This window comes from Agromyces excoecariae, from assembly GCF_051715505.1.
Classification (GTDB): Bacteria; Actinomycetota; Actinomycetes; order Actinomycetales; family Microbacteriaceae; genus Agromyces.
This window is the reverse complement of sequence record NZ_JBPSLA010000013.1, coordinates 1-112479: the sequence shown is the minus strand read 5'-3', so window position 1 is coordinate 112479 and position 112479 is coordinate 1. Positions and strand designations below refer to the sequence as shown.

Below are 112479 nucleotides of genomic sequence, written 5' to 3'. Positions count from 1 at the left end.
GATGGTGAGGTGGATGACTCGACCGACGCCCTGCCCGCCGATCCGTCCCATCATCGGGGACACGAGCAGCAGGCCATCGACCGGATGTGGGACTTCGCCGACCCCGCCGCGAGCGAGGAGCGCTTCCGGGCGGCTGCCGCCGACGAGACCCTGAGCAATCACGGCCGGGCCGTGATGGCCACGCAGTTGGCCCGCGCGATGGGCATCCAGCACCGCGAGGACGAGGCGCTCGCCGTGCTCGCCGAACTCGAGGCGGCCGACCCGGGCGACTCCGACGAGGAGGACGCGGAGCTTCGCGCGCGCATCTTCCTCGAGCGCGGTCGCATGGCCGCCGCCGGGGAGCGCGTCGACGACGCGGTGCCCGAGTTCACCCGCGCCGTCCGCGAAGCCGCGCTCGGCGGTTCCACGTTCGTGGTCCTCGACGCACTGCACATGCTCGCGCTGAACGACGCAGGCCACGAGGAGGAGTGGGCGGCCGAGGGCTTCGACCTCCTCGAGGGCGTCCGCGACCCGCGCCTCAAGCGCTGGGGTGTCGCCCTCCACAACAACCTCGGCTGGACCAAGCACGACGGCGGTGACGCGCAGGCGGCGCTCCACCACTTCCAGCAGGCCGTCGACGCCGCCGACCGCTACGGCACCTCCGGACAGCAGCACGTCGCGCGCTGGTCGGTCGGACGCGCCCTGCGCACGCTCGGTCGCACCGACGAGGCGCTCGAGATCCAGCGCGAGCTGGCGCTCGCCCGACCCGACGACCCTTACGTGCGCGCCGAGATCGAGGCGCTCGCGCCCGCGCCGACGGAGGCGGAGCCTACGATCGAGCCATGACGGCCGATCGCGTGGCGGAGGGGGTGCTGACCCTCGACAGCCGCCTGACGGGCGCGCTCGGCGGTCGCACCGCGCAGGCGCTGCAGCGCGCGTTCGGCTACACGACGGTCGGCGACCTGCTCGCGCACTACCCGCGCCGCTACGCCGCGCGCGGCGAGTTGACGGCGCTCGCCGAGCTCCCGCTCGACGAGAACGTCACGATCGTCGCCGAGGTGCTGGAGGTGCGCGAGCGCACCATGCGATCGCGCCGCGGCTCGATCCTCGAGGCGAAGATCTCCGACGGCACTGGCATCCTCACGCTGACGTTCTTCAACCAGAAGTGGCGCGCGAACGAGCTGAAGCCCGGCGTGCGCGGCATGTTCGCGGGCAAGGTGTCCGATTACCGCGGCGCCCGCCAGCTCGCCCACCCCGATTACCAGCTCTTCGACGACGCGGTGGCGACGACCGGGGCGGATGCCGCGGCCGTGCGCTGGGCGACCGCGCCGATCCCCATCTACCCGGCCACCGGCACGCTCTCGAGCTGGCAGCTGCAGACCGCCGTGGGCGTGCTGCTCGACGGGCTCGGCCCGGTCCCGGATCCGATCCCGGAGGTGCTGCGCCGCTCGCGCGGCATCCGCTCGCACCGCGACGCCCTCGAGGGCGTGCACCGGCCCGAGCGCGACGACGACTGGAAGGCCGCGCGCCGCACGCTGCGCTTCACCGAGGCGTTCGTGCTGCAGACCGCGCTGCTCGAGCGCCGCGCCGCAGCCCGCGCGCACGAGGCCGTGCCCCGCGAACCGCGGCCGGGCGGGCTCCTCGAGCGGTTCGAGGCGTCGCTGCCGTTCTCGCTCACCGACGACCAGGTCGAGGTCGGCGGAGAGATCCTCGCCGACCTGTCCGCGCCGGTGCCCATGAACCGCCTCGTGCAGGGCGAGGTCGGCTCGGGCAAGACCGTCGTGGCGCTGCGCGCCATGCTCGCCGTCGCCGAATCCGGCGGCCAGTCGGCGCTCCTCGCCCCGACGGAGGTGCTCGCCGCGCAGCACCTCCGCTCGATCGCGAAGATGCTCGGCCCGGAGCTCTCCGCCGAGCTCATGCCCACGCTCGTCACCGGCCAGCTGCCCGCCGCCGAGCGACGCAAGGCCGCGCTGCGCGTCGCGGCCGGGCAGTCGCGGATCGTCGTGGGCACCCACGCCCTCCTCGGCGACACCACCACGTTCGCCGACCTCGGCCTCGTCGTCGTCGACGAGCAGCACCGCTTCGGCGTCGAGCAGCGCGAGGCGCTGCGCCTCAAGGGCCGTCACCCCCACGTGCTCGTGCTCACGGCGACGCCGATCCCGCGCACGGTCGCGATGACGGTGTTCGGCGACCTCGACGTGAGCACGATCCGACAGCTGCCCGCGGGACGCGCCGGCATCGAGACGCACCTCGTGCCGCTCGCGGAACGTCCGGCGTGGCGCGCCCGGGTGTGGGAGCGGCTCGCCGAGGAGCTCGCCGAGGGGCGGCAGGGGTTCGTCGTGTGCCCGGCCATCGAGCCCAAGGTGGCGGAGGAGGACGGCGACCCGGCCGAGGGCGAGCCCGCCACTGGCGCCGGCCCGGTGGCATCCGTCGCGTCGGTACTGGCCGAGCTGCGAGCGCTGCCGGCACTGGCAGGTGCGCGCATCGCGCCGCTGCACGGCCGGATGTCGGCCGACGAGAAGGACGCCACCATGCGCGCCTTCGCCGCGAACGAGGTCGACGTGCTCGTCGCGACGACCGTGATCGAGGTCGGCGTCGACGTGCCGAACGCGAGCACGATGGTCGTCGTCGACGCCGATCGATTCGGCGTCTCGCAGCTGCACCAGCTGCGCGGCCGCGTGGGCCGGGGGAGCGTGCCCGGCCTGTGCCTGCTCGTCTCGCACACCGAGGCCGGGAGCCTCGCGCGGGATCGCCTCGAGGCCGTCGCCGCCACGCTCGACGGGTTCGAGCTCGCCCGTGTCGACCTCGAACTCCGGCAGGAGGGCGACGTGCTCGGCGCGGTGCAGTCGGGCGGGCGCTCCTCGCTCAAGCTGCTCCGCGTCGCACGCGACGGCGACCTCATCGCCGACGCGCGCGAGGCCGCCGCCGAGCTCCTCTCAGAGGACCCCGAGCTCGCCGGTCACGCCGCGCTCGCGGCCGCCGTCCGGCGTCGCCTCGACGACGAGGCGAGCGAGTACCTGAGCAGGGGCTGAGACTCTCCACGACCCCGCCCGCGGCGTCGTACGCGCACTACGCTGGCACGTATGCAGCGGATCGCCGTCGTCCCCGGATCATTCGACCCAGTCACGCGCGGACACCTCGACGTCATCGAACGGGCCGCCGGCCTGTACGACCAGCTGCACGTCGTCGTCGTGCACAATCCCGACAAGTCGGCGCTCCTGCCCATCGCCCAGCGCGTGGCGCTCATCGAGCAGTCGATCGTCGACGCGCACATCGCCGGTGACATCGTCGTCGCGTCGTGGAGCATGGGCCTCCTCGTCGACTACTGCACCGACGTCGGTGCCTCGGTGCTCGTCAAGGGCATCCGCTCGCAGGTCGACGTCGGCTACGAGACGCCGATGGCGATCGTGAACCGCCACCTCGCCGGCGTCGAGACGGTCTTCCTCCTCCCCGACCCGGCCAACGCGCACGTGTCGAGTTCGCTCGTGCGGCAGGTCTCGGCACTCGGCGGCGACGTGGCGCCGTACGTCCCTCGATCCGTGGCCGAGTACCTCCAGGGGGCGATGCGACCGTGACCGACACCGAGGGCGCCGTCGACGTCGCCCCCGCGATGGGCATCGACGAGGTCGGCGAACGAGCCGCGGCGATCGTCCGCAACGTCGAGACGGTCATCAGCGGCAAGCGCGAGGCCGTGACGGCGGCGCTCACGGTGCTCCTCGCCGAAGGGCACCTCCTCATCGAGGACGTGCCGGGCGTCGGCAAGACGATGCTCGCCAAGGCGCTCGCCCGCTCCGTCGACTGCACGGTGAGCCGCATCCAGTTCACGCCCGACCTCCTGCCGAGCGACGTGACCGGCGTCTCGGTCTTCGACCAGGTGTCGCGCGGGTTCGAGTTCAAGCCCGGCCCGGTGTTCGCGAACATCGTGATCGGCGACGAGATCAACCGGGCGAGCCCGAAGACGCAGTCGGCCCTCCTGGAGTGCATGGAGGAGCGCCAGGTCACCGCCGACGGCACGACCTACCGACTCGAGCAGCCGTTCACGGTCGTCGCCACGCAGAACCCGGTCGAGATGGAGGGCACGTACCCGCTGCCCGAGGCGCAGCGCGACCGGTTCATGGCGCGCATCTCGATGGGGTACCCGGCCACCGCCGACGAGCTCGCGATGCTCGTCCAGCGCGAGACGGCGAGCCCGCTCGACTCGCTCGAGCCCGTGGTCTCGCTCGCCGAGCTCCGCGCGATGATCGAGACGGTGCAGCGCGTCTTCACGTCCGAGCCCGTCAAGGAGTACGCCGTCGAACTCGCCCGTGCCACGCGCGAGGACCGCCAGCTGCGCCTCGGGGCGAGCCCGCGCGCGACGCTGCAGCTCATCCGGGCCGCGAAGGCCCACGCCGCCATGCACGGCCGAGACTTCGTGCTGCCCGACGACGTCGACGCGCTCGCCGTGCCCGTGCTGGCGCATCGCCTCGTGCCGACGAGCCGCGCGGTCGGCGGGCACGACCACGACGGCGGGCCGCTCATCGACCAGATCGTGCGACGCATCGTCGGCGAGACGCCCGTCCCGGTCGGCAGCGCGCGGAGGGAGTGATCGCGATGTCGCGGGTCGGCCGGGCACGGCACCAGGCGCGTCCTCGCCTGACCGCTCGCGGGATCGCGCTCATGGTCGTCGGCGGCATCCTCTTCGCGGTGGCGCTGTGGTTCGACCTCCGCGACATCCTCCTCCTCGCCGCCGTCGGCATCGCGATGCCGCTCGCGGCACTGGGCTTCCTGGCGGTGCGGCCCCCGCGGCTCGCCGTCCACCGCACCTTCGAGCCGCCGGTCGTCGCGGCGGGGCACTCGACGACCGTCCGGCTGCGCGTGCACAACCGCAGCCGTCGGGCCTTCGACGGCGCGCACTGGCGCGACCTCGCCTCGCCCGCGCTCCGACCGCCGCCCGAGGCGATCCTGCCGGCACTCGGACGCACGGAGGGCGTGCTGCCGTCGGGCGACGACACGGTCGGCCTGGAGTACCGGATGCGGACGCCGCGCCGTGGCGTGTTCGACGTGGGACCACTGCGGGTGTCCGTGACCGACCCCTTCGGGCTCGCGAGGATCGATCGCGTCGCCGGCGGCGCGAGGGACCTGGTGGTGACGCCGAGGGTCACGCCGCTCGAGCCCGCGGTCGGGCTGCTCGCGAGCGTCGACGGCACCGTGCACGCACTGCAGCGCCGCACTCGGCCGAACAGCGACGAGCTCATCGCGCGCGAGTACCGCTACGGCGATCCGCTCCGGCGGGTGCACTGGGCCGCGACGGCACGTCGGGGCGAACTCATGGTGCGCGACGAGGAGCAGCGCGGCGACCCCGAGCTGCGCATCCTGCTCGACACGGTGCTCGGAGGCCGGGCCTCGCACCCCGCGTCGGGTGCACGCGACGGCGCGGGCACGCTCGACCCCGCGTTCGAGCTCGGCGTCGAACTGGCCGCATCGCTCGGCGTGCACCTGCTCGCCCGCGGCTTCCGCGTCCGCCTGGACCCGGTCGAGGACCCCGCGGCGCACCTCGCGCCGATCGCGCCGGAGGCCGGCGGATATCGGTCGCCCGGCGGCGACCTGGCCCTCCTCGAGGACCTCGCCCGGCTCGACCCGCCGCGCCGGGACGCGCCCCGCGGCGACCCGCGCGAGCAACGGCGGCGTCAGACGGCCCCGACGACTCCGGTGCGCCGCGACATGCGGATGCCGGCGATCGCCGTGCTCGTCGACCCGTCGGGCGATGCGGCCGAGGCGCTCGTCGCACTGCGCACCTCCGTCGAGCCCGCGATCGCATTCGCCGCCGAGAGCGTCTCCCCCCGGATCGTCGACCGGCTCGAGGAGGCCGATTGGCGCGTCGTCCGGGTCCGACGGGCGGCCGACCTGCCGGCCGCGTGGCAGGAGGCCTGGCGGTCGGCACGCGAAGCGGTGCGCTCGGGAGGCCGCCGTGGGCTCTGAACGCTATCCGTTGACGCGCGTGCAGTCGATCGCGCTGTCGGGGGCGAGCCTGCTGCTGATCCTCGTCGCGACCACCGCGCTCGGGCCGTTGATCGCGGGCAGCGGATGGTGGTGGGCCGGCGCCGTCGTCGCGGTCGCCGTGATCGCCGGCGGGGCGGGGCTCCGTGCGCTGCGGACCCCGCCGTCGCTGGTGCCCCCGCTCGAGCTCGTCGTCATGCTGCTCGCGCTCACGCTGCTCTTCGGCGGCGCGACGAGCATCGCGCTGGTGATCCCCACGCCAGACACGTTCGCGGTCTTCGGCGAGCTCGCCGAGGGCGCGCGCCGCACCATCGAGCAGCAGTCGGTGCCGGCGATCCCCGTGCCCGCGCTGGTCTTCGCGATCGCGGTCGGCGTGGGCCTCATCGCCGTGTTCCTCGACCTGCTCGTGCAGACCGTGCGCGTGCCGGCCCTCGCCGCCATCCCCATGCTCGTCCCAGTGCTCGTGCCGGGCCTGTTCGTCGCGGAGGGTGCCGAGGTCCCGGCCCTCGTGCTCACCGCCGCGACCTACCTCCTTCTCCTGCGCGTCGACGTCCGGGTGCGGCGGGCGGCCGAGCTGGTCCAGGAGGACGATCGCGACGACGCGCCCGTCGTCAGCGCACCCAGGCGCGCGCCCATCGTCTCGACCATGGGCGCCTCGCTCGGGCTCGCCGCGGTCGGCCTCGTCGCGGCATCCGTCATCGCCGCCGCCACCCCGAGCGTCAGCACCAGCTTCCTCGTCGGCACGGGCGGCCCGGCGACGCTCTTCGCCCGCGGCGTGAGCCCGTACGTCGACCTCGGCCGCGACCTCCGCAGGCCGGAGCCGGTGCCGGCCTTCTCGTACATCTCGCCCGAGGGCGAGCGACCGTACTTCACGCTGCTCACCGTCGAGCGGCTCGAGGGGCAGGTGTGGTCCGCGACCGATCGCGCGGTCGACGGGGAGCACACCCTCGGGACCCTCCCCGGCCCCGACGGACTCGACGACGACGTGCCGGTCGAGCCGCGCCCGATCGCCGTGCAGGTCGACCAGGTGCGCACCGCGTGGCTGCCCGTGCCCTACCCGACGACGGAGGTCAGCGGAGTCAGCGGATCGTGGTTCTGGGACCAGGGCACGCTCAACGTCCGGAGCGTCGACTCGACCACGCTGGGGCAGCAGTACCGGCTGACGCACCTCGACGTGCAACCCGACGTCGCGCAGCTGCGCTCCGCGCCCGCCGCGCCGTCCGACGCGGTCGCCGAGTCGACGCGACAACTGCCCGACGACCTGCCGCCGATCATCGCCGAGACCGCCCGGTCGGTGACGGCGTCGGCCGCGACCCGCTACGACGCGGCCGTCGCGATCCAGGCGTTCCTGCGCGGCTCCGACTTCGAGTACTCGGAGAGCGCACCGGTCGCCGACGGCTACGACGGCGCCGGATTCGACGCGATCGCCGCGTTCCTCGAGCAGCGCGCCGGCTACTGCGTGCACTTCGCCTCGACGATGGCGGTGCTCGCGCGCGAGGTCGGCATCCCCTCGCGGATCTCCATCGGGTACACGTCCGGCACGCCCGGTGACGGGCGCGTCGACGGCGAGGTCGTCATCGAGGTCGACTCGCACGACCTCCACGCATGGCCCGAGCTCTACTTCGAGGGCGTCGGGTGGGTGCCCTTCGAACCCACTCCGGGGCGGGGGAGCGTACCCGACTACTCCCGGCCGAACGCCGGGCAGGACGCGCCGGGGATCGTCCCCACCGGCCCCGCGGCGACGCCGGGAGCGACCGGCCGGCCCGAGGGCGATCCGGACCGGGCGCTCGGCGGGCCCGGCGGTGCGCAGTCGGCCGGCGCCCAGGCCGCGCAGCTGGCGATGATCGGGCTCGCCCTGGCGTTCGTCCTGCTGCTCCCGGCGATGATCCGCGCCGGCATCCGCGTGGCACGTCGTCGTCGGATCCGGTCGGGAGAGCGACCCGCGGAAGCCGCGTGGCGCGAACTCCTCGCCACCGCGGTGGACCTGGGGCTGCCGGTCGATCCGAGGCGCACGGTGCGCGGAATCGCGGCCGAGCTCGCCGAGCGAGCGGCGTTCCGTCCGGAATCGGGAGCGCCCCCCGGCGAGCGTGTCGAGGCGCGCGCCGCGCTCGAGCGCGTCCGCGACGCGGTCGAGCGCGAGCGGTACGGTCGCGTGCGTGGAGACGCGGGATCCGCGGCGGACGCCGCCGACGGTCAAGGGGCGGTCACGGGTGACGGGTTGCCGGCCGTACGGCTCCCCGGGGCCGGCGAACGCGACGCGCGCGAGCGCGAGCACGCCCACCGCGCCGCGCTGGTCGCCGATCTCGCATCGGCGTCCGACGCGCTCCGCGCCGATGCGCCGGGTGCCCGCCGCATCGCCGCGATCCTCCTGCCGGGGTCGCTCCGACCGTCGGCGCGCATCGCGCTCGGACGCCCGGTGCCGCCCGGCGAGTAGGATCGTCCTTCGTGGCCGTTCAGCATTCCCCTTTCAGCATCAACGTGCGCGACCTCGTCAACCGACCGGGTGAGATGCGCGAGCAGCAGTTCGACGTGCCCGCGCCCGAGCAGCTGGGCGAGGGGCTCGTCTCGGTCCGGCAGGGTTCCGAGCTTGCCGTCGACGTGCGTCTCGAGTCCGTCCACGAGGGCATCCTCGCGACCGCGGAGGTCGACGCGACGGCCGACGGCGAGTGCGGCCGATGCCTCATCGACATCGCGCTGCCCGTCCGAGTCGAGTTCCAAGAGCTTTTCGCGTATCATTCTGGGGAAGCTTTCGAGTATGAGGTTCAAGACGACCACGTGGATCTTGAACCGCTCATCCGAGATGCGGTAGTGCTGGCACTGCCCTTCCAGCCGGTGTGCCGGCCTGACTGCCCGGGTCTCGACCCCGAGACCGGACAGCGTCTGGCCGATCATCCGGAACTCGTCACCCCTGAAGAGAACGACCCGCGTTGGGCTGCGCTCGCAGGGTTCACGGCTTCCGAAGACGAGGGCGCGGATGCTGCATCCGACGCCGACCAGCAGAGAGATTGAGAGAGAGTCATGGCTGTTCCCAAGCGGAAGAAGTCACGCGCCAACACCCACGCGCGCCGTTCGCAGTGGAAGGCCGAGGCCCCCACGCTCGTCAAGACCGTCGAGAACGGCAAGGTCACCTACAGCCTTCCCCACCGTGCACGCGTGGTCGAGGACTCGGCGGGCACCCCGCTCTTCCTCGAGTACAAGGGCCGCAAGGTCGCCGACGTCTAGTCGGCCCGTGAACGACGAACGACCGGTCGTGAGGCGCGCGGAGCGCACGGACACCGGGGCCGACGAGCTCGTCGAGCTGCAGCGCACGCTGCGGGTCGAGCTCGACCCCGAACTCCTGCTCCTGGCGCTCACGCACCGGTCGTTCGCGTACGAGAACGGCGGCATCCCGACCAACGAACGCCTGGAGTTCCTCGGCGATTCCATCCTCGGGCAGGCCGTCACGGTGAAGCTGTTCACCGATCACCCCGAACTCGACGAGGGCGAACTGGCCAAGCGTCGGGCGAGCCTCGTCTCGAGCGTCGCGCTCGCCGAGGTCGCCCGCACCATCGGGCTCGGCCCGTACATCCGCCTCGGCCGCGGCGAGACGATGACGGGCGGCGCCGACAAGCCGTCCATCCTCGCCGATACGGTCGAGGCCATCATCGGCGCGGTCTACCTCTCGCGCGGCGGCGAGGTCGCGACCGATCTCGTGCTGCGCCTCGTCACGCCGCTCATGCGCGACCCCGACCGGTTCGGCGCCGCCATGGACCCGAAGACGAGCCTGCAGGAGATCGCCGCTCGTCGGGGTTCGACGGCGCCGTCGTACACGGTCAGCGAGAGCGGGCCCGATCACAACAAGCACTTCGTCGCGACCGTCACCGTCGGCGACCTGGTGTCGGCGTCGGGCGAGGGCTCCAGCAAGAAGCAGGCCGAGATGGCGGCGGCGCTCGAGGCCTGGACCACCCTGAACGCCGGCTGACGTGCCCGAGCTGCCCGAGGTCGAGGTCGTCCGGGCCGGGCTCGCGCCCGCCGTCACCGGCGCGCGCGTCGCCGGGGTCGAGGTGCTCGACACCCGTTCGCTGAAGCGCCACGAAGCGGCGTCCGGCGACTTCGAGACGCTGCTCACGGGTGAGCGCATCGAGGCCGCCGTCCGGCGCGGCAAGTTCCTCTGGATGCCGCTCGCCGGCGGCGGCGCACTCGTCGGCCACCTCGGCATGAGCGGGCAGCTCCTGCTGCGCACTCCCGATCACCCCGGCGACGACCGGCACGCCCGGATCCGGCTCCACCTCGAGCACCCGGAGCACGGCGAGCTGCGAGTCGACTTCGTCGACCAGCGCATCTTCGGCTCGATGGCGATCGACCGCATGGTGCCGACCGTGGACGGTCGGGTCGCGGGCTTCTCGGCGGATGTCACGGGACCGTGGGCGGGCTCGATCCCGTCGCAGGTCGCACACATCGCCCGCGACCCCCTCGACCCGGCCTTCGACGATGCGGCGTTCGTCGCCGCGCTCGCCCGGCGCGCCACCGGCGTCAAGCGCGTGCTGCTCGACCAGGGCGTCGTCTCGGGCATCGGCAACATCTACGCCGACGAGGCGCTCTGGGCGGTGCGCATGCACGGCGAGCAGCCCGCGTCGAGCCTCAGCCGGCGTCGGGTCCGCGAGTTGCTCGCGGCGGTGCGCGCCGTGCTGCAGAAGGCGCTCGCCGAGGGCGGCACGAGCTTCGATGCGCAGTACGTCAACGTCAACGGGGCATCGGGGTACTTCGCGCACTCGCTGAACGCCTACGGCCGCACGGGTCGGCCGTGCCCGCGGTGCGGAACGCCGATCGTGCGCGAGGCGTTCATGAACCGGTCGTCGCACCGCTGCCCGCGCTGCCAGCGGCTTCGGGCCGGCTCGCATGTCGGCACCGCGGGGTCGGCGGCGGCGGCGACCCGGGGCCGGCCGGCCGTGGTGCGGGTCATCCCCGCTGCCACGTCGCCTGGATCGAGTGCGGGCGGAACCCGAGCTCGCGGTTGATCGCGAGCATGGGCCCGTTCTCGTCGGCGTTCCAGGTGTAGACGACCGATCGGTCGGGCGCGGCCTCCGTCAGCGCGACGAGGTTCGCGAGCTTCATCCGCATGCCGAGGCCGTGGCCGCGGTGCGGGCCGAGCACCAGCGTGTCGTCCTGGTAGGCGCCGCGCTTGCCGGGTGCGAGCGCGAGGATCGTGAAGCCGGCGACCTCGCCGTCTGCGGCGATCGCGGCGACGGTGAGGTGCGTGCGCCCGGCGTCGACGGCCCGCGCCTCCTCGTCGAGGATGCGTGCCGCGTCCCAGTGCTCGTCGGGGAAGTCGACGGCGCCGCTCGGCGCCTCCGCGACCATCTGCGAGCGAGCCGCCGCGAATGCGTCGAGGTGCTCCTCGGGCGTGTGGTCGCGCCAGTGCTCGAGGCGGTAGCCGTCGGATCGAGCGGCCTGCTCCGCCGACCGGCGGAACTCCGCGCCGCGGCCGTCGACCTCGAGGGCGCTCGCGACCAGGAGCTGGCCGAGCTCGTAGCCGCGCGATCGCGCGAAACGGACCGACGGGGCGCCGGCGGGGAGGGACGCGCCACCCTGCGGTGCGTGGAGGCGTTCGCCGGTGCCGTCGTCGGTCCGGTGCTCCGAGATCAGGATGGTCGACTCGCGCCCCGCATCACGGGCGGATGCCTCGATCGCATCGAGCACGCGGCCGCCGAGTCCGCGCCGCCGGTGGGCCGGGTCGACGCCGACCATGGTGATCATGGGCGCGCCGCCCACGTCGGCGCGTTCCCACCACGCCGCGGCCGCGGCGACGAGCCGGTCGGCGTCGAAGATCCCGAACCGGCGTCGCTCGAGGTACGGATTGCCGCCGAGCACGGCGAGCTCGGCGGCCGAGTAGCTGAACTCATCGGTCCCGACGGTCTCGAGCTGGATGCGGCGCGCGAAGTCGGCGTACGCCTCCAGGTCGGCGGACTCCGGAATGCCGACACGATCGGGAGCGGGGATCGGGCGGAGGACGCCCGGGCCGCCGGTCGGCGCAGCGCCGTCCTCCCGGGCGTCGCTCACGGGCGCTGCCAGACCGACTCGAAGGCGAACGGCCGGAATCCGAGGTCGGTGTTGATGGCGAGCATGTGCTCGTTCTCGTCGGCGTTCCAGGTGACGATGCGATTCCGGGACGGCTCGGCCTCGGCGAGGGCGACCAGGTTGGCGAGCTTCATCCGCATGCCGAGCCGGTGCCCGCGATGCGGGCCGAGCACGATGGTGTCCCACTGCTCCACGGCCTGCGAGTCGGGCAGCAGCGACAGCTCCGTGAAGCCGGCGACCTCGCCGTCCGGGGCCACGGCCGCCACCGTGAGGCGGACGCGGCCGACGTCGATCGAACGGCGCTCGCCGTCGCGGATGCGCTCGGCGTTCCAGTGCTCGAGACCCCAGGCGATCGCGCCGGCCGGAGGGTCGGTCGACATTCGCTCGTGCGCGATCGCGAGCGAGTCGACGAGCTCGTCGGGTGCGCGGTCCTGCCAGGCGACCAGGCGGTAGTCGTCGGTGGACCGCTCGAACTCGGCGGCGAGGCGGCGTCGGAACTCGTCTCCGCGGCCGCCCGCGTCCATGGCGCTCACCCGGTAGACCTGGCCGAGCGCGAACCCTCGCGCCAGCGCGAAGCGCGCGGACGGAGCATCCGCCGGGATCTCGCCGTCGCCCTGGGGCGCACGGAGCCGACCACCGGCCGCGTCGGCGGCGTCGATCCGGTGCTCGGCGGAGAGCACCACGGTGGGCCGCCCGGCCGCCCGTGCCGACTCCTCTGCGGCGGCCAGCAGGAGCGAGCCGATGCCCTCGCGACGTCGCTCGGGGGCGACGCCGAGCATCTCGACGTACGCGGTCGTCTCCGCGTCATCGAGTTCCCACTGCGCCTCGACGAGGCCGACGAGCCGCCCGCCGTCGAACGCACCGGTCGCGGTGCGCTCGGTGAAGCGGTCAGGGCGCAGGTCCCGCAGGACCTCGCGCGGCCGACGGGTCAGGTCGGTCGTGCCGAGCGCCTCGTGGTCCAGGCGACGCAGGAGGTCCGCGTACTGGACGAGCTCGTCGGCGTCGGGTCCATCCGCATCGTCGGGCAGCCGGATCGGGCGGATCTCGAGCGCCATCGCATCCTCCCTCGCGTGGGCAGCGTGTCAGCCTAGCCGCCGCCGATGGCGGCGGCAACGGCGGGGGAGCGGGGCCCGCGGCATCCGCTCGGGTACGCTCATCCGAGGCATTCCGCACCATCACGCCGCGACACCGGGGGGACATGTACCTCAAGAGCCTCACCCTGAAGGGCTTCAAGTCCTTCGCGCAGCCGACCACCTTCGCGTTCGAGCCGGGTGTCACGTGCATCGTCGGCCCCAACGGCTCCGGCAAGTCGAACGTCGTCGACGCGCTCGCCTGGGTGATGGGGGAGCAGGGCGCCAAGACCCTCCGCGGCGGCAAGATGGAGGACGTCATCTTCGCGGGCACCTCCACGCGGGGCCCGCTCGGCCGCGCCGAGGTCAGCCTGACCATCGACAACACGGATGGCGCGCTGCCGATCGAGTACACCGAGGTCACGATCTCGCGGACGCTGTTCCGCAACGGCGGCAGCGAGTACGCCATCAACGGCGAGCAGTGCCGACTGCTCGACGTGCAGGAGCTGCTCAGCGACTCCGGCCTCGGCCGCGAGATGCACGTCATCGTCGGGCAGGGCCAGCTCGACCAGGTGCTGCACGCGAGCCCGGAGGACCGGCGCGGGTTCATCGAGGAGGCCGCGGGCATCCTCAAGCACCGCCGGCGCAAGGAGAAGACGCTCCGCAAGCTCGACGCCATGCAGGCGAACCTCACGCGCCTGACCGACCTCGCCGCCGAGCTCCGCCGGCAGCTGAAGCCGCTCGGCCGCCAGGCCGAGGTCGCCCGCGAGGCCGCGGGCATCGCCGCCGTGGTGCGCGACGCGAAGGCGCGGCTCGTGGCCGACGAGGTCGTCGAGCTGCGGCGCGCGCTCGAGGCGGCCGGGCGGACCGAGCACGAGCGGCACGCCGAGCGACTCGTGCTGCAGCAGGAGCTCGAGCGCCACCAGGCCCACATCGACCGGCTCGAGCAGGCGCAGGGCGGCGACGACGTCGATCGGGCCCGTGCCGTGAGCTTCGCGCTCGAGCAGTCCGAGGCCAGGCTCCGCTCCCTCGATTCGCTCGCCCGGCAGCGCATCGCGCTGCTCTCCGCGGCCGACGAGGGAACGGATGCGGCGCCCACGGTCACCCGTGCCGACATCGATGCGGCGCGCGCCGAGCTCGACGGGATCCGCAGCGGCGTGGGCGACGCGGCATCCGCGCTCGAGCAGGCCGCCGCGGCGACCCGGGAGTCGCGGACCGCGCTCGACGCGGTCGACGAGGAGATCGCCGCGCAGGCGGCGCGCGTGAGCGCGTACGACCTGCGCGCGTCGCAGCTCTCCGGGCGGGCGGATGCCGCGGCCTCGAAGCTCGCGGCGGTGCGCGGCGAGGTGCTGCGGCACCGGAACGCGCTCGACGCGGCGCTGGCGCGGCGGGAGACGGCCGCCGCCGACCTCGCGCGTGTCGAGGCGGAATCCGACGCCGACCCCGTGTCGGCGACCGATCTCGACGAGGCGTACGAGCTTGCGCAGGCCGCGGTCTTCGAGGCCGAGGCCGAGATCGAGAGGCTCCGCGAGGCGCTGCACGACCGCGAACGCGAACGCGATGCGCTCGGGGCTCGAGTGGGCGCGCTCTCGCTCGCGCTCGACCAGAAGGACGGGTCGGCCGCGCTCGCCGCATCCGGCACCGCGGGCGTGCGCGGCCTCCTCGCCGAGCACCTGCGCGTCGAGCCCGGCTACGAGGCCGCGATCGCCGCGGCGCTCGGCCCGCTGGCCGAGTCGGTGCTCGTCGACGACCGGGAGGCGGCGCTCGAGGCCGTCGCCCTCGCGACCGACGAGGACCTCGGACGCGTCGCGCTCGCCATCGCCGAGCCCGGCCCCGATCGCCGTGCCGCCGAACGAGCCCTCGCCGTCGACGGGCTCACCGCCGCGGCCGATGTCGTCGTCGCGCCCGCCGGCATCCTCGCACTCCTCTCCGAGGTGCTCGTCGCCGACGACCTCGACGCGGTGCGCGCCGCCGAGTCGGCGCTCGCCGCCCTCGATCGGCCCGCGACCGTGATCACGCGCGACGGCACCGTCGTCGGTCGTTACGTCGTGCACGGCGGCTCGGGCCGCACGCAGAGCCGCATCGAGCTGTTCGCCGAGCGCGATCGAGCCCAGGCCCGGCTCGACGAGGTCCGATCCGACATCGAGCGCGCCCGCGTCGACCTCGACGAGCAGCGCGGCAACGCCGAGCACGCCAAGGAGCAGTCGAAGCTCGCGCTCGCGGCGCTCCGCGAGTTCGACGCGCAGCTCGCCCAGCGCACCGAGGCGCTGAACCGCGCCCGCGTGCAGGCCGAGGCCGCCGCCGCCGAGACCGACCGCCTCGCCGATGCGCTCCGGACCGCCGAGGAGCGCATCGCCGAGGCCGAGCAGGCCGCCACCGCGGCGAAGGACGACGTCGAGGCCGCACGCGCCGAACCGCGTCCCGTGCTCGAGGCCGACCGCCGCGACGGCGCGCTCGCCTCGCTGGAGCGCGCGCGGGAGGGCGAGGTCGAGGCGCGACTGCGGCTCGAGACCGCACGCGAGCGGGTGCGCGCCGAGGAGGCGCGCATCGTCGCGATGGAGCGCCAGCACGACGCGGAGCGACGCGCGGCCGACGAGGCCGCGCGGCGCGCGGTCATCCGCCGTGCCCAGCTCGAGGCGGCGTCACGTGTCGCCGACGCCCTTCCGCCGGTCCTCGCCGCGGTCGGTCGCTCGGTCGCCGAGGCGCGCGTCGCGCTCGCGTCAGCGGAGGCCGAGCGGGCGAGCCGCAACGAGGAGGTCCAAGCCGCACGACGCGCCGAGGCATCCGCTCGCGAACGCCTGCAGTCGGTCACGGAGGACGTGCACGGCCTCGAGCTGCGCATCTACGAGAAGAAGCTCCACGTCGGTTCGCTCGTCGAACGCGCTGAGAGCGAGCTCGGACTCGGCGAGGGCGTGCTCGTCGCCGAATACGGTCCCGACCAACCGGTTCCCGACGACGCCGATGCCGACGCCGAGCCGCGGCCGTTCGTGCGCGCCGAACAGCAGAAGCGGCTGCAGGCCGCCGAGCGCAAGCTCGCCCAGCTCGGCCGGGTCAACCCGCTCGCGCTCGAGGAGTTCGCGGCGCTCGAGCAGCGCCACCAGTTCCTGACCGAGCAGCTCACCGACCTGGCCAACACCCGCAAGGACCTCCTCACGATCATCGAGGAGATCGACGGGCGCATGGAGTCGATCTTCCGCTCGGCCTTCGAGGACACGCGCGAGGCCTTCGCCGAGGTGTTCCCCGTCCTGTTCCCGGGCGGCGAGGGGCGCATCTCGCTCACGAACCCCGACGACCTGCTCACGACCGGGATCGAGGTGAGCGTGAAGCCCGCCGGCAAGAAGATCGAACGACTCTCGCTGCTCTCGGGAGGCGAGCGCTCGCTCGCGGCGGTGGCGCTGCTCATGGCGATCTTCAAGGCGCGCCCGAGCCCGTTCTACATCATGGACGAGGTCGAGGCCGCGCTCGACGACGCCAACCTCGGGCGCCTGCTCACGACCTTCGAGAGCCTCCGCGAGGAGAGCCAGCTGATCGTCATCACGCACCAGAAGCGCACGATGGAGATCGCCGACGCGCTCTACGGCGTCTCGATGCGACAGGACGGCGTGTCGGCGGTGGTCGGCCAGCGCGTGCGCGAGGAGTTCGGCGCGAAGGCCAGCTGAGACGACGGATGCCGCGGCCCGCGGCGTTCGACCACTCCGCGGCATCCGCTCACGTCAACCGACGGTCGCCCGGCGCGAGCACGCGGAACCAGCGGTAGCCGTACGCGTCGAGCTCGACGTCGACCCGGCCGCGCTCGTCGATCGGGTCCGCGTCGACGGCGAACAGGTCGGAGAGCAGCGATTCGTCGGGGAGCTCGCCGAGCTCGAGCGTCACGCGAACGGGCCGCGGCGCGAAGTTGTGCAGCGCGACGAATCGAAGGTCGTCCTCGGTGATGCGGTGGGCGAGCACCGCGGGATCGCCGACGTCGAGCAGCTCGAACGCGCCCCACCCGATCTCGGGCGAGCTGCGGTACCTCGTCACGAAGCCGCGGATCGTCGAGAGCAGCGAATCGGGATCGTGCATCTGCGCCTCGACGCTGACGTGCTCGGGCGCGTACCCGTCTGCGGGCGGGGATGCAGCGAGCCGACCCGGCGCGGCCCGAGAGAAGCCGCCGTTGCGACCGCCCGTCCACTGCATCGGCGTGCGCACGGCCTGGCGCTTGTCCTGCTCGCCGTTCTCGCCCATGCCGATCTCCTCGCCGTAGAACAGCACGGGCGTGCCGGGCAGCGCGAACAGCAGGCTGTAGGCCATGCGGATGCGGCGCGGATCGCCCTCGAGCATCGGCGGCAGCCGTCGGACGATGCCGCGGCCGTACACGCGCATCCAGTCCTCGGGGGCGAACGCGTCGAAGACCTCCTGGCGCTCGGCGTCGGAGAGCTTGTCGAGCGTGAGCTCGTCGTGGTTGCGCACGAAGTTCGCCCACTGCTTCTCGGGCTCGAGCTGCGGACGTCGCGCGAGCGTCTCGCGGAGCGCCGTGGCATCGTGCCGGGCGAGCGAGAGGTACAGCCGCTGCATGGCCTCGAAGTCGAACTGCAGCGTGAGCTCGGGCGGATCGCCCTCGGCGCCGAAGTACTCGAGCTGCTCGTCGTACGGCAGGTTGACCTCGCCGAGCAGGATCGCCTCGCTCGCCCGCCGCTGCAGGTAGCGGCGCAGGTCGCGCATGAGCTCGTGCGGGTCGCCGATGTCCTCGCCCTCGGGCGGCTCGATGAGGAAGGGCACGGCGTCGACGCGGAATCCGGAGAATCCGAGCTCCAGCCAGAACCCGACGGTCTTCGCGATCTCGTCGCGCACCTCCGGGTTGGCGATGTTCAGGTCCGGCTGGTGCCGGTAGAACGAGTGCAGGTAGTACTGGCCGGTGCCCTCGTGCCACTCCCACACGCCGTCCTCCTCGCCCGGGAAGACGCTCTCGGGCGGGTTCGGCGGGATCTCGTCGCGCCAGACGTAGAAGTCGCGGTAGGGGGAGTTGCGCCCGCGCTTGGCCGACGTGAACCACGGATGCCGGTCGGACGTGTGGTTCATGACGAGGTCCATGATCACGCGGATGCCGCGGTCCCTCGCGGCACGTGTGAACGCGACGACGTCGCCGAGCGACCCGAGGCGCGGGTCGACGCCGAGGAAGTCGACGATGTCGTACCCGTCGTCCTGGTCGGGCGAGGGCTGGAACGGCATCAGCCAGATGCAGGTGACGCCGAGCTCCGCGAGGTGGTCGAGTCGGTTCGCGAGCCCCTCGAAGTCGCCGGTGCCATCGTCGTTCCAGTCCATGTACGTCTCGACGTCGAGGCAGTAGACGACGGCGGTCTTCCACCACAGGTCGCCGCGGTCGGTCGCTCGCATCGGCTCAGCCCTCGATCCCGGCCGACGGCCCCGCGGAGCGCAGGGCGGGCAGCACGTCGGCGCCGAAGGCGTCGATGAACCCGCGCTGCTCCTGCCCGACGTGGTGGAGGTAGATGCGGTCGACGCCGAGGTCGGCGAGCTCGAGCAGGGCGTCGAGATGGCGCTGCGTGTCCGAGGAGGCGAGCAGCGTGTCGGCGACCTCCGACGGTGCCGCGTCGGCCGTCCGCGCGTCGAACTCCTCGGGGGTCGCGAGCTCCCACGCCAGGTTCGGCGGGACGAGGCTCTGCCGCCACTGGTCATGGGCGATGGCGACGGCCTCGTCGTCGGTCGGCGCCCAGCTGAGGTGCACCTGGACGCAGATCGGCCCGCGACCGCCGGCGCCACGGTACGCGTCGATGAAGTCGCCGAGCGCTTCGCGCTCCTGGTCGACCGTGATCACCCCGTCGGCCCACTCGGCGGTCTCGGCCGCGGTCTCGGTGCTCACCGCTGCGGCGATGAGGGGCGGGGTCTCGTCGGGTCGCGTCCAGAGCCGCGCCTCGTGCACGCTGAACGTGCCCTCGTGGGTGACGGTCTCACCGGCGAGGAGGCGGCGCATGACGTCGATCGCCTCGGTCAGCCGCCGGTCGCGGTGGTCCTTCTCCGGCCAGGGTTCGCCCGTGATGTGCTCGTTGACGGCCTCGCCACTGCCGATGGCCGCCCAGAACCGGCCGGGGAACATCTCTCCGAGCGTCGCGATCTTCTGCGCCGCGACGGCCGGGTGGTACCGCTGGCCGGGAGCGGTCACGACGCCGAGCGAGAGCGAGGTCGCCTGCAGCGCCGCGCCGAGCCACGACCAGGCGTAGCCCGAATGGCCCTGACGCACGCTCCAGGGCGCCCAGTGGTCACTGCACATGGCTGCGTCGAAGCCGGCCTGCTCCGCGTGCACGACGGCGTCGAGGAGCGCGCTCGGTGGGAGCTGCTCGTGCGACGCGTGGAATCCGACGAGGGGCATGGTGGTCTCCTTCCGCCCGGCCCGATGCTTCCGCGCGAGGCGTGGACGGGCAAGGCCTTGCCGTCACGGCGCGCGGCCGGTAGCGCGGGCGCGGGCGAGCGGCATCGGGCCCTCGGGTGCGGCGGGCCGGAGGCATCCGCCCCCGTAGGCTTGGGGGCATGGCAGAACGCGCATCCTGGTCGCTCGGGTCGGCCCTCCGCAACGTGTTCGGCGCGAGGACGATCGACGAGGACACCTGGGACGACCTCGAGTCCGCGCTCATCCGCGCCGACTTCGGGCCGGCGGTGACCGAGGAGATCGTCGAGTCGATCAAGGCGCAGGTCGAGCGGTACAAGACCACCGACCCTCGTGACGTGCAGCGGATGCTCCGCGAGACCCTCGAGGAGCGGCTCGCCAAGTACGACCCGACGCTCAAGCTCACCGAGCGCCCCGCGGTCGTGCTCGTCGTCGGCGTGAACGGCGTCGGCAAGACGACCACGATCGGCAAGTTCGCCAAGTTCCTCGGCAACTACGGCCGGAGCGTCGTCGTCGGCGCGGCCGACACCTTCCGTGCGGCCGCGGTCGACCAGCTCGCGACGTGGGCGGAGCGCGCGGGCGCTCAGGTGGTCCGGCCCGAGCGCGAGGGCCAGGACCCGGCCTCCGTCGCCTTCCAGACGGTCGACTACGCCAAGCGCACCGGCACCGAGATGGTCATCATCGACACCGCGGGCCGCCTGCACACCAAGGGCGGGCTCATGGACGAGCTCGGCAAGATCCGGCGCGTCGTCGAGAAGCAGGCGCCGATCAGCGAGGTCCTCCTCGTGCTCGACGCGACCACCGGGCAGAACGGGCTCGCGCAGGCCGAGGCGTTCATCCAGCACGGCGGCGTCACGGGCCTCGTGCTGACCAAGCTCGACGGCTCCGCCAAGGGCGGGTTCGTCATCGCGGTGCAGGAGAAGACCGGGCTGCCGATCAAGCTCATCGGGCAGGGCGAGGGCATCGGCGACCTCACGGGCTTCACGCCGCACGTGTTCGCGCAACAGCTCGTCGGCTGAGGAGGGAGAGCGCGCATGTCCATGGAGCACGACTACTTCGGACTCGTCGGCGACTACTGGTCGGAGGAGGTCGAGTACGGCGACCAGCGCGTCGAGGTCGTCCTCGACGCCGATGCCGACACCGTGGCGCTCGCGGCGCTGGATGTCGCGGCGACCCTCGTCGGCGAGCTCGAGCTCGTCGACGACGAACTCCGGTCGGCGTTCGTGACGCAGCTCGACTCGGGCTCGTCGCCCGTGGCGCGATTCCTGGCGGCGGTGCTCGACCCCGACCTGGAGCAGGCCGAGGAGGTCGAGGCCGCGATCGGCCGCGACTCGGGCGACCGCCAGATCGACGCGTTGCGGTCGATGTCCCTCATCCGGGTCGACCTCCGCCCCGACGCCGATGAGCCCGGCGATGCGTTCGCCGAGTTCGAGTTCGGCCTCGCGCCCGAGGACACCGACGAGCGGCTCGTCGCGTCGATCGACCTCGAGCGCGAGATCGTCGACGTCCGCTTCGAAGGCTGAGCCGGTCCCGGCGCCCGACCGGGGCTGAGCGGATGCCGCGGCGCCGCCCTCTACACTTGAGGGCATCATGGCTACGTTCGGCACCCTCTCCGACCGTCTCACCGAGACGTTCAAGAACCTCCGCACCAAGGGCAAGCTCTCCGCCTCAGACGTCGACGGCACCGTCCGCGAGATCCGGCGCGCGCTGCTCGACGCCGACGTCTCGCTCGACGTCGTGAAGACGTTCACCGCGACGGTGCGCGAGCGCGCGCTCGGCGACGAGGTCAACCGGGCGCTGAACCCCGCGCAGCAGGTCGTGCAGATCGTCAACGAGGAGCTCGTCGGCATCCTCGGCGGGCAGCAGCGCCGGCTGCAGTTCGCGAAGACCCCGCCGACCGTCATCATGCTCGCGGGCCTCCAGGGCGCGGGCAAGACGACGCTCGCGGGAAAGCTCGCGAAGTGGTTGAAGAAGGACGGCCACACGCCCATGCTCGTGGCCGCCGACCTCCAGCGACCGAACGCCGTGAACCAGCTCCAGGTCGTCGGCGAGCAGGCGGGCGTCACCGTCTTCGCGCCCGAGCCCGGCAACGGCGTGGGCGACCCCGTCCGCGTCGCGAAGGACGCGATCGCGCAGGCGCAGCGTGCCCAGCACGACGTGGTCGTCATCGACACCGCGGGCCGTCTCGGCGTCGACGCCGAGATGATGAAGCAGGCCGCCGACATCCGGAAGGCCACGAACCCCGACGAGGTCCTCTTCGTCATCGACGCCATGATCGGCCAGGACGCCGTCACGACCGCGAAGGCCTTCCAGGACGGGGTCGACTTCACGGGCGTCGTGCTCTCCAAGCTCGACGGCGACGCGCGCGGCGGTGCCGCGCTCTCCGTGGCATCCGTCACCGGCCGCCCGATCATCTTCGCGTCGACCGGTGAGACGCTCGACGACTTCGAGCCCTTCCACCCCGACCGCATGGCGAGCCGCATCCTCGACCTCGGCGACATCCTCACCCTCATCGAGCAGGCCCAGCAGGCCTTCGACGAGGAGGAGGCGCTCAAGGTCGCCGAGAAGATCGCGACCGAGCAGTTCACGCTCGACGACTTCCTGGCGCAGATGCAGCAGCTGCGCGGTGCGGGCTCGATCAAGAAGATGCTCGGCATGCTCCCCGGCGCGGGTGGCATGAAGCAGCAGCTCGAGAACTTCGACGAGCGCGAGATCGTGCGCACCGAGGCGATCATCCAGTCGATGACGCCCGCCGAGCGCAAGAACACCAAGCTCCTGAACGGCTCGCGCCGCCTCCGCATCGCGAAGGGCTCCGGCATGACCGTCACCGACGTCAACCAGCTCGTGCAGCGCTTCGAGCAGGCCGCGAAGATGATGAAGACCGTCGCGCGCGGGGGCACGCCGCAGATCCCCGGCATGGGCCCGATCCCCGGCGCCGGCGGGTACGGCGGCGGCAAGCGCCAGGCTGCGAAGAACAAGAAGAAGTCCGGCGGCGGGTCACGCTCGGGCAACCCCGCGAAGCGCGCCGCGGAGAACGCGGCGATCGCGTCGGGCCAGGCGCCCGGTGGGCCCTCGAACGCCCCCGCCGGCTCGGGCTTCGGCGTCGGCGGCGCCGCGGGCGCCAAGGGCGCCCCGTCCGAGGAGGAGATGGCCGCGCTGCAGAAGCTGCTCGGCCGCTGACCTCTCGTCATCGGCATGCCGAGGGGGAGCGCCCCGGCGTAGTGTTGGACCCGCGGCTCGCGCCGCGGACGAGGACGGAGCGACGATGACGACCGGCGACCCCGACTACCGCGACTCGGGCCTCGAGTTCGCACCCGACTTCCTGCTCGGTTCGGCGACTGCGTCGTACCAGATCGAGGGCGCCGCGACGGAGGACGGCCGGGGTCCCTCCATCTGGGACACGTTCAGTCACACGCCCGGCAAGGTCTGGAACGGCGACACCGGCGATGTCGCGTGCGACCACTACCACCGTTGGGAGTCCGACCTCGACCTCATGGCCGAGCTCGGCCTCGAGGCGTACCGGTTCTCGATCGCGTGGCCGCGCATCCAGCCGACCGGGCGCGGCCCGGCGAACGAGGCCGGGCTGGCGTTCTACGAGCGACTCGTCGACGGACTGATCGCACGCGGCATCCGCCCCATCGCGACGCTCTACCACTGGGACCTGCCGCAGGCGCTCGAGGACGAGGGCGGCTGGACCAACCGCGCGACCGCCGAGGCGTTCGCCGACTACGCGCGGATCATGGGGGAGCGGCTCGGCGACCGCGTCGCCGTGTGGACGACCCTCAACGAACCGTGGTGCTCCGCGTACCTCGGCTACGGCTCCGGTGCGCATGCGCCCGGGCTCATGGAGGGCGCGAAGGCGCTCGCCGCAGTGCACCACCTGAACCTCGCGCACGGCCTCGCGGTCGCCGCGCTCCGCGAGGTCGTGACGAACGACCCGGGTTTCTCGATCACGCTCAACCTGCACGTCATCCGCCCCTCCGGTGAGACGGGGCACGAGGCGGCGCGCCGCATCGACGGGCTGGCGAACCGCGTCTTCCTGGGCCCGCTGTTCGGCGACGGCTATCCGTCCGACGTGATCGAGGACACCGCCGAGGTCACGGACTGGTCGTTCGTGAAGCCCGGCGACACCGAGCTCATCGCGCAGCCGATCGACCTGCTCGGGGTGAACTACTACTCGACGGTGACCGTGCGGATGTGGGACGGCGTCTCGCCGCGCGTGAACGCCGACGGCCACAAGGACATGGGCGGCACCCCGTGGCCCGGCTCGCAGCACGTCGAGTTCCTCGAGCAGCCGGGGCCGTACACCGCGATGGGCTGGAACATCGACCCGTCCGGGCTCGAGGACCTGCTGATCGCCCTCCACGGCGCGTACCCCGAGGTGCCGCTCATGATCACCGAGAACGGCGCCGCCTTCGACGACGTCGTGACCGAGGGGGTCGACGGCCCCGAGGTCCGCGACCTCGACCGAATCGACTACCTGCGCCGGCACTTCACGGCCGCGCACCGCGCGATGGCCCGCGGCGTCGATCTCCGCGGGTTCCAGGTGTGGTCGCTCATGGACAACTTCGAGTGGGGCTACGGCTACTCCAAGCGGTTCGGCATCGTGCGGGTCGACTACGACACGCTCGAGCGGCTGCCGAAGGCGAGCGCCCGCTGGTTCGCCGAGCTCATCCGCACGCGGCGGATCCCCGAGTAGCCGGCCTCAGCCGTCCGAGGCGGCGCCGTCGCCCGTGCGCGGTAGCGTGCCCTCGCGGAGTTCGCGTGCGAGGTGCGCGACGACCGCGGTCAGGTCGCCGTCGTGCTGCTCGGCGACCTTCAACTGGCGCTGGTACCCGGCGCCCTCGTCGAGGGTGCGGCGGATGCGCTGCAGCTCGACCGCGCAGCCGAGGCGTTCGGCCACGGGGGCGAGCGTCACGAGCAGGTCGCGGAGCGCGTCGGTGACCGGACGCTGGTTGCCCGCGGCATCCGTGATGATCTCGGCGTGCATGCCGTAGCGGGCCGCGCGCCACTTGTTCTCGCGCACGTACCAGGGCTGCATGACCGGGAGGGTCTCGCCGTCGTCGAGCCGCGTCGACATCCACTCGACCAGGCACTGGATGAGCGCGGCGATCGCGCCGATCTCGTCGGCCGACGACACGCCGTCGCAGACGCGCACCTCGACCGTGCCCCACCGGGGCGAGGGGCGGATGTCCCAGCGCACCTCGGTGTGGTCCTCGATGACGCCCGTTCGGACGAGGTCGTCGACGTAGCGCTCGTACGCGCCCCAGTCGGGCAGCTGGTACGGGAGCCCGGCGGTGGGCAGCTGCTGGAACATCAGCGCCCGGTTCGAGGCGTAGCCCGTCTCGACGCCCGCCCAGAACGGGCTGGAGGCGGACAGGGCCTGCAGGTGCGGGACGTACGCGAGCAGGCCATCGAGGATCGGCAGCGCCTTGTCGCGCTCCTCGATGCCGACGTGCACGTGGATGCCCCAGATCATCATGTTGCGGCCCCACCAGCGCGTGCGCTCGATGAGCTTGCGGTAGCGCGGCTTGTCGGTGAGGCGCTGGTCGTACCACCGACTGAACGGGTGCGATCCGCTGCACATCAACTCGTACTCGCCGAGCTGGTCGAGCACGGCGCGCACCTCGCCCACCTGTCCGGTGAGGTCGTCGACGGCCCCGGCGACGTCGGTGTGGACCCCGCTGACGAGTTCGACCGTGTTGGTCAGCAATTCGGAGGTGATGAACGGATGCGGCGTCCCGTCGGTGCCGTCGAGCTCGGCGAGCACGCGGTCACCCACCGAGGCCAGTTCGCCGGTCGACCGGTCGACGATCGCGAGCTCCCACTCGATGCCCACGGTGGATCGTTCGGATCTCGCGAACTCGATCGCCATGCGGCACCCCCGTCCCCGCGCCCGTGGGCGCAGGGCAATCATGACATGCGGCGTCGGGTGCGGGAGGCGTCGATGACGCGGGAATCGCGCTGTCGTCGCGGGCACCCGACCGGCTAGCCTGTAATGCATGACACAGTACTGGGCGCGTCATGGCTGAGCCGGCTCGACTGCGCGAGGCCGCGAGCCTGCGCGAGCAGGTCGAGCGCGCGATCTCCTCGCGGATCGTCTCGGGCGAGGCCGCACCGGGCGACGTGCTCACCGTGCCGACCATGGCGACCGCGTTCGGCGTCAGCGCCACGCCCGTGCGCGAGGCGATGCTCGACCTCGCCCGCCGAGGCTTCCTCGCGCCGATGCGCAATCGCGGATTCCGGGTGACGGAGGTCTCGCTCGACGAGGTCCGCCAGCTCCGCGAGGTGCGTCGCCTGCTCGAGGTGCCGCCGATGCACTCGCTCGCCGGGCGCGTGCCCGAGGAGACCGCGTCGCGGCTCCTGGAGCTCGCCGCCGAGATCGTCCGCGCGGGCGAGGAGGGCCGGTTCCAGGACTACCTCGAGGCCGACACGAGATTCCACCTGACCCTGCTCGAGCTCACGGGCAACCGATTCCTGGTCGACGTCGTGGGCGAGCTGCGCCGCCAGACGCGCCTGACCGGCCTCGTCGAACTCGCCGAGTCGGGCGCGCTGACCGAGTCGGCACTCGAGCACGCCGAGCTCGTGCGGCTGCTCGTCGACGGTCGCGGCGATGCCGCCGCCGACCTGATGTCGCGCCACATCGGCCATGTGGGCGGCATCTGGAGCGGCGAGCGCGAGGAGTGAGGCGCAGCGTGCGGGTGGTGGTGATCGGAGCCGGCATCGTGGGTGCCGCCTGCGCGCTCGCCCTCGTCGAGCGCGGTGCGGAGGTCGTGGTCGTCGATCGGGTCGGCGTCGCCGGCGAGACGTCGAGCCGCTGCGAGGGGAACCTCCTGGTGAGCGACAAGGCGCCCGGCGCCGAGGCCGACCTCGCGACGGCCTCGAACGCGATGTGGCGCGACCTCGCCGAGCGACTCGACGCCGACCGGCGAGACGGGCAGCCCGCGACCGAGTTCGAGGCCAAGGGCGGCATCGTCGTCGCGTTCGCCGGGGGCGAGGCCGCGCTCGACGGCTTCGCCGACGCGCAGCGGGCGACCGGCATCCGGGCCGAGTCGATGGATGCCGCCGCGCTCGCGGCCGCCGAGCCGTTCCTGTCGCCCGAGGTCGCCCGTGCCGTCCACTACCCCGACGACGCGCAGGTGCAGCCGTCGAACGCGACGCAGGCGCTCGCCGCCGCGGCGCTCCGCGGCGGTGCGCGGCTCGTGGTCGCCGAGGTCACGGGCGGGCTCGGGCCGCCCGGCCGGCTCGCCGGCGTGAACACGACGGCGGGCCCGTTCGCCGCCGACGTGGTGGTGAACTGCGCCGGGCCCTGGTCGGGCGAGGTCGCGGCGCGCCTCGGCGCCCGCCTCGACATCCGGCCGCGGCGCGGCGTGATCCTCGTCACGACGCCGATGCGGCAGCGCGTGTTCCACAAGGTGTACGACAGCGACTACGTGGGTGCCGTCGGGTCGGGTGACGCCGCCCTGCAGACCTCCACCGTCGTCGAGTCCACGCCCGGCGGGACGGTGCTGATCGGCTCCAGCCGCGAACGCGTCGGCTTCGACGAGCGGTCCGGCGTCGCGCCGGCGGCGGCGATCGCGGCCAAGGCCGTCCGCCTCTTCCCGTTCCTCGAGCACACCACCCTGCTGCGCAGCTACGTCGGCTTCCGTCCGTACGCGCCCGACCACCTTCCCGTCATCGGCGCCGATCCGGATCTCGCGGGGCTCGTGCACGCGACCGGCCACGAGGGCGCGGGCATCGGGCTCGCCCCGGCCACCGCCGAACTCGTCGCCCACGCCGTGCTCGGCGCACCCACCGCCCTCGATCCGACGCCGTTCCTGCCGAGCCGGCGCAGCCTCCGGGAGACCGCATGATCCGCATCACCGTCGATGGCGAGCCCGTCCGGGGTCGGCAGGGCCAGACCATCGCCGGCGTACTCATCGGTGCCGGCCGCACCGCATGGCGCACGTCGCCGACGGGGGGCCGGGGAGTGTTCTGCGGCATCGGCGTCTGCCACGACTGCCTCGTGACCGTCAACGACGTCGAAGGGGTGCGCGCGTGCCGGCGCGAGGCCGTCGACGGCGATCGCGTCGAACGGGAGGTGCGCGAATGAGGCACGTCGCGATCCTCGGCGGCGGACCGGCCGGCCTCGCGGCCGCGCAGGGCGCCCTCGCCGCCGGCGCACGGGTCAGCCTCCTCGACGAGGGCGACCGGCTCGGAGGCCAGTTCTGGCGACATCACGAGCGGCTCACCGACCCCCGTCTCCAGCACGGATGGCACCGGTTCGAGCGACTCCGCGGCGCGCTGGCCGCCGGCGAAGCGCAGGTGCTCGTCGGCACGAGCGTATGGTCGGCCGAGGCATCCGCCGACGGGATCCGGCTGCGGGCCGTGGTCGGCGACGCCGACGGCGACCGCCGGACCCCGCTCGCGATCGACGCCGACGCGATCGTCGTCGCCACGGGCGCGCACGACCTCGCGCTCCCCGTCCCCGGCTGGACCCTGCCCGGTGTCACCACGGCCGGCGCGGCCCAGGCGCTCGCGAAGCGCGACGGCGTCGCCGTCGGGCGTCGCACGATCGTGAGCGGTTCGGGACCGTTCCTGCTGCCCGTCGCGCAGTCGCTCGCGCTCGTCGGGTCGCAGGTGGTCGGCGTGCACGAGGCGTCCCGCGTGCCCGCGCTCGCCGACGGGTGGCTCACGCGCGCCTGGGAGCTCTCGGGGAAGGCGGGCGAGTTCGCCGGATACGTCGGCGCGCTCGTCCGTCGCCGGATCCCGTACCGGACCGGCAGCGCGGTGGTGCGCGTGGTCGGGCGCGACCGGGTGGAGGGCGCCGTCGTGGCCCGGCTCGACGCGGACTGGCGCCCGATCCCGGGAACCGAGCGCGAGGTCGCGTGCGATGCCGTCGCCCTCGGCCACGGGTTCACGCCCCGACTCGAGGCCGCCATCGCACTGGGGTGCGCGCTCGAGGGCGACCGCAGCGGGCGCATCGTCGCGGTGGACCCGGCGCAGCGGACGAGCGTCGCGCACGTGTTCGCCGCGGGCGAGGTCACCGGGGTCGGCGGTGCCGACGCCGCGCTCGCCGAGGGCGCCGTCGCCGGGTTCGTCGCCGCGGGCGGCGCGCTCGACGACCCGCGGATCCGGGGGCCGTTGACCGCGAGACGGCGCACCGGGGCGTTCGCGCTCCGCCTCGAGCGGGCGCACGCGATCCGCCCCGGATGGACGTCGTGGCTCGACGACGACACGATCGTGTGCCGCTGCGAGGCCGTCACCCGGCGGGCGGTCGTGGAGCGCGCCGACGTGCCGCTCCGCGCGATGCGGCTCGCGACGCGTGCGGGGCTCGGCCCCTGCCAGGGGCGCACGTGCGGCCGGGCCGTCGAGGCGATCGTCGCCGAGTCCGGGGGCGCCGCGGCATCCGTCGGGTTCGACCGCCGGCCCGTGCTCGCGCCGGTGCGGATCGGCGAGCTGGCGGCGCTTGCCGAGCCCGATCAGCAAACGTAGTATGTGACATATTACTTATCGATTCCGGAGGACGGACGACGCATGACCGGCACCATGGACCTGGGCGGCGTGATCGTCGCGACGACCCTCGCCTTCCGCGAGGACGACTCGGCGCCCGCCGGGCTCGCCGTCGACTACGACCGGTTCGCCGAGCACGTCGACTTCCTCATGCGCAACGGATGCCGCGGCGTCGGGCCGAACGGATCGCTCGGCGAGTACTCGTCCCTGACCGACGACGAGCGCCGACGGGTCATCCAGGTCGCCGTCGAGGCGGTGGACGGGCGCGGCATCGTCGTCGCCGGCGCGCACGGCGTGGGCAGCCACCAGGCGAGGAGATGGGCGGAGTTCGCCCGCGAGGACGGCGCCGACGGGGTGCTGCTCCTGCCGCCCACGCTATACCGCGCGAACGAGGCCGAGGTGATCGCCCACTACGAGGAGGTCGCGAAGGCGGGCCTGCCGATCATGGCCTACAACAACCCGTTCGACACCAAGGTCGACCTCGTGCCGTCGCTCGTCGCGAAGCTCGCCGAGATCCCCGAGGTCGTCGCGATCAAGGAGTTCTCGGGCGACGTCCGTCGCGTGTACGAGATCCGGGAGCTCTGCGACATCGACGTCATCGCCGGCGCCGACGACGTGCTGTTCGAGCTCATGGTCAACGGCGCGGTCGGGTGGTTCGCCGGTTACCCGAACGCCTTCCCGAAGGAGGCGGTCGAGCTGTACGACCTGTGCGCCCGGGGCGACTGGCACGAGGCGAAGGCGCTCTACGAGCAGCTCGTCGCGGTCTTCCGCTGGGACTCGCGCACCGAGTTCGTGCAGGCCATCAAGCTCTCCATGGACCTCTGCGGGAACTCCTACGGCGGGCCGACCCGCCCGCCGCGCGGCCCGCTCTCCGCTGAGCAGCGCGCGCAGATCACCGCAGACACCGAGCGGGCCCTGGCGGCCCTGGCGGCCCGCTGATGCGAGCGCGCCGGGTGATCACCGCGGTCGACTCGCACACCGAGGGGATGCCGACCCGCGTCGTCACGGGCGGCGTCGGCCCGATCCCCGGCGCGACCATGAACGAGCGGCGTCTCCATGCGATCGAGCACCTCGACGGGCTTCGCGGCTTCCTCATGAACGAGCCGCGCGGCCACGCGTCGATGTCGGGGGCGCTGCTGCAGCCGCCCGCGCGGGACGACGCCGACTGGGGCGTCGTGTTCATCGAGGCGAGCGGGTTCCTGCCGATGTGCGGGCACGGCACGATCGGCGTCGCGACGGTCCTCGTCGAGACCGGCATGGTCGAGGTGACCGAGCCGGTCACCGAGATCCGGCTCGACGTGCCGGCCGGCCTCGTGGTCGCGCACGTCGACGTCGAGGGCGGCCGCGCGAGGCGCGTGACGCTCGAGAACGTGGCGAGCTTCGTCGAGCGGCTGGACGCCTCCATCGAGGTGCCCGGGTACGGGACCGTGCCGTACACCATCGCCTTCGGCGGCAACTTCTACGCCCTCGTCGAGCTCGACGCGCTCGGGTTGCCGTTCGACCGCGACCGCCAGGGCGAGATCCTCGCGGCCGGGCTCGCGATCATGGACGCGATCAACGAGCAGGCGCCGCCGCGGCACCCCGAGCTCGAGGGCGCGGACCACGTGCACCACGTCGAGTTCATCGCCCCCGGCTCCGACGCGGTGCGGTCTCGGCACGCGATGGCGATCCATCCGGGCTGGTTCGACCGGTCGCCCTGCGGCACCGGGACCTGCGCCCGGATGGCGGAGCTGCACGCGCGCGGCGAGCTCGCCCTCGAGGCCGACTTCGTCAACGAGTCGTTCATCGGCAGCGAGTTCACCGGGCGGCTGCTTCGCGAGACGGCCGTCGGCGGGGTGAGCGCCGTCGTGCCGACGATCAGCGGACGCGCGTGGGTGACCGGGTTCGCGCAGTACGTGCTCGATCCCGACGACCCGTTCCCCGAGGGCTTCGTCTTCTGAACCGCACCCGGCTCGGCCGATCCGGACCCGGAGCGGTCGAGGTCGGGGTCGGCGGTCAGCGCAGGCTGAAGCCCGCCGCCAGCGGGTCGTCCGGGTCGAGCTCGAACTCGCACGTGCCGATGCGATACACCTGCCCGGTGACCTCGGGCACCACGCCCTCGGCGGTGCGCTCCGCCACGCGCGCGTGGAACCTCGTGCCGATGATCGAGTCGTGCGCGAGCACCTCGCCGTCGGCGAGCTCGCCACGGTGCGCGAGGAGCGCCACGCGTGCCGCGGTGCCGGAGCCGCACGGGCTCCGGTCGACCTCGCCGTCGGCGAAGACGGTGACGTTCCGCTGCCAGGGTCCCTCGTCGGTGCGCCCGAGGTCGTCGACGAGGATGGTGCCGTAGACGCCGGAGAGGCGGTCGTCGGCGAGTTGCGCGTCGGGGTGGCCGTTCAGGGCCCACTTGATCTCGCGGCCCAGGCGGATGAGCTCGGACGACTGCGCGGGCGTCACCTCGAGGCCGAGCGCGGCGGCGGGGAGCGTCGCGTACACCGCGCCGCCGAAGACCAGGTCGACCTCGACGGCTCCACGACTGGTCTCGAGGCGGAGGCCGGTCGCGAGCACGCGCGACGGGACGTTCCGGAAGACGACGGCGCTCGTGCGGCCGCCGGTGCGTTGCACGCGCGCCTGCACGCGACCGCTCGGCACGTCGATCGTGACGACCGCCTCGCCGTCGTCCGGCGCGGCCACGCGACCCGTGCGCACGGCCCACGCGCCGAGCGCCATGGTGCCGTGGCCGCACGCGGTCGAGAAGCCGTCCTTGTGCCAGAACAGCACCCCGAAGTCCGCGCCGTCGTCGTCGGGAGGCGTGATGAACCCGCCGTACATGTCGTCGTGCCCGCGCGGCTCGAGGCAGAGGAACCGGCGCAGGTCGTCGGCGGGCCCCGCCATCGCCGCGACCCGGCGGTCCGCGACCGTCGCGCCCTCGACGGGCGCGTCGAGCACGATCCGGAACGGCTCGCCCGCCGTGTGCCAGTCCTCGGTCCGCCACCGGGCCATCAGCGCGAACCGTCCGGGAGGGCGAGCGGGGCGACCGCCAGGTCCTGCCATCCCATGCCGCAGGTCTTGACGACGACGGGGCGGCCGGATGGCGCGGGCGAGCCGTCGAAGAGCGTGGACATCGGGATCAACCCGTCGGCCGTGAGCCGGCCCTCGCCGATCGCAAGGATCACGTCGCCCGCCTCGCGGAGCGCGACGCGCGTCGACTCGACGACGACGTGGGCGCGGCCGAGGAGCTCGCCCGGGAGCTCGCGGGCGGTGGGCTCGTGCGAGCCGACGGCGACGACCGCCGCGTGCTCCGCAACGAGGGCGCCCTCGAACAGGGGCTCGCGCGCGGTCGTCGCGCACACGACGAGGTCGGCGTCGGCGACGTCCGCCGCGGTGCCGACCGCGACGTCGAGCCCCGGGCGCGCGACGCTCGCCACCGCCCGTCGCGCCCGCTCCGGATCCCGCCCGACGAACCTGACCCGCGAGATCGGGCGGATCGCCCGCATCGCCTCGACGTGCCGGACACCCTGCGGGCCGGTGCCGAACACGACGAGCGAGGCGGCCTCGGGTGCGGCGACGACCTCGAGCACGGCGGCCGACACCGCCGGCGTGCGGAGGCTCGTGAGCTCGGTGCCGTCGAGCAGGGCGACCGGGGTGAGGGTCTCGGCGTCGATGAGGACGTAGAGGGCCTGGATCCGGTCGAGGCCGTGCGCGGGGTTGCCCGGTGCGACGGTGGCGAGCTTCTGGCCGACCCATCCGCCGAGTTCGGACGGCATCAGCAGCAGCTGGCCGTGGCGCACGTCGACGATGCTCCGCGGTGGATCGGCATCGGGATCGTGCCCGTCGCGCAGCACCCGCGCGATCGCGTCGACGGCCGACCGCATCGACGCGCGCTCGGCGATCGCGGGCCCGTCGATGAGGGAGAGGGAATCGAGGGTGCCGCGCATGCGCCCATCGTATTCAGGCGTGAGACCGCGAGGATTCTCGTTTCGGCGCGGAATCTGCAAGAATGGTCAGTCGAGTTCTGTACCGCCCGACCCTCTATCCGGCGCGCAGAGCACCCATTGAGCTTCCGCCGAGTGTGCACCCCACGCTCACGGCTGTCAGTTCGCCTACCTCACAACACATCCAGGAGAATCGTGGCTGTCAAGATCCGCCTCAAGCGGCTCGGCAAGATCCGTGCCCCGTACTACCGCATCGTCGTCGCCGACTCGCGCACCAAGCGCGACGGTCGCGTGATCGAGGAGATCGGCAAGTACCACCCGACCGAGAACCCGTCGTTCATCCAGGTCGACTCGGAGCGGGCGCAGTACTGGCTCGGCGTCGGCGCGCAGCCGACCCAGCAGGTCCTCGCCATCCTCAAGCTGACCGGCGACTGGGGCACGTTCAAGGGCGACAAGAACGCCAAGAACACCGTCCAGACCGCCGCGCCGAAGGCCGAGTACTCGGTCGACACGGCAAAGAAGTCGGTCGTGAAGCCCAAGGCCGAGAAGCCGGCCAAGGCCGAGGAGCCCGCCGAGGCCCCCGCCGCCGACGAGACCGCGTCGGACGAGGCGTAAGCCTTGCTCTCTTCCGCGCTCGAGCACCTCGTCAAGGGGATCGTCGATCACCCCGACGAGGTGAAGGTCGTCTCCGCGTCGAGCGCACGCGGCGAGGTCCTCGAGGTGCACGTGCACCCCGAGGACCTCGGCCGCGTCATCGGGCGGTCCGGTCGCACCGCGAAGGCGCTGCGCACGCTCGTCGCCGCCCTCGCCGACGGCCGCCGGGTCCGGGTCGACGTCGTCGACACCGACGACTGACGTGGCCGCGGCAACCCGTCCCCAGCAGCTCCGCGTCGGCCGGCTGACGAAGGCGCACGGCCTGAAGGGCGCCCTCAAGCTCGAGCTGTACACCGACGACCCCGAGCGGCGCTTCGTTCCCGGTGCGGTGTTCTCCCTGCAGGTGCCCGAGGAGTCGCCGTGGCACGGCCGGACCCTCGAGTTCCGCGAACTGCGCTGGTACAACGGCCAGCCGGTCGGGTTCTTCGAGGGCGTCGACGACCGCACCGCGGCCGAGGGCCTCGTCAAGGCCATCCTCTGGGTCGACCAGCCCGTCGACGAGGAGCCCGAACCCGACGCCTGGTACGACCACCAGCTCATCGGCCTCGCCGTCCTCCGCGACGGCGAGCGCATCGGCCAGGTGGCGCATGTCGATCACCTGCCTGCCCAGGACCTCCTCATCGTCAAGACGGCGCGCGGCGACGTGATGGTGCCGTTCGTCTCGGCGTTCGTCCCCGAGGTCGATGTCGAGGCCGGAACGCTCACCGTCACGCCGCCGCCGGGGCTGTTCGAGGAGCTTCCCGAGGAGCTCATCGAGGAGACCGCGAGCCCCGAGGCATCCGTCGCCGATGCCGCGGCCGACGGCGCGCAGGCGCCCGACGAGAACCCCGACGCCTAGGCCCCGACGATGCGCATCGACATCGTCACGATCTTCCCGTCGTTCTTCGACGTGCTCGACCTGTCGCTGCTCGGCAAGGCGCGCCAGTCGGGCCTGATCGACGTCGCCGCGCACGACCTCCGCGACTTCACCCACGATCGTCACCGCACGGTCGACGACACCCCGTACGGCGGTGGCGCCGGCATGGTCATGAAGCCCGAGCCGTGGGGCGAGGCGCTCGACTCCATCGTCGGCGACGGCGACTCCGATGCGCTGCTCGTCGTGCCGTCGCCGGCCGGCGAGCCGTTCACGCAGGCGACCGCTCGAGAGCTCGCGGCGGAGCAGCACCTCGTGTTCGCCTGCGGCCGCTACGAGGGCATCGACCAGCGCGTCGTCGACCACTACGCGACCCGCATGCGGGTGCGCCTTATCAGCCTCGGCGACTACGTGCTGAACGGCGGCGAGGTCGCCGTGATGGCGATGATCGAGGCGGCGGGCCGGCTCGTTCCCGGCGTCGTCGGCAACCCCGAGAGCCTCGTCGAGGAGTCGCACGAGGACGGACTGCTCGAGTACCCGAGCTACACCAAGCCCGCCGTCTGGCGTGGCCTCGAGGTGCCGCCCGTGCTGCTCTCCGGGCACCACGGCAGGGTCGCCGAGTGGAGGCACGAGCAGCAGGTCGAACGCACCCGGCGCGTGCGGCCCGAGCTGCTCGGCGAGGACCGTCCCGACGCCGGCTGACCCGCATCGGCGCCGCCCGCCGCGTGAGGCACTCTTCACGCGCCGGAAACACGCGGGTCCGCTCCGCGAAACACGCCCTGAATACCGTCGGATCGGCGGGTGAGACCGGATTCCGCCGGAAAGCGCGGGCGTGAGATGGGTCGGACGAGCGATGCCGGGAACATGTCGGATCCGGCCCGTCGCCCGCCGCTCCGGCTCGTCGCCGTCACCCACGGAACCCCGTCGACCGCCAACCGCGAGGCGGTCATCCGCCTCATCGACGGCGTCGCGTCGGCCCGCCCCGACCTCGACGTCTCGATCACCTTCGTCGACGCCAGCAACGCCGACATCGGCGCCGCCCTCGAAGCCGCCGCCGAGCCCGACGCGGTCATCGTGCCGCTCGTGCTCTCGGCGGGCTTCCACGTGAGGACCGGACTCTCGCTCGGACTCGACCGCATCGGCGGGTCCGCGCGCCTGGCCGCGGAGCTCGGCCCCGACGAGCGCCTCGTCGAGGTGCTCGCCGAGCGCCTGCTCGCCGCGGGGCTCGCCGACGGCGACACCGTCCTCCTCGCCGCGGCGGGTTCGAACGATCCGCGCGCCGTGCGCGAGTGCTTCGAGACTGCCCGGAGGCTCGGCCAGCGGCTCGGGCGGTCGGTCACGGTCGGATTCATCGCGGCGGCGATCCCGCGGTTGCCCGACGCGATCGAGATGATCCGCGAGGTGCACCCCGGGTCGAGGATCGTCGTCGGACCGTACCTGCTCGCGCCCGGCACCTTCTACGACCAGGCGGTCGCCGCCGGTGCCGACGCCATCGCCGATCCGCTGCTCGTGCCGGCCGCGGCTCCGCCGCCCGCGCTCGTCGAGCTGGTCCTCGACCGGTACTCCGCCGTCGAGCAGGATCAGCGCGAGCACGCCTGACCGCCTCACGGTCGACGCCACGGAGGCGTCGATCGCGGAGCGGCAGAGGCCGCGCCTCGCGCGTCGAGGAGCGGTCGGCGCGGATGCCGCCGCCCGCGCGCTCGACGCCCATCAGGTGGTGAGGCTCTCCGCCCCGTCGGCCTCAGCGGCGCGCGCCAGGACCTCGGCGATGCGCCCGCGGCATCCGCCGCAGCCGGTACCGGCTCTGGTGTCGCGCCCGACGCACTCGACCGTCGCGTTGCCGCACGCCGCCGACTCCTGGATGCGCCCCACGGTGACGCCATTGCACCAGCAGACGGTCGCCTCGGGCGCGAACGCGTCGGCGTTCGCCGACGGATCGTCGTCTGGCCCGTCGAAGCGCAGCAGCAGCGACCGGTCCGCGGGCAGCTCGGCACGTCGCTCGAACAGCAGGGTGAGCTCGGCCGCCGTCCGGGGCATCCCCACGCTCGCGAAGCCCGTCAGGATCCCGTCCTCCGTCACCATCTTCACGTAGCGGAGGTGCTCCGGATCGGCCCATTGGGCGATACGACGTCGCGGCGAGAGCGCGTCGTCCTCCCACGGGTCGGCGGTGAGGTCGCCGACCGCGACGACGTCGACGTGCTCGGCCTTGAGCATGACGATCGCGTCGCGTTCGGGCGGCAGCGGTGCGACGGCCGATCCCATCGCGGGGTCGGCCGCTTCCGCGGCGAAGCGGCCCGCGAGGTGCTCGGCCTGACGCCATCCCGGCCCGATGAGCCCGGACGGGGCTCCGGGCAGGATCCGGCGGCCGGCGGTCTCCTCGGTGCGTTCGACGACTTGGGCGCAGTCGCCGATGGCGAACACGTCCGGGTCGCTCCAGCTGCGCAGGTCGGGGCCGACGACGACGCCGACGGCCGTGCGGAGTCCGGCGAGCGTGGCCAGCTCGTTCCGCGGGCTCACCCCGCACGAGAGCACGAGCAGGTCGCCTCGCACCTGCTTGCCGTCGGCCGTGACGAGCATGTCGAAGCGCCGCGTGTCGTCGGCGTCGGTGCGGAATCCGATCGCCTCGGCGCGGCTGTGCGCGATGACGGTGATGCCCGTGCGGCGCAGCGCCGAGCGCAGCACGTGGCCGCCGCCGCGGTCGAGGTTGCGCGGCATCGGGTGCGGCCCATGGTGCACGACGCAGACCTGGGCGCCCGCATGCGCGGCGGCGAGCGCCAGCTCGAGGCCGAGCACGCCCGCGCCGAGCACGACGATCCGGCGTCGGCCGCGGACCGCGTCGCGCACGCGTTCGGCGTCGTCGAGGTCGCGGAGCGCCGTCACGCCGGCGGGCAGGTCGTCATCGCGCGCGACGAGGCGGGCGGGGTGTCGCTCGAGGTCGGCGAGGTCGCGCCGCGGACGCTCGACGCCGTCGAGCGTCGGCACGTTCGCGCGGGAGCCGGTGGCGAGCACGAGCCGGTCGTACGGGAGCGCGTCGCCCGTCGAGAGCCGGACCAGGTGCGCGTCGCGGTCGATGCGCGTCGCCCGCACGCCGAGGAGGATCCTCGCGCCGGCCGCCTCGGCGGCGTCGCGGTCGCCGATGAGCATCGCGTCGAGGTCGGCGTTGCCGACGGCGTACTCCGCGACGAGGACCCGGTTGTAGGCCTCGACCGGCTCGCCCGCGACGACCGTGAGCGCGACCGCGCCGGTGCGCACGGCGGGCAGCAGGTCCTCGACGAAGCGCGCGCCGACCGGGCCGTAGCCGATGAGGACGATCCGGAGAGGGCTCATGATTCGACTCCCGCTTCGACGAGGCGCGTCACGCGCACGAGGTTGGCCTTGAACTCGGGCATCGACGAGATCGGGTCGACCGCGTCCGAGGTCAGGAGGTTGGCGGCCTGCTCGTCGCCGTAGTGGAACGGCAGGAACACCGAGTCGGGGCGGATGTCGGTGGTCAGCCGTGCGCGGCAGCGCACCGTGCCGCGCTCGTTCGCGACCTCGACGGGCTCGTCGTCGGCGATGCCCAGCCGGGCCGCCGTGGCGGGATGGATGGCGGCTCGCGCATCGGGCTGGGCGCCGAGCAGCTCGGGTACCCGGCGCGTCTGCGCGCCGCTCTGGTAGTGCTCGAGGAGTCGGCCGGTCACGAGCGTCAGCTGGTCCGGCGACTGTGTGGGGCGGGCACCGGCGCGGGGTGCGACGGCGACGAGGCGGGCGAGCCCGTCGTCGTGGTGGAAGCGTTCCGCGAAGAGCCGGGGCGTGCCCTCGCCGCCGCGCGGGAACGGCCAGAAGGCCTCGGCGCCGGAGTCGAGCAGCGCGTAGTCGATGCCCGAGTAGTCCGCGATTCCGCCCTCGGAGGCGAGGCGCAGTTCCTCGAAGACCGCCTCGGGCTCGGTGTCGAATCGCGCGGTCGACCCGAGCCGCTTCGCCAACTCGTGCAGGATCCGGAGCTCGTCGCGCGCACCGGGCGGCGGCGCGAGCGCGGGGCGGCGACGGATGACGCGTCCCTCGAGGTTCGTCATCGTGCCCTCCTCCTCGGCCCACTGCGGGACGGGGAGCACCACGTCGGCCAGGGCCGCCGTCTCGGAGAGCACGAAGTCGCACACGACGAGGAGGTCGAGGCGGTCGACGCCCCGGCGGACCTCCGCGACGTTGGGGGAGGACACCACGAGGTTCGAGCCGTGCACGAGCAGCGCCCGCACGCCGTCGGGCCGCCCGAGCGAGCCGAGCAGCTCGATCGCGGGCAGTCCGGGACCGGGGATCTCCGACGCGTCCACGCCCCAGACCCGGGCGACGTGTTCGCGCGCGGCGGGATCGGTGATCCTGCGGTACCCGGGAAGCTGGTCGCACTTCTGCCCGTGCTCGCGGCCGCCCTGGCCGTTGCCCTGGCCGGTCAGCGTGCCGTACCCGCTGCCGGGGCGACCGGGCAGCCCGAGCAGCAGCGCGAGGTTGATCGCGGCGGTCGCGGTGTCGGTGCCGTCGACGTGCTGCTCGACGCCCCGGCCGGTGAGGATGTACGTGCGATCGCCGGACGCGAGACGACGGGCGATGGCTCGGACCGTCGCGGCCGGCACGCCAGTGACCGACTGCACGCGCTCGGGCCACCACTGGGCGACGCTCCGCCTGACCGCGGCGTAGCCGGTCGTGCGAGCGCCCACGTACGCGTCGTCGACGAGGCGCTCGGCGATCACGACGTGCCCGAGGCCGAGCAGCAGCATCAGGTCGGTGCCGGGTGCCGGCTGGACGTGCAGGCCCTGTCCGTCGTCGGCGAGCCGTGCGGTCGCCGTGCGTCGTGGATCGACGACGATGAGCCCGCCCGCCGCCTGCGCGCCGGCGAGGTGGCCCATGAAGGGCGGCATGGTCTCGGCGACGTTCGTTCCGAGCAGGAGGACCGTCGAGGCCTCGTCGAGGTCGGAGAGCGGGAACGGCAGGCCCCGGTCGATGCCGAACGCGCGGTTTCCCGCGGCCGCCGCCGACGACATGCAGTATCGGCCGTTGTAGTCGATCCGGCTCGTGCCGAGCGCGAGCCGGGCGAACTTGCCGAGCAGGTACGCCTTCTCGTTCGTCAGCCCGCCGCCGCCGAAGACGCCGACGGCATCGGCGCCGTGCTGCGAGCGGATGGCGCGGAGCCGGTCGGCGACGAACTCGAGGGCCGTGTCCCACGTCGTCTCGCGCAGCACGCCGTCGGCATCGCGCACGAGCGGCGCGGTCAGCCGGGACGGGGAGGCGAGGAGCTCCGCCGAGGTCCAGCCCTTCTTGCAGAGTCCGCCGCGATTGGTGGGGAAGTCGCGGCCGGCGACCGTCACGGGCGCCGTCGCGGCATCCCCCGTGAGGCGCGCGGCCGGGGCATCCGTCGCCGTCAACGTCATCGCGCACTGGAGGGCGCAGTACGGGCAGTGGGTGTCGGCTGCCATGTCGTCCTCCGGGATCCGTCGTCGGCTGGGGTTGAGGCGGGCCGGGCGGTGAGGTCGCCCGGCCCGCCCCGGTCAGATCCGGTGTCCGGACCGCTTCGAGAGCGTCAGGTAGACGCCCGCGGTGATCAGGAGCATCACAGCGTACGCCCACACGAACCAACCGAGACCCGTCGTGTAGTCGCCGAACGTGGTCTTGGAGTAGCCGAGCAGCTGCGGGATCACGAACCCTCCGTACGCGCCGACCGCGGAGATGATGCCGAGCGCGGCCGCGGCCTTGCGCTGCGAGCTCACGTCGCCCGCCGACTCGTGCGCGTTGCGCGCCCCCGCACGGAGGGCGAACACCGTCGGGATCATCCGGTAGGTCGAGCCGTTGCCGACGCCCGAGGCGGTGAAGAGCACCAGGAACAGGCCGAGGAAGAGCCAGAAGTTCCCGAGCGGGAGCGTCCAGACCACCGCCAGCGCCCCGAGCGCCATCACGGCGAAGGCCCCGATCGTGATCTGCGTCCCGCCGAACCGGTCGGCCAGCCGACCGCCGTACGGACGGGCGAGCGAGCCGACGAGCGCGCCCATGAATGCCAGCGAGAGCGTCGCCGTGCCGACGTGGAACGCGGAGAAGTCGGGGAATTGGTCGGCGATGAGCTTCGGGAAGACGCCGGCGAACCCGATGAACGAGCCGAACGTGCCGATGTAGAGCACGGCGAGGATCCAGAGGTGCGGCTCCTTCAGCGCCGCGAGGGATGCCGCGACATCCGCCTTCGCGTTCGAGAGGTTGTCCATGCGGAACGCCGCGCCGACCATCGCGATGACGATGAACGGCACCCAGATCCATCCCGCGAGCGGGAGGTTCAGCGTGACGGCCGCACCGATCGTGATCGCGATCGGCACGACGAACTGCGCCACCGACGCCCCGAGGTTGCCGCCCGCGGCGTTCAGCCCCAGTGCCCAGCCCTTCTCCCGCTGGGGGTAGAAGTACGTGATGTTCGACATCGAGCTCGCGAAGTTGCCGCCGCCGAATCCGGCGAGCGCCGCGATCGCGAGCATGACGCCGAACGGCGTCTCGGGGTTCGACACCGCGACCGCGAGGCCGATCGCCGGGATGAGCAGCAGGCCGGCCGAGACGATCGTCCAGTTGCGGCCGCCGAAGCGGGGGACCATGAAGGTGTACGGGATGCGCAGCGTCGCGCCGACGAGCGCCGGGATCGAGATCAGCCAGAAGACCTGGCCCGTGTCGAACGTGAAGCCCGCGGCGGGAAGCGCGACCACCACGATCGACCACAGCTGCCACACGACGAAGCCGAGGAACTCGGCGAAGATCGACCAGCGGAGGTTGCGGGCGGCGATGCGCCGGCCCTCGCCCTCCCACTGGACGTGGTTCTCCGGGTCCCAGCCGTCGATCCAACGGCCGGGTCGGTGGGTGAGTGGGCCGCTGGGCGGCGCGAGCGTGGCAGGGGCCGCGGGGGCCGCTGCCGTGGCGGCGGACAGGGTCTCGGTCATCGTTGCCTCCGGTGGAAGTCGGGCTCTCGTCGAGCTGGTGAGGCGACGCTATCCACGCCGTGTTTCCCCGACCGGCGCGGGCGGTGAACTTCGTGTTCCCACCTGCTCACCCCTGCCGAAGGCCGATGTGAGGTCATGGTCGGACGTCGATCCGGTAGCCGCGCTTGACCACGGTCGAGATGAGCCCGGGCACTCCGAGGGTCTGCCGGAGGCGGCTCAGGGCGACCTCGAGCGCATGCTCGTCGGCGGTGCCCGGCATGCCCGCAGCGAGGCGATCGCGTGCGACCACCGATCCCCGGGCGTGGACGAGGGGCCGGAGGATGGAGAGCGCGACGGGCGGCAGCGCCACGCGGCGTCCGCGGACCTCGACGACCGAGCCGCGCAGGGCGAGGGGGCCGTACTGCGTCTCGAGGCGGATCACGCGCGTGTCCTCGAGGTGCTCGCACACCTGGCGGATCATGGCGCCCATGCGGAACCGGTCGGGCTGGAGCGGGTGGATCCCCGCCGCGACGAGCGGCGCTGACGTCACCGGCCCGACGGTCGCGGCGACCACCGGTCCGCGCATCGCATCGACGAGGTCGTCGTACCGGCCGCGGGCCTCGGCGGCCATGAGGAGCGCATGCACGGCGGGCGCGCTCGTGAACGTGATGCAGTCGAGGCCGCCCGTGCAGGCGGCCTCGATCAGGCGGTCGACGCGCTCGTCCGTGAGATCCGGGTCGATCCAGCGGTACGGCTCGACGGTCAGGACGCGACCGTGCGCGTCGCGGAGGCGATCGAGGGCCTCGGAGGGCAGGTAGCCGTGCAGCTGGACCGCGACCGTCAGGCCCGGGGGATGCGTCGCGAGGACCTCGTCGATGAGCGACTCGGTGGTCTCCTCGGCGCTCATGCCGACGTCGTCGAGACCGGCCGCGCGGATGCCGCCGCGCGCCTTCGGGCCGCGGACCAGGATGGCGGTGCGCCCGAGCGCGCACACGAGCTCGTCGCCGAGCCCCGCGGCATCCGCCACCTCGAACCAGCGACGCACGCCGTAGGCCGTGGTCGCGAGGAGCACGTCGGGCCGGGCCTCGATGATCGCGCGCGTGTCGGCGATCACGGGCTCGTCGGAGCTCGCGTTCGCCATGCGGATGGTCGGCGCGTGCACGACCTGGGCGCCGCGTCGAACGAACGCATCGATGAGGTCCGCGGATCGGCGGTCGCTCGTCACGCCGATCCGGAACCCCTCGAGCTGGTCGGGACGGAATCCGATCGTCGCCTCGACCTGGTCGGTCACGGAGCCACCGCCGCGAAGCCCGCCGCGCGCTCCATGAGCTCGGCCGCGGTGCGATCGCCGTCGTGCGCGAGGCGGACGACCTCGCCGACGACGATCACCGCGGGGGAGGCGACGCGAGCCAGTCCCGCCGCGGAGACGATGCCCGAGAGTTCGGCGACCGTGGTGCGCTGGTCGCAGCCGAAGCCGCGCTCGATGATCGCGACCGGCATCGAACCGGTCATGCCGTGCCGGGCGAGTCCGGCGGCCAGCTGGGGCAGCGTGCCCACGCCCATGAGCACGACGATCGTGCCGCCGAGGCCCGCGAGGTGGCGGAGCTCGTCGTCGCTGAGCGGCGCGTGCCCGGAGACGACGGTGAAGAGGCGGCTGATGCCGCGATGGGTGAGCGGGATGCCGGCGGCGCCGGGCACGGAGACCGCACTCGTGACCCCGGGGACCACCTCGACCGGCACTCCGGCCCGGTGGCACGCGAGCACCTCCTCGCCCCCGCGGCCGAACACGTACGGGTCGCCGCCCTTCAGGCGGACGGCGTGGCGGCCCGCGACCGCGTGCGCGACGAGGAGCGCCTCGATCTCCTCCTGCGGCAGCGCGTGGTGGCCGGGCCGCTTGCCGACGTCGACGAGCTCGGCGTCGGGTGCGAGCTCGGCCAGGCGCGCGTGCGGCGCGAGGCGGTCGTACAGCACGACGTCGGCCGTGCCGAGCGCCCGGACGGCCGCGACGGTGAGGAACTCCTCGCGCCCGGGGCCGCCGCCCACGAGCGTCACGCGCCCGGTCACGCGTCGGCCCCCCTGACCGGGATCACGGGTCCGGCGACGAGCACGGCCTCGCCGCGGGCGATCTCGTCGGGTCGGGCCGGCCGGAGCTGGCCGCGCTCCTCGACGCGCGCGAGCGCCGCGACCGACGCCGCCTCGGGGTCGTCGGGGTCGGGGGCGTTCACGAACGGACGGAAGCGGCGCAGCCGCTCGGGATCGGCGAGGGTCGCCGCCCACTCGTCCTCGTACGTGTCGACGTGCGTCGCCATCGCCGCCTCGAGTTCGTCGGCGAGGCCCAGCGAGTCGTGCACGACGACGTCGCGGACGTGGTCGAGCCCGCCCTCGAGGTCCTCGATCCACCGGGCCGTCCGCTGCAGCCGGTCGGCGGTGCGGATGTAGTACATCATGTAGCGGTCGATGTACCGGATGAGCGTCTCGTCGTCGAGGTCGCTCGCGAGCAGTTGCGCGTGCGTCGGCTGGAACCCGCCGTTGCCACCGACGTAGAGGTTCCACCCCTGCTCGGTCGCGATCACGCCGACGTCCTTGCCCCGCGCCTCGGCGCATTCGCGCGCGCAGCCCGAGACGCCGAACTTCAGCTTGTGCGGCGACCGGAGCCCTCGGTAGCGGAGCTCGAGGCGGATCGCCATCGCGACCGAGTCCTGCACGCCGTACCGGCACCAGGTCGAGCCGACGCAGCTCTTGACGTTGCGCAGCGCCTTGCCGTAGGCCTGCCCCGACTCGAAGCCGGCATCGATGAGCCGCTTCCAGATGTCGGGGAGCTGGTCGAGCCTGGCGCCGAACAGGTCGATCCGCTGGCCGCCGGTGATCTTCGTGTACAGCCCGTAGTCGGTGGCGACCTGGGCGATCACGGCGAGCTTCTGCGGCGTGATCTCGCCGGCCGGGATGCGCGGCACGACCGAGTACGTGCCGTCCTTCTGCATGTTCGCCATCGCCCGGTCGTTCGTGTCCTGCAGGCCGCCGCGGCCGCCGTCGAGGATGTACGAGCCGTGCTGGGCGGCGAGCACCGAGGCGACCACGGGCTTGCACACGTCGCAGCCGCGCCCCGTGCCCAGCCGGCCGATGATCTCCTCGAACGCGGTCAGCTCCAGCACCCTGACGGACTCGAAGATCTCCTGTCGCGAGATCGGGAAGTGCTCGCACAGCGCGCGCGAGACCGTCTGGCCCGACTTCTCCAGCTCGGCCTCGAGCAGCTTCTTCACGAGCGGCACGCACGATCCGCACTGGGTGCCCGCGCGCGTGCAGGCCTTGAGCGGACCGAGCTCGGCGCAGCCCTCGGCGTGCTCGCCGTGCGGCCCGTTCACCGCGTCGCGGATCGTGCCGGCCGCGACGGTGTTGCAGGCGCAGACCAGGGCGGATGCCGGGAGCTCGTCGCCCGCGGGCGCCTCCATGCCCGACGCCGACAGGTAGGCCGCAGGCTCGCCGGACAGCTCGGTGCCGAGGAGCGGCCGGAGCGACGCGTACGGCGAGGCATCGCCGACGAAGACACCGCCGAGCAGGGTCTTCGCGTCGTCGGTCATGACGAGCTTCTGGTACATGCCGCGCGCCGGGTCGGCGTAGACGATCTCGAGCGCCTGGTCGGTCCGCGCGAGCGCGTCGCCGAAGCTGGCGACGTCGACGCCCGCGAGCTTCAGCTTCGTCGCGTCGTCGACCGTCGTGAACCGGGCCGCGCCGCCCAGCAGGCGGTCGGCGACCACTTCGGCCATCGCGTTCGCCGGGGCGACGAGGCCGGTGCAGCGGCCCTCGAAGCTCGCGACCTCGCCGATCGCCCAGACATGGGGTGCGGATGCCGCGCACGCCGTGTCGATCGCGACGCCACCGCGCGGGCCGAGCTCGAGCCCCATCGCCCGAGCCAGCTCGTCGCGCGGCGTGATCCCGATCGCGAACACGACGAGGTCGGCGTCGACGCGGCGGTCGTCGGTGAGCTCCACCCCCACGACGCCGCCGCTGCCCGTGAGCACCTTGGCGGGGCGGACCCCGAGGTGCAGGTCGATGCCCTGGCCGGCGATGATGCGCCCGAGCGCGCGCCCGGCGCCCTCGTCGAGCTGCGCCGACATCAGCCAGGATCCGGAATGCACGATCGCGGCCTTCGCGCCGAGCTTCGCGAGGCCGCCCGCGGCCTCGAGGCCGAGCAGCCCGCCGCCGGCGACGACGACGCGAGGAGCGCGGCCGAGGCGCCGGGCGAGGCCCCGGGTCTCGCCGACGAGCGCGTCGACGTCGTCGATCGTGCGGTAGACGCGGATGTGCTCGTTGCCCGGGATCGGCGGCACCGGTGCGCTCGAGCCGGTCGCGAGCACGAGCTCGTCGAAGGGCAACTCGAGGCCGTTCGCCGTCGTGGCCATGCCGGCCGCGGCATCCACCCCGGTCACTCGCTCGCCGGTGATCAGTCGCACCGCCCCGACCGTCCACGGCGTCGGGGGCAGGGCGAGGTCGGCGTCGGAGTCGGCGAGCCGGTTGCTCAGCGCGACCCGGTCGTACGGCGCGTAGGGCTCGTCTGCGACGACGGTCACGCGGAGCGTGCGGCCGCCGTCGCGGGCGTGGAGGCTGTCGGCGAGTCGGTGGGCGGCGGGCCCGCCGCCGACGACGAGGACGTCCCGCGGGGCGACGGCATCGATCTCGGTGTCGTTCATGGCTCCTCCGGTCCTGGGTTGCCGGCGAGCGTACGGCTGCGCGGTTTCGCCCCTGTTTCGGAGCCGTAACACAAGCGCTCGGAGACCTCGCATGACGCCGCGTGTCGTGTGAGGGGGGTTTCACCCGCGCGAAACACCGGTGGGGCGACCGGTGAAACATGCGCCCCGTAGCGTCGCCGTCACCGACGAGAGGAAGCCGCACATGACGTCGACCATCGAACTCACGACCGGCTGGGTCCCTGCGTGCGGCGTCGCCGACCTCGAACCGGGGTGGGGCGAGGTCGCACTTGTCGGAGCACGCATGGTCGCCCTGGTGCGCGTCGACGGCGACGAGGTGTACGCGGTGGACCACCACGACCCGCACACGGGCGCACCCGTCATGGCGCGCGGCATCGTCGGGTCGCGCGGCGACCGGCCGACGATCGCCTCGCCGCTGCACAAGGAGGTCTACGACCTCGGCACGGGGGAGTGCTTCACCGATCCGTCGATGGGGCTCCGCACCTATCGAACGCGGGTCGTCGGCGGGATGATCCAGGTGGAGTTCGACGCCTGAAGCGGTCGGTCACGAAGCTGAGATCGCCGGCCGTGGCGCCGGCACCCGTCAGCCGCGCTGCGTCAGCACGATCGGGTCGCCGTCGGTGATCGCGACCGTGTGCTCGGAGTGCGCACCTCGCGAGCCGTCGACGCTCCTCAGCGTCCAGCCGTCGGGGTCGGTGAAGATGCGGTCGGTCCGGTGCAGGAACCACGGCTCGATCGCGACGACCAGGCCCGGCTTCAGCGGGAGGCCGCGACCCGGGCGGCCGTTGTTCGGGATGTGCGGGTCGCCATGCATCGTGCGGCCGACGCCGTGGCCGCCGAAGTCGGTGTTGATCGAGAGGCCCTCGGCCTTCGCCACGTCGGCGATCGCGCGCGAGATGTCGCCGATGCGGTTGCCCGCGCGTGCGGCCGCGATGCCGGCGTCGAGCGCGCGCTGCGTCGTGTCGATGAGCCGAAGGTCCTCCTCGCGGGGCGTGCCGACGACGATGGAGACGGCGGAATCGGCCACCCAGCCGTCGACCGATGCGGCGAAGTCGAGGCTCAGCAGGTCGCCGTCCTTCAGGCGGTAGTCGTGCGGCAGGCCGTGCAGCACGGCGTCGTTCACCGACGTGCAGATCACCTTGCCGAACGGGCTCGCGCCGAACGAGGGGTGGTAGTCGATGTAGCAGCTCTCGGCGCCGGCCTTCCGGATCATCTCGTGCGCGAGCGCATCGAGCTCGAGCAGGTTCACGCCGACGGCCGCGGCCTTCGACGTCGCCTCGAGCACGCTGGCCACGAAGCGGCCCGCGGGACGCATCTCCTCGATCTCGGCGGGGGTCCTCAGTTCGATCACGAACCCATTCTGTCTGCTCCGCCCTGAGTGAACACCCTGCCGACCTCCAGCCGCCGGAAGTACGCTGGGCGCATGGTCATCCGTCGCGGGTTCTACCGGTGGCAGTTCGCCGCCGCGATCGTGCTCCCGGTGTGGCTGCTCGTCGGCTACGCGATCTTCGGCTCGAGCGGCTGGGGCGTGCTCGGCCTCATGTTCGCCACGCCCGTCGCGTTCGTCACCCTGGGTGTCGTCGCGCTGCTGGTCGCGGCGCGACCCGACGTCCGCCGGCTCAAGGCCGTCGCCTGGTCGGATGTCGCCGTGCTCGGCGCCTGGCACCTGCTCATCGTCGCCGCGGGGTTCTACGGGCCCACCGGCATCACGTTCGCCGTCCTGGCGATGGTCGGCGCGATCGCCGCGTTCTGGTACGCGGTCTGGCGGCTCCTCAGCGACGGCGCACGCCGCGTGCGGGCGACGATGGACGAGTACGAGCGGCTGGTCGCCGAGGGCGCTCCGGCGCAGGGGCTCGGCGGCGACGCGCGGCGCGCACCCGCAGACGACGCCGGCGAGGTCATCGTGATCCGCGAGGAGCGGAGCTGGGAGGAGCGCCGCGGCTGACGTCGTGCGCTCGCGCAGGTCGCGCCGGGGCATCCGCTCGAGCGCTTTTGGCCGGGAGCCCATCGATCTGGCAGAATGGTTGTTTGTGCCGTCGCATGGCTCTGCCTCCGGGGAGCCCGCACGTCGCGAGTGATCGCGCGAACGGCGCCGAACTCTTCTTCCATTCAGATCCGCGTTCGACCGGTGGCGGGCGCAGAGAGCGAACCATCATGCACATCCTCGACCACGTCGACGCCGCGAGCCTCCGCTCGGACATCCCGGACTTCCGTCCGGGCGACACCGTCAAGGTGCACGTCAACATCATCGAAGGCACCCGCTCGCGCATCCAGGTCTTCCAGGGCGTCGTCATCGGCCGCTCGGGCGAGGGCGTGCGCGAGACCTTCACCGTCCGGAAGATCAGCTTCCAGGTGGGCGTCGAGCGCAAGTTCCCGGTCCACTCGCCGGTGATCGACCACATCGAGGTCGTCACCCGCGGTGACGTCCGTCGCGCCAAGCTCTACTACCTGCGCGAGCTCCGCGGCAAGAAGGCGAAGATCAAGGAGAAGCGCGAGAACTGATCGGCCGCGCGCCGTTCCGAACGCGTCATCCGCTCGAGCTCCTCACCCCTAGACTGGGGCGGGGAGCTCGAGCCGTTTCATGACTGAAGACACACGTACGCAGCGCGACGAACGCGCCACCTCCGGAGCGTCGTCACGCCGCCGGAGCACACTGCTGTTCCTCCGCGACCTGGTGGTGATCTTCCTCGTCGCCGTGCTCGTCTCGTTCCTCATCAAGACGTTCCTGATCCGGTCGTTCTTCATCCCGTCGCAGTCGATGGAGGAGACGCTGATGCAGGACGACCGCATCATCGTCAACCAGCTCGTCCCCGAGGTCACGCCCATCGAGCACGGCGACGTGGTCGTGTTCAAGGACCCGGGCGGATGGCTGCCGGCCCGTGCCGAAGAGGCGCGACCGCCGCTCGTGGCGGTCGTCGACGGGTTCCTCGCGTTCGTCGGCCTGTCGGCGCCCGACTCGAACGACCACCTCGTCAAGCGCGTCATCGGCCTGCCCGGCGACCACGTCGCGTGCTGCAACGCACTCGGTCAGATGACGGTCAACGGCGTCCCGCTCGACGAGCCGTACGTCGCGCTGCCGCCGGGCGAGACCAAGGTGTCCCGCGACGACTTCGACGTCACGATCCCCGACGACTCGCTCTGGGTCATGGGCGACAACCGCTACAACTCGAAGGATTCCCGCTACAACACCGAGACCCCGCTCGAGGGCTTCGTGCCGATCGAGAACGTCGTCGGGCGAGCCGTGGTGGTGAGCTGGCCGATCTCGAACTGGGCCTGGCTCGACAACTACCCCGAGGTCTTCGCCGGCGTCGACGAGGCGGCTGGCTGACGTGCCTCCCGCCGGGGTGCCGACGCTGCGGTACGAGCGCGACCTGCTGGCCGGAGGGGCACCCGTGGTGCTCGCGTGCGACGAGGTCGGGCGCGGGGCCCTCGCCGGTCCCGTGACCGTCGGCATCGTCGTCATCGACGCGACGGTGAAGCGGATGCCGGCGGGCCTGCGCGACTCGAAGCTCCTGCCCGAGCCGAAGCGCGAACTGCTCGCGCCGCGTGCGGCGTCGTGGGTGCTCGCATCAGCCGTCGGCGAGGCGAGCGCCGACGAGATCGATCGCCTCGGCATCATGGCGTGCCTCGGGCTCGCCGGCGCCCGGGCGTTCGCCGCGCTCGGCGTCGACCGCGGGCTCGTCGCCGGCGCACCGCTGGTGCTCGACGGCAACTACGACTGGCTCAGCCAGTCCATCGAGCACCGGGCGCAGGTCATCACGCGCATCAAGGCCGACCGCGACTGCGCGTCCGTCTCCGCGGCATCCGTCATCGCCAAGGTGCACCGCGATCGGGGCATGCGTCGGGCGCACGACGAGACGCCGCTCTACCACTGGCATGAGAACAAGGGCTACTCGAGCGCCGCGCACTTCGCCGCGATCGCCGAGCACGGGCCGAGTGCGCTGCATCGGCGCACCTGGCTGCACGACCGGTCGCCCGAACCGGCGCCGTCGCTGTTCGACCTCGAAGTAGGATGATCCACGATGGATGAGGACGAGTTCGACGACTACGACCGTGAAGTGGAGCTCGCGCTGTACCGCGAGTACCGCGACATCGTGACCCAGTTCAAGTACGTGGTCGAGACCGAGCGGCGCTTCTACCTCGCGAACGAGGTCGAACTGGTGCGCCGCGACACCGAGCACGATTTCTACTTCGAGCTCACGATGAAGGACGTCTGGGTCTGGGACGTCTACCGCGCCGACCGCTTCGTGAAGTCGGTCCGCGTGCTGACCTTCAAGGACGTCAACGTGGAGGAGCTCGCCACCCGCGAGTTCGAGCTCCCGAAGGACCTCGCGCTCGAGGAGTAGCGGGCTCGCAAGCCGTCCTCCACCGCGGGGGAACGGGCGGAACCCGTCACGGGTTCGACACGGGCGCCGGCCCGGGGCGCGGCAGGCCGCGACGCTGGACCCATGGCCCACAACATCGAACTCGGACGACGCGGCGAACTCGTCGCGTCCGAGCACCTCGAGGCGCGCGGCATGCGTGTCGTCGACCGCAACTGGCGCTGCCCGCACGGCGAGATCGACCTCGTGCTGCGCGACGGCGACGGCACCGTCTTCGTCGAGGTGAAGACCCGGACCGGCCCGGCGTTCGGTCACCCGTTCGAGGCGATCACCGCGCAGAAGCTGGCGCGGCTCCGCCGCCTCGCACTCGCGTGGTGCGAGGCGCACGACCACCCGACCGCGCGGATCCGCATCGACGCCGTCGCGGTGCTCGCACCGGCGGAGGCGCCCGCGGTCGTGGAGCACCTCGAGGGCATCGGCTGATGCCCGTCGCACGGACCCGGGCCGTCGCGCTCGTCGGACTCGCGGGCTCGGTCGTCGAGGTCGAGGCCGACCTCTCCAGCCAGCTCCCCGCCTTCGTCATCATCGGATTGCCCGATGCGGCACTCGGCGAGGCCCGCGAGCGCGTGCGCTCCGCGGCGACGAATGCGGGGTGCGCACTTCCGGCACGTCGCCTCACGGTGAACCTCTCGCCGGCCGCACTGCCCAAGCACGGTTCGGCCTTCGACCTCGCGATCGCCCTCGCGTGCCTCGCTGCGGCGGGCACGGTCGACGCGGACTCCGTGGCACGGTTCGTGCACCTCGGCGAACTCGGCCTCGATGGTCGGCTCCGCCCGACGCACGGCATCCTCCCGGCCGTGCATGCCGCGGTGCGGGCCGGCCGCGAGCGGGTCATGGTTCCCGTCGCGAACGCGGCCGAGGCTCGACTCGTGCCCGGCGCCGACGTGGTCCCCGTGGCGTCGCTCCGCGAAGCGGTCGAGCAGCACGGCGGGCGGCCCGGGCCCGAACCGATCCGGCTGGGAGAGGCGGTCGTCCCTGCCGACGCCGTCGATACCGAGGTCGCCGCACCGCAGTCCGAGGGCGACCTCGCCGACGTCGTCGGCGGCGAGGAGGCGATCCAGGCCCTCCTCGTCGCCGCGGCCGGCGGCCATCACCTGCTCCTCACCGGCCCTCCCGGTGCCGGCAAGACCATGCTCGCGTCGCGGCTGCCGGGCATCCTCCCCGACCTTCCCGCCGAGGCGGCGCTCGAGGTCGCCTCACTGCGTTCCCTCGCCGGGCACCCCGTGGGCGAGAGGCTGTCGGTGCGACCGCCGTTCGAGGCACCGCACCACACGGCGAGTTCCGCGGCGATGGTCGGCGGCGGGAGCCGGTTCATCCGTCCCGGAGCCGCGGCCCGCGCGTCGCACGGCGTGCTCTTCCTCGATGAGGCACCCGAATTCCAGGCCAGGGTGCTCGATGCGCTCCGTCAACCGCTCGAGTCGGGCCGCATCAGCATCCACCGGGCGAACTCCGTCGCAACGTTCCCCGCCCGGTTCCAGCTCGTGCTCGCGGCCAATCCGTGTCCGTGCGGGGGCGGCGATTCGCCCGACGAGGGGTGCGCGTGCCCGCCAGCGGCCAAGCGCCGGTACTTCGCCCGCATCTCTGGACCGCTGCTCGATCGGGTCGACCTGCGGTTGTGGGTCCACCGCGTCACGCCGACGAGGCTGATGATGGAACGCGATCGCGTGCGCGACCCCGGGGCGGGCCCCGCCATGACCTCGCCCGTCGCGCGCGAGGAGGTCGTGCGAGCGCGCGAGGCCGCAGCCCGACGACTGGTGGGCACCCCGTGGCGCACGAACGCCGAGATGCCCGGCCCCTGGCTCCGCGGCGAGGGCGGCCTGCATCCCGGCTCGGCCGCGACGCGCGCGCTCGACCTCGCGTTGGAGCGGGGAGGTGTCACGATGCGCGGCTACGACCGCGTGCTGAAGGTCGCGTGGACGATCGCCGACCTCGACGGCGCCGACCGGCCGACCGGCGAGCACGTCGGTCGCGCGCTCGCGATGCGCATGGGTGCGGCCGCATGAGCGCCGAGGTGCTCGGCGGCCTCGCGGAGCGGGTGGGCGACGGGCTCGTCGCCGTCAGGCCGGCCGCGGCGAGCGCGGATTCCGCGTCGACCGATCTCGTCGATGCGGTCGCCACGGCGTTGCTCGGCTTCGTCTCCGAGCCCGGCGACGGCGTACTCGGCAGGCTCGTCGGGGCTCTCGGCGCCGATGGCGTGGCGAACGGGTTGCTCGGCGGTCGCACGGGGAGCGACATCGCCGCGCAGGCCGCGGACGCGCTCGGTCCATCCGATGCCCCGAGCGGGCGGGAGGTCGCCGCCGGGCTCGCGCGCTGGAGCCCGCGACTCGACGCGGATGCGTTCGCGCGCGCGATCGCACAAGCGGCGCGGGTCGGTGCTCGGCTGCTCCTCCCCGGTGACGCCGACTGGCCGGGCGGCGTCGACGACCTCGGCGCGCACGCCCCCCTCGCGCTCTGGGTGCGCGGCCGACCCGCCGCCCTCAGCGAGCGGTCCTCCCTCGCACTCGTCGGCGCCCGGGCCGCGACGGGGTACGGCGAGCACATCGCCGTCGAGGCGGCCGCCGGCCTCGTCGACCGCGGGCTCGCCGTCGTCTCGGGTGGCGCGTACGGGATCGACGGCACCGCACATCGGGCGTCGCTCGCCGCCGGGGGAACCACCGTGGCCTTCCTCGCCGGCGGGGTCGACCGCTTCTATCCGGCCGGGCACGAGACGCTCCTCGGTCGGATCGTCGAGACCGGCGCGGTCGTCTCCGAACTCGCGTGCGGTGCGGCGCCCACGCGCTGGCGCTTCCTCCAGCGGAAACCGCAACAAGTACATGTGCTGCCTGGTTGCGGTGTGACTCGCGAGGTGCGGATCCTGCGCGGTAGACCCTCAGGGCTCTACGGTGGGGGCATGGGCTGTGACGTAACTGGGTTGTCCATCCGGGAGTCAATCGAGATGCTCGCCAGTTGCGTTTCTCGGATCGCCGACGCTGAAGCTCCATGGGCGTGGAGTCTGGCGCTCGTCGTTCCCATAGGCGTTGCGCTTATCGCTCTCGGTGGCGTGGGTTTCACTGTCTGGCAATCCCACCGGATTGCCCGACGAGACCAACTTTGGCAGCGGATGCAGTGGGCCATTGACTCGGCCTTCAGCGCCGACGACGACCTACGGATGGCGGGGCTACTCGCTCTGGAGCGGCTGGCTGACGAGGACGAAGCTCGTCGATCAGGGTTCCGGCCGACTGAGCTTGACCTGAGCATCATGGACGATGTGTCGAGTGCCGCCCTACCATAGAGAGAGAGGTGATTCGGTTGAAGCGCTCAGAGATCGCGGCTGCGAGGGTCCAAGTTGCCCTCGCTCGACGCCGCGGAACAGAGGTCCCAGATGACGTTCGTCGCCTCGCTGAGACCCCGATGACGGCTGCCGACCCGAAGAAGCCCCTGGTTGACCCAGAGCCAGAGGTCGTCGCTGTCGTGCAGCCGCCGGAGGAGCGACGCCCAAGCAAGAAGCTCGCTGGGCGATCCAGCTCCGGTCACCCCCGCAGTAGCCACGAGCGAGTGGTCTTCGTAGACCGGGTTCCGCACGTTTCAACTGAGCCGCCCTGGCAGAGCGTCCAGAGTTCCCCGAAGGTCGAATACCTATCCGACGAGATTGTTTCCGCGATGAAAACGGAGCTCGTAAGTCGCTTCGGTGAACGCTCCAAGACGGACATCGACAAGGCGGTTGTCGAGGCGTATCTTGCGGTCACCGCGGCGGAGGATGCAGCCAGGCGTGGAAGTCAGACCCAAGGTAGCTAACCGGAGCGGTTGGCGACCGGTCGTGGCTCCTGTGTGAGGTCGCCCGGGATCGCCTCCGAGCTTGGGACGAGCGTCGGCTATCTCGTCGGCGAGCGGGGTCAACGCCTCCGCAGGTCCATCGGCAGGGGACTGGCTCAGCGTCTGGTGGGCAGCCTCTGCGGGCCCACGCTGGGTATGGACCTTCAGCAGCGACGAACGGCCGCGAGCTGCGCGCGTGCGATTTGTCAGCGCTGCGGGCGGCCCGTCGGGCGGGCCGGTGCGCGCCGGGTCGGACGCCGGGCTGGGGTCGATCGGGCGAGGGTGAAGAGTTGGCGTACAGGGTGACTGATTCGTCACTCTCCATTCCGTGCTAGATAGAACTCTCTCTCTAGTCCGGAATAGGAAGTGACGCTTCCACCACCACGGACGCCAACTGTTCACATTCCAGCGGGACGCTGTCCGGGCGCGGCGCTCGCCCGGCGTCTCCCGCTCCAGGCCCTAGGCTCCGGGGCGTCACGGACGAGAGCGCACAGAAGGAGTGCGAGGGCGCGTGACCCACGGGATCGCGATCGCGTCTCCGGTCAGAGCGGCACCAGGAATCGCGAGAGGATCAGCAGGACCGCCCCAACGATCACGGGCGCTACAAAGGCAGTGGCAAGAAATCTAGCGCGCACAACTCGAGGGGCCAATCTCCTATTGTTCTCGTCTCCCAGGGAACTCATGTCCCTTACGTCGATATCAATCAGCGGCGAATCTACGCGCACGCGCGGACTCCCGCTCGCGACGAACGCGATGCTGCCAGTCGATCGTTTCCGGATGAGGGCGGGTTGGATGCGGAATTCGGCCAGATCCAGCCCCTCGTCGCTCCCGCCCTCGATTGCGATCGAACCCGTACCCGTCTCCGAGTTCGTGAGGATTGCCCCTCCTGGCTCTACGCGGATCACGATCGGTTTACCAGCATCGAAGGCAGTAGAGGGGATGTCTGCACGACTGTTCGAGTAGAAGAGGACCCTCACGAGGTGGGGATCATCGACAACCATTCCTTGAACAGTGACGACTAGGTCGTCAACGCGGTGGCCGCTCGCAACCAGCGGCCGCTGCCACACGATGTATTCCAGCCGACGCCGCGGGAACTGCCGATAGAACGAGACAGCCGTGTATGCAGCGCCGATTAGCGCCAGAACGGCGGCGACACCGCCGACGATTCCCCACACCAAGGCCGGATCCATCCGCCTACAGTAGCGACGCTGGGTTACGCATGCGCCAATCAACGCGCGAGTTACTTCGACGCGTGAAGAATCCGGGAGCGATACGTAAGGGTGGCGACACGCTATGCCCCTCCGACAGGGGAGCGACGGCGCTACCGGGGCCCCTCCCCACCCCTCTGCGTACAGAGGCGTGGATATTGTAAGTGAATGAGCTACACGATCGAACGACTCCGCAGCCTGTCCGACGACGAGCTCATCAGTGAGCATGACAGCATGGCGCGATCGACAGTCGTGGGGGTGGAGTACTTCCTGGAGGAGCTCGATCGGCGCTCTCGCGAGCGATCGACCGTCGCGGCGAATCGGCTCGCGCGCAACTCATTCTGGCTCTCGGTCATCAGCACGGCGATTGCGATCGCCGCTCTTGTCGTGGCAATCGCGAAGGTCTGAGCCTGTCGGCGCTTGTCGATAGATTCGGCGCATGGACTACGAGTGGGCCGAGGGTGTTCTCGATGACTGGTTGAGTGGCATCGCAGCGCTACCGAAGGGTGGATCCGAACTTCTCTATGCTCGGTCTCCCGAGGTCGACTATCTCGTCGAGAGACACGACCAGACTCGACGAGTGGTCGCACGGATCCGCGGACTGACGACTCTCCCCGAACTGATCTCGCGGCACACCGAGTACTACATCTTCACAGCTGGGGAGGAAGCCGTCCGCTACGCCCTGGGCCGCCTAAAGACGAAGGCGGAGACGGAAGCGAAGCTCGGCTCGTCTGCACCACGGATGGCCGCCGACGCAATGCATCCGCTTGTCTGGGAAAGCGCGTCGACGCTCTGGGGGAACGAGCACTACTCAGAGGCGGTACAGCGAGCCGCCACGTTCCTCAACGCACACGTCCAGTCCCTGCTCGGAAGGACCGATGTATCGGACGCCGTGCTTATGCAAGAGGCGTTCAGCAGTGCGCCCCCAGCGGTCGATAAGCCTCGGTTGCGGTGGCCGGGACGAGACTCGGATCTCACCGTCAAGTCGATGCGCGACGCGATAAGGGGCTACAGCGTCGGGTGCTTTCAAGGCATCCGCAATCCAGCCACTCACTCCACCGAGGCCGCCGAGCGACAGGAGTGCCTAGAGCAGCTCGCCGCGCTGAGCTTGCTTGCTCGCTGGATCGACCGTTGTGAGGTGACGCGCGCATGATGGCTCCGGACGAGATTCGGCGGGCGATCGTCGCGAAGGAGACGCCCCGCGGGACGCTGAAGAGCTCCGCCGCCTATGCCCTGCTCGACGCGCTCAGCGACGCGCGAGCGGCTGGGGTCCTCGCCGAGGAGGCGAACGATCTCGTGCTCGGGTTTCATCGGATCTGGAAGGAGTTGGAGGCCGCCGTCGACGAGCTCGGGCGGCCCCCGGCGTCGGCCTAGTTCGCGCGTGCGCGTCGAGCGATCGCGGCGAAGTCGGGACCAGCCTCCGCCACGCCGCCATGGCCCGGCAAGAGCGCCGCGCGAGGCTTCGCGGGGAGCTCGGTGGACGGCTTCGCGAGCTCGCCGGTCCCGGCCCTCGCGAGTCGCTCCGCCTTGGCGAGGATCTCCTCCTCGGTCTCGCCGGTCAGGAAGTCTGCGAGATCCCCAGCGGCCGGGAAGCGCCGGAGCGCGCGCTCGACATAGAGCTCCCGACGGAGCTCGGCGACCGGGTCGACGTCGCCCTTTGGCGTCTGCGCGATTGACGCTTCCAGCTCGTCCAGACGGGCTTGCTTCGCGGCCTTGTCGGCGCGGAGGCGCTGGATCAGGTTCCACGCCTTCGCCGCGTCGAAGTCGTCGCCCCACGGGGGTGTAGAGGCGTCAGTCGGCTGGGTGGCAGGGGTCGGGGTCGTGGGCTCGGTGGGCATGTGTAAACGTCCTCCTAGACGCTGTGAAGGGCCCCGGCCGGGGTTCCGGTCGGGGAGTTGAGGGCGGGTCGCCCGACGATCACCGGGCGACCCATGGGATCTAGTAGTCGATCGGCTTCCGGCGCTTCGGCGGCTCCGGGCGGTGGCCCGGCGAGTAGGCGACGACGGGGCGCGGGCCGTTGGCGGGGAGCATCGTGCCGCAGCCGTCGGCGCACGAGACGCGCCAGCGGCGCAAGCTCTCACGCGGAGCGGCGACGGGCTCGGCCGGAGACTCCGGCGCTGGCGGAGCGGAGGCGATCGCGGCGACCATCCGGAGGAGTCCGGCGCGCTTGTCAGCCTCGGCCTGCTCGCGGCGGGCGCGCTTCTCGTCGAGCTCCGCGACGGCGAGCTCGCGGGCCCTCTCGCGAAGGTGGGCCTTACGCTCGTCGACGGTCAGCGCGAGGAAGGCCTCGCGGGACAGGCGATGACGCACGGACGCCGGGACTGCCTTCGCCTTCTCCTCCGACGCGAAGGGCATGAGCGCGCGCGTCCGCTCAGTAATCCGACGGCGCTCGCCTCGGGTCAGGGCACGATTCGGGGTGGGCATTGTGTTCCTCTCGGGACGGTCAGGCGGACGCCGAGGAGAGCCCTCGGCAGGCAGGCGGACAGCGGCCGTCTCGACGGCGGGCGGGACGGACAGCGGCCGGACGGCGGCGTCCCGACGGCTAGCGCGAGCGGCGGCCCGATCCGCCGCCCTGCGAGCGGCGCGGGACGACGGGACGGGGTCGGACAGCTCCAGGACAGGCGCGCCGAAGGGGACCGGCGGACGGAGGCGCTCGTCGCCGTGCTGACGGAGTGTGCGCCGCTTCAGGTTGTTCTTACCCACGGCGCGCCTTCGTCGACGCGAGAGCCGAGGAGACGGCGGCCTCGACGGCCGGGTCGACCGGGGCCGACGAACCGACGAAGCCGAGACGGCGGTCGCGGATCGAGGCCTCGACTGCGGCGTCGACGCGGCTCTGAGCTCGGAGTTCAGTTCGGGCCGCGAGCTGTGCGCCGCGCACGACGGAGAGGGCGGCGGCGAGCGTCAGACCCTCTAACTTCGCGAACCGGCGGAGGCGGTCGAGGGTCTCGGTGTCGACGCCGTCGAGCGACCGCGGGAGGAGCGGCTCGGCGGTCGCGATGCGGGCGAGCTCGGTTGAGCGGAGAGTCATTCGGGGGTCCCTTCGGAGTTGGCGGAGAGGTAGCGGCGCACCCATTCGGGCGCGTCGTCGGGGCGGTCGTCGACCGGATTCGGCGGCGTCGAGGGACGCTGCTCGGCGTCGGCGGCGAGCCGCTCGCGCTGGAGGCGGAGCGCGCCGAGCTTGTCGCCGGAGTCGAGTCGGGAGCGGATCTCGGTGAGGACGCTCACGGACTGCTCGGCGATCACGAGCACGCGACGGCGAGCCCCGGCGGAGCGGACGTCGCCGAGCTCGGAGACGATCGCGAAGAAGGCCGTTCGGCCGACGCGGCCGAGCTTCCGCCGGGTCTCGACGTCCGGGAGCTGGCTGACTTTGCCCCGCCATGCGTTCCAGACGTCGCCGAGGGCGTGGCGTCCCGTCGGCCAGCGCGGGAGCCATTGCGCGAGGATCCCGCGCACGTAGTCGCGTTCACGTTCGCGCCGGGCGGCGTCGAGTGCGTTCCGTTGCTCGCGGTCCTCAGCGGTCCGCTCCGGGCGCACGACCCGGGACGCGGCGAGCTCGTCCTCGGTCAGCTCGGGGAGGTAGTCCTTCGCCGACCGGGTCACCTTCCGGACGTAGCCGTCGGCCTGCCTTGCTCGGATGAGCCGGGCGCTATCGGTCAGGCGTCGCCGAGGGGTGTAGTCGTGGACGAGCTCGGCGGCGGCGTCCAGCGTCGGCGGGAGGAGCTCGGCGACGAGCTCGGCGAGATCGGCGGCCGGGATTCGCCGGGTCGTCTCGCTCTCGACGAGGTAGACGGCGACGCCTGTGTCGAGGTCGCGCAGGCGGTAGCCGCGGGCGGCGAGCTCGGCGACGATGACACGGGCGGCGCGGTCGGGGCTGACGGCGCGGGCTTCGCCGATCCTCTCGTCGGAGTAGCGGGCGAGCCGCTCGGCCTGTTCGGAGGTGATCTTCATCGGGGGTCCCTTCGGGGGTGGCGGGTGCGGATGCGTGGCGGTATGCGAGCCGCCCCTCGGCCTCGCCGAGGATCAAGCCGGAGAGAGCGCCGAGGAGCGGCTCGGGGCCCCGCCACAGGGCCCCTCCGCCCGGCGTGCGGGCGGAAGTCGTGAGGGCTCGCTACGCGAGCTCGAAGAAGGCGGACGCGGCGGCCATGCGGGCGCGCCGCTTGCGGCGGCGGAAGAGCCGCACGCGGCAGACGCCCCCGCAGACAGCGGCGGTGTGATTCGTCGCCGTGAAGGCCGCGCCGCAGTAAAGGCAGACGAAGCGATAGCTCGGCATTCGATTCCAATCTGTAACGGCGTGCTGGCGCATTAATCGGCCGGCCGCCGCTCCGGTGAAGGAGAGGCGACCGGCCGAGGAGAGGCCGAGGCCTAGACGGTCACGACCCGGACGGCTCCGGCATTGGCCTGGAGGGTCACGGTCCCGTCCTCGTTGTCGATCGCGAGGGGCATCGGCTGGACCGCGACGAGGGCCTCGACGATGCTCCGGTCGGAGGCCGTCGCGGCGTCGAAGGCGCGGATCGCGGTGAGCGCGAACTCGCCACCCTCGGAGCGGACCGAGGCGGACGCCGGAGCGCCTGCCGGGGCCTGCGGCGCACGCACCACGAGGGCGAAGGCGTCGCGAACGAAGGCGACGATCTCATCGGCCGGGATGCGCGTCATTTCGTGGATCTCCACGCCGCGGACGCGGCCGTCGACAATCGCGTCGGCGTCGAGAAGGTCGGCGTAGACCTGCGAGCCTGCGACAGCGATGATCGACGTCTCGCCGCTCACGCCGTTGTCGCGGAGCTGCTTCCGCATCGCGGTGACGAGCTTCGCAGGGTTCGCGGCATCGTAGGTCAGCACCGATGCCGGAGTCGCGAGGAGCGCGGTCGCGGCCTCCTGCTCGATCTTGCGGGAGATGGCGCGGGTCTGGGGCGCGATCACCTGCGAGGCCATGTCCTGAAGATTCAGCTCCAGATCCGCGACCGAGAGGGCCACGTTGCTGTAGGCGAGCGTCGAGAGGGTCACCGGGATCGACTGCTCGGAGAGCGAGTCCACGGTGAGGGCCGTCGACGAGTCGGACGCCGAACGCTCGCGCGAGGGAAGCGCCGAAGGCACCCGGACGCGGATGGTGTCGCCGGTGCCGCCGCCCCAGCTCGACTCGATATCGCGGCTGAAGTGCCGAGCGAGGCCGAGGTCGGTGCCGACGAGCTCCGCGGCAACCTTGGCGACGTCGTCGACGGTAACGATGGTGTTAGTCATTTGGACTCCTAGGTAGAGGTTGAGAGGAGTCCCCAGACACAGACTTGCGGGTTGGTCCATCCGCGCCGAGACACTGCACGGCGGCGGCGGCCTTCCAATTGGGGAGGGTTGGCGCGTCGAGGAGCTCGCGAGCGCTGCACGCGAGCGCCCCGGCGACGCCGGAGCGGGACCCGGTAGCGGATCCCTGGGGTCGGCGCATGAGCGCCGGACCGGGAGGCCGTGGGGCCTTCCGGAAGTCGAGGGGTGGGGCGGAGCTCGACGAACCTCTTCAGGAGTGAGGATCGGAGCTCCGCCCCGGCTGCGGCATCCCGTCCAGGAGGGGCCGCCGCGATGCGATGCCAGCTCGGGAACCAACCGAGCCCCATCGCCGGGATTCGCTCACGCGCGCCCGATAGAAACAAACAACGCGCGTGAGCGGATGCGGCAGCGTCGCCGCGACCGAGACGGCAAGACGTCTCGGGGCCATCGCGCCGAGGCGCGTGAGAGAGAACTGTTTGAAGTAAGAGAGGGCCAGCGGGCCCCTGGCTGCTCACGATTCGTCGCAGAAGTTCAATCGGGCGTGTCGATAACGCCGACGGCCGCCCACGGCGCGTGTGTAAACGCGGCTGGGGCGGCCGAGGGATGCGTTAGGCGGCGTCGTCGAACTCGTCCTGGATGCCGAGCGCGTGCGCCGAGACGGCGTCCTCGTGAGGGTTGAGCCACGTCGCGACGGCATGCTCGATCGAGACCCTGCCGGGCCCACGGCCGGGATACACGCTGACGTGAAGTAGAGCGCGGACGGCGGCCCGCTGCCGGTCGATATCGAGCGCCGCGAAGCGCTCCGCGATCGCCGCGACCATCCCGTCGTACTCGTCGCGGGAGAAGCTCGACGGGGCCGCGCCGATCAGCTCGCGGGCCACGTCGCCGAGCGCGAGCGTCTCCGAGCCACGGACGCGCGCCGCGTCGATGCGCTGCTCGATCTCGACGCGCTCGGCCCGGAGCTCGACAAGCCGGGCACGAGCCGAAGCCGGGGAGAGGAGGCCCTCGTCGCGGTCGGCTGCCGTTGCGGCGGCGGCTTCGTCATTCCGAGTCAGCTTGTCGACGAGCGGGGCGATCGACGCGGCCTCGGAGCCGTAGAGGATCGCGTCGTGCGCGTGGAGGAAGGCGCGAGCGACCTCGGTCCGGATCCGCTCGTCCAGGATGCTCATTTTGATGCACGGGTGCTGCGCGTCGGGGCAACGGTAGGTCCCTGCGAGGCTCCGCATCGCGCCGCCGCACACGCCGCAGGACGAGCCGGATCCGAGGTGTCTCGGCGTCGGGCCGGGCGTCGTCCTGCGGGCCTCATCGGCGAGGATCGCGCGGACCTCGGCGGCGAGCTCCGGGTCGACGGCGGGCGTGATGACCTCCGACGGAATAACCTGGCCGCGGTGGCGCATCGCGCCGCCGTAGTGGGGGTTCGATGCAATCTCACGGATCCGGCCGGTCCGCCACGTCCGAGCCGTGCCGGGGTCGACGCCCTCGGCGGTCAGAGCCTGCGCGATCGAGCGGATCGAGCCACCGGAGGCGACGTGCTCAAAAATCCGCGCCACGACTGCGGCCTCCGCCGGGCGGAGCGTCCGGCCGTCGATCTCGTAGCCGAAGCGGCGTCGACCCGGGTTCGGCTCGCCTCGGCTCGCACGGTCGGCGTTCGCGGCACGCTGGCGCGAGGCCTTCCGTCGAGACTCCATGCGCCCCATCGCGGCGCGCATCGTCGAGAAGAACTCGCCCGCCTCGGTTGCGGGGTCGACGAAGCCGTCGCGCTCGGTCTCCCAGACGACGCCCGCCTCGCGACACGTTTCTTCGAGCTCGGCTTTCTCGGCAACGTTCCGGGCGAGGCGCTCCTCCTCGGTCGCGACGATCACGTCGAAGTCACCTTGCATCGCGGCGTCGAGGAGGGCGACGAAGCCGGGCCGCTCTTTCCCTCCGAGGGCTGAGATTCCGTCATCCTCGAACGCGGCGACTACGATCCATCCTCGGCGCTCGGCGAGGCGGCGGGAGGCGGCGAGCTGATCGGCGACCTTGTCCCGGTGAGCTACCGTCTCGCTGATTCGTGCGTAAAGCGCGGCTCGCTTGGGGGAAGTCGTCATGTACCTAGCGTAGGTTCCTCCAGCGGAACCGCTTGATCGCGGCCGCATCCCAGGCGACCGTCGTGCTCGAGGCGGGGATGCGATCGGGTTCGCTGAACACGGCCGGTCACGCGGCGGCGCTCGGGCGTCCGCTCGGGGCGGTGCCCGGACCGGTCACGAGCCCCGCCTCAGCCGGATGCCATCGCCTGTTGCGAGAGTTCGACGCCGTGTGCGTGACGGACGCCGCGCAGATGGCCGAGCTCGTGGCGACGGCGGGCGGGGGCGCAGATCCACTCGGCGGCCCTGGCGACGCACCGACCGGGGCGTCGCCGCCGCGCGCGCTCGAAGTGCTGACCTCGGCCGAGCGGCGGGTGCTCGACGCGCTCGGCATCAGGCGACGACGCGGCATCGGCGAGCTCGTCCGGGAGACGGGCCTGGCACCAGGGGCGGTCATGGGGGCACTGGGAGCGCTCGACGCCACGAGTCTCGCAGCCCGCTCCGGCGAGGGCTGGGTTCGACGACCCCCCGATTGAGGCTCGGCTTCACGTGGACGGTGGTTCTAGGCTGGCCGCGGAGGTACACATGGATCACCCTCGACTCGGCAGGTACCCCGCGGCACGTCACGTGATCGCGCACCTCAGCGACACGCACCTCCTCGAGGGCGGCGCGCCGCTCGGCGGACGCGCGGACACCGTCACCAACCTCGACCGCGCGGCCCACCAGCTCTCCCGGATGGTCGGCGGTCTCGACGCGATCCTCGTCAGCGGCGACGTCGCCGACCTCGGCGAGGAGGACGCGTATCGCCGCGTCCGCAGCACGCTCGAGCCCGTCGCCGAGGTGACGGGTGCGCGGCTGATCTGGGTCATGGGCAATCACGACGAGCGCGAGCCGTTCCGCCGAGTGCTGCTCGACGACGACAGCGGCGACGAGGGCCCCGTGAACCAGGTGATCGACCTCGGCGGACTCCGCATCGTCACCGTCGACTCGAGCGTGCCCGGCTACCACCACGGCATCCTCGAGTCGGAGACCCTCGACTGGCTCGACGCGGTGCTCTCGGAGCCGGCTCCGAACGGCACGATCCTCGCGCTGCACCACGCACCGATCGCCACGCCGCTGGCGTTGATGGACGTGCTCGAACTCCGCAGGCAGGACGAGCTCGCCGAGGTGCTCCGCGACCGCGACGTCCGCGCCATCCTCGGCGGCCACCTCCACTACCCGACGCAGGGTTCCTTCGCAGGGGTCCCCGTCTCCGTCGCCGGCTCGCTGGCGTACACGATGGACCTCTCCGCGCCGGCTCGGCACCTCGTCGGCATCGACGGCGGGAGGTCGTTCTCCCTCGTGCACTGCTTCGACGACGCGGTCGTGACCTCGGTGGTCCCGGTCGGAGCGTTCGGCGAGATCACCAGCTTCGGCGAGCAGTTCCTGGCCGAGGTCGAGGCGCTCGACGAGGAGGGACGCCTCGATCGCTTCTCGCGCAAGCGCGAGTGGGTGACAGATGGTTGAACCCGCACGGATCGGTTCGTCCACCACCCCGTCGGCCGTCGCCGGCCGGTCGACCGGCATGGATGCCGCCGTGGGCGCCTACCTCGAGCACGTCCGCCTCGAGCGCGGCTATTCGGAGCACACCGCCACGGCCTACGCGTCCGACCTGGCCGACCTGACGCGGTTCGCGGAGGAGCGAGCCGTGACGCGCGTCGACGAAGTCGACCTCGACCTGCTCCGGGATTGGCTCTGGGCGGCGACCGAACGCGGGCTCGAACGCACGACCCTCGCTCGGCGTGCGGCTTCCGCCCGGGGATTCTGCGCCTGGCTCGAACGCACCGGCGTGCTTCCTGCAGATCCGGCCGCGCGGCTGCGCGCGCCGCGAGCCAAGCGCACGCTGCCCCGCGTCGTCGGTGCACCAGCCGTCGCGACCCTGCTCGACGGCATGCAGCTTCGAGCGGCGACGGGCGAACCGGTGCCGGTCCGCGATCTCGCCGTGGTCGAACTGCTCTACGCCTGCGGGCTCCGCGTCTCCGAGCTCGTCGGGCTCGACGTCGACGACGTGGATCGCGGCAACCGGACGGTCCGCGTCACCGGCAAGGGGTCGAAGGAGCGTGTGGTGCCGTACGGCGCACCCGCCGCCGCCGCGGTCGAGCGGTACCTCGCGACGGCACGGCCGGCGCTGCTCCGTGCTTCGTCCGGTGACGGCGCTCCGGCCGCCGCGCCCGAGGGACGGGCGCTCTTCGTGGGCGTCCGCGGGGCGCGCCTCGGCGTCCGGGGCGTGCACCGCCTCGTCGCCGGGCTCCTCGCCGAACTGCCGGGATCCGGTCCGGTCGGGCCGCACGCCTTCCGGCACAGCGCGGCGACCCACCTGCTCGACGGCGGTGCCGACCTGCGTGCCGTGCAGGAGTTCCTCGGGCATGCGAGCCTCGGCACGACGCAGATCTACACGCACGTCTCGGCCGAGCGCCTCAAGCAGACCTACCGGACCGCGCACCCGCGGGCCTGACGGGGTTCATCCCGTCGTCGGGAGGAGCACGGCGCGAGGCACGCCGCCGAACCACCGCAGGGGCGACACGTACTCGCCGTGCACCCGGACGCCGAGGTGGACGCACCGGTCCGCGCAGTGACCGCCGGTCGCGACGGTCGCGACCGTCTCGCCCGCCCCCACCCGAACGCCGGTCGTCACGACGGCGTCGACCGGCTCGATCGAGCTGACGACGCCGTCGCCGTGGTCGATCGAGAGCACCCCGCGGCCGGCGACGGGGCCGGCGAACGAGACCGTGCCCGGTGCCGCCGCCACGACCGCGGTGCCCGGCACGACGGCGAGGTCGATCCCGCGGTGCCCCGCCGAGTACGGCGTCGGCGGGGCGCGGAACGGCGCGACGACGAGGACGGGCGGGCCGACCGGCCAGACCCAGCGATCCGCGGGCCCCTCGACCCGCGTGGCGGCGTGCGCGCTCGGTGTCGCCTCGGCGACGGTCGACGCCGCGGCCGATCCGGGCGAGGCGAGGACCACGACGAGGGCGGCGAGCATGCCGGCGACGCCCGCAGCGACGGCCGGGCCGGGGACGGGGGAGCGGCGCATGCATCGAGCGTGCCGCCGTGGCATCCGCTCATCGGCGGCTCGGTCGAGTGAGTGCGTATCGCCCGCTCGGCCGACGCTGGTGAGGAAGGGTCGCGCACCCGCCGCGTGATAGCATGGCCGGAGCGCCCCGCCTGTCGGGGCGACTACGCGTGCCCATTCGGCCACCGACTCCTTTCAGTCCCGCTCGCAGCGCGAGCCGGCGGAGCCGTGCCGGGCACCAGGGCTTCCGACCGCCGGTCGGGGCATCAACTGAGAACAGAAGGAGTACGGCCATGGCCGTCGTCACCATTCGCCAGCTGCTCGACAGCGGCGTGCACTTCGGGCACCAGACCCGCCGTTGGAACCCGAAGATGAAGCGCTTCATCTTCACCGAGCGTTCCGGCATCTACATCATCGACCTCCAGCAGTCGCTCGCCTACATCGACAAGGCCTACGACTTCGTCAAGGAGACGGTCGCCCACGGCGGCACCATCCTCTTCGTCGGCACCAAGAAGCAGGCGCAGGAGTCGATCGCCGAGCAGGCCACCCGCGTCGGCCAGCCGTACGTCAACCAGCGCTGGCTCGGCGGCCTCCTCACGAACTTCTCGACGGTCTCCAAGCGCCTCGCGCGCATGAAGGAGCTCGAGGAGCTGGACTTCGAGGGCACCACCTCGGGCTTCACCAAGAAGGAGCTCCTCCTCAAGAAGCGCGAGCTCGACAAGCTGCACAAGTCGCTCGGCGGCATCCGCAACCTCTCGAAGACGCCGTCGGCGCTCTGGGTCGTGGACACCAAGAAGGAGCACCTGGCGATCGACGAGGCCAAGAAGCTCGGCATCCCCGTCATCGGCATCCTCGACACCAACTGCGACCCCGACGAGGTCCAGTACCCGATCCCGGGCAACGACGACGCCATCCGCTCGGTGAGCCTGCTCACCCGCATCGTCGCCGACGCCGCGGCCGAGGGCCTCATCCAGCGCCACCAGAAGCCCGAGGAGGGCGAAGAGGCGGAGCCGCTGGCCGAGTGGGAGCAGGAGCTCCTGAACGCCGGCTCGGAGACCACCCCCGAGCAGGCCTCCGCCGAGACCGAGAAGGTCGCCGAGTCGAAGACCGAGGCGAAGGCCGAGGCCGCTGAGGTCGTCGACGAGGCGGCCACCGAGGTCGCTGCGACCGAGTCCGAGGCCGACGCCGCGGGCGCCGCTGCCGCCGAGTAAGTCGGCACCCCCACCCACTCCGAAACGACAGGGAGTCCATTCCACATGGCCAACGTCAGCATCGCCGACATCAAGGCGCTCCGCGAGCAGCTCGGAACTGGCATGACCGACACCAAGAACGCGCTCGTCGAGGCCGACGGCGACATCGAGAAGGCGACGGAGATCCTCCGCCTCAAGGGTGCCAAGGGCAACGCCAAGCGCGCCGACCGCTCGACCTCCGAGGGCCTCGTCGCCGCCGCCGACAACGGCGACGGCACCGCGACCCTCATCGAGCTCGCATGCGAGACCGACTTCGTCGCCAAGGGCGACAAGTTCGTCGGCCTCGCCGACCGCGTGCTCGCGGCCGTGGCCGCCGCCCGCGCCGACACCGTCGAGGCCGCACTGGCCGCGCCGGCCGAGTCGGGAACCGTCGCCGAGCTCATCGACGGCGAGGCCGCGATCCTCGGCGAGAAGGTCGAGCTCCGTCGCGTCCGCCTCGTGAAGGGCGAGCACTTCTCGATCTACCTCCACAAGACCTCGAAGGACCTGCCCCCGCAGGTCGGCGTGGTCCTCGGCTACGCGGGCGACGACGCGGAGACCGCGCGCTCCATCGCGCAGCACATCTCGTTCGCCGCGCCGGAGTACCTCACTCGTGAGGACGTCCCGGCCGAGGCGGTCGAGAAGGAGCGCGCGCTCGTCGAGCAGATCACCCGCGAGGAGGGCAAGCCCGAGGCCGCCCTCCCGAAGATCGTCGAGGGTCGCCTCGGCGCGTTCTTCAAGCAGGTCGCGCTGCTCGAGCAGGACTACGCGAAGGACAACAAGCTGTCCGTCAGCAAGGTCGTGCAGGACGCCGGTCTCACCGTGAGCGACTTCGCTCGCTTCAAGGTCGGCGCGTAACACGTGCCAGGGGAGTCCGGACCGCATCGCGCGGTCCGGGCTCCTTTGCTGTGTCCGGACCTGGCGCGACGCGCCGCTCGGACACGGCGCGGGACCGACCGCACTGCGCGGACGGCCCGGAACCACTAGTTTTGACTCCCAGAGGGGAAGGATCGGTCGGGGATGACGGAACACACGCGCAGGGTGCTGCTCAAGCTGTCGGGCGAGGCGTTCGGCGGCGGCGCACTCGGGGTCAACCCCGACGTCGTCAGCTCGCTGGCCCGCGAGATCGCCGATGCGGCTCGAACCGTCGAGGTCGCGATCGTGGTCGGCGGCGGCAACTTCTTCCGCGGCGCGGAGCTCAGCCAGCGCGGCATGGACCGCGGTCGCGCCGACTACATGGGCATGCTCGGCACGGTCATGAACTCGCTCGCCCTCCAGGACTTCCTCGAGCAGGCGGGGGCCGAGACCCGCGTCCAGTCGGCCATCTCGATGACCCAGGTCGCCGAGCCCTACATCCCCCGTCGCGCCGAGCGCCATCTCGAAAAGGGCCGCGTCGTCATCTTCGGCGCCGGTGCCGGTCTCCCGTACTTCTCGACGGACACGGTCGCCGCGCAGCGCGCGCTCGAGATCGGCGCCGAGGTGGTGCTCGTCGCGAAGAACGGCGTCGACGGCGTCTACTCCGACGACCCGCGCACCAACCCCGACGCCCACAAGATCGACCGCATCAGCTACCAGGAAGCGCTGCAGCGTGGACTCAAGGTCGTCGACTCGACGGCGTTCAGCCTCTGCATGGACAACGGCATGCCGATGCAGGTGTTCGGCATGGAGCCCGCGGGCAACGTGACGAAGGCGATCCTCGGCGCCGAACTCGGCACCGTGGTCAGCAACGGCGAGCCGACCACCGATCGATAGACTGTCCCGAGCCCGAGAGAAGGAGTCCCCGTGATCGCGGATGTACTGTCCGAAGCCAGCACGCGCATGCAGAAGGCCGTGGAGGTCGCCAAGGACGACTTCGCCTCCGTCCGCACCGGCCGCGCCAACCCGCAGCTCTTCCAGAAGATCATGGTGAGCTACTACGGCACGCCGACGCCGCTCGCCCAGCTCGCCTCGCTCGCGAACCCCGAGGCGCGCACGCTCATCGTCACCCCGTACGACAAGTCCGCGATGAAGGACATCGAGCAGGCGATCCGCGACACGCCCAACCTCGGGGCGAACCCGTCCAACGACGGCAACATCATCCGCGTCACCCTGCCCGAGCTCACCGAGGAACGCCGCAAGGAGTTCGTCAAGATCGTGCGCTCGAAGGCGGAGGACGCGAGGGTGTCGGTCCGCAACATCCGTCGCAAGGCGAAGGACGACCTCGAGGCCCTCAAGGGCGAGGTCGGCGACGACGAGGTGGTTCGTGGCGAGAAGGAGCTCGAGCACGTCACCAAGTCCCACGTCGACCAGATCGACGAGGCGCTGAAGCGCAAGGAAGCCGAACTCCTCGAGGTCTGAGGGGCCACACGATGACGGGCGTCCCTGACGGGGAACGGTCGGACGACGACGACCAGCGTCATTCGACGCGTGACGAGCTCCGCGCGCAGATGCATGCACGGCGCGTCGACCTCGAGCGCCAGTTCGAGGCGTCCCGTGCGCAGTTCGACGAGGCGCAGGAGCGCATCAACGCGCGAACCGGTCGGAACCTCCTGCTCGCCATCCTGATCGGACTGGCGTTCGGGGGCACCCTGCTGCTCAGCCTGCTGGTGTTCAAGGAGCTGTTCATGGTGTTCGCGGTCGTGGTGGCCGGGTTCTCCAGCTCCGAGCTCGCGGCGGCCCTGAAGCACGGGCGGTACCGGGTGCCGCGGATCCCGACCGTGATCGCAGCGGTCGTCGCCGTGCCCCTGGCGTACTACGGCGGCCCGGCCGGGCAGTTCGTCGCGGTCCTCGGCGGGATGGCGCTCGTGGTGCTCTGGCGGCTGGCCGAGCAGGCCTCCCCGAGCGTCCGCGCCGAGTCCTCGGGCATCGTGCGCGATCTCGGGGCGGGCGTGTTCGTACAGGGCTACGTCACCTTCCTCGCGACGTTCGCCGTGGTGCTCACGGCCGCCGACGGCGGGCAATGGTGGACGCTGGCGTTCATCATCACCGCGGTGGCGGCGGACACCGGAGCGTACGCGTCGGGCCTCGCGTTCGGGCGGCATCCGATGGCGCCCGTCATCAGCCCGAAGAAGACGTGGGAGGGATTCGCGGGCGGTGCGCTCGCGAGCCTGCTCGCGGGCGTCCTGCTCGCGCTGTTCATGCTCGGGCAGCCGTGGTGGTTCGGCCTGATCTTCGGTGCCGCCATCTTCCTCTCGGCGACGCTCGGCGACCTCGCCGAATCGCTCATCAAGCGCGACCTCGGCATCAAGGACATGAGCTCGTGGCTGCCGGGTCACGGAGGCTTCCTCGATCGGCTCGACTCGATCCTCCCCTCGGCCGCCGTCGCGTTCGTCGCGTTCCAGATCTTCTCGTGACCCTGCGCGAGGAACCTCCGCGCGTGCGCGATACTGGTGCGGTGGATGCCACGTTCCCCCGGGCCCGCAAGAATCAGCTGGGCTACAAGACCGCCGAGGTCGAGGACTTCCTCCAGCGCGCCCGTCGCGCCTACGACGGCCGCCCCGACCCCGACGACCAGGGTCTCGACGCCGAGCGGATCAGGCTGACCGCGTTCTCGATGCAGAAGGGCGGCTACTCGACCTCCCACGTCGACGCGGCCATGGAGCGGCTGGAGGACGCCTTCGCGTTCCGCGAGCGGCAGATCGCGTCCCGGCTGCACGGCGACGAGGCGTGGCTCGCCGAGGCCCGCACGACCGCGCAGGTGGTCGCGAACCGCCTCGCCAGGCCCGAGGGCGCCCGTTTCGAGCGCCTCAGCTGGCTCGCAGTGGGCTACGACGTGCACGAGGTCGACGCGTTCGCCGACCGACTCACGCGGTACTTCCGAGACGGATGGCCGGTCGCGATCGACGACGTCCGCGCCGTCGTGTTCTCGCCCCAGCGAGGCGGCTACCGGGAGGCCCAGGTCGACCTGGTCCTCGATGCCGTCGTCGACGTGATGCTCGCGGTCCGTTGAGCGGCCCGGCGTTCGACCGGGGGGATTCCCTCCGTTACACTCGACCAATCGTGAGCAGGCATTCGGACGACGACGAGGACATGCCGATGGATGCCGTCCGGGAACGATGGGCGCGCGATGACGCCGCCGCGGGGCTGCGACCTCGTCGGCGGCCCGAGGAGGCGCGCGGGGCGCGGTCCGTGGCCCGACCCGTGAGCCGCCGCGCGGCTCGGCCCGGCACGACCGCGACGGTTCGACCCGTCCAGCGCGGCAGCGTGGCCGGCCCGGTCAAGCAGGCGGCCACCGTGGTGTTCGCGTTCGCGGCGTCCGTCGGCTTCCTGCTGGTCAACGTCGTCGATCCGTACTCGGGCGCGACGGCCACCTCGACCTACGTCCCGGTCGACCGGTTCGGCGGCGAGGCCGCGCAGGAGGTCGAGCTGGCCGACGGGTACTCCTCGCTCGCGGTGGCTTCCGAGGGTTACGTGGTCGAGGCGAAGCCCGAACCGGAGCCCGAGCCCGCGTCCGCCGCCGGCTGGGCGCCGCCCGCGGTGGTGCCTGATCCGGGCAGTGCGCAGGCGTACGGCGCGCAGGCGGTCGCCGCGCGCGGCTGGCCGACGACCGAGTTCGACTGCCTCGTGGCGCTCTGGAACAAGGAGTCCGGTTGGCGCGTGAACGCCTACAACGCCTCGAGCGGCGCATACGGCATCCCCCAGGCGCTTCCCGGGTCGAAGATGGCCACGGCCGGCGCCGATTGGGAGACCAACGCGGCGACCCAGATCGAGTGGGGCCTCGGCTACATCCAAGGACGCTACGGCACGCCGTGCGGCGCGTGGGCGCACTCGCAGAGCGTCGGTTGGTACTGAGTCCGGATCACCGAGTCCGACCTCGACCCTAGACTGGACCGATGGCCCGTTCGCACCGCTCCCGTGGTCGCGCCGCGAAGGCGCGCGAGCCGCATCCGGAGCTCGACGTCGCGCGGATGACCGCCGGATGGCGACGGACCGAGGTGCGGGCCGGCCGTGAATGGAACGTGCAGCCCGTCTCCGAGGCGCAGGCCGTGAAGCCCTACCTGTGCCCGGGCTGCGGGCTCGAGATCGACCCCGGTGTCGCACACCTCGTGGCGTGGCGCGCCGACGGCGTCCTCGGTGATGCCGCCGACCTCGCCTCGCGGCGGCACTGGCACACCCACTGCTGGAGGATCGGACCGACGTGAGCGACGACACCATGACCGAGATCCGTGCCGGAGCCCTGCTGCCGGCGCGCCGCGAGGAGATCGAGCTCCGCACCGACGACGGGCTTCGCCTCGTCGGCGAGCTCGCGATGCCGCTCGACCGGGCCCCGGTGGCGACGCTCGTGACGCTGCATCCGCTGCCCACCGCCGGCGGATTCATGGACTCGCACATCCTGCGGAAGGCCGCAGCTCGACTGCCCGCCCTCGCCGACCTGGCGGTGCTCCGCTTCAACACGCGCGGCACCAGTTCGGTGCGCGGCACGAGCGACGGCGAGTTCGGCCACGGCGTCAGCGAGCGAGCGGATGTCGCCGCAGCGATGCGCTTCGTCGCGGAACGGAGCCTGCCGAACCCCTGGCTCGTCGGCTGGTCGTTCGGGACCGAGCTGGCCCTGAAGTACGGGCTCGAGCACGGCATCGCGGGCGCGATCCTGCTCTCGCCGCCGCTGCACCGAACCAGCGACGAGGAGCTCGCTCGGTGGCGCTCCGCGCCGGTGCCCGTCGTGGCACTGATCCCCGAGCACGACGACTACCTCAAGCCCGCCGATGCGGCCGAGCGGTTCGCCGGACTGCCGAACCTGACGCGCATCGACGTCGAGGGCGGCAAGCACCTCTGGGTGGGGGAGTCGCAGACGCGCCGTGTGCTGGACGAGATCGTGCGGGCGGTGAACCCCGCGGCGCTGCCGCTGCCGACCGAGTGGCCCACGGCATCCGTCTCGACGCCGGAGGCCTGAGGCGGCACGGCGCCGCCGCGTCCGCGCTCCGTCGCCGGTCAGCGTTCGTTCTGGCGGGGGATGACCACCTGCTTGATGATGAGCAGGATCGCTGCGGCGATCGGGATCGCCACGAGCGCCCCGAGGATCCCGAGCAGTGCCCCGCCCGCGAGCGCGGCGACGACGACGAGCGCCCCGGGCACCTTGACCGCACGACTCATGATGCGCGGTGAGAGCACGTACGCCTCGACCTGCATGTAGACCAGGTAGTAGATGGCCGCGACGAGCGCGGTGAGCGGCGACCCGAGCCCCGGGATGAGGCAGAGCAGCACGATGATCACGGAACCCGTGAGCGTGCCCACGAGGGGCACGAGCGAGAACAGGAACGCGATGAAGGCGAGCACGGCGGGGAACGGCGCCCGGATGATCGAGAGGAACGTGAAGCTCAGGAAGCCGTTGACGGCCGCGAGCGAGACCTGCCCGATGACGTAGCGGCCGACGGACTGCGTGATCTGCTCCGTCAGGTCGGCGAACCGTGCGCGGCGCGAGGCGGGGATGAGCTGGTACGTGGCCCGCTTCATCGCATCGAGCGACGCCGTGAAGTAGATCGTGAGGACCGCGACCACGATCACCGCGAACACCCCGCCGCCGATCGCGATCGCGACCGCCCAGACGCCGCCCAGCAGCTCGCTCAGCCGGTTCGGGTTGGTGAAGAAGTCGGTGAGCGCTGCGCCCGCCTGCTGGCTGATCTCGTCGATGAGGAGCAGGGGGAACTGCTCCTGCAGCCACGCGATCCAGTCCACGCGGTTGATCTGCGCGATGATCCCCGGGATCTGCGCGATGAGCTCGGCGACCTGGTCGACGATGATCGGGATCACCGCGATGAGCAGCGCGGCGACGACCGCCGCGACCCCGGCGAGGACGTGCCGGAGGGCGCCCCAACGCGGACGCCCCCGGCGCGCGGGCCCGCGCCCGGGGGGCCCGAGGCCGAGGGCCAGGAACAGTGCTGCTCCGATGTAGGTGAGGATCGTCGACAGGCTCGATACCGCGGACAGGATGAGGAGTCCGGTGCCGACGCCGAGCGTGCCGACGAGCGCGATGCGGAACGCGTTCTGGATCTTCAATCCCCGCGCTCCTTCGTCTCGCGCTACTTGTTCGCCACCTGCTCCGCCTGGGTCAGCACGCCGCGCAGGCTCTCGAAGTAGCCGGCGACGGCGTCTCGCTCGATCCTAATCTGGGCCAGGCGATCCTCGGCGTCCGCCACGAGGGCGCGCGTGCGCTCCTCGGCGTCGGCGATGAGCTTGCGTGCCTGCGAGTGCGCCGCGGCGACGCGCTCGCGCGCCTCCTCGTCGGCCCGGTCGCGGGCGTCGGCGATCTCGGTCCGTGCCTCGGTCTCGAGGCGCTCGGCCTCGGCGCGGGCCTCCGAGGTGCGGGCGACGGCCTCGGCGAGCTCGGCGTTGGAGTCCTCGAGGAACTTCTTGGTCTGGTCGGCGGCCTGCTGCTGGGCCGCGAGGAGCTCCTGCTCGGCCTCGTCGCGCTTGGTCGCGAGCTCGACGTCGAGGTCCATGCGGGCACGCTCGATCTCGCGCCGCATCCGGTCGACCTCGTGCGTCGTCTTCTTCTTCATCGAGGTCAGCTGGTTGTCGAGGTCGATACGCGCCTGCTCCGCCTCGGCCTCGAAGTCCGCGCGCGCCTGCTCCTGCTCGAGGGCGAGGTCGGCTCGCATCTGCTCGAGCTCGGCGGCGTGCTTGGCACGGATGCGGTCGAGCTCGTGCTGCAGCTTGAGGCGGGCGGTCTCCGACTCGCGCTCCAGGTCGACCGCGACCTGCTCGCGCTCCTGCGCGAGCTTCACGCGGTCGGCCTCGAGCTCGCGGTCGAGGTCGGTGCGCGCCTGCTCGAGCTCGTGCGCGAGCGCGGCACGGCTCTCCTCGATCTCGGCGTCGAGCGCGGCACGCGCCTCGGCGCTCTCGCGCTCGAGGTCGAGACGGGCCTGCTCGGTCTCCGCGGCGAGGTCGATACGGGCCTGCTCGGTCTCCTTGGCGAGCTCCGCACGCTTCTGGTCGAGCTCGACCGCGACCTCCGCGCGGGTCTGCTCGGTCTCCTCCTGGAGTCCTGCCGCCGCGGCACGTGCCTCGTTCGCCTCGGTGTTGGCGGCGACCAGCATCTCCGCGGCCTTCCGCTCCGCCTCGGCGACGACGGCCGCCGACTCGCGCTTCGCGGTCGCGCGGGCCTCGGCTGCCTCGGTCGACGCCGTTCCCCGGATCGACGCCGCATCGCGGTTGGCGTCGTCGCGCACCTGCTCGCTCGACTCGTGCGCGCGGGCGACCATGTCGTCGGCCTCGGCGCGCGCGTTCTCGAGCAGGCGGTTCGCCTGCGCGCGCGCCTCGCTCAGCGTCCGCTCGGCGAGCTCGTGCGCGTCCGAACGCATGAGGTGCGCCTCGTCCTCGGCCGCGCGTCGCAGCTTCTCGGCATCGATGTCGGCCTGGGCGATCAGGCGCGTCGACTGCTCCTCGGCGACGCGCAGCGTGTTCTCGAGCTTCGTGCCGAGGCCGGAGAACGTCGGGCTGCCGACCTCCTCGAGCTCGGCGGTGAGCTCCTCGATGCGAGCGAGAAGGCGCTTGTTCTCCTTCTGCACGTCGCCGGACGCGTTGTTCGCCGAGATGATCTCGCGGCGGAGCTGGTTGATGCTGCGGTCGACCTCGTCCTTGTCGTATCCGCGGAACACCTGCGTGAACTCGGTCTCTTCGACGGCCAATTCTTCCTCCGGGGTCCGTGTCCCGCGTTGTGGGGGGTTGTGGGGGCGCGCGGGTCGCCTCTGATCATACGGCCCGGCGCCGGCCGCTTGGAGGCCGATGTCACCCAGACATCGGTTAGGAGACTCCCAGACTGCGTCGGTAGTGTGGGGTGTCTTTGTCGGATGCCGCCGCGGGCGGCCTGGAGGTAACCCGAGTGCGCTTCGTCCTCGCCATTCTGGCGTTCGCTGCTGCCGCCGTGCTGGTCGGCATCGGCATCGCCCAACGAACCGTCTTCCTCGAGCCCGACAAGGTGTCGCTCGGAACGGTGGTCGAGAACCAGGCGAGCTACACGGTGCTCACGCCGGAGGCGCTCGCAGCGAACCCCGGGAAGCAGACCATCACGGTCTCCGGCGGCGGCCCCGTGCATCTGGCGTACGGGCGCACCGACGACGTCTTGAGCTGGATCGGCGACGACCCTTACGTGTCGGTCGGCTACGACGGCGAGGCCGGCGAGTTCACGAGCGAGGTGGTCGTGGCGCAGCCCGTCGACGACAACACCCCGGTTGCCCCGACGACCGACGAGCCGGCGGCGACGGATGACCCCGAGGCCGCCGAGGCGGAGCCCGACCCCGCGGCGTCGCCGGCCGGCAGCGACCTCTGGCTCGACGAGTTCACCGGCGACCGCACCCTGACCACCACGGTCGACGTGCCCGAGGGGATCACGGTCCTGGTCTCGTCAGACGGCACGGCCCCCGCGCCGGGTCGCATCGTCGTCGCCTGGCCGCTCGACAACGCCACGCCTTGGGCCGGCCCGCTGATCGCCGGCGGCGCGCTGCTCTTCCTCATCGGCATCATCCTCGTCATCTCCGGCGTCCTGGCGCACCGGCGGTCCCGTGGACCGCGACGCAACCTCCCGAAGGGCCCGAGGGGCAAGCTCATGCGCGCACCTCGTCCGCCCCGGTCGCAGCGCGCCTCGCTCGGCTCGGCCGGCCCGAGCCGCTCGGCCGGCCGCGCGAAGCGCATCGTGCTCCTGCCGGTGCTCCTCGTACCGGCCATCGCCCTGTCGGCCTGCTCCTCGGACTACTGGCCCGACCTGTCGTCGGCGCCCGAGACGACCGCCCCGGCCACCCCGGTCGAGACTGCGGCGGAGGGCGACGGCGAAGCAGCCGAGCCGGCTGAGCCGGCGGCGCCGGCGGTGGTGCCGGCCGTGACGGTGCCCCAGATGGAACGCATCATGCGTCGTGTCGCGGTCTTCACGACCGAGGTGGACGCCGCAGCCGACGCAGAGCAACTGGCCGAGCGGTTCACGGGCCCCGCGTACGAGGCGCGGAAGGCGAACTACGCGATCCGCAAGTCGCTGCCCGACCAGGCGGCACTGCCCGCGATCCCCGCCGCGCCGCTGACCCTGACCCTTCCGCAGCAGGCGACCGGCTGGCCGAGGACCGTGCTCACGATCGCCAAGAACAACGACGACGAGACCATCGCCCCGACCGCCCTGGTCCTGCGCCAGGAGTCCCCGCGCGAGAACTACAAGGTCCTCTATGCGACGGCGCTCGTTCCCGACGCCGACGTGCCCGAGGTCGCGCCGGCCTCCATCGGTGCGCCGCCGATCAACCCCGAGTTCAAGGGCCTCGTGATGCCGACCGGACAGGTGGCGCCGGCCTACGCCGACGTGCTGCTGAAGGGCGACGAATCGGAGTACGCCCAGTTCTTCGACCCCGAGGGTGATGTCATCCGGCAGCAGCTCGGCGTCGAGGGGCAGAAGACCATCGCCGACGACCTTCCCGACACCGCCGACGTCGCATTCTCGAACCAACCGGGCGACAGCCCGACGGTCGCGCTCGCCACGAACGACTCCGGCGCACTCGTGACGGTCTCGATCACGCAGACCGAGAAGGTCACGCCGAACGACGGCGGCACCATCGGCTTCAAGGAGGGCCAGCCCGGCGCCGCGCTCTCCGGCTTCGACGACAAGAGCGCCAAGGGCGTCCAGCGCGTCATCGGCATCCAGCTCATGTTCTACGTCCCGGCGGTCGGATCCGATGAGCAGATCCGACTGCTGGGCTGGTCCGAATCCCTGATCGGCGCATCGGAGGTCAAGTGACGAACGCGTTCCCGCCCCACGAGCCCGCGAGCCTGCGCGGCGCGGTCGACCTGTCCTCGCTCGTCCACCGCGACGAGCGCCGGACGACGGATGCCTCGGCCGCGACGCCCGACGGCGGAGGTCCGACCGGCTACGTCGCCGCGGTCGACGACCAGAGCTTCGGCCAGGTGCTCGAGCTCTCGCGCTCGGTTCCCGTCGTCCTCGCCCTGTGGGCGTCGTGGAGCGAGCAGTCCACGCAGTTGGTCGCATCGCTCGAGCGACTCGTGAACGCGCGCGAGGGGCGACTCGTGCTCGCCCCCGCCGACGCCGACCGCAGCCCGCAGCTCGTGCAGGCGCTGCAGGCGCAGGCGATCCCGACGGTGGTCGCACTCGTCGCCGGACAGCCGGTTCCGCTGTTCCAGGGCGTGCAGCCCGACGAGGTCGTCGACCAGGTGTTCGACCAGCTGCTCGAGGTCGCCGAGCGCAACGGCGTGACGGGGCGCGTGCCCTCGGCCGACGACGATGCCGCGGGCGGGGATGCACCGGAGGAGCCCGTCGACGAGCCGCTCCCACCGCTGCACCAGGAGGCGTTCGACGCGATCAGCCGTGGCGACTTCGACGCGGCGGCATCCGCCTACCGCACCGCGATCGCGCAGGACCCGCGCGACGACCTGGCCGTCGCCGGACTCGCGCAGGCGAACCTCCTCGGGCGGCTGCAGGGCAAGACCCTCGACGAGATCAGGAACCGGGCGGCGACCTCACCCGCGGAGCTCGACGCGCAGCTCGACGTCGCCGACCTCGACCTCTCGGGCGGACACGTCGACGACGCGTTCGCCCGGTTGCTCGACCTCTTCCCGACGCTCGACGGCGACGGGAGGAATCGGGTGCGCGAGCGACTGCTCGAGCTGTTCCAGGTGGTCGGCGTGGACGACCCGCGCGTGGCCGCGGCGCGGCGCCGGCTCGCGATGCTGCTCTACTAGGCGGCCGGTCTCGCGCCCGGTCGGCCGGCGCGACCCGACCACCGCGGGTCACACCGACGTCACGCGGGCTGGAACCAGAGCGCCCCGAGCGGCGGAAGGGTGAACACCGCCGACGCCGGCTTGCCCGCCCACGGCTCGTCGGTCGCGTCCACTCCACCGAGGTTTCCGACCCCCGACCCGCCGAACTCCGCGGCATCCGTGTTGAGCACCTCGCGCCAGCGGCCGGCGAACGGCAGGCCGAAGCGCACGCCCTCATGCGGGTTCCCCGCGAAGTTGACGATGCACAGCAGCGGCCGACGATCCCGGTCGTAGCGGAGGAACGCGATCACGTTCATGTCGGCTGCGCCGCCCTCGACCCAATCGAAGCCGGCCGAATCGTCGTCGAGCTGCCAGAGCGCAGGCGTCTCGGCGTAGGTGCGGTTGAGCCGACCGACGAGCTCCGCGAGCTGCCGGTGGCTCGGCTGGTCGAGGATCCACCAGTCGAGGCCGCGTTCCTCGCTCCACTCGGAGAGCTGCCCGAACTCCTGCCCCATGAACAGCAGCTGCTTGCCCGGGTGCGCCCACATGTACGCGAGGTAGGCGCGCGTGTTCGCCAGCTGCTGCCAGTGGTCGCCCGGCATCTTGCGGACGAGCGAGCCCTTGCCGTGCACGACCTCGTCGTGGCTGATCGGCAGGATGAAGTGCTCGCTGAAGGTGTACAGGAACGAGAACGTGAGCTCGCCGTGATGGTGCGAGCGGTACATCGGGTCGCGCTGGATGTACTGCAGGGTGTCGTGCATCCACCCCATGTTCCACTTGTAGCCGAAGCCGAGGCCGCCGGATGAGGTCGTGGCAGTGACGCCGGGCCAACTCGTGGACTCCTCGGCGATCATCACGATGCCGGGGTTGCGCTTGTACGCCGTCGCGGTCGCCTCCTGCAGGAAGCCGATCGCCTCGAGGTGCTCGCGCCCGCCGTACCAGTTCGGCAGCCACTCGCCCTCCTCGCGCGAGTAGTCGAGGTAGAGCATGGATGCCACGGCGTCCACCCGGAGGCCGTCGATGTGCATCTCCTCGAGCCAGAACAGCGCGTTCGCGACGAGGAAGTTCCGCACGCGCGGGTTGCCGTAGTCGAAGACGAGCGTGCCCCAGTCCTTCTGCTCGCCGCGGCGCGGGTCGGGGTGCTCGTAGAGCGGTTCCCCGTCGAAGCGGGCGAGCGCCCACTCGTCCTTCGGGAAGTGCCCGGGCACCCAGTCCATGATCACGCCGATGCCCGCCTGGTGCAGTCGGTCGATCAGGTACTTGAGGTCGTCGGGGGAGCCGAACCGGCTCGTGATCGCGTAGTAGCCGGTGACCTGGTAGCCCCACGAGCCGCCGAACGGATGCTCCGCGAGCGGCAGGAACTCGACGTGCGTGTAGCCGAGCCACTGCAGGTACTCGATGAGCTCGTCGGCGATGTCGCGGTACCCCTTGCCGGGGCGCCACGAGCCGAGGTGGAGCTCGTAGATGCTCATGGGCAGCTCGTGCGGGTTGCGGTGCGCCCGCCCCGACATCCACTCGCCGTCGTCCCAGTCGTGCCCGCTGGTCGCAACCACCGATGCGGTCGCGGGCGCGATCTCGGCGCGACGGGCCATCGGGTCGGCCTTCATCAGCCACTCGCCCGACTGGGCGAGGATCTCGAACTTGTACGCCGCACCGGGTTCGACATCGGGCACGAAGAGCTCCCAGACGCCGCTCGAGCCCATGTTCCGCATGGCGTGGCCGAGGCCGTCCCAGTGGTTGAAGTCGCCCACGACGCGCACCGCGCGGGCGCGCGGCGCCCACACGGTGAACGAGACGCCGCGGAGCGGCCCCGTGGCCGAGGGGTACTCGCGGTGATGCGCACCGAGCACGGTCCAGAGCTCCTCGTGCCGGCCCTCCTCGATGAGGTGCAGGTCGAGCTCTCCGATGGTCGGCGCGTAGCGATAGGGGTCGTCGGCGGTCCATTCGGTCCCGTCGTCGTACCTGGCTCGCACGCGATAGCCGGTCGGGCCGAACATTCCGGCACCCGCCCAGATGCCGTGGCCGACATGCGCGAGCGGGAGTTCACCCCCGTCGTCGAGCAGGGCGTCGACCGACGCCGCGAGCGGCCGTCGCACGCGGATCACCGTGTGCGCGCCGCTCTCGGCGGGCGAATCGAACCCGTGCTGTCCGAGCACCTGGTGCGGGTCGTGATGGCGTCCCTCGGCGACGGCGAGGAGGAGGTCGTCGGGGACCGACGGTGCATGGACGGGGGTCGTGTCGGTCATTGCGCGCCTCGAATCACTCGGAGGATGTGGACCGGTTGCGTGAACGCATCCAGCCGCACGTAGTTGTGTTCGCCCCACTCCCAGCGGTCGCCGGTCACGAGGTCCTCGACTTCGAAGACGCCGCCCTCGGGCAGGTCGATGACGGGCAGGTCGAGGTGCACGGTCGTCTCGCGCACGGAGTGCGGGTCGACGTTCGCGACCACGAGGATCGTGTCGTGGTCGTCGGGGCCGTGTCCCTCGATGAACCGGCCCTCGAGGTGCTTGGAGTACACGAGCACCGAGTCGTCGTCGCTGTAGTGGAAGCGGATGTTCCGGAGCTGGCCGAGCGCCGGATGATCGGCCCGGATGCGGTTCAGGATCCCGAGGTAGAGGGCGAGCGAGGTGCCGTCGGCCTCGGCCTTGGCGAAGTCGCGTGGCTTGTACTCGTACTTCTCGTTGTCGATGGCCTCTTCGGCGCCGGGTCGCGCGATCGATTCGAACAGCTCGAAGCCGGAGTACACCCCCCACGTCGCCCCGGCGGTCGCGGCGATGGTCGCACGCACCGTGAACGCCGCCGGCCCACCGAACTGGAGGTACTCGGTGAGGATGTCGGGCGTGTTCACGAACAGGTTCGGGCGCATGAAGTCGGCCGTGTCCTGCGAGACGCTCGTGAGGAACTCCTCGAGCTCGGACTTGGTGTTGCGCCACGTGAAGTAGGAGTACGACTGCTGGAAGCCGACCATCGCCAGCGCCTGCATCATCGCGGGACGCGTGAACGCCTCGGCGAGGAAGACCACGTCGGGGTCGGTCGCGTTGATGTCGCCGATCAGCCGCTCCCAGAACATCAGGGGCTTGGTGTGCGGGTTGTCGACGCGGAAGATGCGCACGCCCTGCTTCATCCAATGCCGGACGATGCGGGTGACCTCGCCGACCAGGCCCTCGAAGTCGTCGTCGAAGTTGACGGGGTAGATGTCCTGGTACTTCTTCGGCGGGTTCTCCGCGTACGCGATCGTCCCGTCGGGAAGCGTCGTGAACCACTCCGGATGCTCGGTCACCCACGGGTGGTCGGGAGAGGCCTGCAGGGCCAGGTCGAGCGCGATCTCGATGCCGAGTGCTGCGGCTCGCCGTACGAAGGCCCGGAAGTCGGCGAGCGTGCCGAGGTCGGGATGGATCGCATCGTGGCCGCCGGTCGCCGCACCGATCGCCCACGGCGAGCCGGGGTCGAACGGGCCGGGCGTCAACGTGTTGTTCGGGCCCTTGCGGAAGGCGAAGCCGATCGGGTGGATCGGCGGCAGGTAGACGACGTCGAAGCCCATCGCCGCGACGCCGTCGAGCCGGCGCTGGGCGGTGCGGAACGTGCCCGACTTCCACGAGCCGTCCTTCTTCAGCTGCCGTGCGCCCTCCGAACGCGGGAAGAACTCGTACCACGAGCCCACGCCGGCGCGCCGCCGCTCGACGAGGATCTCGTGCTCCTCCGAGTCGGTCGTGAGTCGCGCGAGCGGCCGGGAGCGGAACTCCTCGAGCACCGGATCCTCGAGCAGTGCGCGACGAGCGGATGGCGCGGCCCCCGCATCGCGGAGCGCGGCGGCGTACGCCCGGAGCCGCTTGCGCACGGCGGCCGGCCGGCCGGCCTCCTTCGCCGCGCGCTCGGCGAGGCGCGCGCCGATCTCGTACATCAGCTCGACGTCGACCCCCGCGTCGATCTTCAGCTCGGCGTCGTGCACCCACGTGCCGATCTCGTCGCCGAATCCCGTCACACGCCAGCGCCACGTGCCGAGCTCGTCGAGCCGTGCCTTCGCCTCCCAGCGGTCGGTGCCGGCGGCACCCGCCGTCATGCGGTGCCGCTGCCTGACGCCCGACGGGCTCGTGAGCACGAGCATCGCGCCCACCAGGTCGTGCCCCTCTCGGAACACCGTGGCGCGGAACGGGACCACCTCCCCGGAGAACGCCTTCGGGTTCCATCGCGGATCGGGCAGGGCGGGCGTGAGCCGGGTCACGGGGATCCGGCCGGCTCGAACTGGGCGGCTCGTCACGTTCCGACCGTAGCGCGGATGCCGCTGGATCGACACCGGGTCGCGTGGTCTTGCGCGCCGCCGTCGGCGCTGCGGGGTCCGTTCATCTCACGGACACACGGTGCTGCGTAGGGTTGACCCCGTGAAGCCCATCCGCAAGTTCACCGTCCGCGCCGTCGTACCGCCCCAGCTGGGCGCGCTCGAGGAACTCGCCGCGAACCTCCGCTGGTCGTGGCACGAGCCGACGCGTCGCCTCTTCGAGCACATCGACCCGGCGGGCTGGCGCCGCTCGGGGCGCGATCCGATCGCCTTCCTCGGCGACGTCGACGCCCGTCGCCTCGACGAGCTCGCGGGCGACGACGGCTTCATCGGCTGGGCCGAGCGCGAGCGCGACGAGCTCCGCGGCTACGTGTCGGAGCCGCGCTGGTACCAGTCGCTCGGCGCGGAGACGCCGAGGACGGTCGCGTACTTCTCACCGGAGTTCGGGATCACCGAGGCGCTGCCGCAGTACTCGGGCGGCCTCGGGATCCTCGCCGGCGACCACCTCAAGGCCGCCTCCGACCTGGGGGTTCCGCTGGTGGCGGTCGGCCTGTTCTACAAGGCGGGGTACTTCTCGCAGGCGATCGCGCCCGACGGCTGGCAGCAGGAGCGATACCCGGCGCTCGATCCCGACGGTCTGCCGCTCTCGGTGCTGCGCCGCGCGGACGGCACTCCGGTGCAGGTGACCCTCGCGGTGCCCGGCGGTCGCAGCCTGCACGCGCGCGTGTGGCAGGCGGCGGTGGGGCGGGTGCCGCTGCTGCTGCTCGACACCGACATCCCCGCCAACGACGACGACCTCCGCCAGGTCACCGACCGGCTCTACGGCGGCGGGGGAGAGCATCGCCTCCAGCAGGAACTGCTGCTCGGCATCGGCGGCGTGCGCGCGCTCCGCGCGTGGAGCGGGCTCACCGGCCGGCACTTCCCCGACGTGTTCCACATGAACGAGGGCCATGCGGGCTTCCTCGGGCTCGAGCGCATCTCGGCCTGCATCGGCGACGGCCTCTCGTTCGCCGAGGCGCTCCAGCTCGTGCGCGCCGGCACCGTCTTCACGACCCACACGCCCGTGCCCGCGGGCATCGACCGCTTCGACCGGGCGCTCGTCGCCAGCTACCTCGAGTCGGGGCTGCTCCCCGGAATCGATTCCGCGGATGCGCTCCCGCTCGGGCTCGAGCCGGGCGTGCCCGCCGAGGACAGCGCGTTCAACATGGCGATGATGGGGCTCCGGCTGGCCCAGCGCGCCAACGGCGTGTCGAAGCTGCACGGCGAGGTCAGCCGTCGCATGTTCGGCGACCTGTGGCCCGGCTTCGACGCGGATGACGTGCCGATCACCTCGGTCACCAACGGCGTCCACGGGCCGACGTGGACCGACCCGGCCCTGCTCGCGCTCGCCGAGGAGCGGCTCGGCACCGGCGACACCGAGCACGCGGACTGGCTGAGCGCCGCAGTGAGCGACGCCGAGCTCTGGGGCGTCAAGCGCGGCATGCGACTCCAGCTCGTGGAGGACGCCAGACGGCGACTCGCGGGCGCATGGGCCGACCAGCACGGCGGAGCCGTCGCCCCCGACTGGGTGCGCCGCGTGCTCGACCCCGACGTGCTCACGATCGGCTTCGCGCGCCGCGTGCCGACGTACAAGCGGCTCACGCTGATGCTGGAGGACCCCGAGCGCTTCGCGGCGATCCTCACGAACCCCGACCGTCCGGTGCAGTTCGTGATCGCCGGCAAGGCGCACCCGGCCGACGACGAGGGCAAGCGCCTCATCCAGCGACTCGTGCAGTTCGCGCAGCGGCCGGAGCTCCGCGAGCGCATCGTGTTCCTGCCCGACTACGACATCGGCATGGCCCAGCTGCTCTACCCGGGCTGCGACGTCTGGATGAACAACCCGCTCCGCCCGCTCGAGGCGTGCGGCACGTCGGGCATGAAGGCCGCGATGAACGGCGCGCTCAACCTCTCGATCCTCGACGGGTGGTGGGCTGAGTACGCCGCCGACGACCACGGCTGGGTGATCCCCACGGCGGACGCGGCGGGCGACCAGGGCGAGCGCGACCGGCTCGAGGCATCCGCCCTCTACGACCTCATCGAGCACCGCATCACGCGACTGTTCTACGACCGCGACCGCGACGGCGTGCCGACCGAGTGGATGGGGCGCGTGCGACGCACGCTCGCGAACCTCTCGCCCGAACTCGGCGCCGACCGCATGGTGCGCGAGTACGTCGAGCGGCTGTACCGTCCGGCGGCCGAGCACGCCGCCGTCGTCGGGGCCGAGGGGGCCAAGCCCGCGCGCGAGCTCGCCGCATGGGGTGCGCGCGTGCGCGCCGCATGGCCCGGTGTGCAGGTGGCGCACGTCGAGTCCGGCGGGCTCGAGTCGACTCCGCACGTCGGCGACGAACTCCACCTCCGCGCGCACGTCGCGCTGGGCGCGCTGACGGAGGATGACGTGTCGGTCGAGGTCGTCTACGGCCACTCGCACGGCGACGACCGCATCGACGACGCCCGAGCCGCCGAGCTCGTGCCCGACGGCGCGTCCACGACCGATGCGGCGACCTGCGTGTACACGGGCGCCGTCAGGCTCGACCGGGCCGGCGCGTTCGGGTACACCGTGCGAGTCGTGCCGCGGCATCCGCTGCTCGTCTCGCCGGCCGAGCTGGGACTCGTCTCCGCCGCCGGCTGAGCCGGCCGCGCGGCCGCGCCTCAGCGGTCGCGACGAAGCGAGCGGACGAGTCGCGGGAACACTCCCGTCGCCCGGAACTGCGGGTCGTCGCCTCGGAGCAGCTCCGCCCGCCACGCCCGGATGAGCAACGGGATGCACAGCACGATGCCGACGGCCGCGCTCCACTCGAGGAACGCGACGACGAACGCCATCAGCGGGCCCGCGCGATCGGGGCGCAGCGGCCGGAGGTGACCGCGAGGAGGTCCTGGGGCGCGAGCTCGAGGTCGAGGCCCCGTCGCCCGCCCGAGACGAGGATCGTCTCGAACAGGATCGCGGTCTCGTCGAGCACGGTCGGCAGCGAGACCTTCTGCCCGATCGGGCTGATACCGCCGACGACGTAGCCGGTCTTCCGCTCCGCGAGCGAGGGGTCGGCCATCTCGGCGCGCTTGCCGCCGAGCGCCGTGGCGAGCGCCTTGAGGTCGAGCTGGTCGGCGACCGGGACGATGCCCACCGCGAGCGCGCCGTCGACGTTCGCGAGGAGCGTCTTGAAGACGCGCTCGGGCTCGATCCCGAGCTTCTGCGCCGCTTCGAGGCCGTACGCGCCCGCTCGCGGGTCGTGCTCGTACGGATGCGCCGTGTAGCGGATGCCCGCGCGCGTCAGCGCGAGGGTCGCCGGCGTGCCGGCCGAGGCATCCGCTCGCTTCGCCATCAGGTCGTCGATTCCATCGGGTCGAGGTCGGCGCGGCGCCCGTCGGCCGAGGCATCGGCCTGCCGCCCGTCGCTCGCGACGTCGGCCTCGTCGGCGCCCGCGCCGAGCGAGCCGGCCGCGGCATCCACCAGCACCGGTGCCGGATCGCCCGACGCGCGGAACAGCCGCATCGACTGCGGCGTCATCGCGAGGCGGGTTCCCGGCTCGAACCGAGCGCCGAGCTCGCCGCCGGGCTCGTCGAGTGCGGAGTCCCACAGCAGTTCGTAGTCGTCGACGCCGGGGTGCTCGGGCAGCAGCACCTCGACCTCGCGCTCCGAGGCGTGGACGACGAGGAGGATGCGGTTGAACCCCTCGAACTCGGGCGTCGAGGCCGCGAGGAACTGCAGGGTCCGCTGCGACGGGTCGTGCCAGTGCTCGATCGTCATGGTCTCTCCGGCCGCGTTGTACCAGTCCATCTGCGACGCGCTCGGCACGCGCTCGCCGAAGCGGCCGTAGCGGACCGGTCGCAGCGCCGGGTGCTCGCGGCGCAGCCGCAGCAGGTGACGCGTGGTCGCCTCGAGGGCGGAGTCGCGCTCGTCGGCCGACCACCTGAGCCAGGTCAGCTCGGAGTCATGGCAGTACGCGTTGTTGTTGCCGCGCTGGCTGCGCCCGTACTCGTCGCCCGCGGTGAGCATGGGCACGCCCGCGGAGAGCAGCAGGGTCCCGAGCAGGTTCCGGATGCTGCGGCGGCGCCCGTCGGCGATGCCCGGGTCGTCCGTGGGGCCCTCCACGCCGTGGTTGTAGGAGTTGTTGTGGTCGGCGCCGTCGCGGTTGTGCTCGCCGTTGCCGAGGTTGTGCTTGACGTCGTAGGCGGTGAGGTCGGCGAGCGTGAAGCCGTCGTGCGCGGTGATGAAGTTCAGGCTCGCGAGCGGCCCCCGTTCGGCGGCGAACGTGTTGGACGAGCCCGCGAGCCGGGTCGCGAAGCGGCCGATGCCGCTGCCGTGCTCGCCGTGGCGCTCGCGGCGCAGGTCGCCGAGCCAGAAGTCGCGCATGCGGTCGCGGTAGCGGTCGTTCCACTCGCTGAAGCCGGGCGCGAAGTTGCCGGTCTGCCACCCGAACGGCCCGACGTCCCACGGCTCGGCGATGAGCTTGCCCGCGCCGATCACGGGGTCGGCGAGCATGGCGGCGAGCAGCGGATGCTCGGGGGAGTAGGCGCCGAGGGCGTCGCGGCCGAGCGTCGCCGCGAGGTCGAGGCGGAAGCCGTCGACCTGCAGTTCCCCGGCCCAGTAGCGCAGCGAGTCGAGCACGAGCCGCATGGGCGCGTCGTGGCCGAAGTCGAGCGTGTTGCCGCAGCCCGTCGTGTCCACGTAGCGCCCGTGGGCGTCGTGACGGTAGTACGATGAGTTGTCGATGCCGCGGAAGCTGTAGGTCGGACCCTGCCGGCCCTCCTCCGCGGTGTGGTTGTAGACGACGTCGAGCACGACCTCGAGGCCGGCCTCGTGCAGGCGCTTGACCATGCCCGCGAACTCCCGCCGCACCGCCGACGGCCCGGCGGCCTGCGCCGCGGCGCTCGCGTACGGGGCGTGCGGCGCGAAGAACCCGAGCGTGTTGTAGCCCCAGTAGTTGACCTGCCCCTGGCGGACGAGGCGCTCCTCCGCCACGAACGCCTGCACCGGCAGGAGTTCGACCGTCGTCACACCGAGTCCGGTCAGGTACTCGAGCGACGCGTCGTGCGCGAGCCCGGCGTAGGTGCCCCGCAGCGGCTCGGGGATGCGCTCGTTCAGGCGGCTGAACCCCTTCGGGTGCGCCTCGTAGACGACGGTGAGGTCGAGCGGCACGTGCGGCTTGCCGACGCCGCCCCAGTCGAAGCCCTCCGATCCCAGGGTGTCGACCACGACGCCGCGCCACGAACCGTCCGCGGCGGCCTGCAGGCCGCGCGCCCACGGATCCAGGAGCGTGTGCGCCGGGTTGAAGGCGTGCTCGAGCCCCGCCGGCCCGTCGACCCGGAGACCGTAGCGGGCGCCGGGCACGAGGGCGGCGGATGCCCCGTGCCACACGCCGTGCACGTCGCGTTCGAGCGGCACGCGCTCGACCGCCCAGTCCAGGTCTTCGGCGCCGAACACCTCGAGGTCCACGGAGGTCGCGTGCTCGGACCAGACGCGGATCGTGCCGCCGCCCGGTCCGGTGCGCACGCCCAGGTCGTGGAGCGGATCGGCCGGAGACATGCGAACTACAGTAGTTCGTGGGGAACCGGTTCCCGGTCAGGAGGTGCTCGATGCCCCGCCGCGACCCCGTGTACCTCGACCACGCCGCCACGACGCCGCTGCGGCCCGAGGCGATCGACGCGATCACGGACGCGCTGCGGCTCGCGGGCAACCCGGCCTCGATCCACAGCACGGGCCAGCAGGCGAAGCGACGACTCGAGGAGTCGCGCGAGGAGGTCGCCGCGACGCTCGGAGCCGATCCCGTCGAGGTCGTGTTCACCGGCAGCGGGACCGAGGCCGTGAACCTCGCGATCAAGGGCCTCTTCTGGCGGCGCAGGGCCGAGGCGTCCGCCCGTCGGATCCTCATGCCGGGCGGCGAGCACCACGCGACGATCGACACGGTCGAGTGGCTCGCGGCGATGGAGGGCGCCGAGGTCGTCGAGCTGCCCCTCGACGCACTCGGGCGGCTGCGGATCGACGCGCTCGCCGCGGAGCTGGACCGCGACGCGGCATCCGTCGCCCTCGTCACGATGCTCTGGGCGAACAACGAGGTCGGCACGATCGAGCCGGTGCGGGAGGTCGCCGAGCTCTGCGCGCGGGCGGGCGTGCCACTCCACGTCGACGCGATCGCCGCATACGGCCACGTGCCGATCGACCTCCGTGCCATCCGTCGCGAGACCGCTGCGCCATCCGGCGCCGGGCTGGTGGCGATCAGCGTCTCGGCGCACAAGATCGGCGGGCCGGTCGGGATCGGCGCGCTCGTGCTCGACCGGTCGACCCGTATCGAGCCGCTCCTGCACGGCGGCGGCCAGCAGCGACGCATCCGGTCGGGCACGCAGGACGTCGCCGCGGCGGCCGGGTTCGCGGCGGCCGCCCGCGCGACGACCGAGCGGTCGGCGGCCGAGGACGAACGGATGTCGCGCCTGCGGGATCGGCTCGTCGCGGGAGTGGCGGCGGCCGCCCCCCACGCGCGGCTCTCGGGCGACCCCGATCCCGCCGGGAGGCTGCCCGGCAACGCGCACTTCTCCTTCCCCGGATGCGAAGGCGATTCGCTGCTGTTCCTGCTGGATGCCGCGGGCGTGGCCGTCTCGACCGGCTCGGCGTGCCAGGCCGGCGTGCCCGAACCCTCGCACGTGCTGCTCGCGATGGGCCGCACCGAGCCGGAGGCGCGCGGTGCCCTGCGGATCACGCTGGGGCGCACCACGACCGGTGCCGACGTCGACGCGTTCCTCGAAGCGCTCCCCGCCGCCGTCGAGCGGGCGACCCGAGCCGGCATGGCCGACCGGGTCACGAGCTTCGACCGCTGACTCCCGGCGGCGCCGGCGCTACGGCAGGAGCCGGAACAGGTACGCGAACGCCGGGCGGGTGTAGGCGATTCCGCGACCGCTGCGTCGGATGAGGTCGCGGTCGGCGGCGGCGGGATTCCTCGGCACGAGGTAGCCGTCCAACCCGCGCGTGTCGAGGCGATACCGGTCGTCGCGGTGGTGCACGGCCGCGACCAGCTCGAGATCGGGATCCAGCGCGGCGAGGCAGGCATCGCCATGGCTCGTGTTCGCCAGCAGCAGGCCGTGCGCGCGGAGATGGCGCCGGCAGTGGTCCCAGACCGGGCCCGCGTAGAGGGAGACGAGCAGGTCGAACGCGCCGTCCTCGAGCGGCAGGGGCGTGGTGTAGTCGGCCCGCAGGAACTCGACCCGGGCCGCCGATGCGCGCGTCGTCGGATGCGCGAGCTCCGCGCGGGCGAGCTCCGCGCGGAAGAGGTCTGAGTCGGCGAAGAAGCGCGCGGCGCGGCGGTCGGTGTCGACGTACGTGACCGACGGGATCGCCGTGGACGGCGAGAGGTCGAGGTAGGAGCCGGGATAGAGCGCCGCCTCGACATCCCAGGTCGAGGCGATCGCGGCGAACATCGTCGACCGGTCGCCGATCGACCTCCGATACGTCTCCCACGACGGCGCCGGCGCGGGAGTCACCCGCGCCTCCGCGGACGAGCTCGACGCCGGGGGCGTTCGCGCAGTCGGTGGTCCGTCACCTGCATCCGCCAACGCTATCGTCGCGGCGACGCGTCGGACCTCCGGGTGCGGCATCCGCTCAGGGGCCGTTTCGTAGACTGGAGCCCATGCGGGTCCTGGCAGCGATGAGCGGCGGCGTCGACAGCGCCGTCGCGGCCGCGCGCGCCGTCGAGGCGGGCCACGACGTGGTCGGCGTGCACCTCGCGCTCAGCCGCATGCCGGGCACCCTCCGCACGGGCAGCCGCGGCTGCTGCACGATCGAGGACTCGATGGACGCGCAGCGCGCCGCGAACGTCCTCGGCATCCCGTACTACGTGTGGGACTTCTCCGAGCGCTTCAAGGCCGACGTCGTCGACGACTTCATCGCCGAGTACGCCGCGGGCCGCACCCCCAACCCGTGCATGCGCTGCAACGAGCGCATCAAGTTCGCCGCCCTGCTCGAGAAGGCCCTCGCGCTCGGCTTCGACGCGGTCGCCACGGGGCACTACGCGAAGATCACGACGGATGCCGCGGGTCGCCGCGAGCTTCACCGCGCGAGCGCGGAGGCCAAGGACCAGTCGTACGTGCTGGGCGTGCTCACGGCCGAGCAGCTCGCGCACGCGTACTTCCCGCTCGGCGACACGCCCTCCAAGCAGCTCGTCCGCGAGGAGGCCGCGCGGCGCGGCCTCTCGGTCGCGCAGAAGCCCGATTCGTACGACATCTGCTTCATCTCCGACGGCGACACGAAGGGCTGGCTCGCCGAGAAGGTCGGCACCGCGCCCGGCGACATCGTCGACCGGTCGGGCGAGGTCGTCGGCGCGCACGAGGGCGCGCACGCGTACACGGTCGGGCAGCGCCGCGGGCTCCGGCTCGGCACCCCGGCCGCCGACGGCAAGCCGCGGTTCGTGCTCGAGGTGCGGCCCAAGGAGCGGACGGTCGTCGTCGGCCCGAAGGAGGCGCTCGCGGTCGCCGAGGTCGCCGGGTCCCGGTTCTCGTGGGCGGGCGCCGACCCCGTGGCATCCGGCCTCGTCGTCGCCGACGGCGACGCCTTCGACTGCGAGGTGCAGATCCGGGCGCACGCCGACCCGGTGCCCGCGGTCGCGAGGGTGGCGACGGATGCCTCCGGCTCCGCCGAGCTCGTGATCACGCCGGGCACGCCCCTCGACGGCGTCGCCCCCGGCCAGACGGCGGTCGTCTACGTCGGCACGCGCGTGCTCGGCCAGTGCACGATCGACCGCACCGTCAGCGCCGTCCCCATCGACGCCTGAGCGACCGCTGGGCGTTCGCTGGACGGCGCGAGCGCGCCATCCGGGCGTTTGTCAAGGCCTCCTCGCCCGCTTCGCACCCCGCGTAGGGTCGCAGGCGCGCCGAGGGGCATCCCCCTGCGGCGACGAGACGACGAGAGGGACCACACCATGAGCACCTCCACCGACCGACCCGGACACGATGCGAACCGCGACCCGCGCACGGGAACGACGCCGACCGACCGGCGCGTCGACGCCGACGGCGACGGCATCCGCGACGACCGGGAGGCCACGGCCGCCGACCGGACGGACGCCGACCGGACGGCTGACTCGCGGACGGCGGCCTACGACCGCAAGGTCGACGAGCGCGCCGCGGCATCTGAGCGCGCGGACGCCGTCCCGGCCGACCGCCGCCGCCCGGAGGACGAGCGCCCGGTCGCCGACCCGGCGGTGCGGGCGGCCGTCATCGACCGGGAGCGCGAGCGGTTCGGCGGCATCAAGTTCGGCGCCGCGTTCTTCGGCTGGCTCACCGCGCTCGGCCTCGGCGCACTCCTGACCGCATTCCTCGCCGGCACGGGCGCCGCACTCGGCCTCGGCAACGTCGGAGCCGCCGTCGACGACGCCGTCGCGGAGGACCCGCAGACGATCGGCGTCGTCGGCGCGATCGCGCTGCTGGTCGCGCTGTTCGTCGCGTACTTCGCAGGCGGCTACGTCGCCGGGCGGATGGCTCGCTTCAACGGGCTGAAGCAGGGCGTCGCGGTCTGGCTCTGGGCGATCGTGATGGCGGTCGTCGGCGCGGCGCTCGCCGCGCTCGCCGGCACCCGGTACGACGTGCTCGCGACGCTCAACACGTTCCCGCGCATCCCCGTCAACGAGGGCGAGCTCACGGTGGCCGGCATCGTCACGCTGGTGCTCCTCGTCGTCGTCACGCTCGGCGGCGCGGTCCTCGGGGGCAAGGCGGGCACCCGCTACCACCGGAAGGTCGACGCCGCCGGGTTCGGCGCGTAGTCGGGAGGTTCCACGACGATCGGGGCGCGCGGGGATCCGCGCGCCCCGATCCGCGTCCCCGCGAGCCGCCACCGGCACATCGCGCCGCGCGCCGCACTCCGCTGCGGCGACGTCGGCGGTGGCTTCTAGGATGACTCCGTGAGCGACATCCCCACCGAGTTCGACGACGCCCGCATCGAGTCCGAGGCGCTCCGCGAGCGCATCGATCGGTACCGGACGACGTACTACTCCGAGGGCGTGAGCCTCGTCAGCGACGCCGAGTACGACGCCGACTTCCACCGGCTCGAGGCCCTCGAGCGGGCGTTCCCGGAACTGGCCGGTCAGGACAGCCCGACGCAGCAGGTCGGTGCGGCGCTCGTCTCCGCCGGCTTCCCCTCGCACGAACACGCCGAGCGGATGCTGAGCCTCGACAACGTGTTCAGCCTCGACGAGTTCGCCGAGTGGGCGACGAAGGCGCAGGCCGCCGCAGGGCGGCCGGTCCACTGGCTCTCCGAACTCAAGATCGACGGACTCGCGATCAGCCTCGCCTATCGCGACGGCGTGCTCGAGACCGCGACGACGCGGGGCGACGGTCGCGTGGGCGAGGACATCACCGAGAACGTCGAGTTCATCCCCGCCATCCCGACGCGGCTCGACGGCACCGGGTTCCCCGAGTTCTTCGAGGTCCGCGGCGAGGTCTTCCTGCGTTCCGACGACTTCGAGGCGCTCAACGAGCGCCAGCACGCGCTTCAGGCCGAGTTCGCGGCCGAGCAGCGGGCGAAGGGGCGTGCGGAGGAGGCGATCCCCACGCGATTCCCCGAGTTCGCGAACGCCCGCAACACCGCAGCGGGCAGCCTGCGGCAGCGACGCGAGAACAAGACGCCCCAGCAGCTCGACCTCATGCGCGATCGACTCGGCCGTCTCGCGCTGTACCTCCACGGCATGGGCGCGTGGCAGGACCCGCCCGTGTCGAGCCAGTCCGAGATCTACGGGCTGCTCGCCGGATGGGGCCTTCCCGTGTCCCCGCACTCGCGGGTGCTCGACACGATCGACGCGGTCACCGCGTTCATCGCCGATCGCGGCGAGCACCGTCACGACGTCGAGCACGAGATCGACGGCATCGTCGTGAAGATCGACGAACTGGCGCTGCACGACGAACTCGGTGCGACGAGTCGCGCGCCGAGGTGGGCGATCGCGTACAAGTACCCGCCGGAGGAGGTGCACACGAAGCTCCTCGACATCCGCGTCGGCGTGGGCCGCACGGGTCGCGCGACGCCGTACGCGGTCATGGCGCCGGTGAAGGTCCAGGGGAGCACGGTCGAGCAGGCGACGCTCCACAACCAGGAGGTCGTGAAGGCCAAGGGCGTCCTGATCGGCGACACGGTGGTGCTGCGCAAGGCGGGCGACGTCATCCCCGAGATCCTCGGCGCGGTCGAGGAGCTCCGCGACGGCACCGAGCGCGAGTGGCGCATGCCGGAGCGCTGCCCCGAATGCGGGACGCCGTTGCGCCCCGCGAAGGAGGGCGACATCGACCTCCGCTGTCCGAACGCGCGCAGCTGCCCGGCGCAGGTGCGCGGCCGGGTCGAGCACATCGGCTCGCGGGGCGCACTCGACATCGAGGCGCTGGGCGAGGTCACGGCCGCCGCGCTCACCCAGCCCGTCGTCCCGTCGACGCCGCCCCTCGTGACCGAGGCGGGGCTCTTCGACCTCACGGTCGACGAACTCGTCCCGATCGAGGTCATCGTCCGCGACGCCGAGACCGGCGAACCGCGAACCGACCCCGTGACCGGCGAGGAGGTTCGACGAGCACCCTTCCAGAAGGTCCGGATCACCTACCCGCCCGGCAGCGAGCAGATGTCCGCCGCCGAACGGCGAGCGGCCGGAATCCGCAAGGATCACCGCGAACTGCTCCCGTCCGAGGCAGCCTCGAAGCTCCTCTCCGAGCTCGAGAAGGCGAAGACCAAGCCGCTCTGGCGGATCCTCGTCTCGCTCAACGTCCGCCACGTCGGCCCGGTCGCGGCGCGCGCGCTCGCCGACCACTTCGGTTCGCTCGACGCGATCCGAGCCGCGAGCCGCGAGGAACTCGCGGAGGTCGAGGGAGTCGGCGGGATCCTCGCCGACTCGCTCGTCGAGTGGTTCGGCGTCGACTGGCACCAGGAGATTGTCGATCGGTGGCAGGCCGCCGGCGTGCAGTTCACGACGCCCGGCCACCCCGGTCCCGGGCGTGCTGCGGAGGCGGGCGGCGTGCTCGCGGGGCTCACCGTGGTCGCCACCGGGAGCCTCGAGGGCTTCACGCGCGAGGGGGCGCAGGAGGCCATCATCGCGGCGGGCGGGAAGGCGGCCTCGAGCGTGTCGAAGAAGACCGACTTCGTGGCGGCCGGCCCGGGCGCCGGATCGAAGCTCGCGAAGGCCGAGGAGCTCGGCGTTCGAGTCATCGACGCCGCGCAGTTCGCGATCCTGGTGACGGAAGGACCCGACGCGCTCGTCGGGTGAGTGAGGAGGGCCGGTGCAGGCGGGGGATCACGACGAGCCTTCCGGCTCCGAGCGGCCGGACGACGCCGCCGGAACCACGCGCCGCGACTTCCTGCGGTACGGGGGCGTGGCCGGCGCGAGCGCCATCGTCGCCGGCGGGGGAGCCGCCGCGATCGCCGCCTCGGCGGGCCACTCGGCCGGCGTCGAGGCGGGCGCGGCCGGGCTCGCCCCACTGCCGTCGGCGCCGCCGACCCGCGCGAAGCCGGGCTTCGACCATCTCGTCGTCGTCATGGGCGAGAACCGTTCGTTCGACAACCTCCTCGGTTGGCTCTACGACCCCGATGAGCTTCCCGACGGGGCGAGGTTCGACGGACTCGCGTTCGGCGACTTCGCGAACTCGACCGCCGATGGCGAGCGCATCCCCGCCCACGTCTACGACGGCCCGACCGACGCGATCATGCGGCGCCCCGATCCCGACCCGGGCGAGGAGTACCCGCACGTCAACACGCAGCTGTTCGGCACCATCAGGCCCGCCTCGAACGCGACCGCCGAGATCGACGACATGACGGCCCCGTTCAACGCCCCGGATGCCGGCGCGACGCCGAGCATGGACGGGTTCGTCATCGACTACGCGAACCACGTCGAGCACCGTCGTCGTGACCCCGAGCACCGCGACATCCGCCAGATCATGGGCTCGTTCTCGTCCGAGATGCTCCCCGTCCTCTCGACGCTCGCGAGAGGGTTCGCGGTCTACGACGCCTGGCACTGCGCGGTGCCGTCCCAGACGTTCTGCAATCGGTCCTTCTTCCACGCCTCGACCTCGCACGGGTTCGTCACCAACCGCGGCGACGGCGGCTACCGCAAGTGGCTCGACGCCGTCGCCAGTCCCACGATCTTCAACCGGCTCGACGACGCGGGCCTCGACTGGCGGATCTACTTCGACGACCTCCAGCTCGTGTCGATGACCGGCGTGATCCACGCCCCGGCGCTCGAGCCGTTCTGGCGCACCGCCCACTTCGCGCCGATGTCCCAGTTCTGGAGCGACGTCGCCGACGGCAAGCTGCCGCCGTACAGCTTCGTCGAACCGCGCATGATCTTCGACCACAACGACTTCCACCCGCCGGTCGGCTGGCTTCGCGAGTCCGACGTCGACGGCGACGAGGTGGCCGACGGAGCGATCTCCGACGTGCGGGCCGGCGAGGCCCTCATCCACGCGATCTACTCCGCGATCCGCGAGAGCGCGGCGGACTCCGGCTCGAATGCGATGAACACCATGCTCCTCGTCACCTTCGACGAGCACGGCGGCACGTACGATCACGTGCCGCCGCCCGCCGCGACGCCGCCGAGCGCCGACGACGGCGCGGGCGAGATGGGCTTCACGTTCGACCGACTCGGATGCCGCGTCCCCGCCATCGCGATCTCGGCGTACACGGCCGAGGGCACCGTCATCCACGACCAGATGCACCACGGCTCGATCATCGCCACGCTGTGCGCAGCGCACGGCCTCGACCCGCTCACCGATCGGGACGACGGAGCGCCGACCATCGGGAACGCCGTGACCCTCGAGACGCCGAGGCATCCGCTCACGTGGCCGGCCACGACACCGCAGTACACGCCCCCGAACCCCGAGGCCGACCCGCCGCATCCGGGCGACGCGCGTCGCACGGCCCCGCTCAGCCCGCCCGCGAAGGGCCTGCTCGGCCTCCTCATCGCGAAGTACGGCGACGGCGAGAGCGAACCGCAGACCTATGGCGACGCGTACGAGTTGCTGCAGAGGTACGGCGTCGGCCTGTTCGGCGCGCCTCGATAGAATCGCTGCATCCCCATTCCCGGACGACGGAGCAGCATGTCTGAAATCAGCGCCGAGCAGGTCGCGCATCTCGCGAACCTCGCACGCATCGCGCTCACCGAGGAAGAGATCGAGCACCTCACGACGGAACTCGGCCAGATCATGCAGGCGGTCGAGAAGGTGAGCGAGGTGGCCACGCCCGACGTGGTGCCCACGAGCCACCCGATCCCCCTGCACAACCCGCTTCGGGAGGACGTGCCGACCGACGTGCTGAGCGTCGAGCAGGCGCTCTCGGGGGCGCCCGAGCACGACGGCACGCGCTTCGTGGTCTCGGCGATCCTGGGGGAGGAGCAGTGAGCGACCTGATCCGGCTGAGCGCCGCCGACCTCGCCGCGAAGCTCGCCTCCGGCGAGGTCTCGTCCGTCGAGGCGACCAAGGCCCACCTCGACCGCATCGCGGCCGTCGACGGCGCGGTGCACGCGTTCCTGCACGTCAACGCCGAGGCCCTCGAGACCGCCGCCGACGTCGACCGCCGTCGCGCGGCCGGCGAGGAGCTCGGCCCGCTCGCCGGCGTGCCGATCGCGATCAAGGACGTGCTCGTCACCGAGGGCATGCCGTCGACGTCGGGCTCGCGCATCCTCGAGGGCTGGATCCCCCCGTACGACGCGACGCCGGTGCGCAAGGTCCGTGAGGCCGGCATGGTGCCGCTCGGCAAGACCAACATGGACGAGTTCGCCATGGGCTCGTCGACCGAGCACTCCGCGTACGGCCCCACCCACAACCCGTGGGACCTCGATCGCATCCCCGGAGGTTCCGGCGGCGGCTCGGCCGCGGCGGTCGCGGCCTTCGAGGCGCCGCTCGCGCTCGGCAGCGACACCGGCGGCTCGATCCGCCAGCCCGCGCACGTCACCGGAACCGTGGGCACCAAGCCCACCTACGGCGGCGTCAGCCGGTACGGATCGATCGCGCTCGCCTCGTCGCTCGACCAGGTCGGCCCGGTGAGCCGCACCGTGCTCGACGCGGCGCTGCTGCACGACGTCATCGCCGGTCACGACCCGCACGACCAGACCTCGATCCCCGACGCGTGGCCGTCGATGGCCGACGCGGTTCGCCGGGCGGATGTCTCGGGCCTCCGCATCGGCGTCGTGAAGGAGCTCGACTCCGACGGCTTCCAGGCCGGCGTCCGCCAGCGCTTCCACGAGTCGCTCGAGCTGCTCGCCGCCAACGGCGCGGAGATCGTCGAGGTGAGCGCCCCGAACTTCGAGTACGCGATCGCCGCGTATTACCTGATCCTGCCCGCCGAGGCGTCCTCCAACCTCGCGAAGTTCGACTCGGTCCGCTTCGGCCTCCGCGTCGTCCCCGAGGGCGGCGGTACGGTCGAGGAGGTCATGGCGGCCACTCGCGAGGCGGGCTTCGGGCCCGAGGTCAAGCGGCGCATCATCCTCGGCACCTACGCCCTGTCCGCCGGCTACTACGACGCCTACTACGGCAGCGCCCAGAAGGTCCGCACGCTCGTGCAGCAGGACTTCGACGCCGCCTTCGCGCAGGTCGACGTGCTCGCGACGCCCACGGCCCCGACAACGGCCTTCAAGCTCGGCGAGAAGCTCGACGATCCGCTGTCGATGTACCTCAACGACGTCGCCACGATCCCCGCGAACCTCGCCGGCGTGCCCGGGATCTCGGTGCCCACCGGCCTCGCGCCGGAGGATGGCCTGCCGGTCGGCATCCAGTTCCTGGCGCCGGCGCGCGAGGACGCCCGCCTGTACAACGTCGGCGGAGCCCTCGAGGCGATCCTCGTCGACCGATGGGGCGGCCCGCTGCTCGCACAGGCGCCCGACCTGTCCACCCACCAACTCATGGCGACCGAGGAGGGCGTGGTCTGATGGCGCGCGCGGCACTGATGGACTTCGACGAGGCACTCGAACGCTTCGAGCCGGTGATCGGCCTCGAGGTGCACGTCGAACTCAACACGAAGACGAAGATGTTCTCGTCGGCGCCGAACCCGGCCAACGACGAGTTCCACGGCGCTGAGCCGAACACGCTCGTCGCGCCGGTCGACATGGGCCTGCCGGGCTCGCTCCCGGCCGTCAACGCCACGGCGGTGCGGTACTCGATCTCGCTCGGGCTCGCCCTGGGCTGCGGGATCGCGCCCTCGAGCCGGTTCGCGCGGAAGAACTACTTCTACCCCGACCTCGGCAAGAACTACCAGATCTCCCAGTACGACGAGCCGATCGCGTTCGAGGGCTCGGTCGAGGTCGAGCTCGAGAACGGCCGCACCTTCGAGGTCGCCATCGAGCGCGCCCACATGGAGGAGGACGCCGGCAAGCTCACGCACGTCGGCTCGACGGGTCGCATCCACGGCGCCGAGTACTCGCTCGTCGACTACAACCGGGCGGGCGTCCCGCTCGTCGAGATCGTGACGAAGCCGATCGTGGGGGCCGGGGCGGATGCCCCGGCGCTCGCCCGCGCGTACGTCGCGACGATCCGCGACATCGTCCTCTCCCTCGGCATCTCCGAGGCGCGCATGGAGCGGGGCAACCTCCGCTGCGACGCGAACGTCTCGCTCCGTCCGAAGGGCCAGGAGAAGTTCGGCACGCGCACCGAGACGAAGAACGTCAACTCGATGCGCTCGGTCGAGCGGGCGGTCCGATACGAGATCCAGCGCCAGGCGGCGATCCTCGCCGACGGCGGCTCGATCACGCAGGAGACCCGGCACTGGCACGAGGACACCGGCACGACGAGCCCCGGCCGTCCGAAGTCCGACGCCGACGACTACCGGTACTTCCCCGAGCCCGACCTGCTCCCGGTCGTGCCCGACCCCGCGGTGATCGAGGAACTCCGCGCCGCACTGCCCGAGCCGCCCGCGGCGCGTCGCCGCCGCCTGAAGGCGGAGTGGGGCTTCACCGACCTCGAGTTCCAGGACGTCGCGAACGGCGGGCTCCTGAACGAGGTCGCCGCGACCATCGACGCGGGTGCGACCCCCGCCGCCGCCCGCAAGTGGTGGACGGGCGAGCTCACCCGTCTCGCGAACGCGCAGGGCGCGGATGCCGCGGGCCTCGCCGAGCCGGCGCACGTCGCCGAGTTGGCGGCGCTCGTCGAGGAGGGCACGCTCACCGACCGCCTGGCCCGCCAGGTGCTCGAGGGCGTCGTCGCCGGCGAGGGCTCGCCGCGCGAGATCGTCGACGCTCGCGGCCTCGCGGTCGTCTCCGACGACGGTGCGCTCATCGCCGCGATCGACGAGGCGCTCGCCGCCCAGCCCGACGTGCTCGCCAAGATCCGCGACGGCAAGGTGCAGGCCGCGGGCGCGGTCATCGGCGCGGTCATGAAGGCCATGCAGGGCAAGGCCGACGCGGCCCGTGTGCGCGAGCTCGTGCTCGAGCGGGCGGCCGCCGACAGCTAGGTCGACCCCGTCGACGGATGCCGCGGCGCGCGGGATGACGCCGCGGCATCCGTCGTCTCACAGCCCGCTCGTGGCGGGCGCCACCAGCCTGAACCTCCCCGACCCACTTGCGAGGACACATGGGATTCCTGGACCGGCTCTTCGGCACGGACGACCGCACCCCACGACCGGCGCCGCCCGTGCCGCAGGCGCGCCGCCCGAGCGAGGACGAGCTCGCGGTCGAGCGCTACCGCTACCTGCTGCGCACCGCACCGCCCGAGTCGATCGAGGCGGTGCACGCCGAGGCGTTCGCGAAGCTCACGCCCGAGCAGCGGCAGCAGGTGTTCCGCTCCCTCGCCGAGCAGGCGCCCGAGGGGGAGCGGATCGTCTCAGACGACCCGAGCGCGCTCGCGCGCGCGGCGACGCGGCAGGAGCTGCGTCAGCCGGGGTCGATGGAACGCGCGTTCGCCGGCGCCCAGGGCGGGCCGGCGAACGGGTCGAGCGCCGGCGCCCAGGGCGGGCCGGCGAACGGGTCGAGCGCCGGCGTCCGCGGCGCTGGTCCGTCGTTCGGGTCGATGGTCGGCAGCTCGATGCTCGGCACGATCGCCGGCGTCGTGATCGGCTCGGCGATCGCGCAGTCGTTCCTGCCCGATCCGTCGGCGTTCGACGCGTCCGGTGCGACGGATGGCGGCGCCGAGGCCGGGGCCGACGCCGGGGCTGACCCGGGCGTCGATGCCGGATCGGTCGACGCCGCCGGCGCAGGCGATGCGGGCGGCGACTGGGGCGGCTTCGGCGACTTCGGCGGTGGCGACTCGGGCGGCGGCGACTTCGGCGACTTCGGGTTCTGACCCGGGTGTCGGCGGCGAGCGCTAGGGTCGCGGAGTGAGCAAGCAGGACGGCTCGTCCAGGCAGGTGACGACCGGGCCGGTCGACGACTCGGCGACCCCGATCCTGCACGTCGACATGGATGCGTTCTTCGTGTCCGTCGAGCTGCTGAGCCGTCCCGAGCTCCGCGGCAAGCCGGTGCTCGTCGGCGGCACCGCCGGTCGCGGCGTCGTCGCGGCCGCGAGCTACGAGGCCCGGCGCTTCGGCGTGAACTCGGCGATGCCGATGTCGGTCGCGCTGCAGCGGTGCCCGAATGCGATCGTGCTCCGCGGCGACTACCGTCGCTACTCCGAGTACTCGGAGCGGGTGATGACGATCTTCCGCGAGCTCACGCCCCTCGTCGAGCCGCTGTCGATCGACGAGGCGTTCCTCGACGTGTCGGGGGCACGGCGCCTGCACGGCAGCCCTGCCGAGATCGCCTGGACGATCCGCCGACGCGTGCGCGACGAGACCGGCCTCACCTGCTCGGTCGGGGTCGCCGCGAGCAAGTACGTCGCGAAGGTCGCCTCATCGCGCGCCAAGCCCGACGGCATGCTCGTCGTGCCCGCCGCCGAGACGACCGCGTTCCTGCACCCGCTGCCCGTCTCGGCGCTGTGGGGCGTCGGTCGCGTGACCGAGGAGTCGCTCCTGAAGCTCGGCCTCCGCACCGTCGGCGACGTGGCCGAGATGCCCGAGGAGGCGCTCGCCCGGGCGGTCGGTCCGGCGCTCGCGTCCCGCCTGACCCGACTCGCGAACGGGATCGACCCGCGCGACGTCGAGACGCGACGCGTCGAGAAGAGCATCGGGCACGAGACGACGTTCCACCACGATCTCGTCGCACACGACGAGATCGCACGCGAACTGCTGCGCCTGGCGACCGATGTCGGCGTCCGCCTGCGTCGCGCGGGAATGCTCGCACGAACGGTCACGCTGAAGCTCAGGTACGGCGACTTCACGACGGTCACTCGGTCTCGCACGCTCGCGGAGCCGACCGACGTCGCCCGGCGGATCTACGAGGAGGCGCTGGTGCCGCTCGGCGACCTCGTCGGCGACGGGCGCCGCGTCCGGCTCATCGGCGTGCGCGCCGAGCACCTGCGCCCCGCCGGAGACGGTGCGCCGCTCTGGGACCCGGATGAGGAGTGGCGCGACGCCGAGCGGACGATCGACGAGGTCGTCCGCCGGTTCGGTCGCGGCGCCGTCCGCCCCGCGGCCCTGGTCCGGCCCGCCGCGGAGTCGGCGGCGCCGACCGTCCGCGATGCTCCGGCCGACGAGGAGCCGCCCCAGGGGCCGCGTTCGTTCTGGTGACGCGAGCGGTCGGCCGAACGCGATGCACCGGCGTGTGAACGTGGCGTTCCGGCATCCGTCAACGCCCTTCCGGGCGCCGGGTCGCGCCGGTAGCGTGGCCGCATGGCTGATTTCGTTCTCGAGCTCGCAGACAAGGTCGCCGGCGTCGGCGTCCGCACCTCCTACGCCGACAAGGTCGAGATCGGCGGTGCTGAGGTCGTGCCGGTGGCGCTCGGCGCCTACGGGTTCGGCGGAGGTGCCGGCACCGACGACGAGCAGAATGAGGGCTCGGGCGGCGGTGGCGGCGGATGGTCGGTGCCGCTCGGCGCCTACGTCGGTCGCGGCGGCGACGTCCGCTTCGAACCGAACGTCCTCGGTCTCCTCATCGTCTCGATCCCGCTCGTCGTCGTCACCGGGAAGGCGCTGCGGATGGTGATCCGCGCGCTGAAGAAGTAGCGACGGCCGCGGCATCCGCCCACCCCTCGCGAGGGCTCCCAGCGTCACGGACGATCGGGGCCCTCGCGGCGCGCGTATACTCGTGCTCGAACACGGGAGTCCGGTGAGCCGGGCTGAGAGGAAGGTTCTCCAACCTTCGACCGTCGAACCTGATCTGGGTCATGCCAGCGCAGGGAGGGCATCCATCTCAATTCCCGTGCCGCTTTCCATGAGACGAAAGGGCACGACAGTGCACGAGACATCCACCGACCAGAACCCCACGGCCGGCACCAGCGGCGAGCGCGAGCCTGCGGCATCCCGCAGCACCCGCTGGCGGGTCGTCGACATCGTCGTCGCGAGCGTGATCGGCGTCGCGACGGGACTGGTCTTCCTCTTCTGGAACAACGTCGGGTACGCGTGGTTCAGCGCCGCCGACGCCCTCACCCCGGGTCTCGGCGGCGTCGCGGTCGGCATCTGGCTGATCGGCGGCGTGCTCGGTGGGCTCATCATCCGCAAGCCGGGCGCCGCGCTCTACGTCGAGCTCCTGGCGGCGATCGTCTCGGCGCTCGTCGGCAACCAGTGGGGCATCGAGACGATCTACTCCGGCCTCGCGCAGGGCCTCGGCGCCGAACTGGTCTTCCTCGCGACCGGCTACCGCCGGTTCGGCGTCGTCACCGCGATGCTCGCAGGGGCGGCGGCGGGTGCCGCGGCCTGGGTCCTCGAGCTGTTCCTCTCGGGCAACCTGCAGAAGTCGGCCGAGTTCCTCGCGCTCTACTTCGGCACCGTGGTGGTCTCCGGCGCCGTCCTCGCAGGGCTCCTCGGGTGGATCGTGGTCCGCGCGCTGGCCGCGACCGGCGCGCTCGGCCGGTTCGGCGCCGGACGGGACGTGACCGGGCGGGTCTGACCCGTGCACGGTGCACCGGAGGCCGTCGGCCCCGCCCGCGTGGAGGCCACGGGGTGGGGCTGGCGGCACGCGGGCCGCCGACGTTCGGCGCTGCAGGGCATCGACCTCCGCATCCACCCGGGGGAGCGGGTGCTCCTGCTCGGTCCCTCGGGGTCGGGCAAGTCCACCCTGCTGCACGGGCTGGCGGGCGTGCTCGGCGGCGACGACGAAGGCGAGCACCACGGCCGCCTGCTGCTCGACGGCCGGCCGCCGGCCGATGCGCGCGGCCGTGCCGGACTCGTGCTGCAGGACCCCGATTCCCAGGTGATCCTCGCGCGCGTCGGCGACGACGTCGCGTTCGGCTGCGAGAACCTCGGAATCCCGCGCGAGGAGATCTGGGCGCGCGTGGGCGAGGCGATCGAGGCGGTCGGACTCGGCCTGCCGCTCGACCACCCCACGTCGCGGTTGTCGGGCGGCCAGAAGCAGCGGATGGCGCTCGCCGGCGCGATCGCGATGCGTCCCGGCCTGCTCCTGCTCGACGAACCCACCGCGAACCTCGATCCCGCCGGCGTCGCCGAGGTCCGGGACGCGGTCGCGCGGGTGCTCGATCGGACCGGCGCGACGCTGGTCGTCGTCGAGCACCGGGTCGATGTGTGGCTCGACCTCGTCGACCGTGCGGTCGTCCTCGGCGCCGATGGTCGGCTGCTCGCCGACGGGTCGCCGTCGGTCGTGCTCGAGTCCCGGCGCGAGGCGCTCGCGGCGGCCGGAGTGTGGGTTCCGGGCGTGCCGCTCGAGGTGCCCGAAGCGGATGCCGCCCCGCGCGGCGCCGGCCCCGCCCTCTCGACCGAGGCGCTCGCCATCGGGCGCCCGCGCGGCGCCCTGCTGCACGACGGGCTCGACCTCGTGGTTCCGGAGGCATCCTCCACGGTGCTCACGGGGCCGAACGGCGCAGGCAAGTCGACGCTCGCGCTGACGCTGGGGGGACTGCTCGCGCCGCGCGAGGGGCGCGTCGTCGCGGCACCGCGGCTCGCGCGCGGGATCGGGGACGCGCCGGTCCGCTGGCGCTCGCGCGAGCTGCTCTCGCGGATCGGCACGGTCTTCCAGGAGCCCGAGCACCAGTTCGTCGCCGCGACGGTGCGCGACGAGGTGGCGGTCGCGCCGCGCGCGCTCGGGCTCGCGCACTCCGAGGTCGATGTCCGGGTCGACGAGGTCCTCCAGCGTCTCCGCCTCGACCACCTCGCCGCCGCCAACCCGTTCACCCTCTCGGGCGGCGAGGCGCGGCGGCTCACGGTCGGCGCCGTGCTCGCGACGCGACCGGGCGCGGTGATCCTCGACGAGCCGACGTTCGGCCAGGACCGGCTCGGCTGGGTCGAACTCGTCCGGCTGCTGCACGAGCTCGTCCGCGAGGGCACGACGCTGTTGTCCGTGACGCACGACGCGGCCTTCATCGCATCGCTCGGCGCGCACCGCCTCCGACTCGAGGCGCAGCCGTCGGCGGCCTCCGCGGCCGGGGCCCGGAACGGACGCGCATGAGTGCCATCGACGTGCCCGAAGCGACGACCTCCGCTCCGACCCTGCGCTTCGTCGACCGGGTGAACCCGGCCACGCGCCTCGCCGCGGCGATGGTGCTGACGACTCCGCTCCTCTTCACGGTCGATTGGGTGAGCGCCGCGATCGCGCTCGGCATCCAGCTCGTGCTCTTCACGCTCGCGGGCGTCACTCCCGCCCTCCTCGTTCGGCGCGCCTGGCCCGTGCTCGTCGCCGCGCCGCTCGCCGGCATGAGCATGCTCCTCTACGGCCGACCGTCGGGCACCGTCCACTGGGAGTTCTGGCTGGCGAAGGTCACCGACGGATCGATCGAACTCGCGGTCGCGGTGACCCTCCGCGTGCTCGCGATCGGGTTGCCCGCGGCACTCCTGTTCCTCCGCGTCGATCCGACCGACCTCGCCGACGGGCTCGCCCAGGTGTGGCGGCTGCCCGCGCGCTTCGTGCTCGGTGCGCTGGCCGCGACGCGCCTGGTCGGACTCTTCGTCGAGGACTGGCGCGCCATGTCGCTCGCGAGGCGCGCGCGGGGGATCGGCGATCACGGTGCGGTGCGCCGCGCGGCGACGATGGCGTTCGCGCTGCTCGTGCTCGCGATCCGGCGCGGGTCGAAGCTCGCGACCGCGATGGAGGCGCGCGGGTTCGGCGCCGACACGCCGCGGACGTGGGCGCGTCCATCGAGCGTCGGCGCAGCCGACGCGGCGCTCCTCGTGATCGCCGCCGCGGTCGCGGCGGCGGCGATCGCCGGTGCCGTCTGGGCCGGCACCTACCACCCGGTGTGGGCGTGAACGCCGAGGGTGCGCTCGCACTCCGCCCCGGCATCGACGCGGTGCTCCGTGCCATGCGTGCGCGGCGGCATCCGCTCATCCTGGTCGACGGGCCGAGCGGCGCAGGCAAGAGCACCTTCGCGGCGGCGTTGGTCGCCGAATGGCCGGGGTGGCCGCCCGCACTCGTGCGCGTCGACGAGGCGATTCCCGGATGGCGGGGCCTCCGCCGCGGCGCTGCCGCACTCGGTCCCCGGCTCGTGCGCCCGCACGGGGCGGGGACCGTCGGCGCGGTCGACCGGTGGGATTGGCTCTCCGATCGACCCGGTCGCGTCGTGCGCCTGCGACCCGGCCGAGCGCTCGTCCTCGAAGGGTGCGGGGCGTTCCTCGCGGGCCGCGATGCGACCGACGCCATCCGGATCTGGGTCGACGCTCCCGACGTCACGCGCCGCGAGCGCGCACTCGCCCGCGACGCCGGCGCGTTCGACGACTTCTGGGCCGAGTGGGAGTCGGACTGGCGACGCTATCGGCGCCAGTCCGGGGCGGAGCGGCGACCGGCGATCCGGGTGCGACTGCGCGACTGATCCGCGCGGATGCTGTGCCGGGGACGCGGCCGGGACTACGCTCGGCACATGGGTGATGCGACGTATGTGGCGGAGTTCATCGACGGCCCGCTCGAAGGCGACTTCGAGCAGCGGGCCCTCGTCCGCGGCGAGCCGGAGAAGCGGGTCGGCATGGTCGCCGCCGTCGACGGGCTCGAGTCCTTGTTCTGGTACGACGCCGTCGAGCAGAGGGACGTCGGAGGGCAGCTCCGGGTCCGTTTCCGCTTCGACGCCGCCGACTCCGACCCCGTCGAATCCGACGAGGAGAACGACTGACTCAGTCGCCCTCGAGGAATGCGCCGATCAGCTCGCCCGGGTGGGTGAGACGCCAGATCGGACCCGGGTCGGCGATCGACGCGTCGAGTTCGAGCGCCGAGCTCACCTCGCGTCCGCCGATCGCGACCGTGACCGTGCCGACCTGACGCCCGGCGGGTGAGGTCGCGAAGGGCGCGACATCGATGCTCGCGTCCTCCGCCGTCGCTCCGAAGGCGGCGTCCGTTCGCCCCGCGGTCGCGATGAGCTTCGCGCGGTCGCCCCATGCCGAGGCGACCTCGCCGTAGCTCGCCCCGGCGACGATGACCTCGAGCGGCTCGGATGCCGCCTGCATCGCCTCGACCGCGGCCAGCACCGCGGGATCGAGGGTGTCGTAGTCGTCGACGCCCGTCATCGCACCGACCATGGTGCGACGCTCGTCACCGGAGCGGAGCTCGGCGGTCCAGACGAACGTGATGGCCGCCTCGTCGGTGAAGCTCCGGCTGATCGCTCGGATGCCGTCGCCGTCGAGGTGCGCGATGGCATCGGGGATCCGCCGGTCGTCGGTCGGCGTCGGGGCGCCCGAGGTGCCGTCGAACATCGTGCCGAGCGCGGGTTCCGCGAGCACCATCGCGGCGAGGCGCGTGAGCTCCGTCGCGGTCCCGACGTCGCCGCCCGAGAGTCCGGTGGCGTCCACCACCGAGGTCGACGCGAAGTCGTGTTCCGCGAGCCACTCGTCGGCCGCCGCGACGTACGCGTCGACGCTGCCGAACGCCCACCTCGCGAGGGTGTCGGCGTGGTTGTTGCTCGACGCGAGGACGACCGCGCGGACGACGTCGCGCTCGCTCCAGGTCTCGCCCGGCGAGACCTGGAGTGCCCGCGACCCCTCGCCGGAGTATCGGAGGTAGTCGGAGTAGTCCTCCGGCCCGATCCGGATCCCGGGGCCGTCGTCATCGGTCGCGATGGGAAGCGTGTCGAGCACCACCAGCGCGGTGACGAGCTTCGCCGCACCGCCGATCGGCGAGGGCTCGTCGTCGGCGGAGGCCGCGACGAGCGAGGCGGAGCCGTCGTCATCGACGAATGCGACCGCCGAGGCGTCCTCCGCGGGGAGGGCGACCGACGTCGTCGCCGGTGCGGTCGCCTGCTCCGTGTCGACGCGGACCTGGACGTCGGGAAGCGGACCCAGGAGCATCGCCGGGCCATACACGCCGATGCCGAGGATCGCGAGCGCGCCGACGGCGATGCCGACGACGCGTCCGGGGGAGGGGCTCATGCGAATCAGGCTAGCGCGACCGGGGTCACGCCCAGCCGAGCTCGTGGAGCCGGTCGTCGTCGATGCCGTAGAAATGCGCGATCTCGTGGACGAGCGTCACGTGGATCTCGTCGCGGAGTTCGTCCTCCGTGTCGGCGATGGCGAGCAGCGGCTCGCGGTAGAGCACGATGCGGTCGGGCATCTCGCCGAAGCCGTACCGGTCGCGTTCGGTCAGCGACACGCCCTCGTAGATCCCGAGGAGGTCGAGCGAGCCGTCCTCCGGGCGGTCTTCGACGACGAACACGACGTTCTCGAGGCCGTCGACCATGTCGTCGGGCAGCTCGTCGAGTTCATCGACCACGAGCCGTTCGAACGCCTCGGCGTCGAGTTCCACGAGCGGCTCCGATCTGGAGGCGATTTGGGGTGAGTAACGGGGCTTGAACCCGCGACCTCCTGGACCACAACCAGGCGCTCTACCGACTGAGCTATACCCACCATGGCCGCCTCGTTCGCACGAGCGGCAACCCTACGAGATTACACCACGTTCGAGGTGCTCGTTGACACCGCGGTGCCTTCGCCGACCACGTCGGCGGCGATGGCTTGGAGTTCCTGGCTGGTCGGCCCGGGATCGGCGACGAACACCGCCCGACGGTAGTACTGCAGTTCGCGGATCGACTCGAGGATGTCGGCGAGCGCACGGTGCCCGCCATCCTTCGCCGGAGCGTTGAAGTAGGCGCGCGGGTACCAGCGCTTGGCGAGTTCCTTGATCGAGGACACGTCGACGTTGCGGTAGTGCAGGTGCGCGTCGAGCCGCGGCATGTACCGGCTGATGAATGCACGATCGGTGCCGATCGAGTTGCCCGCGAGCGGGGCCCGCTGCTCGTCGGGAACGTGCTTCAACACGTACTCGAGCACCTGGTACTCGGCGTCGGCCACGGACACGCCGTTCGGGATCTCCTCGATGAGGCCGGACTGCGTGTGCATCGCACGCACGAAGTCGCCCATCGACTCGAGCGCGCTCGCATCGGGCTTGATGACGATGTCGAGGCCCTCGTCGACCGGCTCGAGGTCGTAGTCGGTGATCACGACCGCGATCTCGACCAGTTCGTCGACCTCGAGGTCGAGCCCCGTCATCTCGCAGTCGATCCAGACCAGTCGGTCGCTCGAGGATGCCATGCGGTGAGTCTAGCCGCGAGCGCCGACACGGCACCGCGTCCCATGCCCGCGGGACGTCCGGGGCGCTGCGGTATCGTGGTGGCGATCGGCCCTCGTAGCTCAGCGGATAGAGCAGGAGCCTTCTAATCTCTTGGTCGCAGGTTCGATTCCTGCCGAGGGCGCCGAGACCCGCTCCGGGCGATCGCGATCGCGACGAGCGGGAAGAGCAGCAGCGAGAGCAGGCCCGCGCCGACGAGCGCCGAGGCCGTTCCCGAGTCCATGTCCCCGTCCTCGACGCCGATCGTGGTCACCGCGACGATGATCGGCAGGCCCGTCGCACCGAACAGCCCGGTCGAGAGCCGGTCGCGCACGCTCGATCCGGGCGGGGCGAGCACCGCCGAGGGCACGCCGCGGATGACGAGCAGCAGCGCGGTGAAGAGGGGCAGCATCAGGAGCGTGCGGGCATCCTCGACGAGCGCCTCGACGTCGAACGTGACCCCCGTGTAGATGAAGAAGATCGGAACGAAGACGCCGAACCCGATGCCGTCGAGCTTCACCTCGATGGTGCGGCGATCCGGTTCGGGCGCTCCGTCGAGCAGGAGCCGGGCGATCACCCCCGCGGCGAACGCGCCGAGCAGCATGTCGAGGTCGAGCACGATCGAGAGCCCGACGAGCGCGAGCATGACGAGGATGACGAGCCGGATCGCGAACTGCCCGCTCGTATGAAGGGTCGCGGTGATCGCCGCGTGCAGTCGGCGGCCGTCGCCCCTCGACGCGCGCCAGATCGCCACTCCGGTGATCGCGGCGAAGGCGACGAGCACGATCGCCGCGTGCAGCGGCGACCGCCCGGAGAGGAAGAGCGAGATGGCGATGAGCGGCAGGAACTCTCCCGCCGCGCCGATCGCGAGCACGGAGACGCCGAACGGCGTCCGCAGCATGCCGGCGTCCCTGAGGATCGGCAGGAGCGCGCCGAGCGCAGTCGAGGTGAGCGCGATGCCGATGAACACCGCTCCGGCGTCGGGGTCCACGAACCAGCCGGCGGCGAGGCCGAGCACGATCGAGATCGCCCAGCCGAGGCTCGCGCGGACGAGCGGACGACCCCGGATGGCCTCGAAGTCGATCTCCTGGCCGGCGAGGAAGAAGAGCATGGCCAGCCCGAAGTCGGAGATCAGCTCGATGAACGGGTCGGGCTGCACCCAGCCGAGCGCCGACGGGCCGAGCACGATGCCCAGCACGATCTCGAAGATGACGACGGGGATCGCGATCCACCGACCGAAGGTCCTGGTGGCGAGGGGCGCGAGTGCGGCGATCGCCGGGATGAGCACGAGCGTGGGTACGTCGACCTGCACGAGGCCCCCCTTCGTCGTGGGAATGCTATCCGACGTCGCGTCCGCTGCCGGCGAGCGGCGGATGCGTCATCCGCCCGTCACACGCGTGTCGTATCGTCGTGGCATGCGCGACCTCCAGGCACGGATCATCGAAGAACTGCACGTCGAGGCCTCCATCGACCCGGCCGAACAGGTCCGCCGGCGCGTGGACTTCCTCAAGGCCTACCTCGCGGCGTCCGGCGCGAACGGGCTCGTCCTCGGCATCAGCGGCGGCCAGGACTCCTCGCTCGCCGGGCGGCTCTGCCAGCTCGCGGTGGAGGAGCTCTCCGCCGAGGGGCGGACGGCGCGATTCATCGCCGTCCGGCTGCCGTACGCCGTGCAGCGCGATGCGGCCGACGCCGAGCTCGCACTCGAGTTCATCAGGCCGTCCGAGACGATCGAGTTCAACATCAAGGGCGGCGTCGACGGACTCGCGGCCGATTTCGAGGCCGCCGTGGGCGGTCCGGTCAGCGACTTCGGCAAGGGCAACGTCAAGGCGCGCATGCGGATGGTGGCCCAGTACGCGCTCGCAGGTGAGGGCGGGCTCCTCGTCGTCGGCACCGACCACGCGGCCGAGGCCGTCACGGGCTTCTTCACCAAGTTCGGGGACGGCGGCGCCGACCTCCTGCCGTTGTCCGGGCTCACCAAGCGCCAGGGGCGGGCCATCCTCGAGCACCTCGGTGCGCCCGATCGCCTCTACCTGAAGACGCCGACGGCCGACCTGCTCGACCACGATCCCGGGCAGGCCGACGAGACCAACCTCGGGTTGACGTACCGCGACATCGACGACTTCCTCGAGGGCCGCGACATCGACGACTCGGTCGCCGAGCGGATCGAGGCCCGCTTCCTGCAGACACGACACAAGCGCGCCGAGCCCGTGACGATGTTCGATGGCTGGTGGCGCGCCTGACGCGCCGCCGCGGGTGAGGGTGAGGCGCGGGCCCGAAGAGGCGGCCCGAGCGAACCGGGGTGAGTCGAGCCGGCGTCAGTCGCGCTGGGCGACCGCGCGGCGGTCGGTGTCGGCGTCGGCGACGTCATCGGCCGCGGGTGCCGGGGCAGTCGCCACCGGTTGCGTCGACTCGTCCTCGACGAGCGGGGCCTGCGTGTACCGCTCGTGGTGCTGCTCGGCGACCCAGGTGTCCTGCTCGGCGGCGAGTTCCTGCACGGGCTCGTCGCGCTGCAGGCGCCACCGCTCGAGGTCGTTGCGGAAGTCGCGACGGGTCCGCGACGGGCGCCGCTGCCATTCGAGCATGCGCTCGCGGAACTCGGCGACCGCGGGGTCGAGCTGGTAGCCGAAGGTCGCCGAGGCGCGCTTGAGTTCGTGCAACTGGTGGGCCGCCCAGTCGGCGGCGACGTCGGCGCCGCGCAGCGGCAGGAGGCGGACCTGGATGTCGGCCTGGCCGACGGCGCGGTCGGCGAGGATCTGCTCCTGCGGGGTGAGCGAGTTCCACACGGACGCCTCGGTCGCGGCGTCGATGAGCGTCGCGATCGCGGCGCGGCGGAGCTCCCGGTCGCGCTGCCGGATGAGGCCGCGTACGGCGGACCGTGCGATCCACGCTGAGAGCACCCCGGAGACGAGGACCGAGACGAACACGACGCCGGCCGTGAACAGCACGGGACGGTTCTCGTCCGAGAGGAGCCAGGCGACGAAGTCATTCCACCACTGCATGAGCGCAGGCTAGCGCTGCGGGGCGGGGGGGGGGGGGGGCCCCCCCCCCCCCCCCGCCGGCCCCCCCCCCCCCCCCCCGGGGGGGGGGCCCCCCCC

106 protein-coding genes, 2 tRNA genes, 1 pseudogene and 1 riboswitch are annotated in these 112479 nt (G+C 72.3%); of the genes and pseudogenes, 72 read left to right on the top strand and 37 right to left on the bottom strand.

Features of this window, described 5'->3' with window-relative positions; translation table 11 throughout:
- The first annotated feature begins 9 nt into the window (after positions 1-9).
- From ACSJD1_RS13230 to mutM, 10 genes are all read left to right on the top strand, one after another.
- Positions 10-825, top strand: coding sequence for a tetratricopeptide repeat protein (locus ACSJD1_RS13230; RefSeq protein ID WP_438855755.1), 816 nt, complete (start codon positions 10-12; stop codon positions 823-825).
- Positions 822-3011 carry an ATP-dependent DNA helicase RecG gene (locus ACSJD1_RS13225; protein WP_438855754.1) on the top strand — a complete coding sequence of 730 codons (2190 nt, stop codon included), beginning with the start codon at positions 822-824 and terminating at the stop codon, positions 3009-3011. Before ACSJD1_RS13230 ends, ACSJD1_RS13225 begins: the two co-directional genes overlap by 4 nt.
- Before the next feature lie 51 nt (positions 3012-3062).
- Entirely contained in the window at positions 3063-3554 is a 492-nt protein-coding gene (coaD, locus tag ACSJD1_RS13220) for a pantetheine-phosphate adenylyltransferase (RefSeq protein ID WP_438855753.1), read from the top strand.
- A gap of 35 nt (positions 3555-3589) precedes the next feature.
- Positions 3590-4564, top strand: a complete 975-nt coding sequence (locus ACSJD1_RS13215; protein ID WP_438855781.1) for an AAA family ATPase — start codon at positions 3590-3592, stop codon at positions 4562-4564.
- Positions 4565-4569: 5 nt separating this feature from the next.
- The gene (locus ACSJD1_RS13210; protein WP_438855752.1) at positions 4570-5937 is read left to right on the top strand and encodes a DUF58 domain-containing protein; all 1368 of its coding nucleotides are present in this window, start codon (positions 4570-4572) and stop codon (positions 5935-5937) included.
- On the top strand, positions 5927-8389 hold the full coding sequence (locus tag ACSJD1_RS13205; protein WP_438855751.1) for a transglutaminase family protein: 2463 nt from the start codon (positions 5927-5929) through the stop codon (positions 8387-8389). Before ACSJD1_RS13210 ends, ACSJD1_RS13205 begins: the two co-directional genes overlap by 11 nt.
- 11 nt (positions 8390-8400) lie before the next feature.
- On the top strand, positions 8401-8964 hold the full coding sequence (locus ACSJD1_RS13200) for a YceD family protein (RefSeq protein ID WP_438855750.1): 564 nt from the start codon (positions 8401-8403) through the stop codon (positions 8962-8964).
- A 9-nt stretch (positions 8965-8973) separates the two neighbouring features.
- Positions 8974-9177, top strand: coding sequence for a 50S ribosomal protein L32 (rpmF, locus tag ACSJD1_RS13195; RefSeq protein ID WP_092669520.1), 204 nt, complete (start codon positions 8974-8976; stop codon positions 9175-9177).
- A 76-nt stretch (positions 9178-9253) separates the two neighbouring features.
- Positions 9254-9916: a ribonuclease III gene (rnc, locus tag ACSJD1_RS13190; RefSeq protein ID WP_438855780.1), complete on the top strand. Its 663-nt coding sequence runs from the start codon at positions 9254-9256 to the stop codon at positions 9914-9916.
- A gap of 1 nt (position 9917) precedes the next feature.
- A complete protein-coding gene (mutM, locus tag ACSJD1_RS13185) occupies positions 9918-10952 on the top strand; it encodes a bifunctional DNA-formamidopyrimidine glycosylase/DNA-(apurinic or apyrimidinic site) lyase (RefSeq protein WP_438855749.1) in 1035 nt (344 codons plus the stop codon).
- On the opposite strand, the gene ACSJD1_RS13180 is transcribed toward mutM, so the two are convergent.
- Both ACSJD1_RS13180 and ACSJD1_RS13175 read right to left on the bottom strand, forming a co-directional pair.
- The gene (locus ACSJD1_RS13180; RefSeq protein ID WP_438855748.1) at positions 10894-11994 is read right to left on the bottom strand and encodes a GNAT family N-acetyltransferase; all 1101 of its coding nucleotides are present in this window, start codon (positions 11992-11994) and stop codon (positions 10894-10896) included. The genes mutM and ACSJD1_RS13180 overlap by 59 nt on opposite strands.
- Positions 11991-13067, bottom strand: a complete 1077-nt coding sequence (locus ACSJD1_RS13175) for a GNAT family N-acetyltransferase (RefSeq protein WP_438855747.1) — start codon at positions 13065-13067, stop codon at positions 11991-11993. The genes ACSJD1_RS13180 and ACSJD1_RS13175 overlap by 4 nt, the downstream gene beginning before the upstream one ends.
- Positions 13068-13210: 143 nt before the next feature.
- On the opposite strand from ACSJD1_RS13175, the gene smc reads away from it, so the two are divergent.
- Positions 13211-16741: a chromosome segregation protein SMC gene (gene smc, locus ACSJD1_RS13170; protein WP_438855746.1), complete on the top strand. Its 3531-nt coding sequence runs from the start codon at positions 13211-13213 to the stop codon at positions 16739-16741.
- Between the two features lie 49 nt (positions 16742-16790).
- Here the strand turns inward: smc and ACSJD1_RS13165 are convergent, their stop codons facing one another.
- On the bottom strand, positions 16791-18455 hold the full coding sequence (locus ACSJD1_RS13165; protein WP_438855745.1) for an alpha-amylase family protein: 1665 nt from the start codon (positions 18453-18455) through the stop codon (positions 16791-16793).
- A 4-nt stretch (positions 18456-18459) separates the two neighbouring features.
- Positions 18460-19446 carry a TIGR03885 family FMN-dependent LLM class oxidoreductase gene (locus ACSJD1_RS13160; protein WP_438855744.1) on the bottom strand — a complete coding sequence of 329 codons (987 nt, stop codon included), beginning with the start codon at positions 19444-19446 and terminating at the stop codon, positions 18460-18462.
- A gap of 158 nt (positions 19447-19604) precedes the next feature.
- Between ACSJD1_RS13160 and ftsY the strand changes: the two genes are divergently transcribed.
- The 4 genes from ftsY to ACSJD1_RS13140 all read left to right on the top strand — a co-directional run bounded on the left by ftsY (position 19605) and on the right by ACSJD1_RS13140 (position 24160).
- The gene (gene ftsY, locus ACSJD1_RS13155) at positions 19605-20480 is read left to right on the top strand and encodes a signal recognition particle-docking protein FtsY (RefSeq protein WP_438855743.1); all 876 of its coding nucleotides are present in this window, start codon (positions 19605-19607) and stop codon (positions 20478-20480) included.
- 15 nt (positions 20481-20495) lie between these two features.
- Positions 20496-20984: a hypothetical protein gene (locus tag ACSJD1_RS13150; protein WP_438855742.1), complete on the top strand. Its 489-nt coding sequence runs from the start codon at positions 20496-20498 to the stop codon at positions 20982-20984.
- Positions 20985-21051: 67 nt separating this feature from the next.
- Positions 21052-22641, top strand: a complete 1590-nt coding sequence (gene ffh / locus ACSJD1_RS13145) for a signal recognition particle protein (protein ID WP_438855741.1) — start codon at positions 21052-21054, stop codon at positions 22639-22641.
- Between the two features lie 85 nt (positions 22642-22726).
- Positions 22727-24160, top strand: a complete 1434-nt coding sequence (locus ACSJD1_RS13140) for a GH1 family beta-glucosidase (protein ID WP_438855740.1) — start codon at positions 22727-22729, stop codon at positions 24158-24160.
- A gap of 6 nt (positions 24161-24166) precedes the next feature.
- Here ACSJD1_RS13140 and ACSJD1_RS13135 read toward each other — a convergent pair whose 3' ends face one another.
- Positions 24167-25336 carry a glutamate--cysteine ligase gene (locus tag ACSJD1_RS13135; RefSeq protein WP_438855739.1) on the bottom strand — a complete coding sequence of 390 codons (1170 nt, stop codon included), beginning with the start codon at positions 25334-25336 and terminating at the stop codon, positions 24167-24169.
- A gap of 149 nt (positions 25337-25485) precedes the next feature.
- Here ACSJD1_RS13135 and ACSJD1_RS13130 point away from each other — a divergent pair, with 149 nt between their 5' ends.
- From ACSJD1_RS13130 to ACSJD1_RS13105, 6 genes are read left to right on the top strand one after another with little or no spacing between them, the layout of a single operon-like run.
- Positions 25486-26148 carry a GntR family transcriptional regulator gene (locus tag ACSJD1_RS13130; RefSeq protein ID WP_438855738.1) on the top strand — a complete coding sequence of 221 codons (663 nt, stop codon included), beginning with the start codon at positions 25486-25488 and terminating at the stop codon, positions 26146-26148.
- Between the two features lie 8 nt (positions 26149-26156).
- Positions 26157-27314 carry an NAD(P)/FAD-dependent oxidoreductase gene (locus tag ACSJD1_RS13125; protein WP_438855737.1) on the top strand — a complete coding sequence of 386 codons (1158 nt, stop codon included), beginning with the start codon at positions 26157-26159 and terminating at the stop codon, positions 27312-27314.
- Complete coding sequence (locus ACSJD1_RS13120) at positions 27311-27553, top strand: (2Fe-2S)-binding protein (RefSeq protein ID WP_438855736.1); 243 nt, start codon at positions 27311-27313, stop codon at positions 27551-27553. The genes ACSJD1_RS13125 and ACSJD1_RS13120 overlap by 4 nt, the downstream gene beginning before the upstream one ends.
- Positions 27550-28935, top strand: coding sequence for an FAD/NAD(P)-dependent oxidoreductase (locus ACSJD1_RS13115; RefSeq protein ID WP_438855735.1), 1386 nt, complete (start codon positions 27550-27552; stop codon positions 28933-28935). Before ACSJD1_RS13120 ends, ACSJD1_RS13115 begins: the two co-directional genes overlap by 4 nt.
- Before the next feature lie 42 nt (positions 28936-28977).
- Positions 28978-29892, top strand: a complete 915-nt coding sequence (locus ACSJD1_RS13110; protein ID WP_438855734.1) for a dihydrodipicolinate synthase family protein — start codon at positions 28978-28980, stop codon at positions 29890-29892.
- Positions 29892-30893: a proline racemase family protein gene (locus tag ACSJD1_RS13105; protein WP_438855733.1), complete on the top strand. Its 1002-nt coding sequence runs from the start codon at positions 29892-29894 to the stop codon at positions 30891-30893. The genes ACSJD1_RS13110 and ACSJD1_RS13105 overlap by 1 nt, the downstream gene beginning before the upstream one ends.
- A 55-nt stretch (positions 30894-30948) precedes the next feature.
- Here the strand turns inward: ACSJD1_RS13105 and ACSJD1_RS13100 are convergent, their stop codons facing one another.
- Complete coding sequence (locus ACSJD1_RS13100; RefSeq protein ID WP_438855732.1) at positions 30949-31935, bottom strand: proline racemase family protein; 987 nt, start codon at positions 31933-31935, stop codon at positions 30949-30951.
- Positions 31935-32870 (bottom strand): ornithine cyclodeaminase family protein, encoded by a 936-nt coding sequence (locus tag ACSJD1_RS13095; RefSeq protein WP_438855731.1) that lies wholly within the window; start codon positions 32868-32870, stop codon positions 31935-31937. The genes ACSJD1_RS13100 and ACSJD1_RS13095 overlap by 1 nt, the downstream gene beginning before the upstream one ends.
- A gap of 192 nt (positions 32871-33062) precedes the next feature.
- Between ACSJD1_RS13095 and rpsP the strand changes: the two genes are divergently transcribed.
- The 5 genes from rpsP (at position 33063) to ACSJD1_RS13070 (ending at position 35973) form a co-directional block, all read left to right on the top strand.
- Complete coding sequence (gene rpsP / locus ACSJD1_RS13090; RefSeq protein ID WP_438855730.1) at positions 33063-33482, top strand: 30S ribosomal protein S16; 420 nt, start codon at positions 33063-33065, stop codon at positions 33480-33482.
- Between the two features lie 3 nt (positions 33483-33485).
- Positions 33486-33722, top strand: a complete 237-nt coding sequence (locus ACSJD1_RS13085; protein ID WP_438855729.1) for an RNA-binding protein — start codon at positions 33486-33488, stop codon at positions 33720-33722.
- A gap of 1 nt (position 33723) precedes the next feature.
- A complete protein-coding gene (gene rimM / locus ACSJD1_RS13080; RefSeq protein ID WP_438855728.1) occupies positions 33724-34359 on the top strand; it encodes a ribosome maturation factor RimM in 636 nt (211 codons plus the stop codon).
- A 9-nt stretch (positions 34360-34368) separates the two neighbouring features.
- On the top strand, positions 34369-35076 hold the full coding sequence (gene trmD / locus ACSJD1_RS13075; RefSeq protein ID WP_438855727.1) for a tRNA (guanosine(37)-N1)-methyltransferase TrmD: 708 nt from the start codon (positions 34369-34371) through the stop codon (positions 35074-35076).
- 162 nt (positions 35077-35238) lie between these two features.
- Positions 35239-35973 (top strand): sirohydrochlorin chelatase, encoded by a 735-nt coding sequence (locus ACSJD1_RS13070; RefSeq protein ID WP_438855726.1) that lies wholly within the window; start codon positions 35239-35241, stop codon positions 35971-35973.
- 111 nt (positions 35974-36084) lie between these two features.
- Here ACSJD1_RS13070 and ACSJD1_RS13065 read toward each other — a convergent pair whose 3' ends face one another.
- The 6 genes from ACSJD1_RS13065 to nirB all read right to left on the bottom strand — a co-directional run bounded on the left by ACSJD1_RS13065 (position 36085) and on the right by nirB (position 45982).
- Positions 36085-37701: an NAD(P)/FAD-dependent oxidoreductase gene (locus ACSJD1_RS13065; protein WP_438855725.1), complete on the bottom strand. Its 1617-nt coding sequence runs from the start codon at positions 37699-37701 to the stop codon at positions 36085-36087.
- Positions 37698-39821: a molybdopterin oxidoreductase family protein gene (locus ACSJD1_RS13060; RefSeq protein WP_438855724.1), complete on the bottom strand. Its 2124-nt coding sequence runs from the start codon at positions 39819-39821 to the stop codon at positions 37698-37700. Before ACSJD1_RS13060 ends, ACSJD1_RS13065 begins: the two co-directional genes overlap by 4 nt.
- 72 nt (positions 39822-39893) lie before the next feature.
- Positions 39894-41315 carry an MFS transporter gene (locus ACSJD1_RS13055; protein WP_438855723.1) on the bottom strand — a complete coding sequence of 474 codons (1422 nt, stop codon included), beginning with the start codon at positions 41313-41315 and terminating at the stop codon, positions 39894-39896.
- Between the two features lie 133 nt (positions 41316-41448).
- Positions 41449-42585: a uroporphyrinogen-III synthase gene (locus ACSJD1_RS13050; RefSeq protein WP_438855722.1), complete on the bottom strand. Its 1137-nt coding sequence runs from the start codon at positions 42583-42585 to the stop codon at positions 41449-41451.
- Entirely contained in the window at positions 42582-43358 is a 777-nt protein-coding gene (gene cobA, locus ACSJD1_RS13045; protein ID WP_438855721.1) for a uroporphyrinogen-III C-methyltransferase, read from the bottom strand. The genes ACSJD1_RS13050 and cobA overlap by 4 nt, the downstream gene beginning before the upstream one ends.
- Positions 43355-45982, bottom strand: a complete 2628-nt coding sequence (nirB, locus tag ACSJD1_RS13040; protein ID WP_438855720.1) for a nitrite reductase large subunit NirB — start codon at positions 45980-45982, stop codon at positions 43355-43357. The genes cobA and nirB overlap by 4 nt, the downstream gene beginning before the upstream one ends.
- A gap of 202 nt (positions 45983-46184) precedes the next feature.
- On the opposite strand from nirB, the gene nirD reads away from it, so the two are divergent.
- The gene (gene nirD / locus ACSJD1_RS13035; protein WP_438855719.1) at positions 46185-46535 is read left to right on the top strand and encodes a nitrite reductase small subunit NirD; all 351 of its coding nucleotides are present in this window, start codon (positions 46185-46187) and stop codon (positions 46533-46535) included.
- Between the two features lie 48 nt (positions 46536-46583).
- Here the strand turns inward: nirD and map are convergent, their stop codons facing one another.
- A complete protein-coding gene (gene map, locus ACSJD1_RS13030) occupies positions 46584-47351 on the bottom strand; it encodes a type I methionyl aminopeptidase (RefSeq protein ID WP_328289166.1) in 768 nt (255 codons plus the stop codon).
- A gap of 72 nt (positions 47352-47423) precedes the next feature.
- On the opposite strand from map, the gene ACSJD1_RS13025 reads away from it, so the two are divergent.
- The 8 genes from ACSJD1_RS13025 to ACSJD1_RS12990 all read left to right on the top strand — a co-directional run bounded on the left by ACSJD1_RS13025 (position 47424) and on the right by ACSJD1_RS12990 (position 53653).
- Positions 47424-47945, top strand: coding sequence for a hypothetical protein (locus ACSJD1_RS13025; RefSeq protein ID WP_438855718.1), 522 nt, complete (start codon positions 47424-47426; stop codon positions 47943-47945).
- 209 nt (positions 47946-48154) lie between these two features.
- Positions 48155-48502, top strand: coding sequence for a 50S ribosomal protein L19 (rplS, locus tag ACSJD1_RS13020; protein ID WP_155052218.1), 348 nt, complete (start codon positions 48155-48157; stop codon positions 48500-48502).
- Between the two features lie 79 nt (positions 48503-48581).
- On the top strand, positions 48582-49328 hold the full coding sequence (gene lepB / locus ACSJD1_RS13015) for a signal peptidase I (protein ID WP_438855717.1): 747 nt from the start codon (positions 48582-48584) through the stop codon (positions 49326-49328).
- 1 nt (position 49329) lies between these two features.
- Complete coding sequence (locus ACSJD1_RS13010) at positions 49330-50016, top strand: ribonuclease HII (RefSeq protein WP_438855716.1); 687 nt, start codon at positions 49330-49332, stop codon at positions 50014-50016.
- Between the two features lie 6 nt (positions 50017-50022).
- Positions 50023-50346: a DUF2469 family protein gene (locus ACSJD1_RS13005; protein ID WP_129234496.1), complete on the top strand. Its 324-nt coding sequence runs from the start codon at positions 50023-50025 to the stop codon at positions 50344-50346.
- Positions 50347-50448: 102 nt separating this feature from the next.
- Entirely contained in the window at positions 50449-50805 is a 357-nt protein-coding gene (locus ACSJD1_RS13000; RefSeq protein ID WP_438855715.1) for a YraN family protein, read from the top strand.
- Complete coding sequence (locus tag ACSJD1_RS12995) at positions 50805-52385, top strand: YifB family Mg chelatase-like AAA ATPase (protein WP_438855714.1); 1581 nt, start codon at positions 50805-50807, stop codon at positions 52383-52385. Before ACSJD1_RS13000 ends, ACSJD1_RS12995 begins: the two co-directional genes overlap by 1 nt.
- Positions 52382-53653 (top strand): DNA-processing protein DprA, encoded by a 1272-nt coding sequence (locus tag ACSJD1_RS12990; protein WP_438855713.1) that lies wholly within the window; start codon positions 52382-52384, stop codon positions 53651-53653. The genes ACSJD1_RS12995 and ACSJD1_RS12990 overlap by 4 nt, the downstream gene beginning before the upstream one ends.
- Before the next feature lie 26 nt (positions 53654-53679).
- On the opposite strand, the gene ACSJD1_RS12985 is transcribed toward ACSJD1_RS12990, so the two are convergent.
- Together ACSJD1_RS12985 and ACSJD1_RS12980 are read right to left on the bottom strand one after the other, a co-directional pair.
- Positions 53680-53895, bottom strand: a complete 216-nt coding sequence (locus ACSJD1_RS12985; protein WP_438855712.1) for a hypothetical protein — start codon at positions 53893-53895, stop codon at positions 53680-53682.
- 821 nt (positions 53896-54716) lie between these two features.
- Positions 54717-55364, bottom strand: a complete 648-nt coding sequence (locus ACSJD1_RS12980; protein ID WP_438855711.1) for a hypothetical protein — start codon at positions 55362-55364, stop codon at positions 54717-54719.
- Positions 55365-55550: 186 nt separating this feature from the next.
- On the opposite strand from ACSJD1_RS12980, the gene ACSJD1_RS12975 reads away from it, so the two are divergent.
- Genes ACSJD1_RS12975 through ACSJD1_RS12965 form a run of 3 tightly spaced genes read left to right on the top strand, consistent with a single transcriptional unit; the run spans position 55551 to position 56756 of the window.
- Positions 55551-55790 carry a hypothetical protein gene (locus ACSJD1_RS12975; RefSeq protein WP_438855710.1) on the top strand — a complete coding sequence of 80 codons (240 nt, stop codon included), beginning with the start codon at positions 55551-55553 and terminating at the stop codon, positions 55788-55790.
- A 31-nt stretch (positions 55791-55821) separates the two neighbouring features.
- Positions 55822-56535 (top strand): TIGR02391 family protein, encoded by a 714-nt coding sequence (locus ACSJD1_RS12970; RefSeq protein WP_438855709.1) that lies wholly within the window; start codon positions 55822-55824, stop codon positions 56533-56535.
- Positions 56532-56756: a hypothetical protein gene (locus ACSJD1_RS12965; RefSeq protein ID WP_438855708.1), complete on the top strand. Its 225-nt coding sequence runs from the start codon at positions 56532-56534 to the stop codon at positions 56754-56756. The genes ACSJD1_RS12970 and ACSJD1_RS12965 overlap by 4 nt, the downstream gene beginning before the upstream one ends.
- Here the strand turns inward: ACSJD1_RS12965 and ACSJD1_RS12960 are convergent.
- From ACSJD1_RS12960 to ACSJD1_RS12935, 6 genes are all read right to left on the bottom strand, one after another.
- Complete coding sequence (locus ACSJD1_RS12960) at positions 56753-57220, bottom strand: hypothetical protein (RefSeq protein WP_438855707.1); 468 nt, start codon at positions 57218-57220, stop codon at positions 56753-56755. The genes ACSJD1_RS12965 and ACSJD1_RS12960 overlap by 4 nt on opposite strands.
- Before the next feature lie 100 nt (positions 57221-57320).
- Positions 57321-57806, bottom strand: coding sequence for a hypothetical protein (locus ACSJD1_RS12955; RefSeq protein WP_438855706.1), 486 nt, complete (start codon positions 57804-57806; stop codon positions 57321-57323).
- Positions 57807-58077: 271 nt separating this feature from the next.
- Positions 58078-58410: a hypothetical protein gene (locus ACSJD1_RS12950; RefSeq protein ID WP_438855705.1), complete on the bottom strand. Its 333-nt coding sequence runs from the start codon at positions 58408-58410 to the stop codon at positions 58078-58080.
- The gene (locus ACSJD1_RS12945; RefSeq protein ID WP_438855704.1) at positions 58407-59330 is read right to left on the bottom strand and encodes a hypothetical protein; all 924 of its coding nucleotides are present in this window, start codon (positions 59328-59330) and stop codon (positions 58407-58409) included. The genes ACSJD1_RS12950 and ACSJD1_RS12945 overlap by 4 nt, the downstream gene beginning before the upstream one ends.
- A 414-nt stretch (positions 59331-59744) precedes the next feature.
- Positions 59745-60617, bottom strand: a complete 873-nt coding sequence (locus tag ACSJD1_RS12940; protein ID WP_438855703.1) for a hypothetical protein — start codon at positions 60615-60617, stop codon at positions 59745-59747.
- Positions 60618-61243: 626 nt separating this feature from the next.
- Positions 61244-62722 carry a recombinase family protein gene (locus tag ACSJD1_RS12935; protein ID WP_438855702.1) on the bottom strand — a complete coding sequence of 493 codons (1479 nt, stop codon included), beginning with the start codon at positions 62720-62722 and terminating at the stop codon, positions 61244-61246.
- Between the two features lie 23 nt (positions 62723-62745).
- Here ACSJD1_RS12935 and ACSJD1_RS12930 point away from each other — a divergent pair.
- The 4 genes and pseudogenes from ACSJD1_RS12930 to ACSJD1_RS12915 form a co-directional block, all read left to right on the top strand.
- A pseudogene (locus ACSJD1_RS12930) lies at positions 62746-62919 on the top strand (DNA-processing protein DprA); the annotation flags it as partial.
- 33 nt (positions 62920-62952) lie between these two features.
- Entirely contained in the window at positions 62953-63234 is a 282-nt protein-coding gene (locus tag ACSJD1_RS12925) for a DprA-like winged helix domain-containing protein (RefSeq protein ID WP_438855779.1), read from the top strand.
- Between the two features lie 49 nt (positions 63235-63283).
- Positions 63284-64204, top strand: a complete 921-nt coding sequence (locus ACSJD1_RS12920) for a phosphodiesterase (protein ID WP_438855701.1) — start codon at positions 63284-63286, stop codon at positions 64202-64204.
- A complete protein-coding gene (locus tag ACSJD1_RS12915; protein ID WP_438855700.1) occupies positions 64197-65192 on the top strand; it encodes a tyrosine recombinase XerC in 996 nt (331 codons plus the stop codon). Before ACSJD1_RS12920 ends, ACSJD1_RS12915 begins: the two co-directional genes overlap by 8 nt.
- A gap of 6 nt (positions 65193-65198) precedes the next feature.
- Here the strand turns inward: ACSJD1_RS12915 and ACSJD1_RS12910 are convergent, their stop codons facing one another.
- Positions 65199-65771: a murein hydrolase activator EnvC family protein gene (locus ACSJD1_RS12910; RefSeq protein WP_438855699.1), complete on the bottom strand. Its 573-nt coding sequence runs from the start codon at positions 65769-65771 to the stop codon at positions 65199-65201.
- Positions 65772-66043: 272 nt separating this feature from the next.
- On the opposite strand from ACSJD1_RS12910, the gene rpsB reads away from it, so the two are divergent.
- The 9 genes from rpsB (at position 66044) to ACSJD1_RS12865 (ending at position 72848) form a co-directional block, all read left to right on the top strand.
- A complete protein-coding gene (gene rpsB, locus ACSJD1_RS12905; RefSeq protein ID WP_438855698.1) occupies positions 66044-66961 on the top strand; it encodes a 30S ribosomal protein S2 in 918 nt (305 codons plus the stop codon).
- A 45-nt stretch (positions 66962-67006) separates the two neighbouring features.
- Positions 67007-67837 (top strand): translation elongation factor Ts, encoded by an 831-nt coding sequence (gene tsf / locus ACSJD1_RS12900; protein ID WP_438855697.1) that lies wholly within the window; start codon positions 67007-67009, stop codon positions 67835-67837.
- Between the two features lie 162 nt (positions 67838-67999).
- Complete coding sequence (pyrH, locus tag ACSJD1_RS12895) at positions 68000-68731, top strand: UMP kinase (RefSeq protein ID WP_438855696.1); 732 nt, start codon at positions 68000-68002, stop codon at positions 68729-68731.
- 30 nt (positions 68732-68761) lie between these two features.
- A complete protein-coding gene (gene frr, locus ACSJD1_RS12890; RefSeq protein ID WP_438855695.1) occupies positions 68762-69316 on the top strand; it encodes a ribosome recycling factor in 555 nt (184 codons plus the stop codon).
- A gap of 11 nt (positions 69317-69327) precedes the next feature.
- The gene (locus ACSJD1_RS12885) at positions 69328-70311 is read left to right on the top strand and encodes a phosphatidate cytidylyltransferase (protein WP_438855694.1); all 984 of its coding nucleotides are present in this window, start codon (positions 69328-69330) and stop codon (positions 70309-70311) included.
- A 41-nt stretch (positions 70312-70352) separates the two neighbouring features.
- On the top strand, positions 70353-70907 hold the full coding sequence (locus tag ACSJD1_RS12880) for a DivIVA domain-containing protein (RefSeq protein WP_438855693.1): 555 nt from the start codon (positions 70353-70355) through the stop codon (positions 70905-70907).
- A gap of 50 nt (positions 70908-70957) precedes the next feature.
- Positions 70958-71749 (top strand): aggregation-promoting factor C-terminal-like domain-containing protein, encoded by a 792-nt coding sequence (locus tag ACSJD1_RS12875; protein WP_438855692.1) that lies wholly within the window; start codon positions 70958-70960, stop codon positions 71747-71749.
- 41 nt (positions 71750-71790) lie between these two features.
- A complete protein-coding gene (locus tag ACSJD1_RS12870; protein ID WP_438855691.1) occupies positions 71791-72099 on the top strand; it encodes a hypothetical protein in 309 nt (102 codons plus the stop codon).
- 11 nt (positions 72100-72110) lie between these two features.
- Complete coding sequence (locus tag ACSJD1_RS12865; protein WP_438855778.1) at positions 72111-72848, top strand: alpha/beta hydrolase; 738 nt, start codon at positions 72111-72113, stop codon at positions 72846-72848.
- A gap of 38 nt (positions 72849-72886) precedes the next feature.
- Here the strand turns inward: ACSJD1_RS12865 and ACSJD1_RS12860 are convergent, their stop codons facing one another.
- Both ACSJD1_RS12860 and ACSJD1_RS12855 read right to left on the bottom strand, forming a co-directional pair.
- Entirely contained in the window at positions 72887-73951 is a 1065-nt protein-coding gene (locus tag ACSJD1_RS12860) for an AI-2E family transporter (RefSeq protein ID WP_438855690.1), read from the bottom strand.
- Positions 73952-73974: 23 nt separating this feature from the next.
- Complete coding sequence (locus tag ACSJD1_RS12855) at positions 73975-75582, bottom strand: DivIVA domain-containing protein (protein ID WP_438855689.1); 1608 nt, start codon at positions 75580-75582, stop codon at positions 73975-73977.
- A gap of 194 nt (positions 75583-75776) precedes the next feature.
- On the opposite strand from ACSJD1_RS12855, the gene ACSJD1_RS12850 reads away from it, so the two are divergent.
- Both ACSJD1_RS12850 and ACSJD1_RS12845 read left to right on the top strand, forming a co-directional pair.
- Positions 75777-77666, top strand: coding sequence for a hypothetical protein (locus ACSJD1_RS12850; protein ID WP_438855688.1), 1890 nt, complete (start codon positions 75777-75779; stop codon positions 77664-77666).
- The gene (locus ACSJD1_RS12845; RefSeq protein ID WP_438855687.1) at positions 77663-78625 is read left to right on the top strand and encodes a co-chaperone YbbN; all 963 of its coding nucleotides are present in this window, start codon (positions 77663-77665) and stop codon (positions 78623-78625) included. The genes ACSJD1_RS12850 and ACSJD1_RS12845 overlap by 4 nt, the downstream gene beginning before the upstream one ends.
- A 59-nt stretch (positions 78626-78684) precedes the next feature.
- Here the strand turns inward: ACSJD1_RS12845 and glgB are convergent, their stop codons facing one another.
- Positions 78685-80889, bottom strand: a complete 2205-nt coding sequence (glgB, locus tag ACSJD1_RS12840; RefSeq protein ID WP_438855686.1) for a 1,4-alpha-glucan branching protein GlgB — start codon at positions 80887-80889, stop codon at positions 78685-78687.
- Positions 80886-82901: a maltotransferase domain-containing protein gene (locus ACSJD1_RS12835; RefSeq protein WP_438855685.1), complete on the bottom strand. Its 2016-nt coding sequence runs from the start codon at positions 82899-82901 to the stop codon at positions 80886-80888. The genes glgB and ACSJD1_RS12835 overlap by 4 nt, the downstream gene beginning before the upstream one ends.
- A gap of 121 nt (positions 82902-83022) precedes the next feature.
- Here ACSJD1_RS12835 and glgP point away from each other — a divergent pair, with 121 nt between their 5' ends.
- Entirely contained in the window at positions 83023-85587 is a 2565-nt protein-coding gene (gene glgP / locus ACSJD1_RS12830; RefSeq protein ID WP_438855684.1) for an alpha-glucan family phosphorylase, read from the top strand.
- Positions 85588-85607: 20 nt separating this feature from the next.
- On the opposite strand, the gene ACSJD1_RS12825 is transcribed toward glgP, so the two are convergent.
- From ACSJD1_RS12825 to glgX, 3 genes are read right to left on the bottom strand one after another with little or no spacing between them, the layout of a single operon-like run.
- Positions 85608-85778: a hypothetical protein gene (locus ACSJD1_RS12825; protein ID WP_438855683.1), complete on the bottom strand. Its 171-nt coding sequence runs from the start codon at positions 85776-85778 to the stop codon at positions 85608-85610.
- A complete protein-coding gene (gene ybaK, locus ACSJD1_RS12820; protein WP_438855682.1) occupies positions 85778-86275 on the bottom strand; it encodes a Cys-tRNA(Pro) deacylase in 498 nt (165 codons plus the stop codon). Before ybaK ends, ACSJD1_RS12825 begins: the two co-directional genes overlap by 1 nt.
- Positions 86275-88479 carry a glycogen debranching protein GlgX gene (gene glgX / locus ACSJD1_RS12815; RefSeq protein WP_438855681.1) on the bottom strand — a complete coding sequence of 735 codons (2205 nt, stop codon included), beginning with the start codon at positions 88477-88479 and terminating at the stop codon, positions 86275-86277. The genes ybaK and glgX overlap by 1 nt, the downstream gene beginning before the upstream one ends.
- A 50-nt stretch (positions 88480-88529) precedes the next feature.
- Here glgX and ACSJD1_RS12810 point away from each other — a divergent pair, with 50 nt between their 5' ends.
- Positions 88530-89765: a cysteine desulfurase family protein gene (locus ACSJD1_RS12810; RefSeq protein ID WP_438855680.1), complete on the top strand. Its 1236-nt coding sequence runs from the start codon at positions 88530-88532 to the stop codon at positions 89763-89765.
- 18 nt (positions 89766-89783) lie between these two features.
- Here ACSJD1_RS12810 and ACSJD1_RS12805 read toward each other — a convergent pair whose 3' ends face one another.
- A complete protein-coding gene (locus ACSJD1_RS12805; protein ID WP_438855679.1) occupies positions 89784-90425 on the bottom strand; it encodes a hypothetical protein in 642 nt (213 codons plus the stop codon).
- 146 nt (positions 90426-90571) lie between these two features.
- On the opposite strand from ACSJD1_RS12805, the gene mnmA reads away from it, so the two are divergent.
- The 15 genes from mnmA to ACSJD1_RS12730 all read left to right on the top strand — a co-directional run bounded on the left by mnmA (position 90572) and on the right by ACSJD1_RS12730 (position 106964).
- The gene (gene mnmA / locus ACSJD1_RS12800; RefSeq protein WP_438855678.1) at positions 90572-91711 is read left to right on the top strand and encodes a tRNA 2-thiouridine(34) synthase MnmA; all 1140 of its coding nucleotides are present in this window, start codon (positions 90572-90574) and stop codon (positions 91709-91711) included.
- A gap of 147 nt (positions 91712-91858) precedes the next feature.
- Positions 91859-92695, top strand: a complete 837-nt coding sequence (locus ACSJD1_RS12795; protein ID WP_438855677.1) for a hypothetical protein — start codon at positions 91859-91861, stop codon at positions 92693-92695.
- A 138-nt stretch (positions 92696-92833) separates the two neighbouring features.
- Complete coding sequence (ligA, locus tag ACSJD1_RS12790; protein WP_438855676.1) at positions 92834-95167, top strand: NAD-dependent DNA ligase LigA; 2334 nt, start codon at positions 92834-92836, stop codon at positions 95165-95167.
- A 13-nt stretch (positions 95168-95180) separates the two neighbouring features.
- Positions 95181-96956 carry an alkaline phosphatase family protein gene (locus tag ACSJD1_RS12785; protein WP_438855675.1) on the top strand — a complete coding sequence of 592 codons (1776 nt, stop codon included), beginning with the start codon at positions 95181-95183 and terminating at the stop codon, positions 96954-96956.
- Between the two features lie 36 nt (positions 96957-96992).
- Complete coding sequence (gene gatC, locus ACSJD1_RS12780) at positions 96993-97292, top strand: Asp-tRNA(Asn)/Glu-tRNA(Gln) amidotransferase subunit GatC (protein WP_154347605.1); 300 nt, start codon at positions 96993-96995, stop codon at positions 97290-97292.
- A complete protein-coding gene (gatA, locus tag ACSJD1_RS12775; RefSeq protein ID WP_438855674.1) occupies positions 97289-98818 on the top strand; it encodes an Asp-tRNA(Asn)/Glu-tRNA(Gln) amidotransferase subunit GatA in 1530 nt (509 codons plus the stop codon). The genes gatC and gatA overlap by 4 nt, the downstream gene beginning before the upstream one ends.
- On the top strand, positions 98818-100335 hold the full coding sequence (gene gatB, locus ACSJD1_RS12770; RefSeq protein WP_438855673.1) for an Asp-tRNA(Asn)/Glu-tRNA(Gln) amidotransferase subunit GatB: 1518 nt from the start codon (positions 98818-98820) through the stop codon (positions 100333-100335). Before gatA ends, gatB begins: the two co-directional genes overlap by 1 nt.
- A 119-nt stretch (positions 100336-100454) precedes the next feature.
- Positions 100455-101162, top strand: a complete 708-nt coding sequence (locus ACSJD1_RS12765) for a hypothetical protein (RefSeq protein ID WP_438855672.1) — start codon at positions 100455-100457, stop codon at positions 101160-101162.
- Between the two features lie 34 nt (positions 101163-101196).
- Entirely contained in the window at positions 101197-102483 is a 1287-nt protein-coding gene (locus ACSJD1_RS12760; RefSeq protein WP_438855671.1) for a DNA polymerase IV, read from the top strand.
- 102 nt (positions 102484-102585) lie between these two features.
- A complete protein-coding gene (locus ACSJD1_RS12755) occupies positions 102586-102918 on the top strand; it encodes a hypothetical protein (RefSeq protein WP_155843359.1) in 333 nt (110 codons plus the stop codon).
- Positions 102919-103000: 82 nt separating this feature from the next.
- Positions 103001-103111: riboswitch (TPP riboswitch) on the top strand.
- 15 nt (positions 103112-103126) lie between these two features.
- A complete protein-coding gene (locus ACSJD1_RS12750; protein ID WP_438855670.1) occupies positions 103127-103801 on the top strand; it encodes an ECF transporter S component in 675 nt (224 codons plus the stop codon).
- A 3-nt stretch (positions 103802-103804) separates the two neighbouring features.
- The gene (locus ACSJD1_RS12745; protein ID WP_438855669.1) at positions 103805-105313 is read left to right on the top strand and encodes an ABC transporter ATP-binding protein; all 1509 of its coding nucleotides are present in this window, start codon (positions 103805-103807) and stop codon (positions 105311-105313) included.
- Complete coding sequence (locus ACSJD1_RS12740) at positions 105310-106110, top strand: energy-coupling factor transporter transmembrane component T family protein (RefSeq protein WP_438855668.1); 801 nt, start codon at positions 105310-105312, stop codon at positions 106108-106110. Before ACSJD1_RS12745 ends, ACSJD1_RS12740 begins: the two co-directional genes overlap by 4 nt.
- On the top strand, positions 106107-106670 hold the full coding sequence (locus ACSJD1_RS12735; protein WP_438855667.1) for a nucleoside/nucleotide kinase family protein: 564 nt from the start codon (positions 106107-106109) through the stop codon (positions 106668-106670). The genes ACSJD1_RS12740 and ACSJD1_RS12735 overlap by 4 nt, the downstream gene beginning before the upstream one ends.
- 48 nt (positions 106671-106718) lie before the next feature.
- A complete protein-coding gene (locus ACSJD1_RS12730) occupies positions 106719-106964 on the top strand; it encodes a hypothetical protein (RefSeq protein ID WP_353814284.1) in 246 nt (81 codons plus the stop codon).
- A 1-nt stretch (position 106965) separates the two neighbouring features.
- Here ACSJD1_RS12730 and ACSJD1_RS12725 read toward each other — a convergent pair whose 3' ends face one another.
- The 4 genes from ACSJD1_RS12725 to orn form a co-directional block, all read right to left on the bottom strand.
- A complete protein-coding gene (locus ACSJD1_RS12725; protein WP_438855666.1) occupies positions 106966-108213 on the bottom strand; it encodes a D-alanyl-D-alanine carboxypeptidase family protein in 1248 nt (415 codons plus the stop codon).
- Between the two features lie 25 nt (positions 108214-108238).
- Complete coding sequence (locus ACSJD1_RS12720; RefSeq protein WP_438855665.1) at positions 108239-108586, bottom strand: metallopeptidase family protein; 348 nt, start codon at positions 108584-108586, stop codon at positions 108239-108241.
- Positions 108587-108611: 25 nt separating this feature from the next.
- Positions 108612-108687, bottom strand: a tRNA-His gene (locus tag ACSJD1_RS12715).
- A gap of 39 nt (positions 108688-108726) precedes the next feature.
- Complete coding sequence (gene orn, locus ACSJD1_RS12710) at positions 108727-109368, bottom strand: oligoribonuclease (RefSeq protein WP_438855664.1); 642 nt, start codon at positions 109366-109368, stop codon at positions 108727-108729.
- An 88-nt stretch (positions 109369-109456) separates the two neighbouring features.
- On the opposite strand from orn, the gene ACSJD1_RS12705 reads away from it, so the two are divergent.
- Positions 109457-109529: transfer RNA gene (locus tag ACSJD1_RS12705), tRNA-Arg, on the top strand.
- Here ACSJD1_RS12705 and ACSJD1_RS12700 read toward each other — a convergent pair.
- Positions 109491-110672 (bottom strand): cation:proton antiporter, encoded by a 1182-nt coding sequence (locus ACSJD1_RS12700; RefSeq protein ID WP_438855777.1) that lies wholly within the window; start codon positions 110670-110672, stop codon positions 109491-109493. The two genes, ACSJD1_RS12705 and ACSJD1_RS12700, sit on opposite strands and share 39 nt — an antisense overlap.
- Before the next feature lie 127 nt (positions 110673-110799).
- Here ACSJD1_RS12700 and nadE point away from each other — a divergent pair, with 127 nt between their 5' ends.
- Positions 110800-111624 (top strand): ammonia-dependent NAD(+) synthetase, encoded by an 825-nt coding sequence (nadE, locus tag ACSJD1_RS12695; protein WP_438855663.1) that lies wholly within the window; start codon positions 110800-110802, stop codon positions 111622-111624.
- Positions 111625-111699: 75 nt separating this feature from the next.
- On the opposite strand, the gene ACSJD1_RS12690 is transcribed toward nadE, so the two are convergent.
- Entirely contained in the window at positions 111700-112383 is a 684-nt protein-coding gene (locus tag ACSJD1_RS12690) for a cation:proton antiporter (RefSeq protein WP_438855662.1), read from the bottom strand.
- Between the last annotated feature and the right edge of the window lie 96 nt (positions 112384-112479).

Coding starts and splice junctions, on each gene's coding strand:
- ACSJD1_RS12910 (WP_438855699.1), bottom strand. CDS start 65,771: ATGCGCCGCTCCCCCGTCCCCGGCCCGGCCGTCGCTGCGGGCGTCGCC.
- ACSJD1_RS13110 (WP_438855734.1), top strand. CDS start 28,978: ATGACCGGCACCATGGACCTGGGCGGCGTGATCGTCGCGACGACCCTC.
- ACSJD1_RS12970 (WP_438855709.1), top strand. CDS start 55,822: ATGGACTACGAGTGGGCCGAGGGTGTTCTCGATGACTGGTTGAGTGGC.
- pyrH (WP_438855696.1), top strand. CDS start 68,000: ATGACGGAACACACGCGCAGGGTGCTGCTCAAGCTGTCGGGCGAGGCG.
- ACSJD1_RS12725 (WP_438855666.1), bottom strand. CDS start 108,213: ATGAGCCCCTCCCCCGGACGCGTCGTCGGCATCGCCGTCGGCGCGCTC.
- ACSJD1_RS13120 (WP_438855736.1), top strand. CDS start 27,311: ATGATCCGCATCACCGTCGATGGCGAGCCCGTCCGGGGTCGGCAGGGC.
- ACSJD1_RS13215 (WP_438855781.1), top strand. CDS start 3,590: ATGGGCATCGACGAGGTCGGCGAACGAGCCGCGGCGATCGTCCGCAAC.
- ACSJD1_RS12755 (WP_155843359.1), top strand. CDS start 102,586: ATGGCTGATTTCGTTCTCGAGCTCGCAGACAAGGTCGCCGGCGTCGGC.
- ACSJD1_RS13000 (WP_438855715.1), top strand. CDS start 50,449: ATGGCCCACAACATCGAACTCGGACGACGCGGCGAACTCGTCGCGTCC.
- nadE (WP_438855663.1), top strand. CDS start 110,800: ATGCGCGACCTCCAGGCACGGATCATCGAAGAACTGCACGTCGAGGCC.
- ACSJD1_RS12825 (WP_438855683.1), bottom strand. CDS start 85,778: ATGGCGTTCGTCGTCGCGTTCCTCGAGTGGAGCGCGGCCGTCGGCATC.
- ACSJD1_RS12920 (WP_438855701.1), top strand. CDS start 63,284: ATGGATCACCCTCGACTCGGCAGGTACCCCGCGGCACGTCACGTGATC.
- ACSJD1_RS12955 (WP_438855706.1), bottom strand. CDS start 57,806: ATGCCCACCCCGAATCGTGCCCTGACCCGAGGCGAGCGCCGTCGGATT.
- ACSJD1_RS13105 (WP_438855733.1), top strand. CDS start 29,892: ATGCGAGCGCGCCGGGTGATCACCGCGGTCGACTCGCACACCGAGGGG.
- rpmF (WP_092669520.1), top strand. CDS start 8,974: ATGGCTGTTCCCAAGCGGAAGAAGTCACGCGCCAACACCCACGCGCGC.
- ACSJD1_RS13175 (WP_438855747.1), bottom strand. CDS start 13,067: ATGGCGCTCGAGATCCGCCCGATCCGGCTGCCCGACGATGCGGATGGA.
- ACSJD1_RS12980 (WP_438855711.1), bottom strand. CDS start 55,364: ATGGATCCGGCCTTGGTGTGGGGAATCGTCGGCGGTGTCGCCGCCGTT.
- nirD (WP_438855719.1), top strand. CDS start 46,185: ATGACGTCGACCATCGAACTCACGACCGGCTGGGTCCCTGCGTGCGGC.
- ACSJD1_RS13025 (WP_438855718.1), top strand. CDS start 47,424: ATGGTCATCCGTCGCGGGTTCTACCGGTGGCAGTTCGCCGCCGCGATC.
- ACSJD1_RS12935 (WP_438855702.1), bottom strand. CDS start 62,722: ATGACGACTTCCCCCAAGCGAGCCGCGCTTTACGCACGAATCAGCGAG.
- ACSJD1_RS13140 (WP_438855740.1), top strand. CDS start 22,727: ATGACGACCGGCGACCCCGACTACCGCGACTCGGGCCTCGAGTTCGCA.
- ftsY (WP_438855743.1), top strand. CDS start 19,605: ATGGCAGAACGCGCATCCTGGTCGCTCGGGTCGGCCCTCCGCAACGTG.
- ACSJD1_RS12690 (WP_438855662.1), bottom strand. CDS start 112,383: ATGCAGTGGTGGAATGACTTCGTCGCCTGGCTCCTCTCGGACGAGAAC.
- ACSJD1_RS12995 (WP_438855714.1), top strand. CDS start 50,805: ATGCCCGTCGCACGGACCCGGGCCGTCGCGCTCGTCGGACTCGCGGGC.
- ACSJD1_RS12960 (WP_438855707.1), bottom strand. CDS start 57,220: ATGCCCACCGAGCCCACGACCCCGACCCCTGCCACCCAGCCGACTGAC.
- rpsB (WP_438855698.1), top strand. CDS start 66,044: ATGGCCGTCGTCACCATTCGCCAGCTGCTCGACAGCGGCGTGCACTTC.
- ACSJD1_RS12765 (WP_438855672.1), top strand. CDS start 100,455: ATGGGATTCCTGGACCGGCTCTTCGGCACGGACGACCGCACCCCACGA.
- ACSJD1_RS13160 (WP_438855744.1), bottom strand. CDS start 19,446: ATGCCCCTCGTCGGATTCCACGCGTCGCACGAGCAGCTCCCACCGAGC.
- ACSJD1_RS13210 (WP_438855752.1), top strand. CDS start 4,570: ATGTCGCGGGTCGGCCGGGCACGGCACCAGGCGCGTCCTCGCCTGACC.
- rplS (WP_155052218.1), top strand. CDS start 48,155: ATGCACATCCTCGACCACGTCGACGCCGCGAGCCTCCGCTCGGACATC.
- ACSJD1_RS13165 (WP_438855745.1), bottom strand. CDS start 18,455: ATGCGAGCGACCGACCGCGGCGACCTGTGGTGGAAGACCGCCGTCGTC.
- ACSJD1_RS13225 (WP_438855754.1), top strand. CDS start 822: ATGACGGCCGATCGCGTGGCGGAGGGGGTGCTGACCCTCGACAGCCGC.
- ACSJD1_RS13115 (WP_438855735.1), top strand. CDS start 27,550: ATGAGGCACGTCGCGATCCTCGGCGGCGGACCGGCCGGCCTCGCGGCC.
- ACSJD1_RS12885 (WP_438855694.1), top strand. CDS start 69,328: ATGACGGGCGTCCCTGACGGGGAACGGTCGGACGACGACGACCAGCGT.
- ACSJD1_RS13065 (WP_438855725.1), bottom strand. CDS start 37,701: ATGAGCCCTCTCCGGATCGTCCTCATCGGCTACGGCCCGGTCGGCGCG.
- gatB (WP_438855673.1), top strand. CDS start 98,818: ATGGCGCGCGCGGCACTGATGGACTTCGACGAGGCACTCGAACGCTTC.
- gatC (WP_154347605.1), top strand. CDS start 96,993: ATGTCTGAAATCAGCGCCGAGCAGGTCGCGCATCTCGCGAACCTCGCA.
- ACSJD1_RS12740 (WP_438855668.1), top strand. CDS start 105,310: ATGAGTGCCATCGACGTGCCCGAAGCGACGACCTCCGCTCCGACCCTG.
- ACSJD1_RS12750 (WP_438855670.1), top strand. CDS start 103,127: ATGAGACGAAAGGGCACGACAGTGCACGAGACATCCACCGACCAGAAC.
- ACSJD1_RS12810 (WP_438855680.1), top strand. CDS start 88,530: ATGCCCCGCCGCGACCCCGTGTACCTCGACCACGCCGCCACGACGCCG.
- ACSJD1_RS12950 (WP_438855705.1), bottom strand. CDS start 58,410: ATGACTCTCCGCTCAACCGAGCTCGCCCGCATCGCGACCGCCGAGCCG.
- glgB (WP_438855686.1), bottom strand. CDS start 80,889: ATGACCGACACGACCCCCGTCCATGCACCGTCGGTCCCCGACGACCTC.
- ACSJD1_RS13150 (WP_438855742.1), top strand. CDS start 20,496: ATGTCCATGGAGCACGACTACTTCGGACTCGTCGGCGACTACTGGTCG.
- lepB (WP_438855717.1), top strand. CDS start 48,582: ATGACTGAAGACACACGTACGCAGCGCGACGAACGCGCCACCTCCGGA.
- ACSJD1_RS12925 (WP_438855779.1), top strand. CDS start 62,953: ATGGCCGAGCTCGTGGCGACGGCGGGCGGGGGCGCAGATCCACTCGGC.
- ACSJD1_RS12965 (WP_438855708.1), top strand. CDS start 56,532: ATGATGGCTCCGGACGAGATTCGGCGGGCGATCGTCGCGAAGGAGACG.
- ACSJD1_RS12940 (WP_438855703.1), bottom strand. CDS start 60,617: ATGACTAACACCATCGTTACCGTCGACGACGTCGCCAAGGTTGCCGCG.
- ACSJD1_RS13005 (WP_129234496.1), top strand. CDS start 50,023: ATGGATGAGGACGAGTTCGACGACTACGACCGTGAAGTGGAGCTCGCG.
- smc (WP_438855746.1), top strand. CDS start 13,211: ATGTACCTCAAGAGCCTCACCCTGAAGGGCTTCAAGTCCTTCGCGCAG.
- nirB (WP_438855720.1), bottom strand. CDS start 45,982: ATGAACGACACCGAGATCGATGCCGTCGCCCCGCGGGACGTCCTCGTC.
- glgX (WP_438855681.1), bottom strand. CDS start 88,479: ATGTCTCCGGCCGATCCGCTCCACGACCTGGGCGTGCGCACCGGACCG.
- ACSJD1_RS12945 (WP_438855704.1), bottom strand. CDS start 59,330: ATGAAGATCACCTCCGAACAGGCCGAGCGGCTCGCCCGCTACTCCGAC.
- ACSJD1_RS12975 (WP_438855710.1), top strand. CDS start 55,551: ATGAGCTACACGATCGAACGACTCCGCAGCCTGTCCGACGACGAGCTC.
- ACSJD1_RS12990 (WP_438855713.1), top strand. CDS start 52,382: ATGAGCGCCGAGGTGCTCGGCGGCCTCGCGGAGCGGGTGGGCGACGGG.
- ACSJD1_RS13070 (WP_438855726.1), top strand. CDS start 35,239: ATGTCGGATCCGGCCCGTCGCCCGCCGCTCCGGCTCGTCGCCGTCACC.
- ACSJD1_RS12865 (WP_438855778.1), top strand. CDS start 72,111: ATGACCGAGATCCGTGCCGGAGCCCTGCTGCCGGCGCGCCGCGAGGAG.
- ACSJD1_RS13100 (WP_438855732.1), bottom strand. CDS start 31,935: ATGGCCCGGTGGCGGACCGAGGACTGGCACACGGCGGGCGAGCCGTTC.
- ACSJD1_RS13060 (WP_438855724.1), bottom strand. CDS start 39,821: ATGGCAGCCGACACCCACTGCCCGTACTGCGCCCTCCAGTGCGCGATG.
- ffh (WP_438855741.1), top strand. CDS start 21,052: ATGGCTACGTTCGGCACCCTCTCCGACCGTCTCACCGAGACGTTCAAG.
- orn (WP_438855664.1), bottom strand. CDS start 109,368: ATGGCATCCTCGAGCGACCGACTGGTCTGGATCGACTGCGAGATGACG.
- ACSJD1_RS13055 (WP_438855723.1), bottom strand. CDS start 41,315: ATGACCGAGACCCTGTCCGCCGCCACGGCAGCGGCCCCCGCGGCCCCT.
- ACSJD1_RS12915 (WP_438855700.1), top strand. CDS start 64,197: ATGGTTGAACCCGCACGGATCGGTTCGTCCACCACCCCGTCGGCCGTC.
- ACSJD1_RS13135 (WP_438855739.1), bottom strand. CDS start 25,336: ATGGCGATCGAGTTCGCGAGATCCGAACGATCCACCGTGGGCATCGAG.
- ACSJD1_RS12870 (WP_438855691.1), top strand. CDS start 71,791: ATGGCCCGTTCGCACCGCTCCCGTGGTCGCGCCGCGAAGGCGCGCGAG.
- trmD (WP_438855727.1), top strand. CDS start 34,369: ATGCGCATCGACATCGTCACGATCTTCCCGTCGTTCTTCGACGTGCTC.
- mnmA (WP_438855678.1), top strand. CDS start 90,572: ATGCGGGTCCTGGCAGCGATGAGCGGCGGCGTCGACAGCGCCGTCGCG.
- ACSJD1_RS13130 (WP_438855738.1), top strand. CDS start 25,486: ATGGCTGAGCCGGCTCGACTGCGCGAGGCCGCGAGCCTGCGCGAGCAG.
- coaD (WP_438855753.1), top strand. CDS start 3,063: ATGCAGCGGATCGCCGTCGTCCCCGGATCATTCGACCCAGTCACGCGC.
- ACSJD1_RS12730 (WP_353814284.1), top strand. CDS start 106,719: ATGGGTGATGCGACGTATGTGGCGGAGTTCATCGACGGCCCGCTCGAA.
- ACSJD1_RS12795 (WP_438855677.1), top strand. CDS start 91,859: ATGAGCACCTCCACCGACCGACCCGGACACGATGCGAACCGCGACCCG.
- tsf (WP_438855697.1), top strand. CDS start 67,007: ATGGCCAACGTCAGCATCGCCGACATCAAGGCGCTCCGCGAGCAGCTC.
- ybaK (WP_438855682.1), bottom strand. CDS start 86,275: ATGGCGAAGCGAGCGGATGCCTCGGCCGGCACGCCGGCGACCCTCGCG.
- ACSJD1_RS13095 (WP_438855731.1), bottom strand. CDS start 32,870: ATGCGCGGCACCCTCGATTCCCTCTCCCTCATCGACGGGCCCGCGATC.